The sequence below is a fragment of the Nonomuraea sp. NPDC049684 genome (assembly GCF_044465345.1).
In the GTDB taxonomy this organism is placed as follows: Bacteria; Actinomycetota; Actinomycetes; order Streptosporangiales; family Streptosporangiaceae; genus Nonomuraea.
The window spans coordinates 223465-338807 of sequence record NZ_JBITLO010000010.1 but is presented as its reverse complement, the minus strand read 5'-3'; the positions used below and the strand labels follow the sequence as shown (position 1 = coordinate 338807).

General features: G+C 72.3%; 98 protein-coding genes, 1 other RNA gene and 1 pseudogene (2 of these 100 only partly in view). 54 read left to right on the top strand and 46 right to left on the bottom strand.

All coding sequences use genetic code 11. The features are described from left to right. The 6 genes from ACIBST_RS30125 to ACIBST_RS30100 form a co-directional block, all read right to left on the bottom strand. Positions 1-592 carry the beginning of an Nramp family divalent metal transporter gene (locus tag ACIBST_RS30125; RefSeq protein WP_397176518.1) on the bottom strand. The gene continues 845 nt to the left of window position 1, outside the view, so only the first 592 of its 1437 coding nucleotides appear in the window; its start codon is at positions 590-592; its stop codon lies off the left edge, out of view. 61 nt (positions 593-653) lie between these two features. After that, positions 654-1442 carry a GNAT family N-acetyltransferase gene (locus ACIBST_RS30120; protein WP_397176516.1) on the bottom strand — a complete coding sequence of 263 codons (789 nt, stop codon included), beginning with the start codon at positions 1440-1442 and terminating at the stop codon, positions 654-656. A 76-nt stretch (positions 1443-1518) separates the two neighbouring features. Then, positions 1519-1932, bottom strand: coding sequence for an SSI family serine proteinase inhibitor (locus ACIBST_RS30115; RefSeq protein ID WP_397176514.1), 414 nt, complete (start codon positions 1930-1932; stop codon positions 1519-1521). Between the two features lie 146 nt (positions 1933-2078). Next, complete coding sequence (locus ACIBST_RS30110) at positions 2079-3140, bottom strand: M20 family metallopeptidase (protein ID WP_397176513.1); 1062 nt, start codon at positions 3138-3140, stop codon at positions 2079-2081. Beyond that, a complete protein-coding gene (locus ACIBST_RS30105) occupies positions 3137-4165 on the bottom strand; it encodes a dipeptidase (RefSeq protein ID WP_397176511.1) in 1029 nt (342 codons plus the stop codon). The genes ACIBST_RS30110 and ACIBST_RS30105 overlap by 4 nt, the downstream gene beginning before the upstream one ends. Positions 4166-4237: 72 nt before the next feature. Then, positions 4238-5704: a flavin-containing monooxygenase gene (locus tag ACIBST_RS30100; RefSeq protein ID WP_397176509.1), complete on the bottom strand. Its 1467-nt coding sequence runs from the start codon at positions 5702-5704 to the stop codon at positions 4238-4240. Positions 5705-5821: 117 nt separating this feature from the next. Here ACIBST_RS30100 and ACIBST_RS30095 point away from each other — a divergent pair, with 117 nt between their 5' ends. The 5 genes from ACIBST_RS30095 (at position 5822) to ACIBST_RS30075 (ending at position 9553) form a co-directional block, all read left to right on the top strand. Then, positions 5822-6622: a Nif3-like dinuclear metal center hexameric protein gene (locus ACIBST_RS30095; protein ID WP_397176508.1), complete on the top strand. Its 801-nt coding sequence runs from the start codon at positions 5822-5824 to the stop codon at positions 6620-6622. Positions 6623-6624: 2 nt separating this feature from the next. Beyond that, on the top strand, positions 6625-7365 hold the full coding sequence (locus tag ACIBST_RS30090) for a zinc ribbon domain-containing protein (RefSeq protein ID WP_397176506.1): 741 nt from the start codon (positions 6625-6627) through the stop codon (positions 7363-7365). Further along, on the top strand, positions 7362-8591 hold the full coding sequence (locus tag ACIBST_RS30085; protein WP_397176504.1) for a bifunctional RNase H/acid phosphatase: 1230 nt from the start codon (positions 7362-7364) through the stop codon (positions 8589-8591). The genes ACIBST_RS30090 and ACIBST_RS30085 overlap by 4 nt, the downstream gene beginning before the upstream one ends. Positions 8592-8856: 265 nt before the next feature. Next, an RNA gene (rnpB, locus tag ACIBST_RS30080) (RNase P RNA component class A) lies at positions 8857-9247 on the top strand. A 69-nt stretch (positions 9248-9316) separates the two neighbouring features. Next, on the top strand, positions 9317-9553 hold the full coding sequence (locus ACIBST_RS30075; RefSeq protein WP_397176503.1) for a hypothetical protein: 237 nt from the start codon (positions 9317-9319) through the stop codon (positions 9551-9553). 322 nt (positions 9554-9875) lie between these two features. Here the strand turns inward: ACIBST_RS30075 and ACIBST_RS30070 are convergent, their stop codons facing one another. From ACIBST_RS30070 to ACIBST_RS30055, 4 genes are all read right to left on the bottom strand, one after another. After that, complete coding sequence (locus ACIBST_RS30070) at positions 9876-10892, bottom strand: NAD-dependent epimerase/dehydratase family protein (RefSeq protein WP_397176501.1); 1017 nt, start codon at positions 10890-10892, stop codon at positions 9876-9878. Positions 10893-10925: 33 nt separating this feature from the next. Next, positions 10926-13121, bottom strand: a complete 2196-nt coding sequence (locus ACIBST_RS30065; protein ID WP_397176499.1) for a SulP family inorganic anion transporter — start codon at positions 13119-13121, stop codon at positions 10926-10928. Between the two features lie 80 nt (positions 13122-13201). Beyond that, positions 13202-14608, bottom strand: coding sequence for a hypothetical protein (locus ACIBST_RS30060; RefSeq protein WP_397176497.1), 1407 nt, complete (start codon positions 14606-14608; stop codon positions 13202-13204). Between the two features lie 199 nt (positions 14609-14807). Further along, entirely contained in the window at positions 14808-15320 is a 513-nt protein-coding gene (locus ACIBST_RS30055) for a YbhB/YbcL family Raf kinase inhibitor-like protein (RefSeq protein WP_397176496.1), read from the bottom strand. A gap of 800 nt (positions 15321-16120) precedes the next feature. On the opposite strand from ACIBST_RS30055, the gene ACIBST_RS30050 reads away from it, so the two are divergent. Both ACIBST_RS30050 and ACIBST_RS30045 read left to right on the top strand, forming a co-directional pair. Then, on the top strand, positions 16121-16642 hold the full coding sequence (locus ACIBST_RS30050; RefSeq protein WP_358284587.1) for a PH domain-containing protein: 522 nt from the start codon (positions 16121-16123) through the stop codon (positions 16640-16642). Positions 16643-16683: 41 nt separating this feature from the next. Further along, a complete protein-coding gene (locus ACIBST_RS30045) occupies positions 16684-18177 on the top strand; it encodes a PH domain-containing protein (RefSeq protein WP_397176494.1) in 1494 nt (497 codons plus the stop codon). A gap of 100 nt (positions 18178-18277) precedes the next feature. Here ACIBST_RS30045 and sepH read toward each other — a convergent pair whose 3' ends face one another. Together sepH and ACIBST_RS30035 are read right to left on the bottom strand one after the other, a co-directional pair. Next, positions 18278-21082, bottom strand: a complete 2805-nt coding sequence (sepH, locus tag ACIBST_RS30040) for a septation protein SepH (RefSeq protein WP_397176492.1) — start codon at positions 21080-21082, stop codon at positions 18278-18280. Positions 21083-21243: 161 nt separating this feature from the next. Then, on the bottom strand, positions 21244-22227 hold the full coding sequence (locus tag ACIBST_RS30035) for a protease inhibitor I9 family protein (protein ID WP_397176491.1): 984 nt from the start codon (positions 22225-22227) through the stop codon (positions 21244-21246). Between the two features lie 113 nt (positions 22228-22340). Here ACIBST_RS30035 and ACIBST_RS30030 point away from each other — a divergent pair, with 113 nt between their 5' ends. Further along, positions 22341-23255 carry a hypothetical protein gene (locus tag ACIBST_RS30030; protein WP_397176489.1) on the top strand — a complete coding sequence of 305 codons (915 nt, stop codon included), beginning with the start codon at positions 22341-22343 and terminating at the stop codon, positions 23253-23255. Here ACIBST_RS30030 and ACIBST_RS30025 read toward each other — a convergent pair. Genes ACIBST_RS30025 through ACIBST_RS30015 form a run of 3 tightly spaced genes read right to left on the bottom strand, consistent with a single transcriptional unit; the run spans position 23252 to position 26554 of the window. After that, complete coding sequence (locus ACIBST_RS30025) at positions 23252-24529, bottom strand: D-arabinono-1,4-lactone oxidase (protein WP_397176488.1); 1278 nt, start codon at positions 24527-24529, stop codon at positions 23252-23254. The two genes, ACIBST_RS30030 and ACIBST_RS30025, sit on opposite strands and share 4 nt — an antisense overlap. A gap of 44 nt (positions 24530-24573) precedes the next feature. Next, positions 24574-25296: a polysaccharide deacetylase family protein gene (locus tag ACIBST_RS30020; RefSeq protein ID WP_397176486.1), complete on the bottom strand. Its 723-nt coding sequence runs from the start codon at positions 25294-25296 to the stop codon at positions 24574-24576. A gap of 55 nt (positions 25297-25351) precedes the next feature. Beyond that, positions 25352-26554, bottom strand: coding sequence for an MFS transporter (locus tag ACIBST_RS30015; RefSeq protein ID WP_397176484.1), 1203 nt, complete (start codon positions 26552-26554; stop codon positions 25352-25354). A gap of 92 nt (positions 26555-26646) precedes the next feature. Between ACIBST_RS30015 and ACIBST_RS30010 the strand changes: the two genes are divergently transcribed. Next, entirely contained in the window at positions 26647-27834 is a 1188-nt protein-coding gene (locus tag ACIBST_RS30010) for a lytic transglycosylase domain-containing protein (RefSeq protein WP_397176482.1), read from the top strand. Here ACIBST_RS30010 and ACIBST_RS30005 read toward each other — a convergent pair. Beyond that, positions 27825-28784: a ferrochelatase gene (locus ACIBST_RS30005; RefSeq protein WP_397176481.1), complete on the bottom strand. Its 960-nt coding sequence runs from the start codon at positions 28782-28784 to the stop codon at positions 27825-27827. The two genes, ACIBST_RS30010 and ACIBST_RS30005, sit on opposite strands and share 10 nt — an antisense overlap. A gap of 151 nt (positions 28785-28935) precedes the next feature. Between ACIBST_RS30005 and ACIBST_RS30000 the strand changes: the two genes are divergently transcribed. Together ACIBST_RS30000 and ACIBST_RS29995 are read left to right on the top strand one after the other, a co-directional pair. Further along, positions 28936-30912: a prolyl oligopeptidase family serine peptidase gene (locus tag ACIBST_RS30000; protein WP_397176479.1), complete on the top strand. Its 1977-nt coding sequence runs from the start codon at positions 28936-28938 to the stop codon at positions 30910-30912. Beyond that, the gene (locus ACIBST_RS29995; RefSeq protein WP_397176477.1) at positions 30912-31700 is read left to right on the top strand and encodes an inositol monophosphatase family protein; all 789 of its coding nucleotides are present in this window, start codon (positions 30912-30914) and stop codon (positions 31698-31700) included. The genes ACIBST_RS30000 and ACIBST_RS29995 overlap by 1 nt, the downstream gene beginning before the upstream one ends. 78 nt (positions 31701-31778) lie before the next feature. Here the strand turns inward: ACIBST_RS29995 and ACIBST_RS29990 are convergent, their stop codons facing one another. Continuing rightward, the gene (locus ACIBST_RS29990) at positions 31779-31943 is read right to left on the bottom strand and encodes a hypothetical protein (protein ID WP_352359142.1); all 165 of its coding nucleotides are present in this window, start codon (positions 31941-31943) and stop codon (positions 31779-31781) included. 224 nt (positions 31944-32167) lie between these two features. Between ACIBST_RS29990 and ACIBST_RS29985 the strand changes: the two genes are divergently transcribed. The 4 genes from ACIBST_RS29985 to ACIBST_RS29970 all read left to right on the top strand — a co-directional run bounded on the left by ACIBST_RS29985 (position 32168) and on the right by ACIBST_RS29970 (position 35671). Then, a complete protein-coding gene (locus tag ACIBST_RS29985) occupies positions 32168-32821 on the top strand; it encodes a response regulator transcription factor (RefSeq protein ID WP_349451511.1) in 654 nt (217 codons plus the stop codon). 38 nt (positions 32822-32859) lie between these two features. Continuing rightward, positions 32860-34128, top strand: a complete 1269-nt coding sequence (locus ACIBST_RS29980; protein ID WP_397176613.1) for a sensor histidine kinase — start codon at positions 32860-32862, stop codon at positions 34126-34128. Between the two features lie 340 nt (positions 34129-34468). After that, entirely contained in the window at positions 34469-34768 is a 300-nt protein-coding gene (locus ACIBST_RS29975; RefSeq protein WP_352324238.1) for a DUF4193 domain-containing protein, read from the top strand. Between the two features lie 93 nt (positions 34769-34861). Then, positions 34862-35671 carry a hypothetical protein gene (locus ACIBST_RS29970; RefSeq protein ID WP_397176475.1) on the top strand — a complete coding sequence of 270 codons (810 nt, stop codon included), beginning with the start codon at positions 34862-34864 and terminating at the stop codon, positions 35669-35671. Between the two features lie 16 nt (positions 35672-35687). Here the strand turns inward: ACIBST_RS29970 and paaK are convergent, their stop codons facing one another. Further along, positions 35688-37079: a phenylacetate--CoA ligase PaaK gene (gene paaK, locus ACIBST_RS29965; protein ID WP_397176474.1), complete on the bottom strand. Its 1392-nt coding sequence runs from the start codon at positions 37077-37079 to the stop codon at positions 35688-35690. Further along, the gene (gene paaI / locus ACIBST_RS29960; protein ID WP_364414869.1) at positions 37076-37444 is read right to left on the bottom strand and encodes a hydroxyphenylacetyl-CoA thioesterase PaaI; all 369 of its coding nucleotides are present in this window, start codon (positions 37442-37444) and stop codon (positions 37076-37078) included. The genes paaK and paaI overlap by 4 nt, the downstream gene beginning before the upstream one ends. Before the next feature lie 173 nt (positions 37445-37617). On the opposite strand from paaI, the gene ACIBST_RS29955 reads away from it, so the two are divergent. The 3 genes from ACIBST_RS29955 to ACIBST_RS29945 are packed head-to-tail and all read left to right on the top strand — an operon-like array spanning position 37618 to position 41555. Then, the gene (locus ACIBST_RS29955) at positions 37618-38565 is read left to right on the top strand and encodes an MBL fold metallo-hydrolase (protein ID WP_397176472.1); all 948 of its coding nucleotides are present in this window, start codon (positions 37618-37620) and stop codon (positions 38563-38565) included. After that, positions 38562-40112, top strand: coding sequence for an FAD-dependent monooxygenase (locus ACIBST_RS29950; RefSeq protein ID WP_397176471.1), 1551 nt, complete (start codon positions 38562-38564; stop codon positions 40110-40112). The genes ACIBST_RS29955 and ACIBST_RS29950 overlap by 4 nt, the downstream gene beginning before the upstream one ends. 9 nt (positions 40113-40121) lie before the next feature. After that, entirely contained in the window at positions 40122-41555 is a 1434-nt protein-coding gene (locus tag ACIBST_RS29945) for a trehalose-6-phosphate synthase (protein ID WP_397176469.1), read from the top strand. Here ACIBST_RS29945 and ACIBST_RS29940 read toward each other — a convergent pair. Further along, a complete protein-coding gene (locus tag ACIBST_RS29940; RefSeq protein ID WP_352324039.1) occupies positions 41488-41772 on the bottom strand; it encodes a DUF4235 domain-containing protein in 285 nt (94 codons plus the stop codon). The two genes, ACIBST_RS29945 and ACIBST_RS29940, sit on opposite strands and share 68 nt — an antisense overlap. Before the next feature lie 107 nt (positions 41773-41879). Here ACIBST_RS29940 and valS point away from each other — a divergent pair, with 107 nt between their 5' ends. The 10 genes and pseudogenes from valS (at position 41880) to ACIBST_RS29890 (ending at position 50269) form a co-directional block, all read left to right on the top strand. Beyond that, on the top strand, positions 41880-44357 hold the full coding sequence (gene valS / locus ACIBST_RS29935; RefSeq protein ID WP_397176468.1) for a valine--tRNA ligase: 2478 nt from the start codon (positions 41880-41882) through the stop codon (positions 44355-44357). 109 nt (positions 44358-44466) lie between these two features. After that, the gene (locus ACIBST_RS29930; protein ID WP_397176467.1) at positions 44467-45630 is read left to right on the top strand and encodes an AI-2E family transporter; all 1164 of its coding nucleotides are present in this window, start codon (positions 44467-44469) and stop codon (positions 45628-45630) included. A gap of 75 nt (positions 45631-45705) precedes the next feature. Beyond that, positions 45706-46260 (top strand): PaaI family thioesterase, encoded by a 555-nt coding sequence (locus ACIBST_RS29925; RefSeq protein WP_352324042.1) that lies wholly within the window; start codon positions 45706-45708, stop codon positions 46258-46260. Further along, positions 46257-46697, top strand: coding sequence for a dUTP diphosphatase (gene dut / locus ACIBST_RS29920; RefSeq protein WP_352324043.1), 441 nt, complete (start codon positions 46257-46259; stop codon positions 46695-46697). The genes ACIBST_RS29925 and dut overlap by 4 nt, the downstream gene beginning before the upstream one ends. Positions 46698-46756: 59 nt before the next feature. After that, positions 46757-47395, top strand: coding sequence for a DUF3710 domain-containing protein (locus ACIBST_RS29915; protein WP_397176466.1), 639 nt, complete (start codon positions 46757-46759; stop codon positions 47393-47395). Between the two features lie 100 nt (positions 47396-47495). Then, positions 47496-47882: an OB-fold nucleic acid binding domain-containing protein gene (locus ACIBST_RS29910; protein WP_352324045.1), complete on the top strand. Its 387-nt coding sequence runs from the start codon at positions 47496-47498 to the stop codon at positions 47880-47882. Positions 47883-47886: 4 nt separating this feature from the next. Further along, entirely contained in the window at positions 47887-48558 is a 672-nt protein-coding gene (locus ACIBST_RS29905) for a DUF3159 domain-containing protein (RefSeq protein WP_397176465.1), read from the top strand. A gap of 86 nt (positions 48559-48644) precedes the next feature. Further along, a pseudogene (locus tag ACIBST_RS29900) lies at positions 48645-48881 on the top strand (Uma2 family endonuclease); the annotation flags it as partial. 25 nt (positions 48882-48906) lie between these two features. Continuing rightward, positions 48907-49704 (top strand): SDR family oxidoreductase, encoded by a 798-nt coding sequence (locus tag ACIBST_RS29895; RefSeq protein WP_397176463.1) that lies wholly within the window; start codon positions 48907-48909, stop codon positions 49702-49704. An 82-nt stretch (positions 49705-49786) separates the two neighbouring features. After that, complete coding sequence (locus tag ACIBST_RS29890) at positions 49787-50269, top strand: NUDIX domain-containing protein (protein ID WP_397176462.1); 483 nt, start codon at positions 49787-49789, stop codon at positions 50267-50269. Here the strand turns inward: ACIBST_RS29890 and ACIBST_RS29885 are convergent. The 3 genes from ACIBST_RS29885 to ACIBST_RS29875 are packed head-to-tail and all read right to left on the bottom strand — an operon-like array spanning position 50235 to position 51999. Beyond that, positions 50235-50666 carry a TIGR03668 family PPOX class F420-dependent oxidoreductase gene (locus ACIBST_RS29885; RefSeq protein ID WP_397176460.1) on the bottom strand — a complete coding sequence of 144 codons (432 nt, stop codon included), beginning with the start codon at positions 50664-50666 and terminating at the stop codon, positions 50235-50237. The two genes, ACIBST_RS29890 and ACIBST_RS29885, sit on opposite strands and share 35 nt — an antisense overlap. 8 nt (positions 50667-50674) lie before the next feature. After that, a complete protein-coding gene (locus tag ACIBST_RS29880) occupies positions 50675-51334 on the bottom strand; it encodes a potassium channel family protein (RefSeq protein WP_397176458.1) in 660 nt (219 codons plus the stop codon). Next, on the bottom strand, positions 51334-51999 hold the full coding sequence (locus ACIBST_RS29875) for a potassium channel family protein (protein WP_397176456.1): 666 nt from the start codon (positions 51997-51999) through the stop codon (positions 51334-51336). Before ACIBST_RS29875 ends, ACIBST_RS29880 begins: the two co-directional genes overlap by 1 nt. An 80-nt stretch (positions 52000-52079) precedes the next feature. On the opposite strand from ACIBST_RS29875, the gene ACIBST_RS29870 reads away from it, so the two are divergent. Beyond that, entirely contained in the window at positions 52080-54146 is a 2067-nt protein-coding gene (locus ACIBST_RS29870) for an APC family permease (RefSeq protein WP_397176454.1), read from the top strand. On the opposite strand, the gene ACIBST_RS29865 is transcribed toward ACIBST_RS29870, so the two are convergent. Continuing rightward, a complete protein-coding gene (locus ACIBST_RS29865; RefSeq protein ID WP_397176453.1) occupies positions 54133-55773 on the bottom strand; it encodes an alpha/beta hydrolase in 1641 nt (546 codons plus the stop codon). The genes ACIBST_RS29870 and ACIBST_RS29865 overlap by 14 nt on opposite strands. A gap of 97 nt (positions 55774-55870) precedes the next feature. On the opposite strand from ACIBST_RS29865, the gene ACIBST_RS29860 reads away from it, so the two are divergent. The 3 genes from ACIBST_RS29860 to ACIBST_RS29850 all read left to right on the top strand — a co-directional run bounded on the left by ACIBST_RS29860 (position 55871) and on the right by ACIBST_RS29850 (position 58822). Next, positions 55871-57121, top strand: coding sequence for a class I SAM-dependent RNA methyltransferase (locus tag ACIBST_RS29860; protein WP_397176451.1), 1251 nt, complete (start codon positions 55871-55873; stop codon positions 57119-57121). An 81-nt stretch (positions 57122-57202) separates the two neighbouring features. After that, positions 57203-57610, top strand: coding sequence for an STAS domain-containing protein (locus tag ACIBST_RS29855; RefSeq protein WP_397176449.1), 408 nt, complete (start codon positions 57203-57205; stop codon positions 57608-57610). A 69-nt stretch (positions 57611-57679) separates the two neighbouring features. Continuing rightward, positions 57680-58822, top strand: a complete 1143-nt coding sequence (locus ACIBST_RS29850) for a DUF418 domain-containing protein (RefSeq protein ID WP_397176447.1) — start codon at positions 57680-57682, stop codon at positions 58820-58822. Positions 58823-58884: 62 nt separating this feature from the next. Here ACIBST_RS29850 and ACIBST_RS29845 read toward each other — a convergent pair whose 3' ends face one another. From ACIBST_RS29845 to ACIBST_RS29830, 4 genes are read right to left on the bottom strand one after another with little or no spacing between them, the layout of a single operon-like run. Next, entirely contained in the window at positions 58885-59484 is a 600-nt protein-coding gene (locus ACIBST_RS29845) for a response regulator transcription factor (RefSeq protein ID WP_125646369.1), read from the bottom strand. Continuing rightward, complete coding sequence (locus tag ACIBST_RS29840) at positions 59481-60581, bottom strand: sensor histidine kinase (RefSeq protein WP_397176445.1); 1101 nt, start codon at positions 60579-60581, stop codon at positions 59481-59483. The genes ACIBST_RS29845 and ACIBST_RS29840 overlap by 4 nt, the downstream gene beginning before the upstream one ends. Then, entirely contained in the window at positions 60578-61708 is a 1131-nt protein-coding gene (locus ACIBST_RS29835) for a sensor histidine kinase (RefSeq protein ID WP_397176443.1), read from the bottom strand. The genes ACIBST_RS29840 and ACIBST_RS29835 overlap by 4 nt, the downstream gene beginning before the upstream one ends. Before the next feature lie 25 nt (positions 61709-61733). Then, positions 61734-62744: a hypothetical protein gene (locus ACIBST_RS29830; protein ID WP_397176441.1), complete on the bottom strand. Its 1011-nt coding sequence runs from the start codon at positions 62742-62744 to the stop codon at positions 61734-61736. 119 nt (positions 62745-62863) lie between these two features. On the opposite strand from ACIBST_RS29830, the gene ACIBST_RS29825 reads away from it, so the two are divergent. The 8 genes from ACIBST_RS29825 (at position 62864) to ACIBST_RS29790 (ending at position 82156) form a co-directional block, all read left to right on the top strand. Continuing rightward, the gene (locus ACIBST_RS29825) at positions 62864-63778 is read left to right on the top strand and encodes an LLM class F420-dependent oxidoreductase (RefSeq protein ID WP_397176440.1); all 915 of its coding nucleotides are present in this window, start codon (positions 62864-62866) and stop codon (positions 63776-63778) included. 42 nt (positions 63779-63820) lie between these two features. Beyond that, positions 63821-65413 carry a 3' terminal RNA ribose 2'-O-methyltransferase Hen1 gene (locus tag ACIBST_RS29820; RefSeq protein ID WP_397176438.1) on the top strand — a complete coding sequence of 531 codons (1593 nt, stop codon included), beginning with the start codon at positions 63821-63823 and terminating at the stop codon, positions 65411-65413. Beyond that, on the top strand, positions 65397-67856 hold the full coding sequence (locus ACIBST_RS29815) for a polynucleotide kinase-phosphatase (protein WP_397176437.1): 2460 nt from the start codon (positions 65397-65399) through the stop codon (positions 67854-67856). The genes ACIBST_RS29820 and ACIBST_RS29815 overlap by 17 nt, the downstream gene beginning before the upstream one ends. 25 nt (positions 67857-67881) lie before the next feature. Beyond that, entirely contained in the window at positions 67882-68007 is a 126-nt protein-coding gene (locus ACIBST_RS29810) for a hypothetical protein (protein ID WP_397176435.1), read from the top strand. A gap of 85 nt (positions 68008-68092) precedes the next feature. Continuing rightward, positions 68093-69493: a sugar porter family MFS transporter gene (locus ACIBST_RS29805; RefSeq protein ID WP_397176433.1), complete on the top strand. Its 1401-nt coding sequence runs from the start codon at positions 68093-68095 to the stop codon at positions 69491-69493. Positions 69494-69524: 31 nt separating this feature from the next. Continuing rightward, positions 69525-70046 carry a G/U mismatch-specific DNA glycosylase gene (mug, locus tag ACIBST_RS29800; protein WP_397176431.1) on the top strand — a complete coding sequence of 174 codons (522 nt, stop codon included), beginning with the start codon at positions 69525-69527 and terminating at the stop codon, positions 70044-70046. A gap of 125 nt (positions 70047-70171) precedes the next feature. Next, on the top strand, positions 70172-79903 hold the full coding sequence (locus ACIBST_RS29795) for a hypothetical protein (RefSeq protein ID WP_397176429.1): 9732 nt from the start codon (positions 70172-70174) through the stop codon (positions 79901-79903). A 15-nt stretch (positions 79904-79918) separates the two neighbouring features. Then, positions 79919-82156, top strand: coding sequence for a hypothetical protein (locus ACIBST_RS29790; RefSeq protein WP_397176427.1), 2238 nt, complete (start codon positions 79919-79921; stop codon positions 82154-82156). Between the two features lie 71 nt (positions 82157-82227). Here the strand turns inward: ACIBST_RS29790 and ACIBST_RS29785 are convergent, their stop codons facing one another. From ACIBST_RS29785 to ACIBST_RS29770, 4 genes are all read right to left on the bottom strand, one after another. Then, positions 82228-83097 carry a CAP domain-containing protein gene (locus tag ACIBST_RS29785; protein WP_397176425.1) on the bottom strand — a complete coding sequence of 290 codons (870 nt, stop codon included), beginning with the start codon at positions 83095-83097 and terminating at the stop codon, positions 82228-82230. Between the two features lie 165 nt (positions 83098-83262). Beyond that, positions 83263-83943 carry a DUF6879 family protein gene (locus ACIBST_RS29780; protein ID WP_397176423.1) on the bottom strand — a complete coding sequence of 227 codons (681 nt, stop codon included), beginning with the start codon at positions 83941-83943 and terminating at the stop codon, positions 83263-83265. Positions 83944-84036: 93 nt separating this feature from the next. Next, the gene (locus ACIBST_RS29775) at positions 84037-84534 is read right to left on the bottom strand and encodes a DUF1707 domain-containing protein (RefSeq protein ID WP_397176421.1); all 498 of its coding nucleotides are present in this window, start codon (positions 84532-84534) and stop codon (positions 84037-84039) included. A gap of 55 nt (positions 84535-84589) precedes the next feature. Then, on the bottom strand, positions 84590-85324 hold the full coding sequence (locus tag ACIBST_RS29770) for a PadR family transcriptional regulator (RefSeq protein ID WP_397176419.1): 735 nt from the start codon (positions 85322-85324) through the stop codon (positions 84590-84592). A gap of 311 nt (positions 85325-85635) precedes the next feature. Here ACIBST_RS29770 and ACIBST_RS29765 point away from each other — a divergent pair, with 311 nt between their 5' ends. Together ACIBST_RS29765 and acnA are read left to right on the top strand one after the other, a co-directional pair. Continuing rightward, positions 85636-86364, top strand: a complete 729-nt coding sequence (locus ACIBST_RS29765) for a metal-dependent hydrolase (protein WP_397176417.1) — start codon at positions 85636-85638, stop codon at positions 86362-86364. A 145-nt stretch (positions 86365-86509) separates the two neighbouring features. After that, entirely contained in the window at positions 86510-89239 is a 2730-nt protein-coding gene (gene acnA, locus ACIBST_RS29760; RefSeq protein WP_397176415.1) for an aconitate hydratase AcnA, read from the top strand. A gap of 153 nt (positions 89240-89392) precedes the next feature. Here acnA and ACIBST_RS29755 read toward each other — a convergent pair whose 3' ends face one another. Together ACIBST_RS29755 and ACIBST_RS29750 are read right to left on the bottom strand one after the other, a co-directional pair. After that, on the bottom strand, positions 89393-90187 hold the full coding sequence (locus ACIBST_RS29755) for an ABC transporter permease (RefSeq protein WP_397176413.1): 795 nt from the start codon (positions 90185-90187) through the stop codon (positions 89393-89395). Between the two features lie 14 nt (positions 90188-90201). Continuing rightward, on the bottom strand, positions 90202-91116 hold the full coding sequence (locus tag ACIBST_RS29750; protein WP_397176411.1) for an ATP-binding cassette domain-containing protein: 915 nt from the start codon (positions 91114-91116) through the stop codon (positions 90202-90204). A gap of 70 nt (positions 91117-91186) precedes the next feature. On the opposite strand from ACIBST_RS29750, the gene ACIBST_RS29745 reads away from it, so the two are divergent. Beyond that, the gene (locus tag ACIBST_RS29745) at positions 91187-91867 is read left to right on the top strand and encodes a TetR/AcrR family transcriptional regulator C-terminal domain-containing protein (RefSeq protein ID WP_397176409.1); all 681 of its coding nucleotides are present in this window, start codon (positions 91187-91189) and stop codon (positions 91865-91867) included. Here ACIBST_RS29745 and ACIBST_RS29740 read toward each other — a convergent pair. Then, positions 91804-92514, bottom strand: coding sequence for a neutral zinc metallopeptidase (locus ACIBST_RS29740; protein WP_397176408.1), 711 nt, complete (start codon positions 92512-92514; stop codon positions 91804-91806). The genes ACIBST_RS29745 and ACIBST_RS29740 overlap by 64 nt on opposite strands. A 272-nt stretch (positions 92515-92786) precedes the next feature. Between ACIBST_RS29740 and ACIBST_RS29735 the strand changes: the two genes are divergently transcribed. After that, positions 92787-93476, top strand: coding sequence for a sulfite exporter TauE/SafE family protein (locus ACIBST_RS29735; RefSeq protein ID WP_397176406.1), 690 nt, complete (start codon positions 92787-92789; stop codon positions 93474-93476). A 69-nt stretch (positions 93477-93545) separates the two neighbouring features. Here the strand turns inward: ACIBST_RS29735 and ACIBST_RS29730 are convergent, their stop codons facing one another. Beyond that, the gene (locus tag ACIBST_RS29730) at positions 93546-94085 is read right to left on the bottom strand and encodes a DinB family protein (RefSeq protein ID WP_397176404.1); all 540 of its coding nucleotides are present in this window, start codon (positions 94083-94085) and stop codon (positions 93546-93548) included. A 53-nt stretch (positions 94086-94138) separates the two neighbouring features. On the opposite strand from ACIBST_RS29730, the gene ACIBST_RS29725 reads away from it, so the two are divergent. Then, positions 94139-95179, top strand: coding sequence for a hypothetical protein (locus tag ACIBST_RS29725; protein ID WP_397176403.1), 1041 nt, complete (start codon positions 94139-94141; stop codon positions 95177-95179). A gap of 41 nt (positions 95180-95220) precedes the next feature. Here ACIBST_RS29725 and ACIBST_RS29720 read toward each other — a convergent pair whose 3' ends face one another. After that, a complete protein-coding gene (locus ACIBST_RS29720) occupies positions 95221-95535 on the bottom strand; it encodes a hypothetical protein (protein WP_397176401.1) in 315 nt (104 codons plus the stop codon). Between the two features lie 231 nt (positions 95536-95766). On the opposite strand from ACIBST_RS29720, the gene ACIBST_RS29715 reads away from it, so the two are divergent. Genes ACIBST_RS29715 through ACIBST_RS29700 form a run of 4 tightly spaced genes read left to right on the top strand, consistent with a single transcriptional unit; the run spans position 95767 to position 100210 of the window. Continuing rightward, positions 95767-96885 (top strand): sugar ABC transporter substrate-binding protein, encoded by a 1119-nt coding sequence (locus ACIBST_RS29715; RefSeq protein ID WP_397176399.1) that lies wholly within the window; start codon positions 95767-95769, stop codon positions 96883-96885. Positions 96886-96945: 60 nt separating this feature from the next. Next, positions 96946-97710: an ATP-binding cassette domain-containing protein gene (locus ACIBST_RS29710; RefSeq protein WP_352365555.1), complete on the top strand. Its 765-nt coding sequence runs from the start codon at positions 96946-96948 to the stop codon at positions 97708-97710. Continuing rightward, the gene (locus ACIBST_RS29705) at positions 97707-98969 is read left to right on the top strand and encodes a sugar ABC transporter permease (protein ID WP_397176397.1); all 1263 of its coding nucleotides are present in this window, start codon (positions 97707-97709) and stop codon (positions 98967-98969) included. Before ACIBST_RS29710 ends, ACIBST_RS29705 begins: the two co-directional genes overlap by 4 nt. Positions 98970-99004: 35 nt before the next feature. After that, positions 99005-100210, top strand: coding sequence for an ROK family protein (locus ACIBST_RS29700; protein ID WP_397176396.1), 1206 nt, complete (start codon positions 99005-99007; stop codon positions 100208-100210). Here the strand turns inward: ACIBST_RS29700 and ACIBST_RS29695 are convergent. From ACIBST_RS29695 to ACIBST_RS29685, 3 genes are read right to left on the bottom strand one after another with little or no spacing between them, the layout of a single operon-like run. Beyond that, the gene (locus tag ACIBST_RS29695) at positions 100207-100956 is read right to left on the bottom strand and encodes a neutral zinc metallopeptidase (protein ID WP_397176395.1); all 750 of its coding nucleotides are present in this window, start codon (positions 100954-100956) and stop codon (positions 100207-100209) included. The two genes, ACIBST_RS29700 and ACIBST_RS29695, sit on opposite strands and share 4 nt — an antisense overlap. Positions 100957-100992: 36 nt before the next feature. Then, on the bottom strand, positions 100993-101805 hold the full coding sequence (locus ACIBST_RS29690; protein WP_397176393.1) for a neutral zinc metallopeptidase: 813 nt from the start codon (positions 101803-101805) through the stop codon (positions 100993-100995). 53 nt (positions 101806-101858) lie between these two features. Then, the gene (locus ACIBST_RS29685) at positions 101859-102746 is read right to left on the bottom strand and encodes a neutral zinc metallopeptidase (RefSeq protein WP_397176391.1); all 888 of its coding nucleotides are present in this window, start codon (positions 102744-102746) and stop codon (positions 101859-101861) included. 140 nt (positions 102747-102886) lie between these two features. Between ACIBST_RS29685 and dxs the strand changes: the two genes are divergently transcribed. Beyond that, positions 102887-104779, top strand: a complete 1893-nt coding sequence (gene dxs, locus ACIBST_RS29680) for a 1-deoxy-D-xylulose-5-phosphate synthase (protein WP_397176389.1) — start codon at positions 102887-102889, stop codon at positions 104777-104779. Here dxs and ACIBST_RS29675 read toward each other — a convergent pair. Further along, the gene (locus ACIBST_RS29675) at positions 104724-105362 is read right to left on the bottom strand and encodes a DedA family protein (RefSeq protein WP_397176387.1); all 639 of its coding nucleotides are present in this window, start codon (positions 105360-105362) and stop codon (positions 104724-104726) included. The genes dxs and ACIBST_RS29675 overlap by 56 nt on opposite strands. A gap of 90 nt (positions 105363-105452) precedes the next feature. Between ACIBST_RS29675 and ACIBST_RS29670 the strand changes: the two genes are divergently transcribed. Beyond that, positions 105453-106916: an amino acid permease gene (locus ACIBST_RS29670; protein ID WP_397176386.1), complete on the top strand. Its 1464-nt coding sequence runs from the start codon at positions 105453-105455 to the stop codon at positions 106914-106916. Between the two features lie 42 nt (positions 106917-106958). On the opposite strand, the gene ACIBST_RS29665 is transcribed toward ACIBST_RS29670, so the two are convergent. The 4 genes from ACIBST_RS29665 to ACIBST_RS29650 form a co-directional block, all read right to left on the bottom strand. Next, complete coding sequence (locus ACIBST_RS29665; RefSeq protein WP_397176385.1) at positions 106959-107354, bottom strand: SSI family serine proteinase inhibitor; 396 nt, start codon at positions 107352-107354, stop codon at positions 106959-106961. Between the two features lie 88 nt (positions 107355-107442). Continuing rightward, positions 107443-109530 (bottom strand): 3-hydroxyacyl-CoA dehydrogenase NAD-binding domain-containing protein, encoded by a 2088-nt coding sequence (locus ACIBST_RS29660; RefSeq protein WP_397176383.1) that lies wholly within the window; start codon positions 109528-109530, stop codon positions 107443-107445. After that, complete coding sequence (locus ACIBST_RS29655) at positions 109527-110690, bottom strand: thiolase family protein (RefSeq protein WP_397176611.1); 1164 nt, start codon at positions 110688-110690, stop codon at positions 109527-109529. The genes ACIBST_RS29660 and ACIBST_RS29655 overlap by 4 nt, the downstream gene beginning before the upstream one ends. Positions 110691-110751: 61 nt before the next feature. After that, positions 110752-111480 (bottom strand): hypothetical protein, encoded by a 729-nt coding sequence (locus ACIBST_RS29650; protein ID WP_397176381.1) that lies wholly within the window; start codon positions 111478-111480, stop codon positions 110752-110754. Between the two features lie 368 nt (positions 111481-111848). Here ACIBST_RS29650 and ACIBST_RS29645 point away from each other — a divergent pair, with 368 nt between their 5' ends. After that, positions 111849-113219 carry an LCP family protein gene (locus ACIBST_RS29645; protein WP_397176609.1) on the top strand — a complete coding sequence of 457 codons (1371 nt, stop codon included), beginning with the start codon at positions 111849-111851 and terminating at the stop codon, positions 113217-113219. 13 nt (positions 113220-113232) lie between these two features. Here the strand turns inward: ACIBST_RS29645 and ACIBST_RS29640 are convergent, their stop codons facing one another. Then, the gene (locus ACIBST_RS29640) at positions 113233-113526 is read right to left on the bottom strand and encodes an ArsR/SmtB family transcription factor (RefSeq protein WP_397176379.1); all 294 of its coding nucleotides are present in this window, start codon (positions 113524-113526) and stop codon (positions 113233-113235) included. Positions 113527-113619: 93 nt separating this feature from the next. On the opposite strand from ACIBST_RS29640, the gene ACIBST_RS29635 reads away from it, so the two are divergent. Together ACIBST_RS29635 and ACIBST_RS29630 are read left to right on the top strand one after the other, a co-directional pair. Beyond that, positions 113620-115047 carry an FAD-dependent monooxygenase gene (locus ACIBST_RS29635; protein ID WP_397176378.1) on the top strand — a complete coding sequence of 476 codons (1428 nt, stop codon included), beginning with the start codon at positions 113620-113622 and terminating at the stop codon, positions 115045-115047. A gap of 166 nt (positions 115048-115213) precedes the next feature. Next, on the top strand, positions 115214-115343 hold the 5' end (the start) of the coding sequence (locus ACIBST_RS29630; RefSeq protein ID WP_397176376.1) for a hypothetical protein. The gene runs 887 nt beyond the window's last position; only the first 130 of its 1017 coding nucleotides appear in the window; the start codon lies at positions 115214-115216; its stop codon lies off the right edge, out of view.

Sequence of the window (115343 nt, the reverse complement as noted above, 5' to 3'; positions counted from 1 at the left end):
GCCCCCTGCCCAGCTCGACCCAGCTGTCGGCGTTGATCGCGAACAGGCTCGCGACCACCGCCAGCGTGGCCACCAGGGCGATCTTCACGAAGATCACCCGTTCCAGGGCCGTGTAGATCACCGGCGCCAGCGTCAGGCCCAGCGCGATCACGACGAGCATGCCGATCGCGATCCAGCGCACCCCGCCCGCCCCGGCCCCGGTCAGGTACGTCACCATCGTGGCCGACGTGGTCACCCACCCCGGCCACAGGTTCGAGGCCAGCGTCATCACGACGAACACCAGCCCCCAGTGCCGCCACATCCGGCTGAACCCGGTCAGCGCGGTCTCGCCGGTGGCCAGCGTGTACCGCTCGATCTCCATGTTCAGGAACCACTGGGTGACGATGCCGACCGCCGCGCCCCAGACGAACACCAGCCCCACCTGGGAGGCGATGTAGGGCCACAGGATGAACTCGCCCGACGCCAGCCCCACCCCCGCCCCGACCAGCCCAGGACCGATGACGCGCCAGGTCGAGCGGGGAGGGTCGGGCAGGTCGCGGACGGCGACGGAGGGCAGGACGCGCGCGGGGACGGTGGGGGTGAAGTCCGTCATGCGGATCTCCTCGTTCGGCTTCCCGTACCGTCACCTTACGCAGATCGCTTACGGCGGTGAACTATCCGGTCAGGGTCACCACGTAGTCCCCGTGGTCGGTGAGCCCGTCCACCCGGCCGCCGGAGTCCATCAGGCCGCCCAGCACCTCGCGCATCGCCGCCCGCCAGGCCCTGGCCGCCGCCGGGTCGTGCACGCGCAGCCGTTCGACGTCGTGCGGCGTGCCCACCAGCACGACGCCCGCGTCCGACGGCCGCACGAGCGGGCCGGAGCCGTCCTCGGCCAGCACCCGGGGGCGGCCTTCTGCCGGTTCCACCCGTGGCCCGAGCGGGCGCTCGTCCAGCGGCCACACCGCCAGCAGGCGGTCGGAGGAGTCGCCCTCGTTGATCGCGTCGGCCATGACGCCGTAGAAGTCGCGCAGGTACTCCTGCGGGCGGGCGCCCAGCTTGACCAGGTTGAACCGGGCATTGCGGCGGACGAGCGGATCGAAGGTCCAGGTGACGCGGTCGAGGCCCCGGTCCAGGCACCAAACCCGCTGGTGCAGCTTGAGCGCGTAGCCGATGCCCCGGCCGATCGAGGCGCCCGTGACGTGCGAGTGCAGCGCGCCCTCCGCCGCCCGGAAGCCCACCGACGCGCCCACCAGCACGTCGTCCTCGTACGCGCCGGCCACGTAGTTGCCGGTGTGCGCGAACCCGGCCATCAGCTCGACGCTGACCGGCGCGTTGCCCGGATCGGGCCGCCAGATCTCGTCGAACAGCCGGAAGACCTGCGCGAACTCCCCCATCTCGTGCAACTCGCGGATCGTCACGCCACTCTTGGCCGCCGCCTCGGCGGCCTCCTCCCGGCTCGTCATGCCCCCACTATGCCCGCCGGACGGCGACATGCCCGCCCGCGGTCCGCGGACGGGCATGGTCAGGGGCTGCCGGGGCTCACTTCACCAGCGGCCCGAGCGTGCGTTCCATGACGCAGTCGTTCTCGAACTTCCTGTCGTAGGACGTCGTGCGGCCGTACCAGTGGCCCCTGACGCGCACGGAGACGGGGGAGTAGTTGCGCGGGCACGCGCCCGGATCGACGTTGAGATCCTTGACCACGCCGTCGACCTCGTGCAACTCCGCGCAGGCCGTGCGCGGGCGCGGGTGGGTGCCGCCGTCGGGGTCGCAGGTGAGCCGCATCGAGTACGCGCCGCCGCCGTTGCTCGGCGTGACGGTGATGAACAGCAGCACGCCCGGCTCGTCGGCGGCGGCGGCACCGGCCGGGCTCGCCCCGAACGGGGCGACGAGCGCGGCGGACGCGCACAGGGCTAGGGCGGCCGTCCTGCGAGCGGCGGTCAGCACGGATTTCATGGAACCTCCCTGGTCAACGTGCGCCCCGAGAGTGGCGGCGCACGTCAAATGACTACAGGCAGTCACCATACCGATACCACTGGTGAAGGAGTGACAGAATGCTGTCTCCGCTGATCACAACCCTCCCGCCGCCGGGCGTGGCCGGCTCAGCGCACGGCCTCGACCAGGGCGCGCAGGAGGGCCGCTCGGCGCGGCATCTCGGCCACCACCACGTGCTCGTGGTCGGCGTGCGCGCCGCCGCCCACCGCGCCCAGCCCGTCGAGCGTCGGGCAGCCGGCCCCGGCGGTGAAGTTCCCGTCGGAGGCGCCGCCCACCGCGGCGGCGGTCAGCGGGCCCACGTCCAGCCCGCCGGCCAGCTCCTGGGCCAGGGCGTAGAGCGAGGCCGACATGGCGGCTTCGAGCGGCGGCCGGTTGGGGCCCCCTTCGACCTCCAGCCGCGTGCCGGGCACCACGGGGGCCAGCGCCCGCATCGCGGCGTCCACCCGCAGCTGCTCGGCGACCGTGCCGGCCCGCACGTCGACCCCCACCGTCGCCTCGGCCGGGACGGTGTTGAGCGTCGTCCCGCCGCGCAGCACGGTCGGGGTGACCGTCGTGTCACCGGCTCCCAGGGCGGCGATGGCCAGGATCTGGTGCGCCAGCTCGACGCCCGCGTTCGCGCCCTTCTCCGGCTCCAGCCCGGCGTGGGCCGCCTTGCCGCGCACCCGCAGCGTGTACATCGACGTGCCCTTGCGGGACGTCTTCAGCGCGCCGCCGTCGGCGCTGGCCTCCATGACGAACGCGGCGGCCAGCCCCCGCGCGGTGTCCGCGATCAGCGGCGCGGAGGTGATCGAGCCCAGCTCCTCGTCACCGGTGATCAACAGCGTGACGCCGTCGAGCGAGCCGAGCCCGGCGAGCGCGTGGAAGGTCTGCACCAGCCCGGCCTTCATGTCGAACACGCCCGGCCCGCGCGCCACCCCGTCGATGACCGACCAGGGGTGGGTCGCCAGCGTGCCGATCGGCCAGACGGTGTCGTGGTGGCCGAGCAGCAGCACCCTGGGCGTGCCGAACGACCAGCGCAGATGGGTGACGCCGTCGATCACCAGGAACTCCGGCCGGGCCCCCAGGTGGCGGGCCCCCATCGCGGCCACGACCTCGGCGCTGCGGGCCACGGCCTCAAGGTCGCGCGAGAACGACTCGCACAGGACCAGCTCCTCCAGATCGTCGATCATGCCAGCCGCTCTCCGAGGAACCGGTGGACGTTCCCTCCGATGATCTTGGCGACATCCTTCTCCGGCAGGCCGCGGGCGAGCAGCCCCTCGGTCACCATGGGCAGCCCGGCGGGCCCCTCCAGGCCGGGGATCGACGCCTTGGGGTCGAGGCCGTCGGGCTCCAGGTCCTCGCAGCACGGGGGCGTCAGGTCGTCCATGACCTCGCGGATGAAGTCGGGGCCGAGGCCGACGTGGTCGATCCCGGCCACCTGCGCGACGTGCTCGATGTGGTCGAGCAGGCGGTCGAGCGTCATGTCCTCGGTGCGCTCGGCCAGGAAGGGGGCGAAGAAGTTCACGCAGACCACGCCGCCCGTGGCGGCGACCGCGCGGAGCTGGTCGTCGGTGAGGTTGCGGTGGTGGTCGCGCAGCGCGCGGGCCGCGGAGTGGGTGGCCATGACCGGCTTGGTCGCCAGCTCCAGCACGTGGGCCACGCCCGACGCGCCGAGGTGCGAGACGTCGAACACCATGCCCAGGCGCTCCATCTCGCCCAGGGCGGCCACGCCGCGGCTGGTCAGGCCGCTGCCGGTGGCGTCCTCCGCGCTGCCGTCGGCCAGCGGCGTACGCCCGAAGTGGGCGATCGAGGCCACCCGCACGCCCAGCCGGTGGACGGTCGAGATCAGCTCGACGCTCTCGTCGAGCCCCGGCATGCTCTCCAGCGCGAGCACCAGGGCGATCTTGCCTTCCTCCAGCGCCGCGTCGATCGCCGAGGCGTCGAGACAGAGCCGTACGGCGTCGGGGTTGCCCTCCGCGATCACGTGGGCGCACTCGATCATGCGCAGCGTCTGCCGCAGCGCGCCCTCGGGCCGGTACTGGTCGTCGATGAAGACCGGCAGGATCTGCAGGTCGACCCCGCCCTCGACGAGCTGCGGCAGCCACCGCTCGCGGAAGAAGGAGGCCCACTGCCGGGGCGGCCGGGCGGCGACCGCCATGAGCAGATCATTGTGGGTGTCGGCCACGACGGCACGCCGATGCAGGGGAAGCGTCATGCGAAGGACGTTACCGCGCGCCCCCGACCTGCTCCAATGCGCCTCAAGTCCGATTTTTCGCCCATATCTTGTTCACCGCACCGAAGACGGGACCTCCTCGATCCTCCGGTACGCCCCGTCCGGCGGCCGGGCGGTGAGCCGCCGGTAGAGCGTCGTCGGGCCGGGCCAGTTGTTGGTGACCCGTCCCTCGGCCGTCTTGTACCAGCTCCGGCACCCCTCGCCCCACACCATGCGGGCCATCGCCGCGTCGAGCTGCCTGGTCCAGGCGGCCATCGCCGCGGGACGCACCTCGATCGGCCCCTGCTCGGCCACCCGCGCCAGGCATGCCATGACGTGCCGCACCTGGCACTCGATCATGTAGATGATCGAGTTGTGCCCGAGGTTCGTGTTCGGGCCGTAGAGCAGGAACATGTTGGGGAAGCCGGGCACCGAGATGCCGAGGTAGGCCTGCGCGCCGTCGCGCCACTGCTCGGCCAGCGACCGCCCGCCGAGCCCGGTGACCTCCATCGGGGCCAGGAACTCGGTGCTCAGGAAGCCGGTGGCGTACACGATCGTGTCGGCCTCGCGCAGCCCCTCGGCGGTCTCCACGCCCTTCGGCCCGATCCGGACGATCGGATCGGTGACGACCTCGACGTCCGGCCTGGTCAGCGCCGGGTAGAAGGCGCTGTCGATGACGACGCGCTTGCAGCCGGGCGGATAGCCGGGCGTCAGCTTCGCCCGCAGGACGGGGTCGGGGACCTGGGCGCGCAGATGGGCCAGGGCGCGCTTCTTCAGCAGGCCGGCGCTCCAGCCCTCGGCCAGGGCCGGGTAGAGCGTGGCCTCGCCGTACCGGTAGATCAACTCCCGGTAGACCCGCTGGAGGCCCGGGACGTAGTGGAAGGCCAGCCGGGTCAGCGGGCCGAAGGTGGCGTCCGGCTTGGGGATCACCCAGTTGGGCGTGCGCTGGAAGACGTCGAGGTGCGCGGCCCGCTCGGCGACGGTCGGGATGAGCTGGGCCGCCGACGAGCCGCTGCCGATCACGGCGACGCGGCGGCCGGTGAGGTCGTGGTCGTGGTTCCAGCGGGCCGAGTGGAAGGAGACGCCCTCGAAGTCGGACATGCCGGGGATCTCGGGCAGGTGGGGGCGGTTGAGCTGGCCCACGCTCATGACGACCACGTCGAACGCCTCGGTGCGCTCGCCGCCGTCGTGGACGCTGGTGACCTGCCAGCGGCGGCCGTCGAAGACCGCTCGCCGTACTTCAGCCCCGAAGCGGATTTTTCGCCTGACGTCGTATTTATCGGCGCAATGCTCTAGATAGGCGAGGATTTCGGGTTGGGCTGGGTAACGGCGGGTCCAGCTCGCGTACTTCTCGAACGAGTACGAGTACAGGTGCGAGGGGATGTCGCAGCCCGCGCCCGGATAGCTGTTGTCCCGCCACGTGCCGCCGAGGTCGGCGGCCTTCTCGAAGACCGTGAACGAGCCGATCCCGGCACGCTGCAGCCGGATCGCCATGCACAGGCCGCCGAAGCCCGCTCCGATGATCGCGACGCTGGGTGTCATGCCGTCCTCCGCGAAGTCAGGATCCACTTACAGTACGCCGGACCGCGTTCTGGCGACACCCTCCGCCACGCCCCGCGCCACCCTTCCGCGGGCCGGTAGTCTGCGCAGGTGGCTGCTGTGACGCTGACTGAAGTGATCGAGGTGCTCGAGGCGGCCTACCCGCCCGCTCGGGCCGAGTCGTGGGACGCGGTGGGGCTGGTCTGCGGCGACCCCGCCCAGCGGGTGCACAAGGTGCTGTTCGCCGTCGATCCGGTCGCGGTCGTGGGCGAGGAGGCCCTCGACTGGGGCGCCGACCTGATCGTCACCCACCACCCGCTCTACCTGCGCGGCACCACCAGCGTGGCCGCCACCACGCCCAAGGGCCGCCTGATCCACCGCCTGATCAAGCACGAGGTCGCCCTCTACACCGCCCACACCAACGCCGACACCGCCAATCCCGGCGTCTCCGACGCCCTGGCCAGGGCCGTGGGCCTGACCGGCGACCTCGTACCGCTCCAGCCCTTCCCCGACGACCCCTGGCGCGGCCTGGGCCGCATCGGCGAGCTGCCCGAGCCCATGACGCTGGGGGAGTTCGCCGCGCAGGCCGCCAAGGGGCTGCCGCGCACCGCCGGCGGCCTGCGCGTGGCGGGCGACCTGGCCCGGCCGGTCTCGCGCGTCGCGGTCAGCGGCGGCGCCGGCGACTCGCTGCTCGGTGCGGCCAGGTCCGCGGACGTCGACGTGTTCCTCACGGCCGACCTCCGGCACCATCCGGCCGGTGAGTTCGTCGAGTCCGGTGGCCCGGCCCTGATCGACGCCGCCCACTGGGCCACCGAATGGCCCTGGCTCGACAGCGCGGCGTCCATCCTGCGCCTAAGTGGCGTTACCGTTGAAACGCGCGTCTCCGCCACGGTCACCGATGCTTGGACAAGAGGATATTGATCATGAAAGCAGCCCCTGAGGCCCAGAAGCGACTGCTCGACCTGGCAGAGCTCGACTCCGTGATCGACCGGCTGGCGCACCGCCGGCGCACCCTGCCCGAGCTGGCCGAGATCGACGAGCAGTCCAAGCGCCTGGCCCGGCTGGTCACCCAGGTCATCGAGGCCGAGACCGAGGCCGGCGACCTCGCGCGCGAGCAGACCAAGGCGGAGACCGACGTCGACGCCGTGCGCACCCGCGCCGACCGCGACCAGAAGCGCCTCGACTCCGGCGCCGTGACCTCGCCCCGCGACCTGGCGAGCCTCCAGTCCGAGATCGCCTCGCTGCAGAAGCGCCAGGGCGACCTGGAGGAGGTCGTGCTGGAGATCATGGAGCGCAGGGAGGCGGCCGACAGCAGGGTCACCGACCTGGCCGCCCAGCGCGACGAGCTGGCCGCCGCCCGCGCCGCCGCCGAGGACCGCCGTGACGCCGCGCTGACCGAGATCGACAAGGAGGCGGGCGAGGTCCGGGGCCGCCGCGCCGCCGTCGCCGGCGAGATCCCCGCCGACCTGCTCAAGCTCTACGACAAGCTCAAGGAGCAGTACGTCGTGGGCGCCGCCATGCTGCGCGGCGGGCGTTGCCAGGGCTGCAAGGTGGCCCTGTCCATCGCCGAGATGAACTCCATCAAGGCCGCCCCCCACGACGAGGTGCTGCGCTGCGAGGAGTGCCGGCGGATCCTGGTCCGCACCCCGGAGTCCGGCCTGTGACGTCCTACGTCATCGAGGCCGACGGCGGCTCGCGCGGCAACCCCGGCCCGGCCGGCTACGGCGCGGTCGTCCGGGACGCCGCCGACGGCCAGGTGCTGGCCGAGGCCGCCGAGGCCATCGGCGTCGCGACCAACAACGTGGCCGAGTACCGGGGGCTGATCGCCGGGCTGACCGCAGTGCTGGGCGTGGGCGGCGAGGGCGCCGAGGTGGCCGTGCGGATGGACTCCAAGCTGGTCATCGAGCAGATGGCGGGCCGCTGGAAGATCAAGAACGAGGGGCTGCGTCCGCTCGCCCTTGAGGCCGGCGCGCTGGCCAGGCGGCTGCGGGTGGTCGAGTGGACCTGGATCCCGCGCGAGCACAACAAGCACGCCGACCGGCTGGCCAACGAGGCCATGGACGCCGCCGCCAAGGGCCTGACCTGGAAGGCGGGCGGCACCCACGACACCGGCGCGGGGGCCGCGGCCGTGCCCGCGGTCCGCACCCCGGCGCCGGTCGTCGAGCAGACCGATCTCCTCGACGCGGGCGCCATCGCCGAGCTGTCGGCCCCGACGGCCTCCGTGGCCGCCGCCCAGCAGCGCTCCAAGGGCACCGGCTGGGCCCCGCCCACCCGCGTGGCCACCTCGTTGCTGCTGCTCAGGCACGGCGAGACGCCGCTGTCGGTCGAACGCAGGTTCTCCGGCCTGGGCGACGCCGAGCTCACCGCCAACGGGCTGGCCCAGGCGGCGGCTGCCGCCGAGCGGTTGTCGCGGGAGCCGTACCGGCCGGACGTCATCGTCTCCTCGCCGCTCAAGCGGGCCAGGCAGACGGCCGAGGCCGTGGCCCAGCGCACCGGGCTCGACGTCGAGATCGACGAAGACCTCAGGGAAGCCGACTTCGGCGCCTGGGAGGGGCACACGTTCACCGAGGTGCAGCGCGAGTGGCCCGCCGAGCTGGCCGCCTGGCTGGCCGGCCCCGACGCCGCGCCGCCCGGCGGCGAGAGCTTCGCCACGGCGGCCCGCCGCGTCCAGGCGGCGGGGGAGCGGCTGGTGGAGCGCTACGAGGGCAAGACCGTGCTCGTCGTCTCCCACGTGACACCGATCAAGATGTTGCTGCGCGACGCCCTCACGGCGCCGCTGGGCGCGCTCTACCGGATGCACCTCGACCTGGCCTGCCTGTCGCTGATCGAGTACTACGCCGACGGCCCCGCCGTGGTGAAGTCCTTCAACGACACAGCCCACCTACGCTGAGCACCTCCGCCGACACACCCCATCCGCCTTGAGCGCACCGGTGGCGCCGTCGTGCTTCGACCGGCCCGGGTGCGTTGAGCGCGGCGGTGGAGCCGTGCTTCGACCGGCCCTGGTGCGTTGAGCGCGGCCGCGCCGGGAGCCGCCAGAACATCCCGGCGCGGCCACTGCTGCCTCCGCCCCCCTCAGGCGGTGACAAGCCCATCCCACCCAATCGATCTTGCGACTCGGTTGGGAACGGCTTGAGGTTTGATAACCTCCCTGAAGACGAGTCGGCCGGGCGGCCGCGTCGGGCCTTCGGGCCCGCCGAGGAAGGTCCGGGCTCCACAGGGCAGGGTGGTCGGTAACGCCGACCCGGGGTGACCCGCGGGACAGTGCCACAGAAAGCAGACCGCCTTCCACCTCGGTGGGAGGTGAGGGTGAAAGGGTGGTGTAAGAGACCACCAGCGCCCACGGTGACGTGGGCGGCTAGGTAAACCCCACCCGGAGCAAGGTCAAGAAGGGACGCTCTCCGGAGCGTTCCGCGCGCGACGTTCGAGGGCTGCCCGCCCGAGTCGCGCGGGTAGACCGCTTGAGGCCGCCGGCAACGGCGGCCCTAGATGGATGGTCGCCCCTTCGTTCGCGAAGGACAGAACCCGGCCTACAGGCCGGCTCGTCTCTCACCTCCCAGTTCCTGGGCCTCGCGGCCGTGCACGATCAGGGCGTACAGCACGAGTACGTCCACCGCGATGACCGCGAGCGACCACCACGGGTTGACCGCGATCCAGGTCAGCTGCGTCATCGCGTTGATCATGACGAGGACCACCGCCACGACGCGGGCCCAGGTCTGCCCCACGGTCACCGCGATGCCGGTCAGGAGCAGGACGATCCCGAACAACAGGTGGATCCAGCCCCAGGTGCCGATGTTGAAGAACAGCAGGCGGGATGGTGTGCGGACGAACAGCCCGCTGTTGATCACCGCGTAGAGACCGGTGATGATGTTGAAAACGCCGGCCATGATCATGAGCATGCCGGCGAACCATACCCAGCCCACCCAGCCCGTGACGGGCCTGCTCTGGTACGTCATCGTCGAACCCTCCCCCGTGAGTTCACGTACACCGGCAGTCACCTGCCCGTCGAGCTGAGCTGTATGCGTCTTCACAGCTCACAAGGTTTCGACCACGCGTCAGGCGCCCGGCGAAGGACCGAACCCCAGCCACCTCCGGCGACGCCTGACAGCCTCAGCCCCCTTGGCGGCCTCGGTCCCCTTGACGGCGCTCACACCGGGCCCTGACGGCGGTCGCGGGGTCAGGCGGAGCGGGCGTCCCAGGCGGCGAGGATGGCGGCCTCCTTCTCCGGGGCCATCCCGTGCACCATCCTGCGCCCGTAGGAACGCTGCTCCTCCGGGATCTCCCGCAGCCACGCCCACGTGTCGCGCACGGTTTCCGCGACCGGACGCGCCCGCAGCCCCGCAGCCTCGGCCTTGCCCGTCGGCACGCTCCAGAAGTTGTCGTTCTCCTCCGACGGCGGCCCGCCCCACAGCGGCAGCTCCACGAACGCCCCGGCCCCCTGCGCGACCAGGAACTCCGCGTCCATCCACACGAACTCCGCGTCGGACCCGGTGACCTGCTTGCACAGCTCCAGCCACTCGCCGTAGGTGGTGTTGCCCGCCGGGCCGGTCACCGCGAACCGGCCGGCGACGCCCTGCTCGGCCTGGTCGAGGGTGAAGATGGCGACGTCGCGGGCGTCGACGAGCTGCATCGGCGCGGCCGGATCGCCGGGCGCCAGCACCCGGCCGCCCCGCGAGATGCGGGTCAGCCACCAGGGCAGCCGGGCCACGTTCTCGTACGGGCCGAGGATCAGCCCAGGCTGGATGATCAGCGCGTTGCCGTCGAAACCCTGCTCGACCGCCCGCTCGCACCCGGCCTTCAGCACGCCGTAGTCGCCGTCGTCGGGGCCGGCGTCGGGCTCGCACGGCCATCCGCCGGTGTCCTCGGTCGCCGCCTTGGCGGGGAACCCGTCGAGGGCCGAGACGCTGGAGATGAACGCGTACGTCGCCGCCCGGCCCGACAGCGCCCGCACCGACTCGCCCACCACCCGCGGCACATACCCGGACGTGTCCACCACGAAGTCCCACGGCCCGCCGTCGGCCAGCCGCTCCAGGTCGGCGACGGACTCCCGGTCGCCGCGCACGGCCTGGACGCCCGGCACGTCGCCGCCACTCTGCCCTCTGTTGAACGTCGTGACCTCATGGCCACGCGCCAACGCCTCCTCCGCGATGGCGCGCCCCAGGAACCCCGTGCCGCCGATGAGCAAAATCTTCATGAACCCATCTTCCGCGCCCGGCGGGGCGCGGGCTCACAACTTCACGGAGAGCGAAGACCGCAGCGGCGGCACCAGGTGCACCCGCGCCGACCCGATGTCGAAGTACAGGCCCACCAGCTCCAGCTTGCCCGCCCTGACCTGCTCGTCCACCTTCCGGTAGGTGCGCAGGTTCTCCAGCTGCTGCTGGACGTTCACCCGGCACAACACGTCGAGGGCCCCCTTGTGCAGCCGGTCGCCCTCGGTCTCGATGAACCTGGCCAGGCTGTGGTTCCCGTGCCGCAGCCACCGCCGCAGCCCCGGCAGGCTGCCGGCCTGCACCCCGGCGCTGAGCACCCCGGCCATGGCCCCGCACCCCGAATGCCCGCACACGGTGATCGTGCGCACGCCGAGCACCTGCGTGGCGTACTCGATCGCGGCCACCACCGAGTCGTCGTGCGGCTCGGAGCCGCGGCGCGGCACCAGGTTGCCGATGTTGCGCACGGTGAACAGGTCGCCGGGACCGCTCGCCGTGATCAGGCTGGGCACGATCCTGGAGTCGGCGCAGGTGATGAACAGGTGGGTCGGCTGCTGCTTGCGCGCGAGCTCGGTGAAGATCGGCCGGACCAGCGGCGCCGTGGTGCGGTGGAAGTCGCGCGTCCCCTCGGTGCAGGTCACCGGGGTCGAGCCGCCGTCGTCGGGGATGGCGCGGCGCTGCGGGCGGGCCCGCCGCTGCGCCCACGGCACCCATCGCCGGTCCGGCGACCCGCCGGGACAGGCGCGGCCCCCGCCGGACGCCAGCGTGTACCACTCGTCGTGCGGCTCGTCGAGATCGACCGTGCCGCCCGCCTGCTCGTGGTCCAGCCGCCAGGAGTGGATGGCCTCGAAGGCCGCGTTGTCCATGAAGTCGATGGTGAGGTCGAGGTCGACCGGCGTGCCCGCGGGGATCGACCGCAGCTCGTGCGTCAGCCTGGGCACGCCGAGGAACGTCAGCGAGCCGCTGATCGTCACGTGCAGCCGGCCGTCCGGCTCCTCGCGCCTGCGCACGCTCACCCAGGTCAGCCGGCGCAGCGCCAGCAGCGCGGCCAGCGCCGCCCCCGCCAGTACTCCCTCGGCCAGGCCCAGCACGATCACCGTCACCGCCGTCACCGCGTAGACCGGCACCTCGCCGTGCCCGCGGCCCTTCCTGACGCGCGCCAGCCCCACCAGCCGCACGCCGGTGAACACCAGCAGCGCCGCCAGCGCCTCCAGCGGGATCAGCCGCACCGTCCAGCCGAAACCCACCGCGAAGCCCAGCACCCACACCCCGTGCAGGATCGCCGCCGACCGGGTGCGGCCGCCCGCCCGCACGTTCGCCTCCGTACGCACGACGCCGCCGGCGACCGGCAGCCCGCCCAGTGCCCCCGACACCATGTTGGCCACGCCCTGACCGGTCAGCTCCTGGTCGAGGTCGGCGCGGCGGCCGGGGTGCGTCCCGTCGGCGGCGGACGCGCACAGCAGCGACTCGACGCTGCCCAGCAGCGCCACGAGCAGCACCGCGCCCACGATCGTGTGCCAGTCGGCGGACGGCAGCACCGGGAAACCCCACCCGGCGAAGCTGCCCGCCAGGTCGACGTGCGTGACGTCCCAGCCGGCCAGCCAGGCGACGCCCGCCGTGGCCGGCAGCGCCACCAGCGGCGCGGGCACCACCCTGACCCGGGCCGGCAGCCGCGTCCACGACGCCAGCACCACGATCGTGAACAGGCCCAGCGCGACCTTGTGCCCGTGGAGGCCGGCGATCTGGCCGGGCAGGTCGGCGAGGTTGGCCAGGGCCGAGAGCTGGGGCTGCCCGCCGAGGACCACGTGGAGCTGGGAGAGCGCGAGGATCACGCCGACCGCGCCCAGCAGGCCGCGCAGGACCGCGGGGGAGACGGCCGGGACGACCCGGGCTGCCTTGACCACGCCGAGCACGAGCTGGACGACCCCCGCCAGCAGCGTGATCATGCACGTGGCCCGCCAGCCGTGGACCCGCACCAGCTCCACGACCACCGCGGACACCCCTGCGGCCGGCCCGCTCACCTGGACGGCAGACCCGCCCAGCGAGCCGGCCACCACCCCGCCCACGACGGCGGCGATGAGCCCGGCGGCCGGCGGGGCGCCCGAGGCCGCCGCGATGCCCAGGGAGAACGGGACTGCGACGAGGAAGACCACGAGCGAAGCGGGTAGATCATGCCGTAGCGTACGCAACCAGCTACTGAGGGTATCGCCGATCATGTCGGAAACCCTAGTGGTGCGCCACCCCCGCTTTAGGGGGTCGTCGCGGGGGTTTTACTCATTCGGTAAGGGGCCGGAGATCACCGGTAGTAGTCGTTGTAGTCCTGCTCGGGGGCGCGGCGACGGCCGCCGCCGTTGTCGGCCTGGCCGGGCGTCGCCGCGCCCTGCGACTGCCCGCCGTACGTCGGCCAGTTCGCCGTGCCGGACGGCGGCTCGGGCCAGGCGGGGCCGGGCCCGGCGGTGAAGTCGCCGGTCTCGTACGCGATGGAGGACGGCGCGGGCGTCGCCGGCGGAGCCGACAGGACGTCGTCGTAGGCCGAGACCGCGCGGGCGGGAACGGTCGGCGTGCCGGTGGCCGGAGAGGGGCCCGTGATGGGGGAGCCGGAGTCGTCGGCCACGGCCCAGCCGGCGCGCACCTCGTACGAGGCCGGGAACGCGGCGGCGGGCGAGGCGGTGGCGGCGGGCTGCTCCACGAAGGCGGGCCAGGAGCTCGCCGGGCCGCCGTAGGAGGCGGGGGAGGGGTCGTCGAGGATGTCGGGCGAGGCGGCGGGCCAGGAGCCTGAGGTGGCCGCGGCGGGCGCGCCCGTCCAGGTGGTCTCAAGGGCGTCGGCCGCGTTGTTGGCGGCGTTGTTGTACGCGGGGAACGGGTCGCTGGTCGGCGCGCCGTGGATCGGCGCGACCGGCGCGACCGGGAAGGACCCGCTGGAGGTGACGCCTGCGTAGGACCCGCCGGCGGCGGCCGGGTGGGCGGGGAACGAGCCGCCGCCCGCTGCCGGGACGGCCGGGTGGGCGCCGCTCGCGGGCAGGGGCTCGGGGCGGGAGGCCGGCACGACCGGCTGGGCGCCGCCGCCGAGAAGGCTGAGCACGTCGGGCGTGGGCGCCGCGAACGTCACCGTGCGCTGGTCGGCCAGGTCGGAGGCGGAGGGAGTGGGCCGCTTGGCGGGCTCCACCAGGTCGGCGAGGTTGGCCGCCGCGGCGGCGGCGGGCTGGCGCTGGGGCAGCGGGGCCTGGACGGTCGCGGCGTTGGGGTCGGCCGCGGCGGCCACGGGCTTGGGCTTGGCGGGACGCTCCCGGCGCTCGGCGGGCTGCTCACGCTCGACGGGACGGGAGGCGCCCTTCCGGGCCGCCACGGTGCCGCCGGCGCCGAAACCGCCCTCCTCCGCGTCGCTGCGGATGTTCGCCCAGAACTCCTCGTCCTCGTGGTCGGTGGTCGGGTTGCCCCACTCGTCGACGCCACGCCTGCCACGCTGGCCGGTGCGGACGGGTTTGGGCTTCACCTCGTCGATCGGGGAGAAGTCAGGGCTGAAATTGGCCATGCGCGGTTCGTGCGCGGCGAACTCGTCGGTGGACCGGGCGTGCGTCATCTCCTCCTTCTCGGCCATCTCCTTCAGCCGTTCCGGAGGGAGAGAGCTCTCCCGGCGGTTCATGGAACGCATGCCCAGTGCCACGACGACGAGCACGAGGAGCACGACAGCGACCAAGCTCACGACGACCGCGATCATTGCACCACCCTCAAAGCCATGGCCTCCCTGTGGCATCGGTGAGATCGCGCGGCCATCGACGCGATCTGCCCCCTTTGATCACCAATGCCTAACAATTGGATCTGATTCTGTCGGACCACTATGAGAGTTGTCACACCCTACGCAAAGAATTGGTCCATCCGGTCTACCTGCGGTGATCGACCTGTCACTGGATGTTCACCGCCGTCAGCCGGCCTCGGGCGATGGTGTGGTCGGCGATCTTCTTCAAGATCTCGGGGAGGCCGCCCTCCGTCACCACGACCTTGTCGTTCAGCGTGTAGACGGTGAACCGGTAGCTGCCCGGAGTGTTGCAGGGCGGTTCGTAGCCCGCCTTCCCACTGGTCACCGTGGCCTGGCTGGAGCCCTCTGGCGGACTCTCGGCGGCACCCGGCCCCAGCTCGGTCGTGGTCGCCGGGATGTTGTAGAGCACCCAGTGAACGGCCGATTCGGAGGGAGTATGGGAGTCGACCACGATCGCGATCGACTTCGCCTTCGGCAAGGGCTCGCTGGACCAGCGCAGCGGGGGGCTGCCCTGGCGGCCTCGGCAGGAGAACTCGCTCGGCAGCGGCATGCCGTCGCGCAACTCCGGACTCGAGACGTTGATCTCCGCGATCTCCTTGGCCTGGGATCTTCCGATGCCCAGGGCGGCGCAACCTGACAGGGTGAGCGCGAAAGCCACCACTGTCACACTGACAGCGGCCCGCCTCACACGTGATGCCGTGTTACACAGCCCCATGCCGGATGATGCTACGCGGCTCTCGGCGGTGCGCAGACCGTTTCCCGATGGTCGGTCGTCGGTAAAGGAGCCGAAACCGGGCCGAATGCGGGGATCCGGGGGGTGAAGTTGGCCACAGGGACGCCGTCGGCGAAGGGCCGGGCGTGACGATCCGATGACCTTCCTGGCCTGCCCGTTCCCCGGGGTGCGCGGTGCCGTCCCGGGGCGCGAGACGACAGGACAAAACGGGCATGGTTTCGGACGTCGCCCAGCACGCAAAATTCAGATGCGTCGAACGAGGCAGATGTGCTTTGCGCAGGGGGTGCGGCTGCCCGGATCTCCACGCCTTGCGGGAGAGCGGCGGCCCAGGTCTCCGCGTCTTGCGGGAAGGCGGAGGCCGTCGCGTCTCTGCGGCTTATGGGAGGGCGGGGCCGTCGCGTTGCTGTGCTTGCGGGGGACGGCGGCTGCCACGCTTCGTGAGGGCGTTTCGCGCGTGGTGCGGTAACGCGCCGCCGGGCCTGGATGGCACGAACGTGGCGCCGCCGACGTGGCCCAGCTCGACAGCCTGCGGCCGGCCGCCACCGAGCATGCACCCGCCGCCCTCGGCCGGCCGTCCGACACGCCGCGCCGCCCGCCCGATCTTTACCTGCCGCCACTCCCTCGGCTCTTGCCCTATGACCCTGGGCGGGCGGGCCGGGGGATGGAGGAGATCTTGGGGGCGGGGTCAGATCGTCTTTCGGGGCGTGCGCCCTAAGCTGGTTCTTGTGACGTCAAAAGGCCCACTGCGTGACCCCGCGCACCGCGTCTCGCCCAAAGCCCGCCGCCTGTGGTTGCTGCAGGCGGCGATCGGGTTCGTGTTGTTCGTGGGCGGTTCGGCCGTGGTGGCCGGGTGGGTAGGCGGCAGCGGCTGGTCGTGGGTCCCGTCGTGGTTCGCCGCGCGTTCCTGGTTGTTGCCGCTGGTGGTCGGGGTCGTGCTGACGCCGTTCCTGGCGGCGGAGCCGTTCATCAGGTACGCCGTCCACCGCTGGGAGTTGTCGGGCGACGTCGTCTACGCCAGGTCGGGGTTCCTGACCAGGGAATGGGTGTTCGTGCCGGTGAGCCGCATCCAGACCGTCGACAAGGGCCAGGGGTGGATGGAACGGCTGCTCGGCCTGGCCACGCTGGAGATCCGCACCGCCTCGCACGCGGGCTCGTCCACGATCAAGGGCCTCGACTTCGAGGTGGCGGCCGGGCTCGCTGAACGGCTCGCCCACCGCGCCGAGGAACTCAGGGACGACGCCACGTGACCCAGCCGCCACCACCACCGACCCCTCTGCCACCTCCGCCCATGCCGCCCCCGCCGCCCGCGCCGAGGCGGCTGAGCCCCAAGGTGCTGCTCATCGACCCGGTACGCATGCTGCCCTCGCTGCTGCTGCCCCTGGTCGGCGTGCTGTTCGTGGGCGGCTTCTCGGCCAGGTCCTATGCGTGGGCGGCGTTCGGCGTCGTCGGCACCGTCGTGTTCGCGGTCATCCGCTGGGCCACCTTCACGTACGAGATCGTCGGCGACCGCCTGGAGACCAAGCGGTCGCTCATCAGCCGCTCGATCCGGACCATCCCGCTGGAACGGGTGCGCGGCGTCGACGTGTCCACGCCGCCCATGCACCGCATTCTCGGGCTCGCCGTGCTCAAGGTCGACACGGGCGCGAGCGGCGACGACGAGGAGGCCGCGCTCGACGGCGTCACGCTGGGCGAGGCCGAACGCCTCAAGGCGGTGCTGCTGCGCCGTGCGGTCCAGGTCAGGGAGGCCGAGCACCTCCCCGGGCCCGGCCCCGCCCCGGTGAACCGGCCGATCATCGCCGTCCCGCGCCGGTGGCTCCTGTACGGGCCGCTGTCCGGGGCGTACCTGCTCACGCCGTTCGCGCTCGCCGGCGGCGCGGTGGGACTGGCCTTCCAGTGGGGCGACGACCTGGGCTTCGGCCAGGACGCCGCCTGGAGCGCGGGGGAGTGGCTGTGGGAGCACCCCTACCTGCTGCTCGTGGTGGCGCTGCTGCTGGTCGTCGCCATGCCGTTCGTCGGCGGCGTGATGTACGCCGTCTTCAACTGGGACTTCCGGCTCACCCGCCGCGACGGCTACCTCGTGGCCGAACGCGGGCTGATCAACCGGCGCAGCGTGTCGCTGGAGTCCCGGCGGGTGCGCGGTTACGAGATCGTCGACGGTCTGGCCGAACGCATTGCCGGGGTCGTCCGCGTCTGGGCGATCGTGACCGGGCTGGGCGACTCCGAGACGCGCGGGCAGCTCCTGCCCGACGTGCCGCGCCAGGTCGCCGTCGGCGTCACCGCCGACGCCGTGGGCCCCTTCCGCTCCACTCTGCGCGCCCATCCGCCGGTCGCCCGCAACCGCCGCCTGTTCCGCGCGGTCTTCCCGTGGCTCCTCCTGGCCACGCTGAGCGCCGCCGGGGCGTGGGCCACAGGAATGATGCTCTGGTGGATCCTGACGGTCCTGGCGGTGCTCCTGGCGGGCGCTGGGGTGTTCCTGGGCCTCGACCGGTACGCCTCCCTGGGGCACGGCTACGACGGCGCCCGGCTGGTCGTCCGGTCGGGCTCGTTGCGCCGCGCCGAGGCCGTGATCGAACGCCGGGCCGTGGTGGGCTGGCGGCTGCGTCAGACCTGGTTCCAGCGACGGGCCGGGGTGCTGACGCTGATCGCGGGCGTCGGGGCGGGCAAGGGCGGCTACGACGCGCTGGACGTCTCGGAGGCTCAGGGGGCGGCGTTCCCCGCCGAGGTGACGCCGGAGTGGCTGGCGCCGTTCATGCAGCCCCACGCCGTCCCGCCGCAGAACTGAACGCCTTCGCCGGACACCGCGGTACTTCCTTCTTGAACGACCGAGGCCGCGCCCTCCTGTCGAGGTGGGCGCGGCCTGTGGTCGCCTGATCGGGTGCGGGTCAGTCCTGGCGGCGGGCGCCGAACATGATCTCGTCCCACGTCGGAACGGAGGCTCGGCGGCCCCGCGAACCCTTGCGCGCCTGACGCGCGGCCGGCGCGGGCGGCGGAGAGGGCACCGGGACGTCGTCCTTGCCGGGGCCCTTGGCGTCGTCCTTGCCGGGACGGGCGGCCGGGACCGGCGGGGTGCCCTTGGGAGCGCCGGGGCCGGGCTTGGGCCTGGGCGCGGGCGCCTTCTTCTCAGCCACCTCGACCGTCTCGGGCACCTCGACCTGCTCTGCCGCCTCCTCGGACGCCTCCGGCACGGCTACGTCCTTGGTGGAAACGTCCTCGGCGGGCACGTCCTGGGCGGCGGGTTCGGGTGCCGTCGCCGGGTGCTCGTGCTCGGCGTCCGGGGACTTCGCCGCAGCCGCCTCCGGAGCGGCCGGGGACTCTTGGCCGGTCTCGGCGGCCGGCTCGTCCTGGGAGGCGGCGGCTGAGGGCTCGTCGGCCGGTGCGTCCTCGGTGGCGGACGTCTCGGCGGCGGGTGCGTCGGGCGTCGCCGCCTCGGCCGGTGCCGGCTCGATTGGGGCCGGCTCTGCCTGGGGGGTGGCGTCCGCCTCGGCGGTCGTGGCGGTTTCCGGGACGTCCTCGGTGGCTGCCGGGGTTGCCGGTGCGCTCTCGGTGGTCGGCTGTGGTGTGGCGGCCTGCGCCTGCGCTGCGGTTGCCGCGTCCTCCGGCTCGGGGGGTGCGGTCGTCGCATCCTCCGGCTCGGTGGAATCGGGCGTCTTGGGCGCGGGCTCCGCGGTGGTCGGTGCGCTTGACGTCACGTCCGCGGCGGTCGCCTCGGTGGTGGTCGGTTCGGTGGGTGCGGTGGGGGAGGAAGCCTCCGCCTCGGCGTCCGGGACGTCCGTCGCACCGGCCGTCGAGGCGTCCGACGAGGGCGCGGGGGAGTCGCCGGCGTCTTCGGGCGCGGGAGAAGCGGTGGTGTCGGTCTCGGGCGTGGTGGAGGCGGACGTGGTGTCGGCCTCCGGCGTCGTGGAGAGCTGAGCATCCACGGCCGAGCCCGTCGGCTGGGCCTCCGTGGCGGCCGCGGTCTCCTGCTGCACGTCGGCCGTGGCGGCGGGCTCCGGCTGGACGGGCGTCGCGGCGGCAGGCGCCGAGGTACTGGGCTGGGCCGGAGCGGAAGCGTCGGGCTGAGCCGTGCGCTCGCCGTGGGCCGTCGGCGAGGACGGCTGCTCCGCCGGCGGCACCCCCGGCCCTTCGGGAGCGGCCGACGTCGGCGGGACCTCAGGAGCCGCCGACGTGGCGGCGCCCTCGGCAGCGGACACCGCCGCCTGCTGACCCAGAGACTCCGAAGCGGCAGGGGACCGAGTGCCGGCCTCAGAAGCGGCGGGCGACTGGGCACCCTGCGACGGGCTGACCGACGGTTGCCCATCCATCGACGGGCTGGTAGGCGACTGCGTGCCAGGTGCCTGGGTCGCAGGCGGCTGCGGGCGGAAGTCCGAAGCAGCGGGCGGCCGGGTACCGAGGTCCGGAGCGGCGGGTGGCTGCGTGCGGAAGTCCGAGGTGGCGGGTGGCTGCGTACCGAAATCCGAGGCAGCGGAAGGCTGGGCGGATGTCGTCGGTTCGGTGGGTGATGGGTGGGAGGTGAGCGGGCGGGAGGGCGGGGTGGCGGGCGCGTAGATGGAGTCGTCGCGCTCGCTGGAGCGGCCGGAGCCGAAGTCGGGCAGCCACGGCGACGTGCCGCCGCGGCGGGAGGAGGCGTCCGTGGAGCGGCCGAAGCCGGTCTCGCGGCCCGCGGTCTCCCCGCGCTGCCCCTCGGCGCGTTCCCCGCGCTGCCCCTCAGAGCGCTCCCCGCGCTGCCCCTCGGCGCGCGACGGGTCCTGGTGGAAGCCCTCGCCCCGGAAGGGGGCGCGGGTGGCGTCGGGCAGGGACGACGAGCTGTCCGACGCGCTCGCCCGCCCCGGGGACGGCCGGTCGAACGGCACGTCACGCCCAGGCACGTCACGCCCGGAGACGTCGCGGCCTGTGAGGTCGCGTCCCGGCAGGTCGGGGCCGCGGCCGTAGCCGCCGGTGTCGGCGGGCCTGGGCGGCGGGGTGTAGCCGACGGCCGGCTCCTCCGGCTCGCGGCGCACGACCGAAGGGAAGGGCAGCGGGTCGGAGGCGAGCGGCGGCACCGGCTGCAGCTTGGCCACCCGCGGCGCGAACGGCGTGACCGTGGTGTCCTCCACCACGGCGGGCTCGGGATCGAAGTCGGCCGACGACAGGCGCATGGCCTCGTCGTCGTGCGGGGAGACGTGGCGCTTGCGCGGGTCGAAGAGCCATTCGGCGTGACGCGTGTGACCGTTCCAGACGTAGCCGAGCTTGACCCGCCACAGGCCGTCGTCGCGCTTGGCCGAGTCCCAGTCGATCTCGTCGGTGGGGACGCCGCGCCTGGTCAGCCGCTCGGCCACCAGCTCGCCGAGGGTGGGACCGGGCGCGGTCTCCCCGGGCATGCGGACGGCGACGCGTTGCGCCTGCTGGGCGACGTACTCCCGCTCCTGCAGCACCGGGCCCTCGAACCAGCGGACTCGTTCGACCGGGATCCCGGCGGTCGCGGCGATCTCTTCCGCTGTCTCTCCGGCGCGGATGCGTGCCTGGATCTCCTTGGGGCGCAACGGGCTCTCCACTTCGATCTCGTACTGGCCGAGACGGGAGAAGTTGCCGCGGACGGCAGCACGGAGCCGGTCGTCCACGGGAAGGGTGAAGCGCGTACCTCGCCCGGCAGTAGCCAGCACGAGATAGGTGCCGTCCTCACTCACCGCGACGAGTCGGAGCTCCTGCATGCGAGTCCCTTCGTCAGCGTCGCCATTCTTCCCCCGGACCCTTGAGTCTCTCGCGTGTGCCGGTTGCCTGCCAGCACCGTACCCGGCATGTCCGAACATCGCCTTCCTGGGAAGCCCCGGGGGCGATGTGACGCCGGTCACATTTGTGGATTCCATTTCCTCTAGTGCCCGCCGCTGTGCATGAGGAGGTTAGAGCTCCTCGACGGATTCTGGCGAATCGCGGCGCGTGCTGTTGTGCACTTCAGCGAACTCGCGACAAGGGAAGGACCGGCGTCCGGACGGCGTTCGAGAAGACGCGCCGCGGCGGCGGCGAGGTACGGGGCGCCGGCCGAGAACGCCGGCCCGCCGGAGGCGACCTGGCACCAGCCCGAGTCGGCCGCGCCCACGACGAACACCCCCGAGCGCACCAGCGACCGTACGGCGGCGCCGAGCGCGGGCGAGTCGGCCCCGTCGGCGGCGAGCGCGACGACGGACGGGCCGCGCGCGTGCCGCCGGATCCAGTCGAGCCCGGCCAGCACGTCGGCCAGCGAGCCCGACCCCGCGCAGCCGAGCACCCGCACCGAGGCGATCCTGGCCTGCGGCGCCCGCGAGGCGACGGCCCTGGCCACGCGCGTGCCGTGCCCGCCGCAGTCGCGCCCGGTGCCGCCGGTGGCGTCGAAGGCGCGCCAGGCCCGGTCGCCGAACTCGGCCCGGGTGACGTCGACGCCGCTGTCCACGACGAACACGGTCGTGCCCGCGCCCGTGTCCGTGCCCGCGCCCGTGTCCGTGCCCGCGCTCGTGTCGGAGGCGGCCTCGGCGGGGGCGGGCGCGTCGGCGGGCATGGCGTGGATCTCGCGGTCGGGCTCGACGGCCAGGACCCGGGGATCGGATCTGAGCTCGGCCAGCTCGCCGACGGTGAGGAAGGTGGCGAAACCCGGCAGGGCCTCGGTGTAGTAACGCCGTACCCGCCATCTCACCTCCGCGACGAGGTCCCGGGCGTCCGCGCGGCTGCGCGCGGTGACGATGTAGGGCCGGGTGGGCTCGGAGGCCGAGGGGCGCAGGGCGAGTCCGGAGGCGGGCGTCATGGCGAGAGGCACAGCGGTCGTCGCGGCCGTCGCCACGGCCGCGGCGAGGTAGACGGAGGGTAGGCCGAATCGTCGGGGCACGAGTTACGAGGATGCCTGTCACGCAGGTCACAGGAACAACGGGACACGCGCTCGCGTCTATTCACGAGGAAGCTCTTTACCGTACGTATGACCAGAGGGGACTGATCCGGGGGATGACCGGCGAGCAGCGGAAGTTCGAGCTGAGCGTGCCACAGATCCTCGGGAGCGCCCTCGCCGCCGTCACCGCCGCGGTGGCCGCCTCCTACCTCGGGGTGGCGGGCACCGTGATCGGCGCCGCCGTGGTCAGCATCGCGAGCACGGTGGCCAGTGCCGTCTATACGCACTATCTCAAGCGCACCGGCGACCGGGTCAAGCAGCACACGCTGTCCGCGTGGCGCGAGGAGCAGGAGGAGGGGCAGGGCCTGCTCGCCGCCGCCGCGAACGCCACCCCGGCCGCGGGCGAGGAGACCGCCGCGCACACCGTCCAAGGAAGCGCCGTTCAGGGAGGCGCCGTTCAGGGAGGCGGCGTTCAGGGAGGCGGCGTCCAGGGGAGCGGTGCTCAGGGAGGCGGCGACCAGGGGCATGACACGCTGGTCATGCCGGTCGCCGTGCCCGCCGGGCGCAGGGGGCTGCCGTGGCTGAAGATGGCGGTCGCGGCCGCGCTGGTGTTCGCGGTCAGCATGGGCGGCATCCTCGCCTTCCAGGCCCTCGACCACCGGACGCTGCACGAGCGGGTCACCGGCAGGCAGACGCCGGTGAAGGAGCAGCAGCGCGCCCCCGTCAAGGACCAGGGGCACGACCGCCAGGACCGCGACGACCGGCCGGCCGGGCCGACCCAGTCGCCGACCCCGACCCCCACCCCGACGCCCACGGACACGCCGCGCACGCCGCCGCCGTCCGAGACCGGCGAGCCGAAGCCGAGCGGCACCCCGGCGCCCACGCCCACGGACACGGTCGAGCCCGTCCCCGAGACGCCCGGCCCCGGCGAGGAGGAGCAGGAGCGTCCCGACCCGGGCGGGCAGCAGTCCAGCGCGCCCCCGGCCACGACGCAGCCGGACGAGCCGCCGGCGCAGCAGGAGGGGCGCTAGCCGAGCACCACGTCGAGGTAGTCGTTGGTGAACACCCGGCGCGGGTCCAGCCGGTCGCGCAGCGCGACGAAGTCGTCGAAGCGGGGGTAGACCTTGCGCAGGTACGCGGCGTCGCGGGTGTGCATCTTGCCCCAGTGCGGCCGGCCGTCCAGCCGGTTCATGATCTCCTCCACGCCCTCGAAGTAGGCGGGGTTGGGCGTGGGCCGGTAGATGTGGCAGGCGACGTAGGCCGAGTCGCGTCCGTACGCGGTGGACAGCCAGGCGTCGCTGGGCGGCGTGACGCGGACCTCGACCGGGAAGGTGATCTTCCAGTCCATCCTGTCGATCAGGTCGCGGGTCTCGCGCAGCGCCTGGGCCAGGTGCTCGCGCGGCACGGCGTACTCCATCTCCAGGAACCGCACGTCCCGGCGGGCCGTGAACACCTTGTACGACGTGTCCACCGCCTCCGAGTCGCCGAGGGCCGCCGCGCTGATCGCGTTGATCCGCGGGATCAGCGCCGGACGCCGCCCGCCGACGGCGCAGGCGGCGCCGAAGACGGTGTTCTCCAGGAACACGTTGTCCAGCCAGTGCTTGAACGGGCTCGGCGGCCTGGCCGGGCCCGCGTCCCTGTTGTTGGTCTTGACCAGGCAGGCGTCGGTGTGCGGCAGCCAGAAGAAGTCGAGGTGCTCGTTGGCCGAGGTCAGCGAGTCGAGCGAGCCGAGGATGTCGGTGAGCGTCATCCTGCGCCGCCGGTTGCGCAGCAGGAACGCGGGCTCCACCCGGAACGTCACGGCCGTCAGCACGCCCAGCGCGCCGAGGCCGACCCGGGCGGCGTCGAACAGGTCCTCGCCGGGCACGGCCGTGACGACCGAGCCGTCGGCGAGCACCAGTTCCAGCTCGGCGACCTGGTCGGCCAGGCCGCCGCTGTCGCGGCCGGTGCCGTGGGTGCCGGTCTGGATCGCGCCGGCGACGGTCTGCTCGGTGATGTCGCCCATGTTGGCCAGGGCCAGCCCGCGCTGGTCGAGCAGCTCGTTCAGCACCTTGAGCGGCGTGCCGGCCAGGACCGTGACGCGGTCCTCGCCGGCGGACCTGATGCCGCTCAGCCCCTCGGGGCGGAGCATGATCCCGTCGGTGAGGGCCACCCCGGTGAAGGAGTGGCCCGTGCCGACCATGCGCAGGCGGCGCCCGGCGGCCGAGGCGTCCCGCACGGCCTGGACGACGTCCGCCACGCTCGCGGGGGTGCGCACCTCGGCAGGGGCGCCCGTCTGATTGCCGGCCCAGTTAGTGAAGACCATGAGGCGCCCCTCCGAGCGTCGTTCCGATTAAACGTGAACGATACTCACTTCTCCCAGCCTTCGGGAACCGGGAAAATCTGACCGGGCTGCAGGTTCTGCTGCTTGATCACGTCGGAGACCGTGACGAGCTGGTAACCCTTGGCCTGCAGCGACTTGACGATCGCGGGCATGGCGTCCACGGTCTGCTTGACCCAGTCGTGCATGAGGATGATGCCGTCGCGCTCGGCCACCTCAAGGGTCTTCTTCTTGATGGCCTCGACGTTCTTGGTGTCCCAGTCGTGCGAGCCGGCCGTCCACAGGATCATGGGCATGCCGAACTCGGTCGCGACGTCCGACACCTGGATGTCGGCCAGCCCGTACGGCGGTCGCAGCAGCTTGGGCTCGACGCCCGCCGCCTTCTTGACCGCGTCCTGGGTCTTCTTGATCTCGCTCCTGATGACCCCGGCGTCGATCTTGGTGAAGTCGGGGTGCTTGTAGCTGTGGTTGCCCACCTCGTGGCCCTCGGTGACCATGCGCTTGACGAAGGCCGGACGGCTGTTCACGTACTGGCCCTCCAGGAAGAACGTCGCCTTGGCGTTGTACTTCTTGAGGGTGTCGAGCAGCGTTCCCGCGTACTGGCCGGGCCCGTCGTCGAAGGTCAGCGCGATGCACTTGACCTGCTCGCAATCGACCTCGGCCTTCTTCGGCGTCTGGGCGAACGCGGGCGCGGGAGCCAGGGTGACGCAAACTGCCGCGATGGCTAGAAGTGAAGTGATTTGTCGGGACATAGCAAAGCTTCCGGTGTGATGGGTGTTGCGAGGGATAACTCCCGACCGTAGCGGATCAGCTCTTCAGGGGTGAAGGCGCTTCCGGAAGTCTCAGCAAACCCGAACCTCCGACGCCCACGACCGCCGCCGTGAGCGCCGCGCACACCGCGAAGCCGAACGCGCTGGAGGCGCCGAAGCTGTCGGTGAGCCGCCCGCCCGCCCACGCGCCGATCGCCACGCCGAACCCGATCGAGGTGGAGATCCAGGCCATGCCCTCGGTGAGCAGGGACGGCGGGACCAGCCGCTCGGTGAGCGAGAACCCGGTGATGAGCGTCGGCGAGATGGCCAGACCGGCCACGAAAGCCACGGCGGCCATGACCCACGGGTCGTCCACGAGCATGATCGGCAGCAGGCCCACCACGAACACGCCCAGCGCGCGGATGAACCGGGCGCGCAGCGAGATCCGCCACTCCCGCGAGCCGAACCACAGCCCCGACACCATCGACCCGCCCGCGAACGCCGCCAGCAGGAATCCCGAGGCGCCCTTCACGCCGTGCTCCTCGGCGAAGGCGACCATGATCAGGTCCACCGAGCCGAACACCGCGCCGAGCCCGAGGTAGACGCACGCCAGCAGGGCGATGCCGGGGATCAGGATGGGCGTGCCGCCGCCCGTCCTGATCGGTTGCACCGGGGGCTGCGTACGCCGCTGCGCCGCCAGGGCCAGGCAGCCGCCGAGCATGCACACCAGCGCCACCACCAGCCCCGCGTACGGGTTGACCGCGGTGGCCAGCACCGTGACGAGCGCGGGCCCGGTGACGAAGACGACCTCGTCGGCCACGGACTCGAAGGCGAAGGCGGTGTGCAGCGTCCCGGTGCCGCCGTGGATCGTGGACCAGCGGGCCCGCACCATAGACCCGATGGACAGGGAGGACGCGCCGATCAGCAGGCCGGAGACGTACAGGGTCCATTCGGGCAGGCGGAGCGCGGCGCTGAGCATCAGCGCGGCCATCGCCAGCGCGTTGACCACCGAGAAGGGGGCGATCACCCGGTTCTGGCCGAACCTGTCCACCAGCCGCCCCGACAGCGGCGCCGCGATGGCGAAGGCCACGTTGGTGGTGGCGCCGACCGCGCCGGCGGTGGCGAAGGACCCGGTGACGGTGGAGATCAGCAGCACGACGCCGATGCCGAGCATGGACATCGGCATCCGGCCGACGAGCCCGGCCAGCACGAATCCTTTGACGCCGGGCCCCTTGAACAACCCCCGGTAAGGCCCGACCACGCTGTTTCCTCCTTACTTGGCGCCCCCACGATGGCGCACCGTCTGTCCGGATGGCAAGTGATATTTCCGGTGAGTGGGTTAACGTGTGCCTGATGTCCGGTCTTCCCTCTCTCCGTGCGGTCCTGCTCACGGTCCTCGGCGTGCTCGTGGTCACCGCCGTGGCCGGGGGAGTCGTCGTGCTCATGGGCGATGACCTGGTCAGGACGGCCCAGGAGCCGGTGCGCAGGCCGATCACCCGCGTGGTTCCGGAGGCCGCTCCCCGCCTCGACCAGCTCGTACCCACGACGGCGCCGGTCAAGGATTTCGGCCAGGGCGGTCCGGGCGTCACCGTGACGCCGCCGCGCGTGCTGGCGATCGCGCCCGCCACGGTCTCGCGGCGCACCAGGCTCGCCCTGGGCGCGCTCAAGCACGTGCAGAAGGCCGCCGTCGTGGACGCGGGCGCGGTCAAGGTCGCCGGCACGTCGCTCAACCTGCTGGCCGTCGACCCGGCCGACTTCCGCTCCTGGACGCCCCAGCCCGTCGCCGACCAGCCGGCCGTCTGGAGCGCGCTGGCCCGGGGCGAGCTGGTCGCCGAGGCCGGCACCACGCGCAGGTACGGCATGATCCTCGGCGCGATGTACCAGGTGGACGGCGGCCCGAGGCTCCGGGTCGCGGCTTCGGCCACGCTCGGGCTCTCCGGCGTGGACGGCCTGGTCAGCACGGAGGTGGGCCGGTCGCTCGGCTTCGCGAAGGGCGTCGCGGTGCTGCTGCACGGCAAGCCGGGCACGATCGCCGAGGCCGGGGTGCGGCGGCTGCTCGGCAAGGGCGCGCAGGTCGTCGTGCTCGACGCGGCCAGCCGCACCCAGCGGCAACAGCAGCAGCAGCCGCAACAACAACAGCAGCAGCCGGTCACCGTCGGCCGCCCGAACAGCTACCTCGACCTCTACAAGGCCGCCGCCACCCGCTGCCCCGGCCTGTCCTGGACGGTGCTGGCCGCCATCGGCCAGGTCGAGAGCAGCCACGGCCGCAACAACGGCCCCTCCAGCGCGGGCGCGCTCGGGCCGATGCAGTTCATGCCCGCCACCTGGAAGCACTACGGCGTGGACGGCGACGGCGACGGCAAGGCCGACATCTGGAGCCCCTACGACGCCGTGCCCGGCGCCGCCAACTACCTGTGCGCCAACGGCGCGGGCAAGGGCGGCGCGAAGCTGCGCAAGTCGATCTGGTTCTACAACCACTCGTGGGACTACGTGGACAAGGTCATGGGCATCGCCGAGGCGTACGCCCGCACCTACGCCTGAGGCCGCCCGCCGGGCCGGACCGGACGCGGGCAGCAGGTGAGCGGGCACGGGACGGGCTCCGGCTCGTCCATCAGCTCCCTGACCATGCGGACGAACGCCGGATGGGTGCCGGCCGTCGCCGCGCGCTCCATCGGCAGGCCCAGCTCGGCGGCCACCTGTCGGGCCTCGGTGTCGAGGTCGTAGACGACCTCCATGTGGTCGGAGACGAACCCGATGGGCACCAGCACGACCGAGCCGGCGTCCGTCTTGCGCAGGAAGTCGCACACGTCGGGCTCCAGCCACGGCACCTGCGGGGGGCCGCTGCGCGACTGCCACACCAGGTGCCACGGCTCGTCGCGGCCCAGCGCCCGGTTGACCAGCTCGGCGCTGCGGCGGAGCTGGGACTCGTACAGGCCGCCCGAGGGGCCGGCGGTCTCGGCCATCGAGACCGGGATGCTGTGGGCGGTGAACACCAGCCGGGCGTCGTCGCGGCCCAGCCGCTCCAGCGCCTGGCGCGTGTGGTCGGCCATCGCCTCGACGAACCCCGGATGGTCGCCGAAGTGCCGCATCTTGATCAGCTCGGGGCCGCCCTCGACGGAGATCCTGGCGATGTCCTCGTAGTACTGGCGGCAGCTCGAATATCCGGCGAACGCCGAGGTGGCGAAGACGGCGGCCCGGCGTACGCCGTCGGCGGCCATCTGCCGCACGGTGTCCTCGCCGAAGGGGTGCCAGTTGCGGTTGCCCCAGTAGACCGGCACGCCCGCGACCGGGCCCAGCGCCTCGACCAGCTCGCGGTTCTGCCGGTTGATCGGGCTGACGCCGCCGAAGCCCTGGTAGTGCTCGGCCACCGCGAGCAGCCGCTCGCGCGGCACGCCGCGCCCCCGCACGACGTTCTCCAGGAACGGCAGCACGTCGTCGGGGCCCTCGGGGCCGCCGAACGACAGGACGAGCAGAGCGTCGTAATCAGCCACGTGTCAAGCCTAGTCAGGAGAGCGGGCGGTCCGGCCGGAGGGAGGGCGAGGCAGCGCAGAGGAGGCGCAGCGGAAACGCGGAGGAAGCGCGGAGGAGGCGCGGAGCGCGGCGTCGCCCGCGGAGCGCCGGTGACCAGGTAGGTTCGATCGAGTGAGCGCATTCGATGACATTCGTGACTATGTGGCCATCTCCCGGGTCCTCTCCCTGAAGCTCTCGCCTGACGGCTCCCGTCTGATCTCGGCCGTGCAGGCCCTCAATCCCGACGGCAAGTCGTACGGCACCGCGCTCTGGGCGATCCCCCTCGACGGTGAGCCGTACCGTCTGACCCGTTCCGCCAAGGGCGAGACGGCCGCCGCCTTCACCGACGCCGGGGACGTGCTGTTCACCTCCGCGCGCCCCGACACCACCGTCAAGGACGCGACCGACGAGGTCCCCGCGCTGTGGCTGCTGCCGCGCGCCGGCGGCGAGGCCCGCCAGATCGCCACCCGCCCCGGCGGCATCGGCGCCGCCCGCACGGCGGGCGACGTGGTGGTGTTCGCCTCCGACGTGCTCGACGGCGACGAGTCGACCGAGGACGAGCGGCGCAAGGCCCGCAAGGACGCCGGTACCAGCGCGATCCTGCACGAGGGCTACCCGGTCCGCTACTGGGACCACGACCTCGGCCCGGCCCGCACCCGGCTGTTCACCGGCCGGCTCGGCGCCGACCGCCTGGAGGACGTGCGCGAGCTGACCCCCGACGCGGGCGAGGCGCTGCGCGACGCCGCCTTCGAGCTCACCCCCGACGGCTCCACCGTTATCGTCACCTGGCGCAGGTTCCTGTCCGGCGGCGACAGCCGTACGGACCTGGTCGCCATCGACGTGGCCACCGGCGAGCGGCGCACCCTGCTCACCGACGAGGCGCACGACTTCGGCGGCCCGATCGCCGTCTCGCCCGACGGCACGCGGGTGGCCTGCGCGCGCGAGCGCATCACGAGCACGGACGTCTCCGTCCGCGTGGAGCTGTGGATCGCCGACCTGGCCACCGGCGAGGGCCGGGCCTACGCCCCCGACCTGTTCCCGATGGACCTCGCCTGGGCCCCCGACTCTTCGGCCCTCTACCTCGTCGCCGACCACCAGGGCCGCCGCCCGGTCTTCCGCGTCCCGCTGGACGGCGAGCACACCAGGCTCACCGGCGACGACGCCGCCTACCTCGGGGTCAACGCCGGCGCCGACGGCGCGTACGTCTACGCCCTGCGCAGCAACATCGCCCTCGCCCCCGCCCCGGCCAGGATCGACGCGGCCACCGGCGAGATCGCCGACCTGCCCTCGCCGGCCCCGCGCCCCGAGGTGCCCGGCACGCTGACCGAGATCTCGGCCACCGCCGACGACGGCGCGACCGTGCGCGGCTGGCTCGTGCTGCCCGAGGGCGCCTCGGCCGACAACCCGGCGCCGTTCCTGCTGTGGATCCACGGCGGGCCGGTCGCGTCCTGGAACGACTGGCAGTGGCGCTGGCAGGCGTGGATCATGGCGCAGCGCGGGTACGCCGTCCTCATGCCCGATCCCTGCCTGTCCACCGGCTACGGCCAGGAGATGATCGACCGCGGCTGGGGCGCCTGGGGTCCCCGCACCCAGGCCGACCTCGACGCCATCGTGGACGTCGCCCTGGCCAGGGACGACATCGACGACGAGCGCGTGGCGGCGATGGGCGGCTCGTTCGGCGGCTACATGGCCAACTGGCTGGCCGGGCACACCGACCGCTACCAGGCCATCGTCACCCACGCCGCGCTGTGGAACCTCGACCAGTTCGCCGGCACCACCGACTCCTCGCTGTACTGGCAGCGCGAGTTCGGCGAGCCCGGCTCGGAGCGTTACGAACAGCTCTCCCCGCACCTGGGCCTGGGCAAGATCACCACCCCGATGCTCGTCATCCACGGCGACAAGGACTACCGGGTGCCGATCGGCGAGTCCCTGCGCCTGTGGTGGGACCTCCAGCGCACCGACGTCGAGTCGAAGTTCCTGTACTTCCCCGACGAGAACCACTGGATCCTCAAGCCGGGCAACATCGTCGCCTGGTACGAGACCGTGCTCGCCTTCCTCGCCCAGCACGTGCTCGGCGAGGAGTGGAAGCGCCCGGACTCGGTGGCCTGATGACCGACTTCCTGCGGCTGGCCGAGGACGTCGCCCGCGAGGCCGGGGACATGCTCCTGGCCAAGCGGCCCACGATGTCGGAGGACGTCGAGACCAAGTCCAGCCCCACCGACGTCGTCACCATCCTGGACAAGGCGTCGGAGGAGCTGATCCGCGAGCGCGTCCTGGCGGTCCGCCCGGACGACCGGTTCCTGGGCGAGGAGGGCGGCGAGGCGCCGGGCGCGTCCGACGTGCGGTGGATCGTCGATCCCGTCGACGGCACCGTCAACTTCCTGTACGGCCTGCCCGACTGGGCGGTGTCCATCGCCGTCGAGGTCGCCGGGCAGGTCGTGGCCGGGGTCGTCAACGTGCCGGCGCGGGGCGAGGTGTTCACCGCCGCGCTCGGCGAGGGGGCCTGGCTGGGCGGCGCGCGGCTGCGCTGCAACAGCGGGGTGCCGCTGGCCCGGGCGCTGGTCGCGACCGGGTTCGGCTACTCGGCGCCGCGCCGCGAGGTGCAGGGACAGGTCGTGGCGGCGGTGCTGCCGCGGGTGCGCGACATCCGGCGCGGCGGCTCGTGCGCCATCGACCTGTGCTCGGTGGCGGCGGGCCGGGTGGACGCGTACTACGAGCGCGGCACCAACACCTGGGACCACGCCGCGGCCGGGCTGGTGGCGACCGAGGCGGGAGCCCGGCTCGGCGGCCTGCACGGCCGCCCGGTGGGCCCGGAGTTCGCGCTGTGCGCGGCTCCCGGCCTGTTCGAGGAGCTGCACGACCTGCTCGTGCCGCTGGACCCCGAACGCGACTCCTGACGGGGCCGCCTCACGCGGTGGGCGGGACATGACAGGACGGCCGGGGCCCGGCGGGCCCCGGCCGTCGCACGCGTATGTCTACCGCGGCAGCGGGACGCCGTGATCGTCGGCCAGGCGGCGCAGGTCCTCGATCTCGGCGGTGAGGGTGTCGGCGAGGTAGTCGTCGCCGGTGCTGCGGGCCTCGGAGAGGCCCTTGTAAGCCTGGTCGAGGCGGCGTTCGATCGTCGTGGTGAACTCGCCCATCTCACCTACTCTCTCAGGGGTTCGATCCGTGCGGGGCGAAGGGACCCCATTGCCAGTGGATGTCCGGGCAATGGGTGTCCCGACGGCATACCCCGGGTTATCGCCCTCTGAAACATGAATTTGTGCGGCCCCTGCCCGGCACACCCCTGGACATGCCTTACCGTGCGCTTATCGAGCCTGTAGGCAGAATGAGACACCGGAACCGGAAAGAGGGTGTACCAGGCGTGCGAGTGCTGGTTGTCGAGGATGAGCGGGTGCTCGCCGACGCGATCGCGACCGGGCTGCGGCGTGAGGCCATGGCCGTCGACGTCGCCTACGACGGCGGCGGCGCCCTTGAGCGCACCTCCTACATCGACTACGACGTGATCGTGCTCGACCGCGACCTGCCGGTCGTGCACGGCGACGAGGTGTGCCGCCGGCTGGTCGAGCAGCGCTCGGCCTCGCGGATCCTCATGCTGACCGCCTCCGGCGACGTGGACGACAAGGTGGAGGGGCTCGGCCTCGGGGCCGACGACTACCTGGCCAAGCCGTTCGTGTTCATCGAGCTGGTGGCCCGGGTGCGCGCGCTCGGCCGGCGTTCGGCGCCCGCCCTGCCGCCCGTGCTGGAGCGGGCCGGGATCCGCCTCGACCCGGGCAAGCGGCTGGTCGAGCGCGACGGCAAGGAGATCGTGCTCACCAAGAAGGAGTTCGCGGTCCTGGAGGAGCTGATGCGCGCCGAGGGCGCGGTGGTCAGCCAGGAGGACCTGCTGGACAAGGCGTGGGACGAGAACATCGACCCGTTCACGAACGTCGTCCGGGTGACCATGATGACGCTGCGGAAGAAGCTGGGCGAGCCTCAGGTGATCGAGACCGTGCCCGGGGTTGGGTACAAGTTGTGAGCGAACGGCCAGAGCGCGGGGCGGGGCCGACGCATCCGATGATCAGCCCCCATTCGGCCAGGAAGGCGACGCGCGTGCAGGAGGCGCCACCCCCGAGCGGGCCGCCGGCCTGGGACGGCCCGCCCCCGCCCGGCTCCGAGACGCCCGCCCGCAGCACCCTGGAACGGGTCAGGGGGCTGCCCGCCAAGGTGAGCATCCGGTGGCGGCTCACGCTCACCTACAGCGCTCTGGTGTTCGCCGCCGCGGCCGTGCTGCTGTTCGTCGTCTACTCGATCGTCGGCAGGTCGATCGAGAACGCCTGGCCCGACCTGATCACCGACGACCTCGACCCGCTCGACGCCGCCATCATGCAGAACCGGTGGACCCTGGCCAAGGGGCGGGCCGTCAGCAGCGCCCGCGACGCGCTGTTCACCAGCTCGTTCATGGCGCTGGCCGGGGTCGGCATCCTCGCGCTCATCATCGGCTACTTCGTGGCCGACCGGGCGCTGCGGCCGGTCACCCAGATGACCAGCGCGGCCCGCAAGCTGTCGGAGAGCACGCTCGCCCACCAGCGCATCGCCCTGCGCGGCCCCAACGACGAGCTGAAGGAGCTGGCCGACACCTTCGACGCCATGCTCACCCGGCTCAACATCGCCTTCGACACCCAGCGCAGATTCGTGGCCAACGCCTCCCACGAATTGCGCACGCCGTTGACGATTAACCGGACCGTCCTGGAGATCGCGTTGTCGGATCCGGAGGCGTCGGAGGACCTCAAAGCGCTCGGCCGCACGCTGCTGGAAGTCAACGCGCGTAACGAGAAGCTCATCGAGGGGCTGCTGTTGCTCGCCAGGAGCGAACGAGAACTCGCGGTGCGCAAACCGCTCGACGTTCAGGAAGTCGCGCAGACGGCCGTGGAACAGCTCGCGCCCTTCGCCGCCGAACACGGCGTGACCGTTGTCGCCGAACTGGTCAGCGCGCCTACCGTGGGCGACCCGGTGCTTCTGGAGCGGTCCGTCAGCAACCTGCTGGAGAACGCCGTGAAGTACAACCTTCCCGAAAACGGAAAAGTCTGGATCCGGACGGGAATGGCGGACGGGGGGCTGGTTGTTCAGGTGGCCAACACGGGGCAGCACGTCCCGGCGTACGAGGTGAACAGCCTGTTCGAGCCGTTCAGGAGGCTCCACGCCGACCGCGTGGAATCGGCCAAGGGATCGGGTCTGGGGCTGTCCATCGTCCGTGCGGTGGTGCAGGCACACGGTGGAAACGTGACCGCTGTGCCGCGTGACGGCGGAGGACTTGTGGTGACGATTAGGCTTCCGACGCGTTGACCGAGCGTCCTTGAGTGGGCCATGGGGCGCCGACGGGTGACGTTCAGGCGTGTTCGTCCGCGTGTTGATGTAGTGGGGGCGTCTCGTTCTCGCCGTACATGTGGTTGGATGTGCCGTCGAACACGGTGGTGCATGACGCCAAGGCTGTGGGTTTCGCCATATTTGGCTAACCATTGCCGTCGGCAGCAGGCCCTGTCGTGTTGGGAGGTTCGTTGTCCGTTCGCGCGGGGTACCGATGGAAAATCTCCCCGACGGAACGGGCACAAGATGGGCCTCCCGGACGTTAGAAGACGCGCGATGAGCGCGAAGACATATAGATGAGGGGGATGGAGTAAGCACAATGGCTACCGACTACGACAGCCCGCGAAAGACAGACGACGACCTGGGGGAGGACAGCCTCCAAGAACTCCAGGCACGGCGTACCGACAAGTCGTCCGGCAGCATCGACATCGACGAGACCGACCTCGCCGAGTCGCTGGAGCTGCCCGGCGCGGATCTGTCGAACGAAGAGCTCTCCCTGCGGGTCATTCCCCGTCAGGCCGACGAGTTCACCTGCTCGCGCTGCTTCCTGGTGCACCACCGCAGCCAGCTGGCCTCCGAGAAGAACGGCCAGCAGATCTGCCGGGAGTGCGCCGCCTGACCGCTGGAGCGAAGGAGCTCAGGGTGAGGGACCCAAGGCACGACCGAGCCCGCCTACCCTGAGCGGTCGCGACCAAGAGGACGGAGGCATCGCGTGGCCGGACCCGAGAAGGACAAGCAACAGGCGGACGACGGGATCGCCGACCCCGGCAAGGAGGTCGGCGAGCTCGTTGTGCGGCTCACCGAGCCCGGCGAGCTGGAGCCGGCCGAGCGGCGCAGGCTGCTCGGCCGACTAGCCAGGTCCCTGGCCGCAGGGGCGAAGAAGGCCCGCGAGAGCGGCGCAGGCCGCGGCCGCTGGCTGGCCGACGTCTTCCTCAACATCGCGCCCCGCATCCCCATCCGCGACCTGTCGACGCTGTCCGAGCATCATCACGGCCTCACCGGCGAGGAGCTCGCCGACGACCTGGTGCGCACCGCCCAGAAGGCCACGATGACGGTCGGAGCCATCGGCGGAGCACTGGCGGCGGCCCAGTTCGCCGCACCACCCCTCCTGCTCTCCGCGCCCGCGCAGCTCGTCGCGGAGACCATCGTCGTCGCCGCGATCGAGGTCAAGCTCCTGGCCGAGCTGCACGAGGTCTACGGCGTCCGCGTCCAGGGCAACGGCACGCAGCGTGCCCTCGCCTTCGCCTCCGCCTGGGCCAAGCAGCGCGGGATCGACCCCCTCGCCCCCGCGTCCGTCTCGCTCGCGCTCGGCGCCGCGTCCAAGGCCGCTCTTCGCAACCGTCTCATGCGCACCCTCGGGCGCCATCTGACCACGTTCGGCCCCTTCCTCACCGGAGCCGTCGCCGGCGGCGCGCTCAACCGCGGCGCGACCGGCAAGCTCGGCAAGACCATCCGCGACGACCTGCGCCTCAAGGGCCCGTCGTTGCCGGCGTCCGACCCCCCTGACGAGCTGACGCCGTAGCCCCGCGGCCGCGAGGTCAGCCGTCCCGGCGGTCCACCCGCTTGTCGACCACGCGCTTGAGCTTGCCCACCGACCGCTCCAGCGTCTCGGGGTCCACCACCTCGACCTCGACGGTCACGCCGACGCCCGCCTTGACCGCGTGTCGCAGCGCGCGGCCGGCCTCCTCGCGGCCGGTCGCGGGGGGGGGGGCGGGGGCCCCGGCCCGGGGGGGGGGGGGGGGGGGGGGGCGGCGCCGCCCCCCCCCCCCCCCCCCCCCCCCCCCCGGCCGCGCCTCGACCCTGACGGTGAGCACGTCGAGCCGGTCCGGGCGGGTCAGGTGCAGCTGGAAGTGCGGCGACAGGCCGGGCACGCGCAGCACGAGCTCCTCGATCTGGGTCGGGAACACGTTCACGCCGCGCAGGATGATCATGTCGTCGGTGCGGCCGGTGACCTTCTCCATGCGGCGGAAGGCGGGCCTGGCCGTGCCGGGCAGCAGCCGGGTCAGGTCACGGGTGCGGTAGCGGATGACCGGCATGGCCTCCTTGGTGAGGCTGGTGAACACCAGCTCGCCGCCGCCGGGGGCGGGCTCGCCGGTGAACGGGTCGACGGTCTCGGGATAGAAGTGGTCCTCCCAGACGTGCAGGCCGTCCTTGGTCTCGACGCACTCGTTGGCCACGCCGGGGCCCATGACCTCCGACAGCCCGTAGATGTCGACAGCGTGCAGGTCGAAGCGCTCCTCGATCTCGGCGCGCATGCGCTCGGTCCAGGGCTCGGCGCCGAAGATGCCGATCTCCAGCGAGCTCTCGCGCGGGTCGAGGCCCTGGGCGGCGAACTCGTCGAGCAGCGCCAGCAGGTACGACGGCGTGACCATGATGACCCTGGGCCGCAGGTCGGTGATGAGCTGGACCTGCCGGGCCGTCATGCCGCCCGACACCGGCACCACCGTGCAGCCCAGCCGCTCGGCCCCGTAGTGGGCGCCGAGGCCGCCGGTGAACAGCCCGTAGCCGTACGCCACGTGCACCACGTCCCCGGGACGCCCGCCGGAGGCCCGGATCGACCGGGCCATCACCTGCGCCCAGACGTCGAGGTCGGCCTTGGTGTACCCGACGACCGTGGGCTTGCCCGTGGTGCCCGAGGAGGCGTGGACGCGCGCCACCCGCTCGCGCGGCACGGCGAACATGCCGAACGGGTACGACTCGCGCAGGTCCTCCTTGGTGGTGAACGGGAACAGCGCGAGGTCCTCCAGGCTCCGGCAGTCGTCCGGACGCACGCCGTGCTCGTCGAACTTGCGCCGGTAGAGCGGCACGTTGTCGTAGGCGTGGGACAGCGTCCAGCGCAGGCGCTGCAGTTGCAGGGCCATGAGCTCGTCCCTGGAGACGCGCTCGACCGGGTCGAGCTCCTCGGGGGACGGCGGCGGGAAGGGCCTCATCTCAGCTCCCTGCTGCGCCCGCGGAACTCCGCGACCACCCGGCCGCCGGTCCCGCGCACGGTGATGTCGTAGATGCCGCTGCGGCCGTAGGTGGTGCGCTCGGCCGCCTCGGCCACCAGCACGTCACCCTCGTGGGCGGGGGCGACGAAGGTGATCTCGGCCCCGGCCGCCACGGTCACCGGGCCCCGGGTGTTGCACGCGCAGGCGAAGGCGGTGTCGGCCAGGAGGAAGACGTAGCCGCCGTGGCAGATGGCGTGTCCGTTGATCATCTGGCCGGTCACGGTCATCCGGCACACCGCGCGCCCCTCGGCCAGCTCCACCAGCTCGATGCCCAGGGCGGCGGAGGCGGTGTCGGCGTCCAGCATGCGACGCGCGCTCTCCAACTGGTCTCCCTTGCTTACTGACCGAATGTTCGGTAAACACTTCCCCGTCCTGCCGAGCACTGTCAAGGGAGGGCCGGCGCAGCGGAGCTGTAAGGCCGTCTGTGGGGTATGTCCTGGGTCATCAGCGGGTCGGCCTCAGCGCGTGAGGAGAGACGATGATCAAGCCGTTCGCCTCGTCGGCGGATCTCGGTGAGAAGCGGCAGTCCCTTGAGGTGCTGGCGGAAGGCGTCTACGCGCTCACCGCCGAGGGCGACCCCAACGTGGGCGCGATCGAGGGAGAGGACTTCCTGGTCTGCTTCGAGGCCCTGGCCACGCCCACCGCCGCCCGCGACTGGCTGGCCAGGCTGCGCGAGCACACCGGCAAACCGGTCCGATACCTCGTGCTCTCGCACTACCACGCGGTCCGCGTGCTGGGCGCCTCGGCGTTCGGCGCGGACGTCATCGTGGCCCACGACAAGACCCGCGAGCTGATCGCCGAGCGCGGGGAGCAGGACTGGGCCAGCGAGTACGCCCGGATGCCCCGCCTGTTCAAGGACCCCGGCTCGATCCCCGGCCTGACCTGGCCCACCGCCACCTTCGGCGACACCTTCACCATCGACCTCGGCGGCGGCAGGGGCGACCTGGTGCTGGCCCACTGCGGGCGCGGCCACACCGAGGGCGACCTGGTGGCCTGGCTGCCCGAACGGCGCATCCTGTTCGCCGGCGACCTGGTCGAGTCGCAGGCCGCGCTCTACACCGGCGACGCCTTCCACCGCGAATGGGCGTCCGGCACGCTCGACCGCGTCGCCTCGTTCGGGGCCGAGACGCTGGTCGGCGGCAGGGGAGCGGTGGCCCACGGCAAGGCCGAGGTCGAGGCGGCCATCGCCCAGAGCCGCGACTTCCTCACCGTGATGCTGCGCGAGGTCGGCGCGGCGAGCGGGCTGAAGGAGGCGTTCGAGCGCACCCACCGGGCCCTGCGGCCGCGTTACGGCGGCTGGCCCATCTTCGAGCACTGCCTGCCCTTCAACGTCTCCCGCCTCTGGGACGAGCTCCACGGCGTCGAACGGCCGCGTGTCTGGACCGCCGAGCGCGACCGCGAAGTGTGGGACGAGCTCCAGTCATGAGGCCCGCGGAGTCCGTGCCGCAGGTCATCGTCGTGGGCGCGGGCCCGGTCGGCCAGACCGCCGCGCTGCTGCTGGCCCGCTGGGGCATCCGGGTGCTGGTGCTGGACCGGCGGCAGGCCCGCGACGGCGGCGGCTCGAAGTCGATCTGCCAGCAGCGCGACGTGCTCGACATCTGGGCCGCGGCGGGCGCGGGCCGGGTGGCCGAGGAGGGGCTGGCCTGGACCACCGCCCGCACGTACTACCGCGACCGCGAGCTGTTCTCCTGGTCCTTCGACGGCCAGGGCCCGCTGCCGCCGTGCGTGAACATCTCCCAGGCCCGCACCGAGCAGCTGCTCGACGAGGTCATCGCCGACCAGCCGCTCATCGAGGTGCGCTGGGGCCACGAGGTCACCGGGCTGGTCCAGGACCCGGCCGGGGTCGAGGTCCAGTGCGGGCAGCGGCTGCTGCGCGCCCCCTACGTGCTGGTCTGCGCGGGCGCGCGGGCCCAGCAGGTACGCCGGTCGCTCGGCGTCTCCTTCGACGGCGAGGCGTTCGACGACCAGTTCCTGATCTGCGACATCCGGGCGGATCTGCCCGGCTGGGAGAACGAGCGGCGCTTCTACTTCGACCCCGCGTGGAACCCGGGCCGGCAGGTCCTCATCCATCCCTGCCCCAACGGGACGTACCGGATCGACTGGCAGATCGCACCGGACTTCATCCCCACAGAAGCCGACATTTCGCAGAAAATCCGGCAAATCATCGGGGATCGGCCGTACGAGCTGATCTGGCACAGCACGTACCGGTTCCACTCGCGCATCGCCTCGCGGATGCGGGTCGGACGAGTGCTCCTGGCGGGCGACTGCGCCCACCTGGTGGCGCCCTTCGGGGCCCGCGGCCTCAACTCCGGCGTGCCCGACGCCGAGAACGCGGCCTGGAAGCTCGCCTTCGCGCTGAACGGCTGGGCCGGGCCGGAGCTGCTGGAGTCGTACCACGCCGAGCGGCACGCGGCGGCGCGGGAGAACCTGGAGGTGACCGCCGCCACCATGCGCTTCCTCGCGCCCAGGACGGACCGGGACCGGGCCAGGCGGCGGGAGGTGCTGGAGGGCGGCCTGGTCGCCGAGGTGGACTCCGGGCGCTTCGCCGAGCCGTACTGGTACGTGGACTCGCCGCTCACCACGCCCGAGCCGGGCCGGCCGTTCGGCGGGCGTCCGCCCAAGGGCGCGCTGTGCGATCCGGCCCCCGGAGTGATCCTTCTGGACGTGCCGCTGGCGAAGGGCAGACTGCGCGAGTTCTGCCGGGACGGTTTCCTCGTTCTGTTGGGCGATATGTGCGATTCGAGTTTGTTTGTGCAGGTCCTGGGCAAGGTCATTACGGCACCGCTCGCCGTCCGCGAGCTCACGGAGATGGATGCGACCGGCTCGCTCGCCGAAAGACTCGGTGCGCGGCCGGATGAAGCATGGGTGATCAGGCCAGATGCCCACATCGCCGCGATCATTCCCCGCGGGGGGCCGGACGAGGTCGCGGCCGCCGTGAGCCGCGCCTGCGGCTCTCCTCGACCTGAGCCCTAGGAGGACTGCGTGACCGGCCGTAGCTCGTTTCTGATCGTCGCGAACCGCTTGCCGGTCGATCGCACGATCGAGCCAGACGGAACGGCCTCGTGGCGCAGGAGCCCGGGGGGGCTCGTGACGGCCATAGCGCCCGTGATGAAGCGCCGCCACGGCGCCTGGGCCGGTTGGCACGGCGCGCCGGACGAGAAGCTCGAACCGTTCGAGCAGGACGGCATGAGCCTCATCCCCATCCCGTTGTCGGCCCGCGAGGTCGAGCTCTACTACGAGGGCTTCTCCAACGCCACGCTGTGGCCGCTCTACCACGACGTGGTGGCGCCGCCGGTGTTCGAGCGGGAGATGTGGGAGACCTACCGTTCGGTCAACGAGCGCTTCGCCGCGGCCGCCGCCGAGGCCGCCGAGGAGGGGGCCGTCGTCTGGGTGCAGGATTACCAGCTCCAGCTCGTGCCCGCGATGCTCCGGCGGCTTCGGCCCGACCTGCGGATCGGCTTCTTCCTGCACATCCCCTTCCCGCCCGTCGAGCTGTTCTGGCGGCTGCCCTGGCGCAAGGAGCTGGTCGAGGGGCTGCTCGGCGCCGACCTGGTCGGCTTCCAGCTGCCCGGCGGCGCCTCGAACTTCCGCAGGCTGTGCCGGCGGCTGCTCGGGCTGCCGTACAAGGGGAACGAGATCTTCCTGGACGACCGGGTGGTGACCACGCAGGCGTTCCCGATCTCGGTGGACTTCGGGCAGCTCGACTCGCTGGTGCGCGAGCCGCAGGTCGTGGCGCGGGCCAAGGAGATCAGGGGCGAGCTGGGCGATCCCGAGCACGTGCTGCTCGGGGTGGACCGGCTCGACTACACCAAGGGCATCGGCCAGCGCCTGGAGGCGTTCGGCGAGCTGCTCAAGGACGGCAGCCTGCGCCCGAACGAGGCGGTGTTCGTGCAGATCGCCACCCCGAGCCGCGAGCGCGTGGACGAGTACCGCAAGCTGCGCGACGACATCGAGCTGCAGGTGGGCCGGATCAACGGCGAGCACGCCCAGATCGGGGTGCAGCCGATCCAGTACTTCCACCAGTCCTACGGCCACGACGAACTGGCCGCGCTCTACCTGGCGGCCGACGTCATGGTGGTCACGCCGCTGCGCGACGGGATGAACCTGGTGGCCAAGGAGTACATCTCCTGCCACCACGACCTGCAGGGCGCGCTGGTGCTCAGCGAGTTCACCGGCGCGGCCGACGAGCTGCGGCAGGCGTACCTGGTGAACCCCTACGACATCGAGGACGTCAAGCGGCAGATGATCGCCGCCATGCGGGCCACGCCGCACGAGCTGGCCCGGCGGATGCGCACGATGCGCCGCCGGGTGGCCACCTACGACGTGGACCGCTGGGCGAGCGAGTTCCTCAGTGCCCTTGAGTCACCTGCTTCACAGACTTCCACGCGTCGTAGCGCTTCTTGGCGGTCCGGTTGACCACGATCTGCGCCACGGACATCCCGACGCCGGTGAGGATCGCGTAACCGATCGCCTCACCCATGCTGACCTCGGGCGAGTCGTCGTCGAGGGGCGGCTCCTTGCCGGTCGCCTTGACCCAGACGAACCCGAGGAGCTTCCTCATCCCCCACGCGGTCGCCATGCCCACCAGACCACCGATGACGCGCCAGGCGATGTCGGGTTTGTCCTCCGCCATGCCAACTCCCTTCCCCTATGTAACGAACACTAGTCTCTAACGCTTGCCGGGCCCCCGAAGCCGTACCATAAGGAGGCATGACTCAACAGCGACTACGCCATGCATCCATGCCGGAAAAGCCGACCCTCGACGGCTTGGAGCAGGTATGGGTAGCTCGCTGGCAGGAGGAGGGCACCTACCGCTTCGACCGGTCCAAGCCGCGCGAGCAGGTCTACTCCATCGACACGCCGCCGCCGACCGTGTCCGGCTCCCTCCACGTCGGTCATGTCTTCTCCTTCACCCACACCGACATCATGGCCCGCTACCAGCGGATGATCGGCAAGTCGGTGTTCTACCCCATCGGCTGGGACGACAACGGCCTGCCTACCGAACGGCGGGTGCAGAACGTCTACGGGGTGCGCTGCGATCCGTCGCTGCCGTACGATCCCGACTTCGTTCCACCGGACAAGCCGGGCAAACGTGAGATTTCTATTTCGCGGCGCAACTTCGTCGAGCTGTGTCACCAGCTCACGGCCATCGACGAGAAGGCGTTCGAGGAAGTCTGGCGCCGGGTCGGCCTGTCGGTCGACTGGGACCTGCTCTACACCACGATCAGCGACGAGTCGCGCGCGGTCTCCCAGCGGGCCTTCCTGCGCAACCTCGGCCGCGGCGAGGCCTACCTCGCCGAGGCGCCCACCCTGTGGGACGTCACCTACCGCACCGCGGTGGCCCAGGCCGAGCTGGAGGACCGCGAGTGGCCCGGCGCCTTCCACCGCATCTCCTTCTACGGCGAGCGCGGGCCGATCTGGATCGAGACGACCAGGCCCGAGCTGATCCCGGCCTGCGTCGCGCTGGTCGCCCACCCCGACGACGAGCGCTACAAGCCGCTGTTCGGCACGTCCGCGCTCACGCCGCTGTTCGGCGTCGAGGTGCCGATCCTGGCCCACCACCTGGCCGAGCCCGACAAGGGGTCCGGCATCGCGATGATCTGCACGTTCGGCGACGTCACCGACGTCACCTGGTGGCGCGAGCTGCACCTGCCCACCCGGCCGGTCATCGGCTGGGACGGCCGGCTGCTGCCCGAGCCGCCCGACGGCGTGGAGCCGGACCCGTACAAGGAGCTGGCAGGAAAGACCGTCCACAGCGCGCGCGAGCGCATCGTCGAGCTGCTGCGCGAGTCCGGCGACCTCGACGGCGACCCGCGTCCGGTGCAGCGTCCGGTGAAGTTCTACGAGCGCGGCGACAAGCCGCTGGAGATCGTCACCACCCGCCAGTGGTACATCCGCAACGGCGGGCGCGAGCAGGCGCTGCGCGCCCGGCTGCTGGAGCGCGGCAGCGAGCTGGCCTGGCACCCGCCGCACATGCGGGTGCGCTACGACAACTGGGTCGAGGGCCTGACCAGCGACTGGCTGATCTCCCGCCAGCGCTTCTTCGGCGTGCCGTTCCCGGTGTGGTATCCGCTGGACGAGGCCGGGAACCCGGTCCACGACGCGCCGATCCTGCCGGCCGAGGAGTCGCTGCCGATCGACCCGTCCTCCGACGTGCCGCCCGGCTACACCGAGGAGCAGCGCGGCGTGCCCGGCGGGTTCATGGCCGACCCCGACGTCATGGACACCTGGGCGACCTCGTCCCTGACGCCGCAGATCGCCGGGCGCTGGGCGACCGACGACGACCTCTACCGGCGGGTGTCCCCCTACGACCTGCGGCCGCAGGCGCACGAGATCATCCGCACCTGGCTGTTCTCGACGGTGGTCCGCTCCCACCTGGAGTTCGACGCGCTGCCGTGGAGCGACGTGGCGATCTCCGGCTGGATCCTCGACCCCGACCGCAAGAAGATGTCCAAGTCCAAGGGCAACGTGGTCACCCCGCTCGACCTGCTGGAGCAGCACGGCTCCGACGCCGTCCGCTACTGGGCCGCCAACGGCCGCTATGGGGTGGACACCACGTTCGACGTGGGCCAGCTCAAGATCGGACGGCGGCTGGCGATCAAGATCCTCAACGCCTCGAAGTTCGTGCTCGGCCTGGCCGGCACCGACGGCGAGGTCACCGAGCCGGTCGACCTGTCGATGCTGGCCGCCCTGTCCGACATGGCCCGCGAGGCCACGCAGGCGTTCGAGTCCTACGATCACACCCGCGCGCTGGAGGCCGTCGAGCGGTTCTTCTGGACCTTCTGCGACGACTACCTGGAGCTGGTCAAGGCGCGGGCCTACGAGTCGGGGCCGGCCGCCGCCTCGGCGCACGCGGCGCTGCGGCAGGCGCTCGACGTGCTGCTGCGGCTGTTCGCGCCGGTGCTGCCGTTCGTGACCGAGGAGGTGTGGTCCTGGTGGCGCGAGGGCTCGGTCCACCGCGCCGCCTGGCCGGCTCCCGAGCGCGGCACGGGCGACCCGGCGGTGCTGACCGTGGCCTCGGAGGTGCTGCGGCGCATGCGCAAGGCCAAGTCGGAGGCCAAGTTGTCGATGCGGGCCGAGGTGTCCAGGCTGACCGTCACGGGGCCCGAGGCCGAGCTCGTCCGGCAGGCCCAGGACGACCTGTGCGCGGCCGGAGTCGTCGAGGAGTTCGTCCTCGACGGCGGTGACGTGCTGACCGTCGAGGTGCACCTGGGCTGAGGCACGGCCGTCCGGCACGGGCGGTGAGGGCGCCTCCCTCACCGCCTTTCCGGCATCCCGGCGTTTTATCGGTGCGCATCCCGGGCCCGGACGTGCCAGTCTTGAACACGTGCAGATCGACCGCCCCACCACACTCGTACCGCCCGTGCTGGCCAAGATGGCCGCATGGTGCGGGTGCCTGATCCTCGTCGGCGTGGTCGTCTACTTCTTCGTCCAGGCCATCGCCAGGCTCACCTTCGTGGCGCTGCCCGTGGCGATCGCGCTGCTGCTGACCGCGCTGCTGTTCCCGCTGACCAAGAGCCTGCGGCGGGCGGGCCTGCGGCCCATCTACGCCACCTGGCTGACCATGCTCGTCGCGCTCGCCGTCCTGGCCGGCACCGGCTGGCTGGTCGGCGCGCGGGCCAGCGAAGAGTTCCCCAACCTGGTCACCCAGGTGCAGGCCACCGCGCGTTCGGTCCAGGAGTGGCTGATCACCGGCCCGCTGCATCTGAAGCAGGCCCAGATCACCGGCTACGTCGACGAGATCGCCACGATGGTCAACGCCCAGCGCACCGCCATCACCGGCACCGTGCTGTCGGCCAGCGCCGTCGCGATCGAGGTGCTCGCGTCCATCGTGCTGCTGCTGTTCGTGACGTTCTTCCTGCTCAAGGACGGCGACCGCATCTGGTCGTGGTTCCTGCGCGCCTTCGGCTCGATGTCGCCGCGGGTCGACCGGGCGGGCCGGGCGGCCTGGACCACGCTCTCCCACTACGTCCAGGGCACCGTGGCCGTGGCCGCCGTGCACGGCCTCATCATGGGCATCGTGCTGGCCGGCATGGGGGTGCCGCTGTGGGCGCCGCTGGCGGTGCTGATCTTCTTCGCCAGCTTCATCCCGATCGTCGGCATCTTCTTCGCCGGCACCGTCGCCACCCTCGTCACGCTCGGCGCCAAGGGCCTGGTCTACGCGCTGATCTTCCTCGGCATCCTCATCGTCGAGCAGCAGCTGGAGAACCACGTGCTCCAGCCGCTGATCGTGGGCAGGGCGCTCAACTTCCACCCGCTGGCGATCATCCTGGTGCTGTCGGTGGGCGGCATCCTGGCGGGCATCGCGGGAGCGGCCGTGGCCGTGCCGGTCGCGGCGGTGATCTACCGGGCGCTGCCGGAGCTGCGCCACAAACCGCCCGCCCTGCCGCCGCCGCCCCACCACGAGCCGCCGGCGGGGGAACCGCCGTCCGCCGGTGAGCCGCCCGCCGGTGCGCCGCCGTCCGGGGGTGCGCTTCCCGCGGCGGGGTGACGCGGCGCGGGCCGGGTGGTTCCGATCCGGTGTCGAGGGCGAGTCCGGGGGCCGCAGCGAGTAACCTCGTCACCCGTGACGCGTTCCTCCCTCACCACCCCGCCGCCGGACGCCTCGGCGCCCGCGGCCCATCCCGGCGCCCCGGCGCCGGGCAGTTCGCTCGGCTCCCACTACAGCCGCTGCTTCGGCTGCGGCGGCGACCACCCGACCGGCCTGCATCTGAAGGCCGCCACGCCGGACGGCGTCACGGTCGAGGCCGAGTTCACCGTGGGGGAGGCCCACCAGGGCGCGCCCATGCTCGCCCACGGCGGCGTGCTGGCCGCCGCGATGGACGAGGTCATCGGAATGTCCGTCTACCTGTTCCACAAGCCCTATGTGACGGCCCGGCTGGAGACCGACTACCTTCTCCCCGTTCCCGTGGGCACGACACTCCACCTGCGCGCCTGGTGCAACGGGATCACGGGCAGGAAGGCGTACCTTGAGGCTGAGGGGCGCGTCGGCGCCCCCGACGGACCGGTCGCCGTCCGCGCGGCTGCGCTGTTCATCGAGGTGAGCATGGAACACTTCGCCGAGCACGGCGACCTTGCGGCCATCGCCGCCGAGCACCAGGACTTCGAGGTGAACCCGTGAGCGACGTGGAGGTCCTCATCCAGCGGCTCGACACCGGGCTGCCGGTGCCGTCCTACGCCCACCCGGGCGACGCCGGCGCCGACCTCTACGCGGCCGAGGACGTCGAGCTGCTGCCCGGCGAGCGGGCCGTGGTCGGCACCGGCGTGGCGATCGCGCTGCCCGATGGCTACGCCGCGTTCGTGCACCCGCGCTCGGGCCTGGCGGCCCGCCACGGCGTCACGCTCGTCAACGCCCCCGGCACCGTCGACGCGGGCTACCGGGGCGAGATCAAGGTGACGCTGATCAACACCGACGCCAAGGAGCCGTTCCGCCTCCAGCGCGGCGACCGGGTGGCCCAGCTCGTGGTCCAGCGGGTCGAACGCGCGGCCTTCTACGAGGTCGAACGCCTGCCCGGCTCGGTGCGCGGCGCCAACGGATTCGGATCGACGGGCCGCTGAAGCGGCCGGCCCGAAGCAAGCCTGGGGCTCCGGCCCCGCGAACAGGGAGAGTGAGGAACGTGTTCCGACGTCGTCGTCGTGAGCAGCCGGAGACGGTGGCCGAGCAGGAGTCCCCGGCCCCCACCCGCGAGTCCGGCCCGTGGGACGCCGACGAGCCCCACCCCGACACGGACAGGATCGACCTCGGCGGCCTGCGGCTGCCGCACAACCCCGACTTCGACGTGCGCCTGGCCTCGCTCGGCGACCAGCACGTGGGCGTCGTCGTCCTGTACGAGGACAGCTCGCTGCAGCTCCAGGCCCTGGCCGCGCCGCGCTCGGGCGGCCTGTGGGACGACGTCCGGACCAAGATCGTCGCCCAGGCCAAGACCCTGGAGGAGCGGGAGGGCCCGTTCGGCGTCGAGCTGGCCGGCGAGGTCGCCATGGAGGGCGGCAGCCGGGCGGCCCGCTACATCGGCATCGACGGTCCGCGCTGGTTCCTGCTGGCCGCCATCACCGGTCCAGGCGCCCTCGACGAGCGCGTCTGCGGGGCGTTCATCGACTTCGTCAAGGACGTCGTGGTCGTGCGCGGCGACGAGCCGATGGCCCGCGAGGAGCCCATCACGCTGAGCCGTCCGCACGAGCGGCAGGCCGGCGAGCAGGAGGAACGCCCGGCGTTCAGCCCTTTGAAGCGCGGCCCGGAAATCAGCGAGACCCGCTGAGCGTTCCATCTCCGGGGCCCCCCGGCCCGGCCCGGCGACAATCCCAAGACCCCCCATCGGCTATTCGCTGACGGCTTACCATCACATAGGCTGAACCATCATGAGTACGGCAGAGCCTCCGAAACGCGGGGGATTGCGCGGCTTCTTCAGCCGGCTGGCCACGACCCAGTCGGAGATCGAGGCCCAGGAACTGCGGGAAGACGCCGACGAGGTCGGCGCGACGCCCATCGTGTCGTGCGGCGGGCGCCGCAGGTTCTGTGTAGCGGGTACGCTACGTACGGTGACATTGCGTCCGAGGGGCGGCGCCCCCGCCCTGGAGGCCGAGCTGTACGACGGGTCCGACGTGATCGACCTGGTGTGGCTCGGCCGCCGCAAGATCGTCGGCATCGAACCGGGCCGCACGGTCAAGGCCGAGGGCCTGGTCAGCATGCAGGACGGGCGCAAGGTGATGTTCAATCCGCGATACGAACTGCGCCCAGGGAGTTGATCAGGTGAGTGCTGAGGCGGAAGAGGCCGCGCACGAGACCGTCGAGGCGGCGGTGCGAGCCCAGCTCGCCAAGGCCTTCGGCGGCGTCCGCGGCATCATCGAGGCCGCGGTGCCGACGATCGCCTTCACGGTCTCGTGGATCGTCACCGAAGACCTGAAGACGTCGCTCATCGTCAGCATCTCGCTCTCGGTGGTGCTCCTGCTGGTCAGGGTGGTCCAGCGGTCCACGCCGCAGTTCGTGATCAACAGCCTGATCGGCATCGCCATCGGCGCCTTCTTCGCCAGCCGCACCGGCAACGCGAAAGACTACTTCCTGCCCGGCATCCTGTGGAACGGCGCGTACTCGCTGGGCATGCTGGTGTCCATCGTCACCCGCTGGCCGGTCGTCGGGTTCCTCATCGGCTCGGTCACCAACGACCCGGTGGGCTGGCACAAAGACGCGGGCGTCGTCCGGCTCTGCACGCGGCTGACCTGGCTGCTCATGGTGCCGTGCGTGGTGCGGGTGGCCGTGCAGGGCCCGGTCTACCTGTTCGGCGGCGGTGACGAGGCGGTGGCCGCGCTCGGCTTCGCCAAGATCGTGATGGGCTGGCCTCTCCAGGTGGCGGCCCTGGCCGCGATGCTCTGGCTGCTCGGCCGCGGCCGTACCCCCATCAAGCCCCCGGTCGCCCCGGCCTGATCGTGCCGGGCCGAGACGTGTGCGCCCGTGCACCTGGCGTGAGCGCATTGCATCGGTAGCGTAGATGCATGACAGCCGAAGCGGTGATGGTGTCACCCGAGTCCCGGAGCCGGGACCGCGAGCGTAAGCCGGCTCTCTATGCCGCGGCTGGGATCCCGCACTTCTGGCGGGTCGAGGACGACGGCGGCGAGCCCGTCGTCTACGTCTACGAGCGGGACCCCGCCACCCGTGGCTACGCGCTCACCGGCATCCACCACGACAGGCTCAAGCTGACCGTCCCCTTCGACCTCGACGTCGATCTGAGCCGCGTCCATCGCCCCTGACCCCCCGACCCGCCATGATGCTCGGATGAGCCATGGACGAGGGCCCCTGGCGGGGCGGGTGGCGGTGGTGACCGGGGTGAGCCGCCGGGCGGGCATCGGGTTCGCGGTGGCGCGCGAGCTGCTGGCGTCCGGCGCGCGGGTCGCGGTGCAGTCCTGGACCCCGCACGACGCCGGCCGGCCCTGGGGCAGCGACCCTGCGGGCATCGACGGCGTGCTGGCGGCGCTGGGCGGCACCGGTGACGACCTGATGCACGTGGAGGCCGACTTCGCCGACCCCGACGCCCCTGAACGCGTGATGGAGCAGTCCGCGGACCGGTTCGGGCACGTGGACGTGCTGGTGGCCAACCACGCGCGCAGCTCCCGCCAGACGCTGGCCGAGCTGACCGCCGCCGAGCTCGACCTGACGTGGGCGGTCAACGCGCGGGCCGGCGTGCTGCTGACGCAGGCGTTCGCCGCCCGGCACGACGACCGGCGGCCGGGTGGGCGGGTGATTTTGTTCACCTCCGGCCAGCACCTGGCGCCGATGCCGGACGAGCTGCCGTACGCGATCAGCAAGGGCGCGATCCACCAGATGACGCTCAGCCTGGCCGACGCGCTGGCCGATCGCGGCATCACGGTCAACTGCGTCAACCCGGGGCCGGTGGACACCGGCTGGGCGGGCCCGGAGCTGGCCCGCCAGGTCGGGAACGCCTTGCCGGCGGGCCGGTGGGGGCGTCCCGAGGAGACCGCCCGGCTGGTGCGCTGGCTCGCCACGGACGAGGCCGCCTGGATCACGGGCCAGGTCATCAACTCCGAGGGCGGCTTCCGCCGCTGGGTCAGGTGACCCAGGAACCCACCGGGACGGCGCTCGCGGGCGGAACGCCGGCCGGGACCGGAAGGTCGGCAGGCGTGGGAGTCTGGGGAGGATGAGGGGGAATGTGGTGGGCTGGGTGGTGGCGCGGCTGTGGAAGGCGCTGGGCGGGCGCCTGCGCTGGCGGGTGTTGTGGCTGACCCACGCCACCTTCATGGTCGGCGTCACCGGCCTCGTACGCGACCCCGACGGCCGGGTGCTCGTCCTGCGTCACCGGCTGTGGCAGGAGGGGCGGCAGTGGGGCTTCCCCACCGGGTTCGCCCGGCGGGGCGAGACGTTCGAGGGCACGGTCGAGCGCGAGGTGTTCGAGGAGACCGGCCTGCGCGTGCGCACCGGCCGGCTGCTGCGCGTGCGCAGCGGGTTCGGGCTGCGGGCCGAGGTGGCCTACGAGGCCCGGCTCGTCGGCGGCACGCTCAGGATCGACCCGCTGGAGATCCTCGAAGCCCGCTGGGTCACCGCCGACGACCTGCCCGAGGGCATGCAGGGCGCCCACCGCGACCTGCTCATCCCGAGTACGCCCACCCCGACCACCGACTGACCGCGACCACGATCACCGGCCCCTCGGGCGGCCGCCGGCGGTACTGGTCGTACTTGCCGGCCAGCGCCCGCAGGGCGGCGTCGTGGTCGCCCCCGTGGCCTCCCCAATCGCCGCCCTCGTGGATGGTCGCCGTGCCGTCGGCGCGCGCCCACCACAGCCTGGCCCAGTCGTCCTCGTAGTGGTCGGCGAGCAGGCTGACCCGCGGGTTCGCCCGGATGTCGCGCAGCCGCGCCAGCTCGCGGGTGCGCTTCGGCTTGTGGTCGACGGCGGTGACCACGTCGTCACCCAGGACGGCGAAGGTGACCGGCACCACGCGCGGCACCCCGGCCGCGTCGGCCGTCGCCAGGCGGGCGACGCGGGCGCCCTCGAACAACGACCGGGCGCGGCCGGCGTCCATGACCGGGCTCAGCGCTGCGAGAGCAGGTGGGCGAGCTCCTCCTCGACCTCCTGGCTGGCCACGAACAGCAGCTCGTCGCCGGCCTCCAGGGGGTCGTCGGCGGTGGGCACCAGCACCCGGCCCTCGCGCAGGATCGCCACCAGCGCGGAGTCGACCGGCCACGGCACCGAACCGGCGCGCTGGCCCACCACCGGGGCGTCCTCGGCCAGCGTCAGCTCGACCAGGTTGGCCTGGCCCTGGCGGAACGTCATCAGACGCACCAGGTCGCCGACGCTGACCGCCTCCTCCACCAGCGCGCTCAGCAGCCGCGGCGTCGAGACGGCGACGTCGACGCCCCACGACTCGTTGAACAGCCACTCGTTGTTGGGGTGGTTGATGCGGGCCACCACGCGCGGCACGCCGTACTCGGTCTTGGCCAGCAGCGACACCACGAGGTTGACCTTGTCGTCGCCGGAGGAGGCCACCACGACGTGGCAGTTGCCGAGCCCGGCCTCGTCGAGCGAGGCGATCTCGCACGCGTCGGCTAGCAGCCACTCGGCGCGCGGCACGCTGTCGATCTTGATCGCCCGCGGGTCGACGTCGATGAGCAGGACCTCGTGGCCGTTCTCCAGCAGCTCGGCGGCGATGGAACGGCCCACGGCGCCCGCGCCGGCGATGGCGATGCGCATCAGTCGTCCTGTTCCGGCGCCGCGGCGAGCACCTTGTTGATCCGGTCCATGTCGTTCTCGGCCGCGATGACGTGGAGCAGGTCGCCCTCCTGCACCACGGTGTCGTCGGTGATGGTCAGGGCCTCGCCCATGCGGTTGATGAAGGCCACGCGGGCGCCGGCCCGGCTCTCCAGGTCGACGACGCGGGTGGCGATCCAGGCCGGGTTGGCGGCCACCTCGGCCAGCACGACCGTGCCCGTGGGGTCGCGCCACAGCGGCTCGGCGCCCTCGGGGAGGATGCGGCGCAGGATCTGGTCGGCCGTCCAGCGGACGGTGGCTACCGTGGGGATGCCCAGCCGCTGGTAGACCTCGGCCCGCCGGGGGTCGTAGATGCGGGCCACCACGTTGTCGACGCCGAACGTCTCGCGGGCCACGCGCGCGGAGATGATGTTGGAGTTGTCGCCGCTGGAGACGGCGACGTAGGCGGCCGCCGACTCGATGCCGGCCTCGGTGAGCACGTCGCGATCGAAGCCGACGCCGGTCACCCGCCGCCCCCGGAACCCCGCGCGCAGGCGGCGGAACGCCTGCGGGTCACGGTCGATGATGGCGACGGAATGGCCGCTGTCCTCGAGGATGTGGGCGAGGGTCGAACCGACCCTGCCGCATCCCATGATCACAATATGCATACTCCCCCGCACTTCGCGGTCGGCCGGTTGCTCGACACCAGTATGGCCCGATGGGGGAGCGCCGCGTTTAGGGCATCGGCATGCGGCTAGCATCTCGTTACGTGGCGAAGGTAACGGATCTTGTCAAACGCGTGCTCGTGGGACGTGCCCTGCGAAGCGGGCAGCTCCACGAGCAACTCCTGCCCAAACGCATCGCCCTGCCGGTCTTCGCCAGTGACGCGCTGTCCTCGGTCGCCTACGCCCCGCAGGAGATTTTGGTCATCCTGTCGCTGGCGGGCGTCTCGTTCTATTCCTACAGCCCGTGGATCGCCGTCGCCGTCGTGGTGGTGATGCTCACGGTGGTGGCCTCGTACCGGCAGAACGTGCACGCCTATCCGAGCGGCGGCGGCGACTACGAGGTGGCCACCACCAACCTGGGCAAGAACGCGGGGCTCACCGTCGCCAGCGCCCTCATGGTCGACTACGTGCTGACCGTCGCCGTGTCGGTGGCCAACGGCGTCGACTACGTCGGCGCGACCATCCCGTTCGTGGCCGAGCACCGGCCCGCGATCGCCATCATCATCGTGATCCTGCTCACGGTGGTCAACCTGCGCGGCATCCGCGAGTCCGGCGCCGCCTTCGCCGTCCCGACGTACGCGTTCATGTTCGCGGTGATCGGCCTGGTCGCCTGGGGCGGCATCCGGCTGCTCGTGTTCGGCGACGAGCTCCAGGCGCCCAGCGCCGGGTTCACCATCCGGCCCGAGCAGACCAACCTGGCCTCCTTCGCCGCGGCCTTCCTGATCCTGCGCGCCTTCTCCTCCGGCTGCGCCGCGCTGACCGGCGTCGAGGCCATCAGCAACGGCGTGCCCGCCTTCCGCAAGCCCAAGAGCAAGAACGCCGCCACGACCCTGCTCATGATGGGCCTGATCGCCATCACCATGTTCGGCGGCATCATCGCGCTGGGGCTGGCCTCCGGCGTGCGGGTGGCCGAGCCGAGCGTCGTCGCCCACGACCTGCTCAGGCCGGACGGCACCCCGGTCGGCGAGGGCTACTACCAGCAGCCGATCATCTCGCAGGTGGCCGACGCGGTGTTCGGCGGCGGCTCGCTGCCGTTCGTGGTGATCTCCGCGGTGACCGCGCTCATCCTGTTCCTGGCCGCGAACACCGCCTTCAACGGCTTCCCCGTGCTCGGCTCGATCCTCGCCCAGGACCGCTACCTGCCGCGCCAGCTCCACACCCGCGGCGACCGGCTGGCCTTCTCCAACGGCATCATCATCCTGGCCCTCGGCGCCTGCCTGCTGCTGTGGGGCTTCCAGGCCGACGTCAGCCGCCTGCTCAACCTCTACATCGTCGGCGTGTTCGTCTCCTTCACGCTCAGCCAGACCGGCATGGTGATCCACTGGACCCGTCACCTGAAGACGGAGACCGACCGCCAGGTCCGCCACCAGATGCACCGCTCGCGCGTGATCAACTTCTTCGGCGCCATCATGACCGGCCTGGTGCTGATCGTCGTGCTGCTGACCAAGTTCCTGGTCGGGGCGTGGATCGTGGTGATCGCGATGCCGGTGCTGTTCCTCATGATGAAGGGCATCCGCCGCCACTACGACAAGGTCGCGACCGAGCTGGAGCTCACCGACGACTACGAGCCGGCCATGCTGCCGGCCCGCAACCACGCGATCGTGCTGGTCTCCAAGATCCACAAGCCGACCATGCGGGCGCTGGCCTACGCCCGCGCCACCCGGCCCTCCTCGCTGGAGGCCATCACGGTCGGCGTCGAGGGCGAGGAGGCGCGCCAGCTCCAGGAGGACTGGGAGCGGCGCGGCATCCCGGTGCCGCTGAAGATGCTCGACTCGCCCTACCGCGAGATCACCCAGCCCATCCTCGACTACGTCAAGACCCTGCGCCGCCGCTCGCCGCGCGACGTGGTCACCGTCTTCATCCCCGAGTACGTCGTCGGCCACTGGTGGGAGCATCTGCTGCACAACCAGAGCGCGCTGCGGCTGAAGGCCAGGCTGCTGTTCAAGCCGGGCGTCATGGTGACCAGCGTGCCCTGGCAGCTCCACTCCTCCGACCGGCTCAAGGGCCGGCCCGAGCCGTACGCGCCGGGCGCGGTGCGCCGTCCCTGGCACCAGACCGTCCAGGACGAGGGTGAGATCAAGGCGCGCTGACCAGCGTCCGCAGCCGCCACGTGTCGGACGCCGTCCAGCCCGGCGGCGCGGCGACGGCGGCCCACCCGTCCACGATGTTGGCGCCGTAGCGGTGGCCGTGGCCGGGCGGCACGGACATCGCCGCCGTCATGTCCACCAGCACCTGCCAGAACGTCACCAGCGGGAACCAGTTCATCTGCGGGTTCACCCCCGGCCCCCGCGTGCCCTCCAGCCAGGCGGGCCGGTGGTAGATCAGCGTGGGCGACCACCACACGACCGGGTCGGTGGCGTTCTGCAGGTAGACCACCCGCGGCGGCGGCCACGGGCTCGGGGGGCGCCACAGGTCGGCCGGGTGCTGGGCGAAGCGGGCCGTCCTGCCGCCCTGGTAGACCGGCCGCCAGACGGGGGTGCCGGGGTCGCGGTGGGTGGTGAGGTGGTTCCAGATGTGGTTGGCGTTGGGCGGGCCGACGAACAGCGCGCCGTCGGTCCGGGCGACCAGGTCGGTCAGGTCGCGGAAGGAGTTCTCCAGCTCGTAGGAGCCGAGGCTCTCGCCGGCGACCAGCAGCCGGGGCCGGTGGCCGGGCGGCAGCCGGTCCCACCTGGCGCGCACCGCCTCGAACAGGGCCCGCCCGGCGGCCGCCGCCTTGTGCCGGTCGGCTAGGAACGACACCCAGCTCGGCAGGTAGGAGTACTGCACCGCGACCATGGCGGTGTCGCCGTTGTACATGAACTCCAGCGAGTCGGCGATGTGCTGGTCGACCCAGCCGGTGCCGGTGGTGCCGAGCACCGCGAGCACCGGACGGCCGAAGCCGCCCGTCCGCTCCAGCTCCCGCACGGCGACCGCGGCCTGCTGCCGGGGCGAGGAGGTCGCGCCGAGGCCGACGTACACGCGGATGGGCTCGGTCGCCGTACGGCCGGAGAAGGCGGTCAGCTCGGAGACCGTGGAGGCGGTGCCGGTGAAGCGGCGGCCCTCGCGGCCCAGGGAGTCCCAGGCCACCAGCGACCCCGGCCCGCCGGACACCTTGGCCGAGCCCGGCCTGCGCACGCCCGGATGGGTGCCCTCGTTGGCGACCGAGGAGACGTCGCTCATCGTGTTGAGGAACCCCGAGAACAGCACGTCGTCGGCGAACACCGCGACCACCGAGGCGACGATCAGCACCCCGGCGATGTGGCCCACGTAGGCGGGGACGTACCGGTCGAGCCAGTCGATCAGCCTGCGCCCGGCCAGCCGGACGAGACGGGCCAGCAGCAGGCACAGCGCGAACAGCGTGACCGCCACCGCCAGGATCACCGGCGGGAACCAGGTGATCCGGGTGTCCATGCCCATGAGCGCCCGCACGTCGCGCTGCCAGTCGATGCTGTACCAGAGCGCCACGACGGTCAGCCCCGAGCAGCCGCCGATCATGATCTGCCAGGCGGCCCGCCGTCCACGCTCCGGCAGCCGGTACGGGATCGCCGCCCGTCCCAGCGCGCCCGCCGTGGCCCCCACGCCGTAGCCGAGGATGCCGGTGACCGCGCCCATCACGCCCTGGAACAGCCACGTGCGCGGCAGCAGCGAGGGCGTCAGGGAGGCGCAGGCGAACAGCACGGCCAGCAGCGTGCCCCCGAATCCGAGCCGCCGGCGCACCACCCGACTTCTGTCCATCATCACCCACAGTAGTGACTCAAGTCCGGAAAGTGGGCGTCCGGGGCGCGAGGCGGGGCACGCGGACGCCGCCCGTGGCGGCTCACCATAGGGTGGGGGTGTGGAACAGGCATCTCTGGAGCTGACGGTCGGTCCGGTCGCGCATGGCGGCTGGTGTGTGGCACGCCATGAAGGGCGGGTGGTCTTCGTCCGGCACGCGTTGCCCGGCGAGCGGGTGATCGCCGACGTGACCGAGGAGACCAGCCGGTTCCTGCGCGCCGACGCCGTGGAGATCCTGGAGCCCTCGCCCGACCGCGTCGTCCCGCCCTGCCAGTACGCCGGCCCCGGCCGCTGCGGCGGCTGCGACTGGCAGCACGCCACGCTGGAGGCGCAGCGCCGGCTCAAGGCCCAGGTCGTGGCCGAGCAGCTGCACCGGCTGGCGGGCATCGAGCGCGAGGTCGTCGTGGAGGAGGTGCCCGGCGCCAAGGACGGGCTCGGCTGGCGCACCCGCGTGCAGTTCGCCGCCACGCCCGCCGGCGAGTTGGGCTTCCGCCGGCACCGCTCGCACGAGATCGAGGTCGTCGACGCCTGCCTGATCGCCCACCCCGAGGTCGAGGCGGTCGCCGCCGAAGACCACGAGTGGCCCGGCGCGGCCGGCATCGAGGTCATCGCCTCCGCCGGCGGCGACCGTGCCGTGGTGGTCTCGCCGCGCCCGCGGCGCAGCGTGAGCGTGCCCGAGCTCGACGCGCCCGCCTCGATCCTGCTCGACCAGGGCAAGGGCCGCACGGTGCCGCGCCGCGGCTCCGGCGTGCTGCACGAGCGCGTGGGCGACCGCGAGTTCCGGGTCGCGGGCAGCGGCTTCTGGCAGGTCCACCCGGGGGCGGCCGAGACGCTGCTCGACGCGGTGCTGGCCTACGCCGCGCCCGAGCCGGGGGAGTGGGCGCTCGACCTCTACTGCGGAGTCGGCCTGTTCGCGGCCGGGCTGGCCGAGGCGGTCGGGCCCGAGGGGGCGGTGTTCGGGCTGGAGTCCGACGCGGCGGCCGTCCGCGACGCCCGCGCCAACCTGCGCGACCTGCCGCAGGCCAGGGTCGAGCGCGGCCGGGTGGAGGAGGCGCTCGACCGGTTCCAGATCGAGCGCGCCGACCTCGTGGTGGTCGACCCGCCGCGGTCCGGCCTCGGGCGCGAGGTGGTGGAGCGCGTCGCGGGGCTGGAGGCGCTGCGCATCGTCTACGTCTCCTGCGACCCGGCGACGCTGGCCAGAGACCTCAAGTGGCTGGGCGAGCTGGGCTACGAGCTGACCGACCTGCGCGCCTTCGACGCCTTCCCGATGACCCACCACGTCGAATGCGTGGCGCTGCTGGTGAAGCGCTGACGGCCGCGCCCGGCCAAGGCGTGACCTCATCGTGACGGTTTGCCGGATCCCCGGGCGGGTGAAGCTGTCTATCGTGCATCCATGGTCGCCTCCGGAGGCGCGGGCCGCCCAGGATCGGGCAGGCCGCCGATGACGCCGCTGACGATGAGCCATCGGCACCTGCCCGGCGTGACCGTGATCGAGGTGTGCGGTGAGGTCGACGCCACCAACCACACGCGATTACGGGAGCACGTCCGGCAGGCCAGGGCGCGGCCGGCCGATCACGTGGTGTTCGACCTGAGCGCGATGACGTTCATGGACAGCTCGGGGCTGCACGCCCTGCTCGCCTGCCACCAGGAGGCGAGCGCGCACGACGCGCGGGTCTACCTCGCCGCCCCGCAGGGCGCCCCCGCCCGGCTGCTGGAGATCACCGGGGTCGACGCGCACCTGCCGGTCTACCCCACCGCCGACGCCGCCGTGGCCGCCGCCGCGGCCGATCCGCCCCGCTGAGCCTTTGGTCACGCCCGTCCAGACCAAGGACGGACGCGCCGCGCGGGGAGGCGTCCCTAGCGTCGGGGCATGACGCAAACCATCCTCGCCGGACGCGTTCAGGAGATCGACGCCGTACGCGGGTTCGCGCTGGCGGGCATCCTGGTCGCGAACATCGGCTTCCTGGCCGACCCGGGCTACGCGCTGTCGGGCGCCATGCCCATCCCCGACGGGCCCGTGGCTCTGGCGATCACGGCCTTCGTGCTGACGAAGTTCTACATCATCTTCTCGTTCCTGTTCGGGTACTCCTTCACGCTGCAGATGCGGGCGGCCGAGCGGGCGGGGGCGAGCGTGCGGGCCAGGACGCTGCGCCGCTGCCTGGCGCTGTTCGTCATCGGGCTGGCGCACGGCCTGCTGCTGTGGATCGGCGACATCCTCACCCTTTACGCCGCGCTCGGCCTGGTCCTGCTGGCCCTGCGCGGGCTCCGGCCGAGGACGGCCGTCATCGCCGGGTCCTCGATCATCGGCGCGCTGACCCTGTTCTGGCTGGCCCTCGCCTGGCTGTCCACCCTCGACCCGGCCGCCGGGCAGCCCGCCGCGGCCGACCCGGCGGCGGCCGCCCGCGTGCTGGCCCTGGCCACCGGCGGCCCGCTGGACTTCCTGACGATCCAGGCCGAGCTCTACCCGCCGCTGGTGGCCACGATCTGGCTCTTCCAGGGGCCGACCGCGCTGGCGATGTTCCTGTTCGGGCTCGCGGCCGGCAAGTCGAGGCTGCTGGAGGGCCTCGGGCAGCGGCCCCGCCTGCTGGCCCGCGTCCAGTGGGCCGGCTTCGGCGTCGGACTGCCCGGCGGCGTGCTGTACGCCTGGACGTCCGGCCGGGGCGGCGCCGTCGAGCTGGTCGGCGGCGCGGTCAACACGCTCACCTCGATCCTGCTGGCCGCCGCCTACGTCGCCACCCTGCTCCGGCTGATCGGCCGCTTCCCGGCGGCGGGCCGCGTCCTGGCAGCGCCGGGACGGGTGGCCGCCTCCAACTACGTCGGCCAGTCGCTGCTCATCGCCCTGGTCTTCACCGGGTACGGGCTCGCCCTCGCGGGCAGGCTGTCACCGGTCGCGGTGATGGGCGTCGCGCTGGTGATCTACACCGTGCTCGTGTGGGCGAGCGGACGCTGGCTGCGCACCCACCGCCACGGCCCGGTGGAGTACGTGCTGCGCCGGATCACCCACTGGCGCTGAGCTCACCGGCAGTGAGGTCACTCGCGCTGAGGTCACTCGCGCTGAGGGCGCTGGCGCCGACGTCAGAGCCAGCCCATGCGCTGGGCGGTGCGGATGGCCTCCAGCCGGTTCTGGGCGTTGAGCTTGGTCATGGCGCTGGACAGGTAGTTGCGCACGGTGCCCTCGGTGAGATGGAGCTCGCCGGCGATCCTGGAGATCGTCGCCCCGTCGCCCGCCAGGCGCAGCGCGTCGCGCTCCCGCTCGGTCAGCGGGCTGTCGCCGGCGGCCATCGCGGCGGCGGCCAGCTCGGCGTCCAGGTAGCGGCCGCCGGCCATGACCTTGCGGATCGCCATCGCCAGCTCCTCGGCGGAGGCGTCCTTGCCCAGGAAGCCGCTCACGCCGGCGGCCATCGCCCTGCGCAGGTAGCCGGGACGGCCCAGGCTGGTCAGGATGACGATCTTGCATTGGGCGCTGATCCGCTCGGCGGCGCTCAGGCCGTCCATGCCGGGCATCTCGATGTCCAGCACGGCCACGTCCGGGCGGTGTTCGGCGACCGCGTCCACGACCTCGTCGCCGCGGCCCACCTGGGCCACGACCTCGATGCCGTCCTCCAGGTCGAGCAGGGCGGCGATCGCGCCGCGGATCAGGTGCTCGTCGTCGGCGAGCAGCACGCGGGTGGTCATGCCGGCACCGCCGCGCGCAGCAGGTAGCCGCCGTCGGACGTCGGCTCGGCCCGCAGCACGCCGCCCGCCGCGCCGACCCGCGCGGCCAGGCCCGCCAGCCCGTTGGCCGCGTGCTCGCCCACCGGGCCGCTCACCCCGTCGTTGGACATCTCCAGGACCCCGTTCTCGATCGTGATCGTGCAGCGTTCGGCCTTGCTGTGCTTGAGCACGTTGGTGGCGCCCTCGCGGACGACGGTGGCGAGCAGGGTGCGCGCCTCCGGGGCCAGCGCCGTGGTGTCGGCCCGTACCGTGCAGCGGACCTCGGCCGCCTCCAGCACCGCCCGGACGCCGGCCAGCACCTCGTCCAGGTCGAGCGCCCGGTAGTTCTGCACCACGGTCCGCACCTCGCGCAGCGACCGCCTGGCCAGGTCGCGCACCTCGAACATGGCCCGCTCGGCGGCGGCCGGGTCGCCGGGCAGCGACTCGGCGGCGCGGGCGGTCCTGGCCGAGACGTCGGCGAGGCTCTGCCCGAGCAGGTCGTTGAGGTCGCGGGCGAAGCGCAGCCGTTCCTCCGACACGGCCAGCCTCGACCTGGCCTCCTGCCCTTCGTGCGCCTCCTTGGCCACCCGCCACAACCACAGGTTCGCCAGCATGCCGCCCACGCCGAGCCCGGTGAACACGGTCAGGACCGCCACCGCCGACAACATCTCCACGGGCAGGCCCATGGTCAGCGCGAGGACGACCACCAGGACGGCGATCCAGCCTGCCGACAGCGCGACGATCGTCCGCCGGCGGACGAAGGGGGCCAGCATCGCCAGCCACACCGGCACGGTGTACAGGATCGTGCCGGCCGCGAGGACCAGGGCGAGCACCCCGGCGACGGCCAGCAGCGCCGTCGGGCGCGGGCCGCCGCGCACGGCGATCCGGAACGGCCGCGTGGCCAGCGCCATGAAGACCAGCAGCAGCACGCCGGCGGCCACGAACACCTGCCGGGGCAGATCGACGTTCTGCGCGAGCAGGTACAGATTGTAGAAGCCGGTCGCGGACACCAGCAGGATGATGTCGGTGGAGTAGACGATCAGCCAGCGGACCTTGTCCAGCCGGGTCGGCCGCCTCACGCGGGCACCGCCGCGCGCAGCAGGAACTCGCCGGTGGGCGTCGGGGCGGCCGAGAGCGAGCCGCCCGCCGTGGTCAGGCGCTCCGACAGGCCGCGCAGGCCGCTGCCCGGGGCCGCGGCGAGGTCTTTGACGCCGTCGTTGCGCATCTCCAGCACGCCGCCCTCGATCGTGATCGCGCAGGTGGTGGCCGAGCTGTGCTTGAGCACGTTCGTGCCGCCCTCACGCACGACCCACGCCAGCAGCGCGCGCCCGGCGGGGGACAGGTCGCCGGCCCTGGTCTCGATCAGGCAGCGGGCGCCGGCCGCCTCCAGCGCCGCCCGTACGCCGGCCAGCTCGGCGTCCAGGTCGAGCGTGTGGTAGCCGTCCACGGCCAGTTGCACCTCGGCCAGCGAGCCGCGGGCCAGCTCGCGCACCTCGTCCATCTCGGCGAGGGCCCTGGCCTGGTCCTTGGTGGACAACTTGGCCGCCAGCTCGCTCTTCAGCGTGATCACCGACAGGCTGCGGCCGAGCAGGTCGTGCAGGTCGCGGGCGAAGCGCAGGCGCTCCTCGGCGATGGCCAGGCGCGCCTTGGCCTCCTGGCCGTCGTTGGCGTCCCTGATCGTCCACCACAGCCAGCGCCACAGCAGCATGGCCGCGACCATGAGCGCGCAACTGGCCGCCTCGGGGATCAGCGTGCCCGCCCACGATCGGTCGGTGATCGCCACGACGTACGCGCTGACCAGGACGGTCACCACGGCGCCCAGGCAGGCCGTGCCCCACAGCGGCAGGTAGAACGCGGCCGCCGACACCCACAGGACGCCGGTCTCCAGCCAGGTGGCCGTGCTCGCCAGCTCGTCGTGCGGCAGCAGCAGCACCGAGCCGGCCGCGCACACCCCGGACACCAGCAGCTTGGCCGTGGGCCGCGGGCGGTCGTCGAAGGCGGCCCGCAGCACGGAGGGGAACAGCGCGAACTGGCCCGCCAGGAAGGCGATCGCGAGCAGCGCCTGCGGGAGTCCCATCAGGCCCTGCGTGGCGTAGACGAGGACGAGGGTGACGAACACCAGGCCCAGGAGGACGACCATGACGTCCATCCAGTAGATGAGGATCTTGCGCGCGCTCTCGGCCCGGCTCGCCATCGTCTTTCTCACCCCCGGATTCGGGGAAAATCCTATGTCAGGAGTGGGTCCTCCAGAGAATGCGGGATATTTCCGGTTTTGGGGGTACGCCGCGCAGCGACAACCAGGCCAGCCCGTGCCGGACGGCGTACTCCGACAGTTTGCGGGCCTCCGGCTCGTCCAGATCGCCGGTCCTGGCGAGCACCGGGGTCAGGGCGAGCCGCTCCCACACCTGCTCCTCGCCGGGCAGGCCGTAGGCCCGCGCGAGCTGCCCGGCCGCCGCCCGCACGGCCGCTCCCAGCCTGCGCAGCCGTCCCTGCGGCCCGGTGCGCGGCTCCATCTCGGCCAGCAGCTCGACGGCGTCCACCCGGACGCCCTCCCGCCGGGTAGCGCGCAGCGCCGCCAGGTCGGCCGCGTCCAGCCCGTCGGGTGTCAGGCGCAGGATGAAGAAGACCCGCAGCGGCCGTTCCCTCTGGAGGGCGTGCAGCGCCCGCGCCCTGCGCAGCGCGATGGCCGGGTCGGCGGTATCGCGGAGCTCGAACCCCGCCGCGGCGGCCCCGAACGCGCCGACCGCCCTGCGGTAGGCGGTGGCCAGGCCGCCCGGCCTGGTGCACGTGACGGCCGGGTCTTCCCCGCCGGGCCCGCCGAACACCGGGAAGGCGTCACCGCCGGCCGCCCTCAGCCGGCCGAGCCCGGCGGCCACCGGGTCGCTCCCCGGCCCCGCCTCCCCCGGCGGCCCGGCCCACCGGACGAGGCAGCCGTCGTCGTCCGCGACGAGATGGCCGAGGGCGTACCGGGCGACGCCGGTGGCCCTCGCCCCGGCCGCCAGGTCGAACCCGGGGTCGCGCGCGGTGTCGACGAACCCCACGTACGAACGCGGCGGCAGCCGGACCTCCGCCGGCCGCTCCGGCGGCGCGAAGCGGACGGGAGCGGCGCCGGACGGCGGCGCGGGCTCGGCGCCCGCGGGCAACATCCGGATCGCCAGCGCCGTGGCTCCGGCGAGCGCGAGCGCGGCGAGCACCGCCAGCGGGCGGGGGAGCGTGCCGGGCTCTCTTGCTTTCCGCGACATATGCCACCCATCGTGATCGATCGGCTACTTTCAGCGGTTGCTGGTGAAGGTAGCAAGCGTTCGCCGGACGGCGCGGGGCTTTTCCGGTCGCCGTCCGATGTGGGCGGATAATGAGCCTCATGAAGCTGCGGATCTTCACCGAGCCCCAGCAGGGCGCCACCTATGACGACCTGCTCGCCGTCGCCCAGGCCGCGGAGCGCCTGGGGTTCGACGCCTTCTTCCGGTCCGACCACTACCAGCGCATCGGCCCCGGCGACCCCGGCGCCGGCTCCACCGACGCCTGGGTGACGCTCGGCGCCCTGGCCAGGGAGACCTCCACGATCAGGCTCGGCACGCTGGTGACGCCGGCCACGTTCCGGCTGCCCGGCCCGCTGGCGATCAGCGTGGCCCAGGTCGACCAGATGAGCGGCGGCCGGGTGGAGCTGGGCTTCGGCACCGGCTGGTTCGACGGTGAGCACTCCGCGTACGGCATCCCGTTCCCGCCGCTCGGCGAGCGGTTCGGCCGCTTCGAGGAGCAGCTGGAGATCGTCACCGGCCTGTGGACGGCGAAGGACTCCTACTCCTTCGAGGGCCGCTACTACCGGCTGGTCGACTCGCCGGCGCTGCCCAAGCCGGTCCAGCGGCCCCGCCCGCCGGTGATCATCGGCGGCTTCGGCGCCAAGCGCACGCCCCGGCTGGCGGCCACGTACGCCGACGAGTACAACGTGCCGTTCCGTACCCTGGCCGACACCGGGCAGGCGTTCACGCGGGTCCGGGAGGCGGCCGAGGAGGCGGGCCGCGGCCTGATCCTGTCGGCGGCGCAGACCGTCGTCGTGGGCGCCGACCAGGCCGAGATCGAGCGGCGCGCCGCCGCCATCGGCCAGGACCCCGGCATGCTGCGCGAGGGCGGCCTGTGCGGCACCCCCGAGGAGGTGCTGGCCAAGCTCGGCGCCTTCGCCAAGCTCGGGGCCGAGCGCGTCTACCTCCAGGTCCTCGACCTGGCCGACCTGGAGCACCTGGAGCTCATCGCCGCCGAAGTGCTGCCGCACGTGTAATTTCGTTGGCGGTGCTTCGTCCGGCTACGGCACACTTGGGACGTGCTGCTGACGATCACGACCACCGCCACACCGGCCACCGACCTGGGCTTCCTCCTGCACAAGCACCCCGAGCGCGTGCAGGAGTTCGGCCAGTCGTTCGGCACGGCCACGGTGTTCTACCCGGAGGCGGGCGAGGAGCGCTGCACGGCGGCCCTCCTGCTGGAGGTCGACCCGATCGCGCTGGTCCGCTCGCGCGGCCGCAACTCGCCCGACTTCAGCCTGTCGCAGTACGTCAACGACCGCCCGTACGCGGCCTCCTCGCTGCTGGCCGTCGCGCTCGCCGACGTCTTCCGCACCGCGCGGGCGGGCCGCTGCAAGGCCCGTCCGGAGCTGCCGGGCACCCCGCTGCCGCTGGAGATCCGGGTGCCCGCGCTGCCCTGCCGGGGCGGCCCCGAACTGGCCCGGCGGCTGTTCGAGCCGCTGGGGTGGACGGTGGAGGCGCAGACGCTGCCGCTCGACGAGGGCTTCCCCGAATGGGGCGAGTCCCGGTACGTGCGGCTGGCCCTGCGCGGCACCGTCCTGCTGGCCGACGCGCTCAACCACCTGTATGTGCTGCTCCCCGTCCTCGACGACGGCAAGCACTACTGGATGGCGTCCGACGAGATCGACAAGCTGGTCAGGGCGGGGGCGGGCTGGCTCGGCGGGCATCCGGAGCGCGGCCTGATCGCCCGGCGCTACTTCGGGCGGCGCTGGGCGCTGGCCCGCACCGCGCTGACCAGGCTGGCCGAGCTGGGCGACGAGACCGAGGAGGAGCTGGAGCCGGCGCTCGCCGAGGAGGCCCCCGCCGGGGAGACCGCCGCCGACGAGGCCGCCTTCGCCGAGGCGGTCGCCGAAGCCGGGGCCGGTGCCGAAGGCGCTGCCGAAGCCGTCGCCGAAGGCGCTGCGGAAGGCGCTGCGGAAGGCGCTGCGGAAGGCGCTGGGGAAGGCGGCGTCAAGGGCGACGTGCCGGAAGGCGGGGCCGAGGAGGCGGGCGCGGTGCGTAAGGCGCGGCCGCTCAACGCGCTGCGGCGCGAGGCGGTGCTGCGCAGGCTCGAAGAGCTCGGCGCGGTCAGCGTGATCGACCTGGGCTGCGGGCAGGGCGAGCTGGTCGCCGCGCTGCTGGCCAGGCCCAGGTTCGCGCGCGTCGCCGGCATGGACGTCTCCTCCCTGGCGCTCACCATCGCCGCCCGCAAGCTGCGCCTGGACCGCATGCCCGACAGCAAGCGGGCCCGGCTCACCCTGTTCCAGGGCGCGCTCACCTACACCGACAAGCGCCTGGCGGGCTACGACGCCGCCGTGCTCATGGAGGTCGTCGAGCACGTCGACCCGCCGCGCCTGGCCGCTCTCGAACGCGTCGTGTTCGGCCGCGCCCGCCCGCGCCACGTGCTCGTCACCACCCCCAACATCGAGCACAACGTGCGCTACGAGTTCCTGACCGGCCTGCGCCACCCCGACCACCGCTTCGAGTGGACGCGCGCCGAGTTCGCCGCCTGGGCCGGCCGGGTGGCCGCCCAGTACGGCTACCACGTCGCCGTCGAACCCGTCGGCGAGGACGACCCCGAGGTCGGCCCGCCCACCCAGATGGGAGTCTTCACCCGTGATCAGCGTTCCTGAGCTGTCCCTCGTGGTGCTCGTCGGCGTCTCCGGCAGCGGCAAGTCCACCTTCGCCCGCCGGCACTTCAAGCCCACGCAGGTCATCTCCTCCGACTTCTGCCGCGGCCTGGTGTCCGACGACGAGAACGACCAGGCCGCCACGCCGGCGGCGTTCGACCTGCTGCACCACATCGTCGGCGTCCGCCTGGCCAGGGGGCTGTTCACCGTCGTGGACGCCACCAACGTCCAGTACCCCGCCCGCAAGAGCCTCATCGAGCTGGCCAGGAAGCACGACGTGCTGGCCGACGCCATCGTGCTGGACACGCCCGAGGAGGTGGCGATCGAGCGCAACGCCGCGCGCCCGGACCGCGACTTCGGCCCCGGCGTGGTGATCCGCCAGCGCAAGGAGCTGCGCCGCTCGCTGTCCAAGATCTCCGCCGACGGCTTCCGGCGGGTGCACGTGCTGCGCGGCCAGGAGGAGATCGACAACGCCGAGATCACCTACGAGAAGGCGTGGTCGGACCGGACGGAGCTGACCGGCCCCTTCGACATCATCGGCGACGTGCACGGCTGCCGCTCGGAGCTGGAGACGCTGCTGGCCAAGCTCGGCTGGCAGGGGCTGAGCCACCCCGAGGGCCGCACCGCCGTGTTCGTCGGCGACCTGGTCGACCGCGGGCCCGACACGCCGGGCGTGCTGCGCCTGGTCATGGACATGGTCGAGGCGGGCACCGCGATCTGCGTGGCCGGCAACCACGAGCAGAAGCTCGTGCGGGCGCTGAACGGCCGCAAGGTCACCGTCGCCCACGGCCTGCGCGAGTCGCTGGACCAGCTCGCCGCCGGGCCGCCCGAGTTCGCCGAGCGGGCTCGGACGTTCATGGACGGCCTGCTCAGCCACTACCGCCTGGACGGCGGCCGGCTCGTCGTCGCGCACGCCGGGCTGAAGGAGTCCTACCACGGCCGCGCCTCCAAGCGCGTGCGCGCCTTCGCCCTGTACGGCGACACCACCGGCGAGACCGACGAGTACGGCCTGCCGGTCCGCTACCCGTGGGCCGACGAGTACCGCGGCCGGGCCATGGTCGTCTACGGCCACACGCCCACGGTCACCCCCGAGTGGATCAACAACACGATCTGCCTGGACACCGGCTGCGTCTTCGGCGGCCACCTGACCGCGCTGCGCTACCCCGAGCGCGAGCTCGTCCAGGTGCCCGCCGAGCAGGTCTGGTACGAGCCGGCCAAGCCGCTCGGCGCCCCCGCCCGCGAGCCCGGCATGCTCGACGTCGGCGACGTGATCGGCACCCGGCACGTCGAGACCCGCTTCGGCGGCCGGGTCAAGGTGCTGGAGCAGAACGCGGCCGCCGCGCTGGAGGTCATGAGCCGGTTCGCGGTCGACCCGAGCTGGCTGGTCTACCTGCCGCCGACGATGGCGCCGCCGGAGACGTCCAGGCTCGACGGCTACCTGGAGCACCCGCACGAGGCGTTCGAGGAGTTCGCCGCGGCGGGGGTGCGCGAGGTCGTGTGCGAGGAGAAGCACATGGGCTCGCGCGCCGTCGCCGTGCTGGGCAGGACGCCCGAGGTCGCCGCGGCCCGGTTCGGCGTGGCCGACGGCAGCACGGGCGCGGTCTACACGCGTACCGGGCGGCCGTTCTTCCGGGACATGACGCCGCTGGTCGAGGCGGTGCGCGCGGCGTGCGAGCCGCTGTGGGAGGAGCTGGGCTCCGACTGGGTCGTGCTCGACTGCGAGCTGCTGCCCTGGTCGGCCAAGGCGGGCGAGCTGATCAGGTCGCAGTACGCCTCCGTCGGCGCCGCCGCGCGGGCCGCGCTGCCCGAGGCCGTCGCGGCTCTGGAGGCGGCGGCCGGACGCGGGCTGGATGTGGGTGGGATGTTGGCCCGCACCCGACGCCGCTCCGACAACGCTGCCCTGTTCCGCGACGCCTATGCGCGCTACTGCTGGCCGGTGGACGGTCTGGACGGGATCAGGCTGGCGCCGTTCCAGATCCTGGCCTGCGAGGGGCGGGCCACGGCGCTGGAGCCGCACGCCTGGCACCTGTCCACGCTGGCGCTGCTCGACTCGCCGCTGATCGCGCCGACCAGGAACGTGTCGGTCACGCTCGATTCGCCGGAGTCCAGGGCCGCGGCCACCGCGTGGTGGGAGGCGCTGACCGCCGCCGGGGGAGAGGGCATGGTCGTCAAGCCGGCCACGTACGTGCCCGGCCGGGTGCAGCCCGGCGTGAAGGTGCGCGGCCGGGAGTACCTGCGGATCATCTACGGGCCCGACTACACCGAGTCCCTCGACGTGCTGCGCCGCCGCTTCCTCGGCAAGAAGCGCTCGCTCGCCCTGCGCGAGTACGCCCTCGGCCTGGAGGCGCTGTCGCGCCTGGCGGACGGCGAGGCGGGCTGGCGGGTGCACGAGCCGGTCTTCGCGGTGCTCGCCCTGGAGTCCGAGCCGGTGGACCCGCGCCTGTGACCCCGCCCCTCCGAAGGAGCCTGTGATGACCGCCGACCGTCACCGTCCCGGCTACGTCCGGCGCGCCCTCGGGCGCGCGCTGCTGCGGTACGCCGTGGCGGCGGCGGTGGCGGCCGTCGTGATCGCGGTCTTCTGGCTGACCCGGGCCTGACGTCCGGTTTGTGGCAAGGTTGGGTAAGCGCCGCGCTACACAGGTGATCACCGGGTAGGTCCCCGATCACGGGGAAGGGACCTGTATGGCAACTCGGCACACCCATCAGGAGCATCTGGGCCACGTCGTCTTCATCACCGCGGCGGCGGCCATCGGCGGGTTCCTGTTCGGCTACGACAGCTCGGTCATCAACGGCGCGGTCACCGGCATCCAGCGGCACTTCGACGTGGGAGCGGTCCAGATCGGCTTCGTCGTGGCCATCGCGCTGCTCGGGTCCGCGCTCGGGGCCTGGATCGGCGGCGGGCTGGCCGACCGGTGGGGACGCACCCGGTCGATGCAGGTGGCCGCCGGCCTGTTCACCGTCAGCTCGATCGGGCAGATGCTGCCGTTCGCCATCTGGGACCTGGGGCTGTGGCGGGTCATCGCGGGCTTCGCGATCGGCATGGCCTCGGTGCTCGGACCGGCCTACATCGCCGAGGTCGCGCCGCCCGCCTACCGGGGGCGGCTGGGCTCGTTCCAGCAGCTCGCCATCGTGCTCGGCATCGCCGTCTCGCAGCTCGTCAACTACCTGATCGCCGAGCTGGCCGGCGGCGACGTCAACAACCGGCTGTGGGGGCTGCAGGCGTGGCAGTGGATGCTGGGCGCCTGCGCCGTCCCGGCCCTGCTCTACCTGCTGTTCGCCTCCACCATCCCCGAGTCGCCGCGCTACCTGATCATGTCGGGACGGTCGCGGAAGGCCCGCGAGGTGCTGGCCGAGGTCGAGGGCGAGGACGTGGACCTCGACGCCCGGATCGCCGAGATCCAGCACGTGCTGCGGACCGAGCGCGTGCCGGGGCTGAAGGACCTGCGCGGGAGCGCGCTCGGCCTGCTGCCGATCGTCTGGGTCGGCATCATCCTGTCGGCGTTCCAGCAGCTCGTCGGCATCAACGTGATCTTCTACTACTCGTCGGTGTTGTGGCAGTCGGTGGGCATCAACCAGAGCAACTCGCTGCTGATCAGCTTCTCCAGCTCGATCATCAACATCATCGGCACGTTCATCGCGATCGCCCTGGTCGACCGGATCGGGCGCAAGCCGCTGCTGCTCGTCGGCTCGGCCGGCATGGCGATCGCCCTGGGCACCGCGGCCTGGGCGTTCAGCGCGTCGCGGGAGGTCGGCGGCGTGGTCTCGCTGCCCAGCCCGCAGGGGCCGATCGCGCTCGTCGCGGCCAACGTGTTCGTGCTGTTCTTCGCCCTGTCGTGGGGCGTGGTGGTCTGGGTGCTGCTCGGCGAGATGTTCCCCAACCGCATCCGCGCCGCCGCGCTCGGCGTCGCCGCCGCCGCGCAGTGGATCGCCAACTGGCTGATCACCGTCTCGTTCCCGGCGCTGTCGGAGTGGAACCTGCCGCTCACCTACGCCATGTACGCCCTGTTCGCCGCGCTGTCCTTCCTCTTCGTCACCAAATGGGTCAAGGAGACCAAGGGCCGCAAGCTGGAAGACATGGGCTGACCACGCCGCGGAGTGGGCTAACCTCCGGCACGTGCTTGTCGACGTGCTCGGTCCCGGCCTCAACGTGCTCTTTTGCGGCATCAACCCCGGCCTGATGTCGGAGGCCACCGGCCACCACTTCGCCCGGCCGGGCAACCGGTTCTGGCCCGCGCTGCACCTGTCCGGCCTCACGCCGCGCCTGCTGGCCCCCGCCGAGCAGCACCTGCTGCCCTCGTACGGGCTGGGCATCACGAACATCGTCCCGCGGGCCAGCGCCAAGGCGGCGGAGCTGACCAGCGACGAGCTGGTCGCGGGCGGCCGGCGGCTCGCGGGGAAGGTGGCCGAGCTGGGGCCGCAGGTGCTGGCCGTGCTCGGCATCTCGGCGTACCGGACGGCCTTCGCGCGGCCCAAGGCGGTCATCGGCCCCCAGCCCGAGCAGGTGGGCGGGGCCCGCGTGTGGGTGCTGCCGAACCCGAGCGGGCTCAACGCCCACTGGACCGTCGCCACGATCGCCGGGGAGATGGCCCGCCTGCGCGCCACGCTGCGCCCCGGCCCGGAAACCGACGGTCTCTGACCTGCGCTTGTAGACGGATCCAAGTCACGCACAAGCCTTGATCGCTAGATACGTACCCGGTTCGTTGTGTCTTCGCACTGGGGGGTCTGGTGGCAAGCCGGCGATTGTCGCGCGTCTTCTGCGCATTGGCGTTGTTAACGGGTCTGGTCGCGGCCGTGCCGCCACCGGCCGCCGCGTCCGCGGCACCGGACGCCGAGACCGCGGCGCTGCTGTCCGCGGTGGAACGGTTCACGGCCGCGGGCGGCGGCCTGGCCACGCTCGGCCCGATGGGCGAGCAGCTGCCGTTCGTCGGTCTGGTGCCCGGCGGCGAGGACGCCCTGGGCCTGGGCGACCTGTTCCAGGTGGCCGTCCACGACAAGCTCAAGGACCTCACCACCCTGGACGACCTCCAGGACGAGTACGAGCTGTCCGGCCCCCGCGCCGGAAGACTCCTGGCCAAGGCGAGCACCCAGAACGGGATCAGGCGCCTCGACCTGACCCTGGAGGTCACCAGGACGGCGGCCGGCCGGCCGATCTCCGTCAGCAGCGCCCAGCCCAAGGTCTCGCTGATCACCTCGGGCGGCGTGGACGTCACGCTGAAGCTCACCGCCAAGCTGCCCTTCGCCTACGACCCGGCCACGAAGTCCGCCTGGCTGGCCAAGGACGCCGGCCTGACCGTGCGGGCCGAGGGCAGGCTCGCCGCCGGGGCCAGGCCCACCGCCGCCTTCGGCATCCTCGGCGTCGACCTCTCGGCGGCCTCGACGCTCTCCGTCGACGCCGAGTTCGCCGCCACCGCCGCCGACCCGGACGGCAACGGCAGGCTGGACACCTCGGAACTGGGCTCGCAGAGCCTGTTCGCCTTCGCCCGCAAGGGCTCGGCCGCCGCCAGGCTGCAGGTCACCGCGCAGCCGTTCGCCGGCGCCCAGGTCGAGGGGGCCGCCGCGACCATCGACGCGAGCTGGCCCGACCTGGCCACCGGCGGCCCCGCCGTCAGCGTGACCCAGGCCGACCTGGACCGGCTCGGCCGCTTCCAGACGCTCACGCCCAAGGACCTGCTCGACGGCCTGACCCACCTGGCCAACGCGATCTCCGCCGCCCAGCGCGCCCGCTGGGACGGGCAGGGCGACCTCGACCTGCCGTTCATGCGCGGTTCGCTGGCCGACGCCGTGCAGGTGTCGGAGGCGATCCACGCCTTCGCCGCCGCCAGCGTGGACCGCAACACCGGCCGGCCCACCTTCACCTCCATCCAGGACCTGCTCGCCGCGCTGGGCAAGGCTCGCGGCCTGCCCGGAGGCGCGATCATCAAGGTCGCCGACGCCGGGTACGACGACGCCGCCAAGAAGATCGCCTTCACCGTCGTCGTGGACCGGACCGTCAACCCGGCCCCCGAGCCGCTCAACCCCGCGGGCCAGACCGTCAGCGGGACCGGGACGGGCGTCACGTACGCGGCCAGGACGCTGCGGCACGCCGGGCAGAAGTGGACGCCGGGGCAGTTCGCCGGGCGCACGGTCACCGCCGGAACGTCGAGCGGAATCGTGGCCGACAACACCGCCGACACCGTCACCCTCGCCGAGGAGGGATGGCGCGGCGGCGTGCCCGCCGCGGGCGCGCCGTACCGGATCTCCGCGAACGACCCCATGATCGGGCAGATCGCCTTCGGCGACACCTTCAAGGCCGCCGCCGGGCTCGACCGCGCCAACGCGACCGCCGCCGTGGCGGGCGTCATGCGCGGCTACCACGCCTCGGCCACGGTCGTGCTCGACCTGAGCGACCCGGTGACGGGCCAGGGCTGCGCCCAGCGGCCGGACGGGCAGCAGAAGGCGTGCCCGTACAAGCACGTCAACGCCGACGGCAGCGCCACCGTGGTGAACGAGCTGCCCAGGGCCGCGGACCGGATCATGCTGCGGACCGGCCGGGACCTGTTCGGCGCCCGCGTGTCGGTGCTCTCCTCGGTCAACGTCAACGCCGTCGCCGGCTACCTGGGCGTCCAGATCACCGGCGACCTCACCATGGGCAGCAGGAACGGCGGCGACCTGGTCAAGGTCGGCCTCAAGGACATCGGCGACGTGCCGCTGACCCGGCTGTTCGAGCGGCTGGCGAGCAAGCCGGGCGACGTCCTGACCTCCCAGGTGGACGCGGTGGCCAAGGCGCGGCTCACGCTGGGCGTGCCCGGCCTGGCCGACTTCTTCGGCGGCAGGGTCTCCGGCGAGGTGGAGATGCCGGACCTCGGCAAGCCCGCCGCCGTCAGCTTCCGCGGCTTCGACCAGATCGGCAGGGTCAAGGACTTCGCCTTCGACCCCGACAACCCGCAGGCGCTGTTCGGCGCGCTGATCAAGTCGCTGGGCGCGGTGGCCACGTACCTCGACGGCGTCAAGGGCAGCGGGCCGGTCAACGAGGCGATGACGGCCAAGCTGCCGCTGCTCGGCCGCTCGCTGTCCGACCTGGTGGCCGCTGAGGAGATGGGCTCGGGCCCCGGCGTCGTCTACGGCGACGGCGCCTGCGGCAACGAGAACGCCTACGTCACCGACCCCTCGCGCACGTTCACCCAGGCGCACGTCGGCCGCCGGGTCGCCGTCGGCACCCGGGTGCTGACCGTCGCGACCGCGTGCGGCGAGCACACGCTGTCCTTCGCCGAGAAGTTCGGCCAGGCCGTGCCCGAGGCGGGCGCCGCCTACGCGCTGCGCTCGCCGCTGCGGGACGCGATCGACCGCCTGACCGCCGCGCCGCCGGACACCGTCCAGGCGCTGGTGGCCGAGCTGAACAAGGCGCTGGGCGGCCAGGTGCGCATCGGCTACGAGGACGGCGCCCTGCGGCTGTCGCTGGCCTACGACAAGAAGGCGGCCGTGCAGGAGCCGCTGCGCTTCGCCTTCGGCGACAGCAGCCTGGTCGCCGCCAAGGGCTCGGCCACGCTGGACGCCGCCGTCGAGGGCGAGGTGCGCCTCGGCCTGCGGGTGGCGCTCAAGCGCGGCTTCGACGCGGCCCGCGACCTGCTCATCGAGACCGACTCCGGCCTCGACCTCCAGGCGAAGGCGCAGCTCGACGGCACGGTCAAGGCCGACGTCGGACCGCTGCCGCTGGCGATCGGCAAGGAGGGCGACGACCCGCTGCAGGCCAGGCTCGGTTACGGCGTGAGCCTGCGCTACGGCGGCGAGTCCCAGGACGCGGTCACCCCCGCCGCCTTCTTCGCCGGGCTCGACCTGGCGCTGAACGAGACGAGCGACCCCGTCGCCTGCGACCGCGACCCGCATCGCGACGACACCGACCTGGCGCTGTGCGCCGTCCTGCCCGCCTACCTCAACGGCGCGCCGCTCACCGCGGACGGCAAGCACGCGCTCGTGCTGCGGCTGCCCAGGGCAGCGCCGCTGGCCGAGATGTTCGACCTGTCCAAGAAGCTGCCCGGCGACGTGAACCGGCTGGAGCTGCCCTCCTTCGACTTCTCCACCCTGCCTCCGGGCCTGGAGCTGGACTGGACCAACCTGGGCGACGGCATCGACCGCTACCTCACCGCCCTGGAGACCGGCATGCGCATGGCCTCCGGCAAGGGCAGGCTGCCGATGGTCGGCGCCGACCTCCAGCAGGGGGCCGACTTCGTCGGCGCCAAGCGCCAGGAGATCAAGGCCGCCCTGGCCAAGCTGCCCAACGGCGGCAAGGTGCCCACCGGCGGCGACCTGCGCACCTGGTACAACGACGAGCTCGCGCCCAAGGTCGGGCCCGGCGTGCAGCCGGTGATCACCTGCGTGCAGGCGCCCGTCCCCGACCCCGCCAAGCCCGAGGCCTGCGACGCGGCCAAGGGCGCCGAGCTGACCGGCATCGCGTTCAAGGTCAGCGTCGGCAAGGGCGACGTCGATCCCGAACGGGGCTGCGTCAAGGACTGCCTGGGCGTGGAGCGGCCGCTGGACGTCGGCGTCCCCGGCCTCGCGCTGAAGCAGGGCGCGGGCAAGGGCGTACGGGCCGAGCTCGGCTGGCACGCCGAAGTCATGGTGGGCCTGGACCGGACCAGCGGCTTCTACGTGGACGCCGGCGAGGCCAACCGGCCGCGGGCGACCGTCGGCGTGAACGTCTCGCTGCCCGAGGAGATCAAGGCCAGGCTGGCGATCCTCGACATCACGCTCAAGAACCGCGAGCAGAACGCCCCCGACCTGTTCGCGGGCGCCTTCACCATCGGCTTCAAGCCGGTCGGCCGGATCGGCCTGGACCAGCTCGCCGACGCCGGCAGCCTGGTGGAGACGTCGTTGAACGCCAAGGTCGCCGTGGACTGGCGCTTCAAGGTGACGGCCGGCTCGGCCATGTTCCCCGGCCTGTACGGCGACTTCGACCTGGACTGGGACCTCACCAAGGGCGGCTCGCCCGACCCGGCGAACCTGAACATCGCCTTCAACAACGTGAACCTGGAGGCCGGCGACTTCTTCCGGAGCGTCCTCGGGCCGGTGGTGACCCAGGTCAAGAAGGTGACGGACCCGGTCAAACCGGTGATCGATCAGCTCTACGCGCCCATCCCCGTGCTGTCGGACCTGAGCAGGGCCGCGGGCGGCGGCGAGGTGAACCTGATGACGATCGCCAAGAAGTACAACACGGTCGCGGGCGGCGGCACGACCAAGTTCATCGAGCGGATGATCGAGGTCGGCAGGCTGGTCACGTCGCTGCCCGACTGCCAGGGAGAGCTGCACATCCCGATCGGCAGCTTCACCGTGGCCAGTGACCGCGCGCTGGACACCGAGAACTCGCCCGACGTCGCCGACTCGCTGATCAAGGACGTGGCCCCCGCCACGGACGACCTGTTCGCCGCGCTCGACCAGGGCGCCCGGTCGTGCGGGAAGGGCAAGGCCGCCACTGCCGACGCCCAGGGACCGATGGAGCACTCCGCGAAGGCGGGCTTCAGCTTCCCCGTGCTGCAGAACGCCGGACGGTCGATCTTCAGCCTGCTGATGGGCAAGGACGTGGAGCTGGTCGCCTTCGACTCCGGGCCGCTGCGCCTCGGCTTCTCCTACAGCCAGTCCTTCGGCCCGGTCTGGTCGCCGCCGCCGATCATGGTGGTCATCTCCGGCACCGCCGGGGTCGAGGCCCAGATCAGGGCGGGCTTCGACACCTACGGCATCCGCAAGGCGATCGAGCAGGGCAAGGTCGACCTCCAGGTCCTCGACAGCCTCTACCTGAAGACCACCGACGACCAGGGCAGGCCGCTGCCGGCGATCTCCCTGACCGGGCGGCTGGAGGCCGGCGCGGCGGTGGACGTGGTGCTGGTCAAGGCGGGCGTGAGCGGCGGCATCTTCCTCACCGTCGCCATGAACTGGCTCGATCCCACCAACGACGGCAAGTTCCGGTTCTTCGAGTTCGCCGACGTCCTGCTGCGCAACCCGCTGTGCCTGTTCTCGCTGGACGGCGAGCTGAAGGTCTACCTGAAGGCCTGGGTCGAGGTGGGCATCTCGATCTTCAAGAAGCGGTTCGACTGGACCATCGTCGAGGCCAAACTGCTCGACTTCTCGGTCCGGCCCAAGTGCGACGAGGACCCGCCGAAGCTCGCCACCGAGGCGGGCGACGCCCTGGTGCTGCACGTCGGCCCGATGCGCAAGGCCAGGGGCGGCAGCACCGCCAAGCCGGGCGACGACGCCGAGCAGTGGACCGTCAGCCAGCTTCCCGGCGACGAGGGCTTCGTGGTCAGCGCGCTGGGCGTGCGCGAGGAGCACCGCGCGTCCGGCCTGACGCGGGTGCTGGCCGACGGCCGGGGCGCGAAGGGCACGCTGCGGCTGGTCTTCCAGGGGTACGGCGACGACGCCGCCGGAGCTCACCCGTTCGACCGGACGGTGGTGGCGTTCGGCGGCGACGGCGACGACCTGATCCTGGCCGGCGCCGGCCGCAACGTGATCGACGGCGGGAAGGGCGACGACCAGATCACCAGCGGCGACCAGTACGACGGGCCCGCCGCGATCGTGGCCGGCGGCCCCGGCGACGACTACGTCACCATGGGCGGCGCGGGCGGCTGGGTGGCCGGTGACGGCCGCCTGACCCCCGCCACCCGCAAGGTCGGCGACGTTCAGGTGGCCGACTGGACCGGCGACGACCTGCCCGGCGCGCCGGACGACGGCCCGGCCGACGGCGGCGACCGCATCGCGGCCGGTCTCGGCGAGAACCGGCTGTACGGCAACGGCGGGAACGACACCATCGCCGTCGCCTCCGACAGCCCGCTGGCCGCCGCCGACCCCTCGCCGCGGTTCCGCGCGCAGCCGAGCCTGCTGGTCGGCGGGCCCGGCGCGGACACCCTCACCGGCGGCTCGGCGGCCGACGAGATCTACACCGGGCCGCGCGAGAAGATCGGCCGCGACGAGGCGGGACCCGCCGACTCCGGGCCGAACTACGTCGACACCGGCGCGGGCGCCGACAAGGTGTACGGCGGTCAGGCCGTCGACCTGGTCGCCGGCCACTCGGCTCCCGGCGAGGCCGTGCAGATCATCGGCGGCGGCGGGGACGACGTGCTCGCGGGCGGCCACGGCAAGGACGACATCTCCGGCGGCCCCGGCGACGACTGGGTGATCGCCGAGCCGTCCGACGTCGGCGAGGCCCAGGGGCGCGACGACTTCGGCCCGGCCAGGCAGGTGCGTCACCTGCCGCTGCCGGCGGGCGTCCAGCCCTCGGCCAAGGAGCTGTCCGGCGGCGACGGGAACGACCACGTCATCGGCGGCGACGGAGGCGCGACCGTCTTCGGCGACCGCCGGCGGGACGAGCCGTGCGAGGAGCACGACGGCGACGCCGACGGCCGGGACCTGATCATCGGCGGCGCGGGCAAGGAGACCGTGTCGGCCGGCGGCGGCGCCGACCGGGTCGAGGCCGGCGGCGGCCAGGACGTGGTCTGCGGCGAACGCGGTGACGACCGCCTGGCCGGCGGCTCGGGCGACGACCGGGTCTCGGGCGGCTCCGGCGACGACACGGCGCTCGGCGACGACGGCGCCGACGAGGTGACCGGCGGCTCCGGCGACGACACCCTGTACGGCGGCGCGCACGACGACACCGTCGTGGGCGAGTCCGGGCAGGACCGGGCCTTCGGCGGCGACGGCGACGACCTGGTCATCGGCGGCACCCGCACGGCGGGCAAGGACGACAAGGGCGACTTCCTGTACGGCGACGCCGGGGCGGACGAGCTGATCGGCGACAACGGCGCCGCCGACGGCCCGTTCGACCTCGACGGCACCCCGGAGGAGGCCGGCGGCCCGGACGTGATCCACGGCGGCGACGGCCCCGACCGGGCCCATGGCGGGATCGGGTCCGACGAGGTGCACGGCGACGCGGGCGACGACCACCTGGAGGGCGGCGTCGGCGGCGACGAGGTGTACGGCGAGGCGGGGGAGGACGAGCTGGTGGGCGGCGCTGCGGGCGCGTACCCGGATGGTGGTGACACGCTGCTGGGCGGCGACGGCCCGGACGTGATCGCCGCCGACAACGCCACCCTGACCGCCACCCCGCCCCCTGGCCCCTCGGGCACCCCGTCGGCCGCCCCCTCGGGCACCCCGTCGGCCGGTCCGTCGGGCACCTCGCCCAGCCCCTCGCCCAGTTCCTCGGGCGCTCCGTCCGAGGGTCCGTCTGGGGGGCCGTCTGGGGGGCCGTCGGCTACTCCGTCGGCCACCTCGTCGGGCACACCGTCGGAGAGCCCGTCGTCCACGGGAGGCCCTTCTGCGGGGCCGTCTGGGGCGGGGAGTCCTTCGGCTGCGCCGTCTGCCACGGCGGCCTCGGGCGGTGAGCCGGCGGCTGACCCGGCGACCTCGGTCGCCGGGCGGCCGGGGCAGGCGGCCGCGCATCAGGTGAAGCTGCTCGCGGGCGGCTTCGGTCCGGACGTGGCCGACGGCGGCGCGGGCAACGACGCGATCTTCGGCCAGGGCGGCCCCGACCGGCTGCGCGGCCAGGAGGGCGACGACTACGCCGAGGGCGGCGCGGGCGTGGACTGGGTCGAGGGCGACCAGGGCGACGACGACCTGGTCGGCGGCACCCACACCACGACCGCCGACGCCGCCGACGCGCTCTACGGCGGCCCCGGCGACGACGTCGTGGCCGGCGACAACGCCGTGGTGACGCTGACGGGCACCCCGGCCAGGGCCACCGTCCGCATCGGCTCCGCGGGCACCCCGATGACCCCGCGCGCCGTCACACTCCTGGCCGCCGACGCGGGCGAAGGCTCGCGCAAGGGTGCCACCGAGGGCCCAGGCGACGGCTCAGGCGAAGGCTCGCGCAAGGGTTCCACCGAGGGCTCAGGTGACGGGGCAGGGGCGGATCGGGTGTCCGGTGGGGCCGGGGTGGACGTTCTGTGGGGGCAGGGCGGGGACGATCAGCTGTCCGGCGGCGGCCAGGGCGACTACGCCGAGGGCGGTGACGGCGCGGACCAGATCCGCGGCGACCTGCCGCTGACGGCCGAGTCCGCCCACACCACCACGCGACCGCTGACCGACCCCGGCTGGAGAGGCGACCCCAGCGGCGCCGCCGACCTGGAGGGCGACGACACCCCCGGCCAGGACGACCTGATCGGCGGCTCGGCCAGGCAGGCCGCCGCCGACGAGGCCGACGCGATCGAGGGCGGCGGCGGCGCCGACGTCCTGCTCGGTGACAACGGCTCGCTCGTCCGCACCGTGACGGGCGACGCCGAGAAGGTCTACACCGAGCGCTACCCGGCGGGCCAGCCGCCAGCGGACGCGACCCGCGTACGCGGCCACGACCCGGCCCTGCCGGGCGGGTCGACCAGGTTCTGCACCCAGGCCCAGGCCACCTGCGAGCCGGCCGGCTCCTACGGCGCCGACCACCTGTACGGCGACGACGGCGACGACGCGCTGTGGGGCCAGGACGGCGACGACACCCTGCACGGCGGCCAGGGCGACGACGACCTGTTCGGCGAACTGGGCGACGACGACCTGTCCGGCGGCGCGGGCGAGGACGCCATGCTCGGCGACCGCGGCGGCGTGCTGAACGAGCGCCTCGACGCCGCCGACGCCCAGCGGCTCGGCTTCACCGTCAGCCTCAACGCCCCGCCGAAGGAGACCTACAAGGGCTTCCAGCCCGGCACCTACGACCGCCGTACCGACCTGCTGCACGACACCGACGGCGACACCTGGACGTCCGCCGCCATGCCGCACGACGGCTTCGCCAAGGGCGGCGCGGACCGCATGCGCGGCGGCCCCGGACGCGACAGCATGCACGGCGGCGCCGGTGACGACCTGGTCAACGGCGACAGCGGCGGCGACGAGGTGTTCGGCGGCGACGGCGACGACCTGCTGTGGGGCGGAAAGGGCTGCGACCCGGCCCTGGACGCCGCCACCGCCGAGTGCCTGACCGGCGGCGCGTTCGACCCGGCCGCCCGCGGCACCGGCGACCGCTTCGTCGACCACGTCTTCGGCGGCGCGGGCGCGGACCTGCTCGACTACAACCCGCGCGGTTCCTACCCCGGCTCGTGCGCCCCCGGCAAGATGCCGGAAGGCGAGCTGACCACGGTGGTGGACCCGTGCGCGTGGTTCCGCATGACCGACAAGGACAACGCCGCCACCGCCGACGACCAGCACCACCAGGGCGTGGACTGGCAGTACGGCGGCGCGGACCGCGACGTCCTGCAGGGCGACCGCACGGCCAACGGGCCCAACCCCGGCGACAAGATGATCGACTGGAACGGCGGCTTCAACCTCTACACCCACTGCGGCCCGGCCAACGGCGGACACAACATCGTCCGCCAGCACTCCCCGGCGATGCTCGACTTCCTGGCCAGGGTGGCCTGGGGCGCGGGCGCCGGCCGCACCCTCGGCGACGCGTCCGGGGTGCGCGAGGTGGCCGTGCCGGCCTCGGGCGACAGCGGTTCGCCCTATCCCACCTCACCTGGCCACTTCGACTCGCCCGTGGCCTGCGCGGGCTGATCAGGAGACATGCCGATGTCACGCCGACTGATGGCGACCACCCTGGCGGGGGTGCTGGCGGCCGTGGGCCTCACCACGGCCCCGGCCCACGCCGCCGCGCCGAAGCAGCCCGCCTGCCTCCCGGGGGACTGCTTCACCGTGGACGTCTCGCTCGACCGCGCCCCCGCCGTGGGGCAGAGCGCGAAGCTCACGATCGAGGTGACCCCGAAAGACGACATCCCCGACGCCACCACGATCATCGAACTCCCGGACACCCTGAAGTGGGCGACCCCGCCCGCCGGGCTCGACCGCGCCGCCGCGACGATCGGCCGCAGCCCGGTGGACCGGGCCACCCGGACCTGGCGGGCCCGTGCGGGCCGGACGGTCCGGTACGAGGGCGTCGTCACGGCGGTCGGGCCCGGCCCCGCCTCCGTCCGCGTCCAGGCCCGCGACGGGCGGCCGGGGCCCGCTTCCGGCGGGCTCGCCTACGTCACCGTGGGCGAGCGGTCGTCGGTGTTCGGCATGCCGCGCGAGGGCCGCGGGCGCCGTACGGAGAGGGCCGCGCGGGCCGCCGCGGCGGGCGACACGTGCGTGCAGGGGCGCGTCACCTACATCAGGGCGGACGGAACCGTCGGCGGCGTCCCCATGGCCGAGGTGGACGCGTTCGACACCGACACGAACGGCCGGCTCAATCTCGGCTGGGCCGCGACGGACGCGTCCGGCGCCTACAAGCTCTGCTTCCCCGGCACCGAGGAGGACGGCACCGGCCAGGACGTCAACATCGAGGTCAGCCCGGTCAGCAATTACTGGTCCGTGGGCTTCTCGGAGAAGGCCGCCGACATCTACACCGACGCCGGCCCGACCACGCCGGACGTTCCCCCCGGCACGTCGGCCACCGTCATGGACTACCGCAGCGCCGCCGGGGATCCGATGGAGGGGGCCTTCCGCCTGCACGCGGCCGTCTACGACACGTGGAAGGCCTACACCGGCTGGCTGAACGACCCGGCCGACGACTGCTGGAAGCCGGGCGAGCAGAACTGCCAGTCGGTGACCGTCATCTGGCGGCCGGACAAGGTGCTGCCCACGTCCTACTACTGCCCGGGTGCCGGCCCCGACTGCCTGGGCCGCTTCCAGATCAACCTGGACGCCTCGATACCGCTGGAGAAGATGACGCTTCCCCACGAGCTGGGGCACTTCATCATGGACTACACGGGCAGGAGACCGTCGACCGGCGGCGACTGCGGGCAGCACTTCATGAGGGCGCCGATGATCAACCCGACCTGCGCCTGGATCGAGGGGTGGGCCGACTGGGTCGCCGTCCAGACCTACGACGACACGCACTACCGGTGGTCGACCTCCGCGATCGACCTGGAGAGCCCGCGCTGGTTCAGCGACGGCTGGCCGAGCGGGACGGACGCGGTCAGGACCGAGGGCCGCGTGGCCGGGGTGCTGCTCGACCTGGCCGACTCGGGCACGCGGGACGAGACGTACTGGGACCTCGGCGGCGTCGGGCCCGAGACCGTCGTGGCCGCGTTCAGGAAGGCGGTCGCCCAGGACCTCGACCACTTCATGACCCTGCTCGACCCTCAGCACCACGACCTCGCGGAGGGGGCGCTGTTCCAGAACGCCGTCTCCACCCAGCACGTGGAGGACCTGGCCGACCGGCATCCGATCCGCCGGCCCGCCAACGTCCCGCTGCAGACGGCCTTCGTCACCACGCCCGGCAAATGGCACGTGGTGGCCGCCGTCACCGGGCCGGACGGCGCGGACGTCGACCTGGCCACCACGCCCAACGCCGGCGGCGACGCCGTCAGGAGCGCCGACTGGACCGCCACCAGCGCGGACTTCGTCGCCGTGCAGCCCAGCTCGGCCACCCGCAACTGGTTCGTCAACTCGGTCAGCTCCGACGCCGACTACGAGGAGTACGCGATGGAGGTGACCGAGGCGGCCGCGGGCAACCTGGAGGCCGGGACGCCGCAGGAGTTCCCCCTTGCCGCCGGCCGCCTGGCCGAGGTGCGGACGACGTGGATCGAGAAGGGCGTGCCCGCCACGATCACGGTCGTGCCGCGCGACGGGCAGGACCTCGACCTCTTCGTGATGGCGCCCGACCCCGCCGCGTGGGGCCTGCCGCGCTCGGCCGCCCGCAAGTCCGCGAGCGGCGGCCCGAACAAGATGGAACGCCTGACCATCAGCGACCCGAAGGTGACCGGGCTGTACGCGGTCATCGTGGTCAGGAAGGCCGGGGACGGGAACGTCCTGCTGACCCGCGTCTGACCCGCGTCTGACCCGCGTCTGACCCGCGTCTGACCCGGTGGGCCCCGCGCGGCGCGCGGGGCCCGCGAGGGCTACCTGGCCGCGAAGTCCTGCGTCCAGTGGAGGGGGCCCTGGCCGTTCCTGGCCGCGCCCACGCCGATCACCGTGTACCGGCAGTTCATGATGTTGGCCCGGTGGCCCGAGCTGTTCATCCAGGAGTTCATCACGGAGGCCGGGGTGGCCTGGCCCTTGGCGATGTTCTCGGCGAAGGCGGTCCCGCCGGTGAAGCCGGCCGCCCTGATGCGGTCCATGAAGCTGCGGCCGTCCTTCGAGGTGTGGTCGAAGTAGCCCTTGGCGGCCATGTCGGCGGAGTGGCCGTACGCCGCGGCGCGCAGTTGGGCGTCGTGCTTGAGCGGCTGGCAGCCGCCCTTGGCGCGCTCGGCGTTGACCAGGCGCAGGACCTCGTTCTCCTCGGCGGTGCCCACCGTGCCGGCGGGGCTGGTCGCGGTCGGCTTGGGGGCCGGGGTGGCTGTGGTCGTCGGGGTGGGCTTGGGGGTCGCCGTGGGCGTCGGGGCCGGGGCACAGGTCAGCCTGACCGCCTTGGAGGATGCGCCGCGGCCCCGGTGGTCGGTGGCGACCGCGTAGTAGACGCCGGGCGCGCAGGGGAGGGTGAGCGCGACGCTGCCGGACCGGGTGGAGCCGCTCTTGACGACGGGGTCCGGCCCCGGGACGGCGCGCTTGAGCCGGACGCGCAGGAGCGCGTCCGTACGGCAGCCCTGGCGGACGGCGGAGGAGACGATCTGGGCGGTGTCGTTGACGCGAGGCGTGGCCACGGTGACCCGGCAACGGCCGGCGGCCTCGCTGCCGGCCGCGGCCGCCGTCGAGGCGTCGGCCGGGGTCGTCGGCGTACCGAGTGCAGCCAGGCTCACCAGGCCGGCGAGTACCCCTAGGGGTCTGCGCATTGGGGCTTCCTCCAGTTGCGATGGACGCTGGATCGCACCGCATTCTGGTAGGGCCGCAACCCCCCTGTCACGAAATTTGCGAAATTTCCCTGATGTCCGGGTAAACCAAAGTGTCAGGAGATGCGTCGTGGCCCGTTCCAGTCGCGGGCCGCAACCCGGCCGCGCTCAGACCCGGAACTCCTCCGTCCGGTGGGCGTACGGTGGCACCGCGGCGCGCATCTCGTCGGTGACCGACGGCGGCGGCAGCGGCACGATCTCCCGCCGGTGGAAGTCGCGCACGTCCTCGCCCTCGGCGAACAGCTCCTGGACCGCCCGCAGGCACGGGCCGATCACGCCGGGATCGGTGATGCGCCGGCCGCCCCGGCCGCCGCCGTGCTCGTCGTAGAGGACCTCGTACATCAGGACGGGGGAGAAGATCACCAGCTCGGGCACCGGTTCGAGGGCGGCCACGCGCGCCGCGGGCACCACCCGGCAGGGTGAGCCCGCCCTGGCCCGCATGTCCAGCAGGTGCATCTCCCACTGCAGGTACGCGCTGACGGGGAACTCCACCACGCGCACCCGGCGCACCGGCATCCGGTGGCGGAAGTAGCCGGCCACCAGCGGCGCCATCTGCTCGGCCAGGGAGAGGGAGGCGGTCCAGTCGCCGTCCATCATGGCCCGCCAGCTCGCCACGTCCGGCTCGTAGAAGCTCTGGGCGCGCTCCAGCTTCCACAGGGGGACGACGCAGCCGGCGTGGTCGCGCTCGAAGGCCGCCAGGTAGCCGGGCGCGTCCAGGACGAGCGCGTCGGCGCCGCCCACCGCGGCGAACGGATTCGTGAGGGCCGCCACGGAACCCGGCTCGGTCATGCGACGCCCCTTCGTTCGGTGAGATCCGCCCGCCAGATCATGAAATGTCAGTTGATTCTGGTCAAGGCCCAACGTCACGAAGGGATGCGAAGGTCACCCGCGGTAGTGAAAGCGGCGGTGCACCAGGTTGAACACGGTGGCCACCACGAACACCGCCAGCAGGATCTTGAAGAGGCCGAACCCGAAGACCAGCGCCAGCACCCCGGAGACGATCAGGAGGGGCAGCAGCGGGCCGGGGCCGCGGTGGCCGCGCCAGTGACGGCGGGAATGGTCGTGCCGGCGGTTCGCGGCCTGTGCGTGGTGCATGGCCTGCATCTGGTGGCGGTGCGCCCTCATCGCCTGGCGCCAGGCGTCCCGGTCGAACTGGGGCATCTGCTGGGACAGCTGCGGGTGCTGGGCGTAGGAGGGGGACGAGCCGGGCAGGTCGGCCGTCACCTGGGACAGGTCGCGGACCGTCTTGGCGGCCAGCGTCCGGTCGAGGCGTTCGTCGAGCTCTTCGTGGGTCAGGCGGCCCTGGGCGAAGTGCTCGCGCAGGGCCGCCATCGTCTGCTCGCGCTCGGCGTCGCCGATGCGGAGATCGTTGTGGTCCATGTCTGGTTCCTCGCTCTCCCCGAACCGGCCTGTCGCTGCGGAGCCGGTCACCTGGTTACTCCTCGCCCGGTTCGCCGTCGGCCAGGATCTGGTAGAGCTTGCGCCGGGTCTCAACCAGAGTCTTACGCGCTTCGCGGATTTGTGCGTCGTTTCCGGTCTGGAGAACCTGCATCATGGCGAATGCCGACTGTCGGGCGATGTGCCAGAGATCGGCGGTGTTGTCGTCGATGTCCGGACGCATCTCGTCCCAGGGGGCGCGGACCTCGTCGGCGTGCGCGTCGATGTAGGCGCGGCCCTCGTCGGTGAGGCGGAAGGTCTTGCGGCCCTCGTTCTCCTCCGCGATCACCAGGCCCTCGTCGGTGAGCTGCTGCAACGCCGGGTAGACGGCGCCGGGGCTGGGCTTCCAGCCGCCCTCGCTGCGCTCGGCGATCTCCTGGATGATCTGGTAGCCGTTGCGCGGCTCCTCGGCCAGCAGGGCCAGGATCGCGGCGCGGACGTCGCCCCGCTTGGCCTTACGGCCCCGGCCGCCGCCCCAGCCGTGGTGCCCGCCCCAGGGCCCGCCCGGGCCGAAGGGGCCGCCGCGGCCGAAGTCGAACGGGAACGGTCCGCCCGGCCCGCCGCGCCGGCCGCGTTGCCTGCGCTCGCCCGGCCCGCCGCCGCCCCGGTGATGGTGGTGATGGCCGCCCATCTGCTCGAAGGCGTCGGCGATGGCCCTCAGCTTCTCGCGGGCCGCGCGCAGGTTCTCCCGGGGGCCGAACCACTGGTCGCCCGCTGCGTGTGCGTAACTCATGCTCTTTCTCCCTATATCGCGATCTGTTCTCGATGCGTCAAAGATATATCGCTACTGTTTCGTTGGCAAGGCAGGGCGCAGAGTGAGCCAGATCACGAAAAAGTTGCGGAATTGGGGAACAGTCTTGGGATGTCCGCCGTTGAACAGAGCAGACGAGGTCGTTCCGCGTCGGCAGGGCTGGGGGGTGCTGTCGCCGCGGAGACGACCTCGTCTGCGTTTGCGGGTGTTTTCCGGCGGACCGTTCCAGCGTCAGGAGAACCTGGCGGCCGGGATCTCCGCGTAAAGCGGCTCTTTGCAATACAGTCCCGATCATGATGGGGCACACGCACGCGATGACCGGGGCGATCGCGTGGCTGGCGCTGGCGCCGCCGCTCGCCGCACTGCCGCTGCTGAACGAGAGCTCCCGGTTCATCGAGACCGGCATCATGGCCGGCGCGCTCGGCCCGGCCGAGCTGATCGCCGGCGCCCTGGTCTGCGCGGGGGCGGCCATGCTGCCCGACCTCGACCATCCCAGCGCGACCATCGCCCAGACCTTCGGGCCGGTCACCTGGCTGCTCAGCAAGTTCGTGTCCTGGATCAGCGGCGGCCACCGCGGCATGACCCACTCGCTGGCCTTCGCGGCGGCGCTCGGGTTCGGCGTCCACTGGCTGGTCAACGCCTATCCGATCGCTCGTGACATCACGGTCGTGCTGATGATCGGGCTGGCCCTGCGGGCGATCGGCATCGGCATCCCGGGCAACAAGGCCGGGTCCATCATGATCAACATCGGCATGACGGCCGGGCTCTACGCCGTGTTCCTCTCCCTGAACGTCGGCTACGCCTGGCTCGGGCTGGCCGTGGGGGTCGGCTGCCTGATCCACGTCGTCGGCGACTGCATGACCGAACGGGGCTGCCCGGTGCTCTGGCCGCTGGGCGCCAAGTTCGTGCTGCCCTGGAAGATCGGCATCAAGACCGGCAAGAAGTTCGAGCAGAAGATCCTCGCGCCGATCCTCTCCGTCGCCATCATCGGCCTGCTCTTCTGGCGGCTCGCCCCGCTTTAACTTGATGTCGAGATACCGTAGTAATATCTTGACGTCGAGACATCCGCCGCGAGCCCCGCAAGTTAGGTTCACCTAACGTACGTGTCGTTCCGTGGGTGCGGCAGGATTCAAGTGAGCAATTGTCTGATGGAGGAGGCGAATCACCGTGTCCGCGAACAGCTTCGGCAGCCGTGACACGCTACGCGTCGGCGACGCGTCGTACGAGATTTTCCGGCTTGACGCCGTCGAGGGCGCCGCACGCCTCCCGTACAGCCTGAAGATCCTGCTGGAGAACCTCCTCCGCACCGAGGACGGCGCCAACATCACCGCCGACCACATCCGGGCGCTCGGCGGCTGGGACCCGGCCGCGACGCCCAGCGTGGAGATCCAGTTCACCCCGGCCCGCGTCATCATGCAGGACTTCACCGGCGTCCCCTGCGTGGTCGACCTGGCCACCATGCGCGAGGCCGTGCGCGACCTGGGCGGCGACGCCGCCAGGATCAACCCGCTCGCGCCCGCCGAGATGGTCATCGACCACTCCGTCATCGTCGACTACTTCGGCCACCCCGACGCCTTCCAGCGCAACGTCGAGCGCGAGTACGAGCGCAACCGCGAGCGCTACCAGTTCCTGCGCTGGGGCCAGACGGCCTTCGACGAGTTCAAGGTCGTGCCGCCCGGCACCGGCATCGTCCACCAGGTCAACATCGAGCACCTGGCCCGCGTGGTCATGATCCGCGACGGCAAGGCCTACCCCGACACCTGCGTCGGCACCGACTCCCACACCACGATGGAGAACGGCATCGGCGTGCTGGGCTGGGGCGTCGGCGGCATCGAGGCCGAGGCCGCCATGCTCGGCCAGCCGATCTCCATGCTGATCCCGCGCGTGGTCGGCTTCAAGCTCAGCGGCAAGCTGCCCGCCGGCGCCACCGCCACCGACCTCGTCCTGACGATCACCGAGATCCTGCGCAAGCACGGCGTGGTCGGCAAGTTCGTCGAGTTCTACGGCGAGGGCGTCTCCTCCGTGCCGCTGGCCGACCGGGCCACGATCGGCAACATGAGCCCCGAGTTCGGCTCCACCTGCGCGATCTTCCCGATCGACGGCCAGACCGTCGACTACCTGCGCCTGACCGGCCGCTCCGAGGAGCAGATCGCGCTGGTCGAGGCGTACGCCAAGGCCCAGGGCCTCTGGCTCGACCCGCAGGGCCCCGAGCCGGTCTTCTCCGAGTACATCGAGCTCGACCTCGGCACGGTCGTCCCGTCGATCGCCGGCCCCAAGCGCCCCCAGGACCGCATCGAGCTGTCGGCGGCCAAGGACGCCTGGCGTCGCGACGTCCAGAACTACGTGGCCGACGGCGTCGACGAGGAAGGCGAGGAGTCCTTCCCCGCCTCCGACGCGCCCGCCTCCAACGCCCGCGCCGACGGCGGCCGGCCGCACAAGCCGGTCCCGGTCACGCTGGCCGACGGCACGTCGTTCGAGATCGACCACGGCATCGTGTCGATCGCCGCGATCACCTCGTGCACCAACACCTCCAACCCGTACGTCATGCTCGGCGCCGCGCTGCTGGCCCGCAACGCCGTCGAGAAGGGCCTGACCCGCAAGCCGTGGGTCAAGACCTCGCTGGCCCCGGGCTCGCAGGTCGTCACCGGCTACTTCGAGCGCTCCGGGCTGCAGCCGTACCTCGACAAGATCGGCTTCAACCTGGTCGGTTACGGCTGCACCACCTGCATCGGCAACTCGGGCCCGCTGCCCACCGAGATCTCCGACGCCATCCAGGCCAACGACCTCGCGGTCACCGCGGTCCTGTCCGGCAACCGGAACTTCGAGGGCCGCATCAACCCCGACGTCAAGATGAACTACCTGGCCTCGCCGCCGCTCGTGGTGGCGTACGCGCTGGCCGGCACGATGGACATCGACCTCGACAACGAGCCGCTCGGCATCGGCTCCGACGGGCAGCCGGTGTTCCTGCGCGACCTCTGGCCCGCGCCGGAGGAGATCGCCTCGGTGGTCCACTCCTCGATCGGCCGCGACATGTTCGAGCGCGACTACGCCGACGTGTTCAAGGGCGACGACCACTGGCGTTCGCTGCCGATCCCGACCGGCGACACCTTCGAGTGGGACCCGTCCTCCACGTACGTGCGCAAGGCCCCCTACTTCGAGGGCATGCCGGAGAAGCCGGAGCCGGTGACCGACATCTCGGGCGCCCGGGTGCTGGTCAAGGTCGGCGACTCGGTCACCACCGACCACATCTCCCCGGCCGGCTCGATCAAGGTCGGCACCCCCGCGGCCCAGTACCTCCAGGCCAACGGCGTCGAGGTGCGCGACTTCAACTCCTACGGCTCGCGGCGCGGCAACCACGAGGTGATGATCCGCGGCACGTTCGCCAACATCCGCCTGCGCAACCAGATCGCGCCGGGCACCGAGGGCGGCTACACCCGCGACTTCACCCAGCCCGACGGCCCGGTGTCGTTCATCTACGACGCCTCGGTCAACTACGCCGAGGCCGGCACGCCGCTGGTGGTGCTGGCGGGCAAGGAGTACGGCTCGGGCTCCTCGCGCGACTGGGCGGCCAAGGGCACCGCGCTGCTCGGCGTGCGCGCCGTGATCGCCGAGTCCTACGAGCGCATCCACCGCTCCAACCTGATCGGCATGGGCGTGCTCCCGCTGCAGTTCCCCGAGGGCGCCACGGCGGCCTCGCTCGGGCTGACCGGCGAGGAGACGTTCGACATCACCGGCGTCGAGGCGCTCAACGGCGGCGGCATCCCGTCCACCGTGCACGTCAAGGCCGGCGACGTCGAGTTCGACGCGGTCGTCCGCATCGACACGCCCGGCGAGGCCGACTACTACCGGCACGGCGGCATCATGCAGTACGTCCTGCGCTCGCTGCTGGCCAAGTAGGACTTCCCGCGCCCGCGCCTGGTCAAGAGCCGGACGCGGGCCGGGGACGGGGCGCGGATCCTCACGCGCCCGCATCGGGGGTTTCACCCGACCCGTGAGAGCCGCCCGGCGGAACACCCTCCGCCGGGCGGCTCTCCGCTGTCCGCCCGTGTCTCACCGGCTGGACGTGCGGTAGCGGTGGGTCGCCAGCGGGGCGAAGACGGCGATGAGCGCCACCGACCACAGCAGGCTCGCCGCGACCGGATGCTGCAGCGGCCAGACGGACCCCGCCGAGGTGGGGTTGCCGAACAGGCGGCGGGCGGCGGCCACGGTCGCGCTCATCGGGTTCCAGTCGGCCACCGGCCGCAGCCAGGCGGGCAGGCCCTCGGTGGGCACGAACGTGTTGGCCAGGAAGGTCATCGGGAACAGCCAGCCGAACGTGGCCGCGTCGGCCTGCGTGCCGCTGCGCACGTACAGGCCGATGTAGGTGCCCACCCAGATCATCGCCAGGCCGAACAGCGCCAGCAGCCCGAACGCCGCCGCCGTCTCGCCCGGGGAGCCGTGCGCCCGCCATCCGGCCAGCAGCACGGCCGCCGCGACCATGGCGGCCAGCGACATCAGGTGCATCGACAGGTCGGCCACGCTGCGCCCGATGAGCACGGCGCTGCGGGCGATGGGCTGCGCGCGGAACCTGTCGATGATCCCGCGTTCCATGTCCTCGCCCACCGCCGTGGCGGCCGCGGTCGCCGTCATGGCCATGACCTGCATGAAGATGCCCGGCATCAGGAAGCTGCGGTAGTCGCCGCCGCCGGGCAGGGTGATCGCGCTGCCGAAGACGTACCCGAACAGCACGGTCATGATGATGGGGAACACCAGGAATCCGGCGATCTCCCCCGGTTGGGCCTTCCACCGCGAGTACGTGCGGCCCGCGATGGTCAGGGAGTCGGTGACGGTCCAGCGCAGGTTCATGCTCGTGGCTCCTGTCATGCGGTCAGGTGGAGGAAGACCTCGTCGAGCGTCGGACGGCGGAGCGCGAGATCCTCGACGGCGATCCCGGCCGCGTCGAGGGCACGCGCGACGCGGACCAGCGACTGGGCCCCGTCGGGCGCCGGCAGGGTCATCCGCGTCCCGCCCGGCTCGACGGCAGGCTCGGACGCGAGCCCGAGCGTCCCGAGGGCCGTCGCCGCGTCGCCGGGGTCGCGGAAGACGATCCGCACGCGGTCGCCGCCGACCTGCCTCTTGAGCGCGGCGGGGGAGCCCGCCGCCGCGACCCGGCCCTCGCGCAGCACCACGACCTGGTCCGCCAGGTGGTCGGCCTCGTCGAGGTACTGGGTGGTCAGCAGCAGGGTGGTGCCCTCGCGGACCAGGTCGCGCAGCGCGTCCCAGAGCTCGCGGCGACTGCGCGGGTCGAGCCCCGTGGTCGGCTCGTCCATGAACAGGACGGGCGGCGCGACGATCAGGCTGGCGGCCAGGTCGAGCCGCCGCCGCATGCCGCCCGAGTACGTCCTGACCAGCCGCCGCCCGGCCGCGGCCAGCCCGAACCGCTCCAGCAGCTCCTCGGCCCTGCTCCTGGCCCGCGCCCTGGACAGGTGGTAGAGGCGGCCGAACAGCTCCAGATTGCGCCGGCCGGTCAGCAGCTCGTCCACGGCGGCGTGCTGGCCGGCCAGGCCGATGCGGAAGCGCAGCCGGGCCGCCTCGCGCACCACGTCGAGCCCGGCGACCTCGGCCCGGCCGCCGTCCGGGCGGAGCAGGGTGGCCAGGATGCGCACGGTCGTCGTCTTGCCTGCTCCGTTGGGGCCGAGCAGCCCGCACACCGTGCCGGCCGGGACGTCGAGGTCGATGCCCCTGAGCGCCTCCGTGGCCGCGTACCGCTTCCGTAAACCCTCCGCGTAGATCATCGCGAGGCTCCTTAACGGCGTTAAATCTAACAGCGTTAAGGATGCATTGAACGTTGTTAAGCTGTCAACCGTGGCACTTGAGAAGGGCACCATCGTGGCCGCGGCGCTGCGGCTGCTGCAGGAGACCGGGCTCGACGGGCTCACGCTGCGGCGGCTCGCGGGCGAACTGGGCGTCCAGGCGCCCGCGCTCTACTGGCACTTCAAGAACAAGCAGGAGCTCCTCGACGCGATGGCCGAGGCGATGACCGCCGCCCACATGACCCGCCCCGCGCTCACCGAGCCCGCCGCCTGGCGCGAGTGGATGAGGGACCACGCCCACCGCGACCGGGCGATGCTCAACTCCTACCGCGACGGCGCGCGGCTGGTGGCCGGCACCCGGCCGTCACCGGTGCTGTTCGAGGTGGTGGAGCGGTCGGTGGCGGCCCTGGAGTCGGCCGGGTTCGCTGTGGGCGACGCCGTCCGCGGGCTGTTCGCGATGAGCGTGTACGTCGCCGGGTTCGTGCTGGAGGAGCAGGCCGACCGGACGCGGCCGGACGCCGGCGGCGCCATGCCCGACCTGGCCGCCTTCCAGCGGGCCCACCCCCGGTTGACGGCCGGGCTGGCGGAGGTGGGCGACCCGCAGGGGGAGCGCTCGTTCGAGGACGGCCTACGGCTCATCCTCGACGGCATGCAGGGCCGCCTCGACCGTCAGGAGACCTGGGAGGCGGGGGCCGACCAGGTGTCGCAGGCCGCCGGCGAGACCGCCCGGTAGCCGCGCTCCAGCCAGCGCACGCGGTTGGCGCCCGTGCCGTGGCTGTGCTCCTCGCCCTCGTCGCCGGCGGCCCTGGTGGCGTCGAGCAGCGCCGTCCAGTCCTGCCGGGTACGGCTCAGCGACGGCCACACGCTGCCCATGAACGCGCCGGCCAGGCAGTCGGCCTGGAGCTCGTAGCGCCGGCTCTGCGCGCCCTTGCGCACGCCGAGGAGGCTCTGCACGTGGTGGCCGTACTCGTGGGCGGCGACCTTGAACGGGTAGAGGTCGGTGCGGCCCTCGATCCAGGCCCCGGTCAGCGGGAAGACGAGGGTGTCGCGGCCGATGCAGTAGAAGGCCGCCGCGTGCTCGGGCCAGGCGAACCCGCACACCTCCCGCACCGGCTCGTCGTAGTAGCGGACGACGGGCTTGCGGAACGTCCGGCCGGTACGCCTGAAATGCGCGGACCACGACTTGTCCAGGCATTTCACGACCGCTGTGAGGTATTCGCGGCTCCTGGGGATCCCGCCTGAGCTGATCGGCGTCTCGGGGCACGCCGACCGCCCGAGCCGCGGCCCCGCGACGGCCTCCACAGGCCCGGCCTGAAGAACGACCGCCGCCACCGACAGGGCGACAAGAGCGACAAGGGCACGCGAAACGGAGAAGCGCACGCTGAGCAGCATAGAGCTTCCCGCCACCCCGCCCCGCCACCTCGCCCCGCCACCTCGCCCCGCCACCTCGCCCCGCCACCTCGCCCCGCCACCTCGCCCCGCCACCTCGCCCCGGCACCCCGCCCCGGCGGCACCTGGCCCCGGGGTATCCGGCCTGCGGGGCGCCCCCGTTCGGCGGGGGCGGTCGGGGGTTGTCCAGCGGGGGTGACTGTGGGTGAGGGTGGTTGACTTTCGGGGTGAGTGACGTGGGATTGGTGTTACTTGTCGCGAGTGTGGCGGTTTTTCTGGGCGCGGTCGTGCAGGGGAGTGTGGGGTTCGGGCTGGGGCTGGTGGCCGCGCCCGTGCTGACGATGCTGGACCACAGCCTGATGCCCGGCGCGATCCAGGTGGTCAACATGACCCTGCCGCTGTTCACGCTGGCCGCCGAGTGGCGGCGGGTGGACTGGCGGGGGCTGGGGTTCGCGCTCCTGGGCCGGGTGCCCGGCAGCGCCGTCGGCGCCCTCATCGTCGTGTACGTCTCCGTCCAGACGCTCGGCGTGCTGGTCGGCGTCATGGTGCTGCTGGCGGTCGGGCTCACCGCGCGTACGGTCAGCGTCGTCCGCAACGGCGCGACGATCACCGGGGCGGGCTTCGTGTCGGGGATCACCGGCACCGCCACGGGCATCGGCGGTCCGCCCCTGGCGCTGGTGTACCAGAGTGCCAAGGGGCCGCAGATCCGGGCCACCCTGGCGATGTTCTTCTTCCTGAGCGCCGGGCAGTCGATCGCCATCCTGGCGTTCGTCGGCCACCTTCCGGCCCGCGCGCTGGCCACGGGCGCGGCCCTGATCGTGCCCATGACCCTGGGCTTCCTGGCGTCGCGGCCGCTGCGGCGCTACCTGGACGGCGGCAAGGTGCGGATGGCCGTCCTGGGCGTGGCCACCGCGTCGGCGGTGGCCCTGATCGCCCAGAGCCTGCTCACCTGACCCGCCGAGCCAGTCGCCGGGCCAGTCACCGGGCCAGTCACCGGGCCAGTCACCGGGCCAGTCGCCGGGCTACTCGCCGGTCTGCCCGTCGAGGGACTCGCGGATGAGGTCGGCGTGGCCGCTGTGCCGGGCGTACTCCTCGATCATGTGGACGAGGATCCAGCGCAGGTGGGGGCGGAGGCCGTCCGGCCAGGTACGCCGGGCGGGCTGGTCGAGCCCGCCGGCGGCCAGCGCCTCGGCGGTCAGGGCGCGCGAGCGGGCCACCGCGTCCCGCCAGAGCGCGCGCAGCTCGTCGGGGGAGTCGTGGGCGGCGGAGTGCCAGTCCCAGTCGGGGTCGGCCGTCCAGTCGACGGCGTCCCAGGGGGCGTGCGGGTCGCGCCCGTGCAGCATGCGGGAGAACCAGTGGTCCTCGACGTAGGCCAGGTGCTTGAGCATGCCGCCCAGCGTCATCGAGGACGCGGCGACGGTGGCGTCGAGGCCCGCCGCGTCGAGGCCCGAGCACTTCCACTCCAGGGTGGCCCGCAGGAAGTCGAGGAAGCCCAGGAGGGTCTCGGTCTCGTCGCCCATGAAGGGCGGTTCCGGGCGTCCTTGCTCGTCGAATACGGTCATGATCGGGCAGTCTAGCGACAAGGCGATTCCCGGCCGTTCCGTACGCTCGCGTCGTGATCAACGTGGTGGAGTGGACCAGGCTGGAGCCGTGGCGGGTCGCCCGCGCCCGTACCGACCGCGACGAGACCGTGATCATCAAGTGGACCGGGCCGCACGCCTCCCGCGCCCGCGACGAGCCGTGGCGGTTGCGCACGGAGGCGGCCGCCCTGCGGTTCCTGTCGGAGGACCTGGGGGCGGCCCTGGCGCCGCGCCTGCTGGCCGTCGACCTGGCGGAGGGGCGGCTGGTGCTGGAGGACCTCGCGCCGCGGACCGCGCTCGACGGACTGCTGCGCCGCCACGGCGCCGGGGCGCACGCGGACCGGCTGACGGCCGCCGCCCGCGCCCGGGGCGAGCTCGGCGCGATCACCGCGGGCCACGCGGAGGCGTACTACCGGCGGCGGGCCGCGCTCGGGCCGGTCGATCCGGCCGCCGACCGGCTCGGACGGGTCGCCCGGCAGCGCGAGACGGGGATGCCGTCGCTGCTGGGGGTGCCGGTCCCGGGCGGGGTGGAGCGGGAGTTCGGCGCGGCGCTGGCGGAACTGGCCGAGCCGGGGCCGTTCCTGGTGCTCAGCAACGGTGACGCCGAGGCCAACAACGTCCTGGTGCGCGAGCAGGGGCCCGCCGACGCGCGGCTGATCGACTTCGAGTTCGCCGGGTTCACGCACGCGCTGCACGACGCGGTCCCGCTGCACGTGCCGGGCCCTGGCTGGCTGACGCTGGGCGGCCCGGCCGAGGGAGAGGCCTACCGGCGGGCGCTGGCGGCCGGGGTCCCGCAGGCCGAGGACGACGTCCGTTACGAGAGGGGGCTGGCGGCGGCGTGCGTGTCGTACGCGCTGGCCAGGCTCACCCGGCTGCCCGTGCTGGACGGCCGCCCGGCGGGGGACGACAGCCAGGCCCAGCTCGTCGCGATCCTGGAGGCGGCCGCCCGTACCGCCGAAGGGGCGCTGCCGCGGCTGGCCGGATGGTGCCGCCAGGTGGCCGCGGCCCTGCGGCGCCGGTGGCCGGACGCGGACGTCGACCTCGGGACGCAGGCGCCGTACACCCCGCGCCGCTGAGCGAACGGCCCCAGCGGGGGCGTTCGCGGTACGGCGCACGACTACGCGACGGAGAAGCTCCCCGACCCGGCGGGGACGTGGCTGCCGTAGCCGGGCGAGACCGTGACGGACGACGAGAAGCAGAACGGGTCGCCGTAGATGCGGACGACCTGATCGGTCTGGTTGTTGAGCACGTGCGCGGCGGCGGGCAGCTTCGTGCAGCCGACGGGGTCGTTGTAGATCTCCAGGGGCAGCGGCTCGACCTGGAAGACGACGACCTGACCGGTCGCGGCCTGGGCGGGCAGGGGCGCGAGGAGCGCGGCGGTCGCGGAGGCGAGGACCACGGTCAGGGCGGCGAGGCGGGCACGGTGGCGCATGGGCGGGGTTCCTTTCCTTTCGAGGGCCCCTCCATCCTCACGAGCCTCGATGGTCACGTGCAGTAACCAAAGAGTTACTGTCAGTTACCAACCCTCCGGACCTACGTTTCTGGATTGTTACCGGAAACAACAAACTGCCGGACGGAAGGGTCTTCCAAAGCAGGCTGTGGCGGAATACGTTGCCGCAAACAACATTCATCCGGGCCCCTCCGGAAGAAAGGACCCTGCATCATGCGCAAGGGGATCCTCAGCCTGACCGCCGCGGCGGCGACGCTCGCCCTCGGTCTCACCGCCTGCGGGGGCGACAGCGGTCAGACCGGCACCACCTCCACCTCCTCCGCCTCGGCGACGCAGCCCGCGAAGGCCGGCAAGATCGGCGTCATCCTCCCGGACAGCAAGTCGTCGGCGCGCTGGGAGACGGCGGACCGCAAGTACCTGGAAGAGGCGTTCAAGGCCGCCGGCGTCCAGTACGACATCCAGAACGCCCAGAACGACAAGACGGCGTTCCAGACCATCGCCGACCAGATGATCACCAACGGGGCCACCGTCCTGATGATCGTCAACCTGGACAGCGGCAGCGGCAAGGCCGTGATCGAGAAGGCCAAGTCGCAGGGCGTGGCCACCATCGACTACGACCGCCTGACCCTGGGCGGCGGCGCCGCCTACTACGTCAGCTTCGACAACACCAAGGTCGGCACGCTCCAGGGCGAGGGCCTGAGCAAGTGCCTGGCCGACAAGAAGGTCGACAAGCCCATCGTCGCCTACCTGAACGGCTCGCCGACCGACAACAACGCGACCCTGTTCAAGAACGGCTACGACGGCGTGCTCAAGCCCAAGTTCGACGCCGGCGAGTACGTCAAGGGCCCCGACCAGGCCGTGCCCGACTGGGACAACACCCAGGCCGGGACGATCTTCGAGCAGATGCTCACCCAGCAGCCGAAGATCGCCGGCGTGCTGGCCGCCAACGACGGCCTCGGCAACGCCGCCATCACCGTGCTGAAGAAGCAGAACCTCAACGGCAAGGTGCCGGTCACCGGCCAGGACGCCACCGTCCAGGGCCTGCAGAACATCCTGGCGGGCGACCAGTGCATGACGGTCTACAAGGCGGTCAAGAAGGAGGCCGACGCCGGGGCCAAGCTCGCCGTCGCGCTGGCCAAGGGCGAGAAGCCCGCGGCGAGCGCCAGCGTCAAGGACCCCGAGACCAGCCAGGACGTGCCCTCCGAGCTGCTGGAGCCGCAGGCCATCACCTTCGACAACGTCAAGGACGTCGTGGCCGACGGTTACGTCACCAAGGAGGAGCTCTGCACCGCCGACTTCGCCAAGAAGTGCACTGAGGCCGGAATTCAATAGCATGGACGGGCGCGGCCGGGTGCCACCGGCGCGAGGCCGCGCCCCTCTTTAGGGAGCCCCATGACCCCCCTCCTCGAAGTGCGCGGGATCGACAAGAGTTTCGGTCCGGTGAAGGTGCTGCACGAGGTCGAGTTCTCCGCCTACCCCGGCGAGGTCACGGCGCTCGTCGGCGACAACGGCGCCGGCAAGTCGACGCTGGTCAAGTGCATCGGCGGCATCTACCCCATCGATTCGGGCCAGATCCTCTTCGACGGCCGCCAGGTCGCCGTCCACACCCCCCGGGACGCGGGCGAGCTCGGCATCGAGATCGTCTACCAGGACCTGGCGCTCTGCGACAACCTCGACATCGTCCAGAACATGTTCCTCGGCAGGGAGCGCAAGAACGGCTTCCTGCTCGACGAGGACAGCATGGAGGAGCTGGCCGAGAAGACGCTCAGCAGCCTGTCCGTGCGCACGGTGAAGTCCATCAGGCAGCAGGTCTCCAGCCTGTCCGGCGGTCAGCGGCAGACCGTCGCGATCGCCAAGGCCGTGCTGTGGAACAGCAAGGTCGTCATCCTCGACGAGCCCACGGCGGCCCTCGGCGTGGCCCAGACGGCGCAGGTGCTCGAACTCGTGCGCAGGCTGGCCGACACGGGCCTGGCGGTCGTCCTCATCTCGCACAACATGAACGACGTGTTCGCCGTCTCCGACCGGATCGCGGCGCTCTACCTCGGCAGGATGGCCGCCCAGGTCAAGACCGCCGACGTGACGCACGCCCAGGTCGTCGAACTGATCACCTCGGGTCGCAGCGGCGAACTCGGCCTCAAGAACGGGGTCACCCCATGAGCAAGGTCAAGGAACTCCCGGGCGAGGCCATCGTCGTCGCCGCGCAGTCCCCGTCGATCGCGCACAGCGTGCGGGCGTACTGGGAGCGCGTGCGGGGCGGCGACATGGGCGCGCTGCCCGCCGTGCTCGGCCTGATCGTGCTCTGCACGGTCTTCGCCCTGGCCCGGCCCGCGTTCGTCACCTCGATCAACTTCGCCAACCTGTTCACCCAGGGCGCGAACGTCACGCTCATCGCCATGGGCCTGGTCTTCGTCCTGCTGCTGGGCGAGATCGACCTGTCGGCTGGCTTCGCCAGCGGCGTCTGCGCGGCGGTGCTGGCCGTCACGCTGGCCACCTTCGGCCTGCCCTGGTACGTCTGCGTGCTGGCCGCCATCGCCACCGGCGTGCTCATCGGCGTCGTGCTGGGCACGCTGGTGGCCAAGGTCGGCATACCGTCGTTCGTGGTCACGCTGGCCGCCTTCCTGGCCTTCCAGGGCCTGGTCCTGGTGCTGGTCAACGAGGGCACGAACATCTCCGTCCGGGACAGCGTGATCGTCGCCGTCGCCAACAAGAACCTGCCGCCGCTGCTCGGCTGGATCCTGTACGCGGTGTGCGTGGCCGGTTTCGCGGCCGTGCAGCTCCTGCGGGCCAGGAACCGGTCCGCGCGCGGCCTGGTCGCCGACCCGCTGTCGCTGATCGCGGCCCGGGTGGGCGCCCTGGCGCTGCTCGGCGGGCTCGCGGTCTACGTGCTCAACCTGGAGCGCAGCCGCAACCCCGCGCTGGTCTCGCTCACCGGCGTGCCGATCGTGGTGCCGGTGATCGTCGTGCTGCTGGTCGTGTGGACGCTGGTGCTGCGGCGCACCGCGTTCGGCCGGCACCTGTACGCGGTCGGCGGCAACACCGAGGCCGCGCGCCGGGCCGGCATCCCGGTCGACCGCATCAAGATCGCGGCGTTCGTGATCTGCTCCTCGATGGCGGCGGTCGGCGGGATCGTGGCCGCCTCCAGGGCCAGCTCGGTCGACCCCAACACCGGCGGCAGCTCGGTGCTGCTGTACGCGGTCGGCGCGGCCGTCATCGGCGGCACCAGCCTGTTCGGCGGCAAGGGGCGTGTGCTCGACGCGGTGCTCGGCGGCGCCGTGGTGGCCGTGATCGAGAACGGCATGGGCCTGATGGGCTACGGTGCGAGCGTGAAGTACCTGGTCACCGGGTGCGTGCTGCTGCTCGCCGCAGGCGTCGACGCCCTGGCGCGCAAGCGGGCGGCTGCTGCTGGTCTAAGGTGATCAGCGACCCGCAGCCCCTGAAGGAACCCCAGACGATGCGTGCCGGACCGTCCCAGGAGGACATCAGGCGCCACAATCTCGGCGCGCTGCTTCGCCATGTCCATCTGGGCGGGCCGATCTCGCGCGCCGAGCTGACCGCGAAGATGGGGCTCAACCGCAGCACCATCATGGCGCTGACGTCCGACCTCACCGCCGCCGGGCTGGTGCGGGAGGAGCTGCCGCGCGAGACCGGCCGGGCCGGCCGGCCCTCGCTGGTGGTGCGCCCGGAGTCGGCGCGGGTCTACGTGTTCGCGTTCGACGTGGGCCCCGACCGGCTCGTGGCGGCGCGGGTGGGGCTGGGCGGCGTCATCCTCGACCGCAGGGAGACCACCCGCGACCGGGGCAGGTTCGCCCTCGACGAGCTGGCCGGGGTGCTGTCGGGGTTCGCCAGGCAGATGCGGCGCAAGACGCGCGACGACACCGTGTGCGTCGGCGCCGCCGCCGCCGTGTCCGGCGGGGTGCGCAAGGGCGACGGCGTGGTGACGTTCGGGCCCAACCTGATGGCCCACGACGTGCCGTTCGGCGAGGAGCTGGGCCGCAGGCTGGGCCTCGGGCTGCCGGTCAGCGTGGGCAACGACGCCAACCTGGCGGCCCTGGCCGAGCACAGCCGCGGCCTCGGCGTGGGCGTGCGCGACCTCATCTGCCTGCACGGCGACGTGGGCATCGGCGGCGGCATCATCACCGGCGGCCACCTGCTCGGCGGCTTCGACGGCTACGGCGGCGAGGTCGGCCACATGGTCGTCAACCCCGGCGGGCGCGAATGCTCCTGCGGCTCGCACGGCTGCCTGGAGGCCGAGGTGGGGGAGCGGGCGCTGCTGGAGCTGGCCGGCCGCTTCGGGCCCGGCCAGCACGGCCGCGACGCGGTCCGCGCCGTGGTCGACGCGGCCGACCGGGGCGACATCGTCGCGCAGGAGGCGCTGAGCCGGGTCGGCGACTGGCTCGGGCTCGGCGTGGCGAACCTGGTCAACATCTTCAACCCGGAGATGGTGATCTTCGGGGGCATGTTGCGGGAGGTCTACCTCGGCTCGGCGGCGCAGGTCCGCACCCGGCTGGCGCTGCACGCCATGGCCCCCCAGCGCGAGCACGTACGGCTGCGCACGTCGGCGCTCGGCGACCACGTGACGCTGGTCGGGGCGGCCGAGCTGGCCTTCGCCCACGTGCTGGCCGACCCGCTGGAGGTGCTGGCCAGGGTCAGCTCCTAGCGCACCCGGGCCTTGGGGGCCGTCCAGGTGTCGCAGGCGGCGGCGGAGCCGTCCCGGTAGCCGCGGTTCTGCCAGTAGGCCAGGTTGCGCGGGCGTCCGTGGATCTTGCTGTAGTCCGCCCGGCGGACGGCGTCCAGCCATTCGCGCCAGGTGACGTCGGGTTTGATCGAGGTGAGCGCGGCGCTGTAGAAGACGCCGGCGAAGCACTCGGCCTGCATCTCCAGCCGGTGGCTGAGCAGGGTGCGGGCCCCCGTGGAGGCGGGCTGGTAGAGGGCGTTCTGCGCGTCCAGCACGCCGGTGAGCTGCTGGACGTGGTGTCCCCACTCGTGCGCGACGGAGTGCGCGATGTTCATCCTGAACGGGTCGTCCAGGTCATGCTTCATGATGCGGATGACGATCGTGCGCTGCACCGGGCAGTACTGCGCGCCGTTGGCGGTGATCCGGCCGCAGACCGAGTCGCCGCCGGTGGTGACGGTCACCTCGGGCGGGCTGTAGGCCAGGCCCGCGGCCGCGAACCGGCCGGCCCAGAACCGGTCGGCGCACCTGGCCATGGCCCGGTGGAAGGACGTGAGCGAGGCGGCGCTGCCCGTCCTGATGGCGGGGACGGCGCAGGCCAGGCGTTCCCGTGCGACGACCGGCGCGGCCGACAATCCCCCATGCGCGGGGCGGCCCGCCGCGGCCGACGGAGCCGGCGACAGCAGAACCGCGATCATGCACATGGCAAGCGCCATGAGGGGAATGCGCACGATCGCGGATCTTAGAGGAGTTTGTACGAGTTTGGCTTAGCTGACCTTGGCCTTGGGAGCCGCCCAGGTGTTGCAGGAGCCCGCCGACTTGCCGGTGAAGCCGCGCTTGAGCCACCACGCGACGTTGTGGTCCGAGCCGTGGCTCAGGTCGGCCGAGGAGCGCGTCTTCACGCCGAGCGCGCTCAGGTCGGCCGGGTCGTGCGTGCCCTTGAGCAGGGAGTCGAACTCCTTCTGGCTACGGCCCAGCGAGTCCCAGACGCTGCCCATGAACGCCCCGGCGTAGCACTCGGCCTGCAGTTCGGTGCGGCGCACCGGCTCCAGGTTCCGCGGGTTGTCCAGGACGTACTCGCCGCGCTTGTTGTGCCGGAGCATGCCGGTGAGCTTCTGGACGTGGTGCCCGTACTCGTGGGCCACGACCAGCATCAGCACCGGGTCCGAGGGCTCCTCCACCACGTTCGGGCTGAGCAGCAGGGTCATCGTCTTGTTGACCGGGCAGTACAACGCCTGCGCGCCCCCCGGGAAGCCGCCGCAGCCCGTGGGGGCGCCCAGCTTGGTGATCACCTGGAACTTCGGCTTGCTGAAGGCGAAGCCGGCCTGCTTGAGCTTGGGGCCCCAAGCCTTGTCGAGGCATTCGAGCACCGCCTCGAAGTAGACCCGCGCCTCGTCCTCGGTCCCGGACCGGACCGGCGGCTCCTCGCACGTCCTGAGCGCGAGCCGGCCGGTCTTGTAGATCGGGTTCTTCGTCAGGACCGGCTTGCTCGCCGGGGCGGCCACGGCCGCGTGGGCCGTACCGGCGACGAAAACGCTCGCCAGGGCTCCGGCAATGATCGCCAATCGGGGGGTACGCATGGGAAGGCACACTACAAAAGAGGGAGATCAACGTAAAGCGGAAATGCCAGACTTCACTGGACGTTTCGCGCAGCCGCCGCCCACGTGTTGCAGGCGCCCGGCGCGCCCCGGTTGAAGCCCCTGGTCATCCAGGCCGCCTGCGTCGGGCCCTTGCCGTGGTCGTTCTGCGGCCAGCCCTTGGCGCCGTTCTTGTAGAACCACTGGACCGTGTAGTCCCAGTCGGACTGGTTGACCAGCGCGGTGCCCTTCATCGTGCTCATGAAGACCGCGGAGAAGCACTCGGCCTGCAGCTCGGACTTGCGCGAGAGCTGGAGGCGCGCCGCCTTGCCCGCGGTGTTCCTGGCCGTCCAGTAGTAGTTCCAGATGCCGGAGGCCTGCTGGACGTGGTGGCCGTACTCGTGGGCGATCAGGCGGCTGATGCCCAGCGGGAAGGGGTTGCGGAGCTGGTCGCGGCTGATCAGCAGGTACATCGTGCGGTCGGTGGAGCAGTAGACGCCGTCGGCGCCGGTGTTCCAGGCGCCGCAGGGCGTCCTGACCTTCTTGGTGATGATCCGCAGCCGCGGCTTGCTGAACGGCATGCGGGCCTTGCGGAACTGCGTGGCCCACGCCTTGTTCAGGCAGTACGTCACCCGCGTGAGGAAGCGGCGGTAGGCGATCATGCTGCCCGCGGGCAGCGCGCCCGGCGCGCAGTTCACGTCGGCGAGCCTGCCGGTCCGGTAGAGGGCGTTGGCCGTGGCCTGCGCCTGGCCGCCGGGCGCGGCTGCGCCGGCGCGGGCCGCGGCCGGCGGTGAGGCGAGTTTCTGGGCTTGGCTGACCGGCGCACGCTCGGCCGAGGTCGTGGCGACGTCGGAAAGCACGAGCACGAGGGAGGCGGCGGCCATGACGAGTGCGAGAGCCGCGGCGACCACGGCCGCGATCCTGCCTTTAGGGAGGGAGTTCATATGTCCGGAAAGACTAGGTCAAGATCGGACATAAGTGGGTGGATTTGACTCGATGGAGTCAGTGAGACGTCGGCGAACTAGACTCTTCTGCGTCGTCGAAAAGGAACAGACGGCGAACGAGGCAGAGGGGAGTCGCATCCGTGAGCGGGTTGCTGGGCTCGATAGAGGGACCGCACGACGTCAAACGGCTCGCTGTCGATGAGCTGCCGCGGCTGGCGGGGGAGATCCGTGACCTGCTCGTCGACGCCTGCGCCAGGTTCGGCGGCCACCTCGGGCCGAACCTGGGCGTGGTCGAGCTCACCATCGCCGTCCACCGCGTCTTCGACTCCCCGCGCGACCCGGTGATCTGGGACACCGGCCACCAGGCGTACGTGCACAAGCTCCTCACCGGCCGCGCGGCCGGTTTCGAGGCGCTCAAGCAGGAGGGCGGCCTGTCCGGCTACCCCAGCCAGACCGAGTCCGAGCACGACTTCGTCGAGAACTCCCACGCCTCCACCGCGCTGTCCTACGCCGACGGCCTGGCCAAGGCGTTCAAGCTGCGCGGCGAGCGCGAGCGCACGGTCGTCGCGGTGATCGGCGACGGCGCGCTCACCGGCGGCATGGCCTGGGAGGCGCTCAACAACATCGCCGCGATCAAAGACCTGCCCGTCGTCATCGTGGTCAACGACAACGGCCGCTCCTACTCCCCGACCATCGGCGGCCTGGCCTCCCACCTGTCCTCGCTGCGCGTCAACCGCCGCTACGAGGACATGCTCGAATACGTCAAGGACAAGCTCGGGAACGTTCCCGTCCTCTACGACGCCCTCCACGGCTTCAAGAAGGGCGTCAAGGACGTCCTGGCCCCGCAGGTCATGTTCGAGGACCTCGGCCTGAAGTACGTCGGCCCCATCGACGGCCACGACGAGCAGGCCATGGAGGCGGCGCTGCGCAAGGCCCGCGCCTTCCGCGGCCCGGTCATCGTGCACGCCCTCACCCAGAAGGGCCGCGGCTACACCCCCGCCGAGAACCACGACGAGGACCAGTTCCACTCGCCCGGCGCCTTCGACCGCGCCACCGGCGCCGAGAAGCCCAAGCCGCGCATCTGGACCAACGTCTTCAGCGAGGAGCTGGTCAGGCTCGGCAAGGAGCGCGAAGACCTGGTCGCCATCACCGCGGCCATGCTCCACCCCACCGGCCTCAACGCCTTCGCCGACGCCTTCCCCGACCGCATCTACGACGTCGGCATCGCCGAGCAGCACGCGCTGACCAGCGCCGCCGGCCTCGCGCTCGGCGGCCTGCACCCGGTCGTGGCCGTCTACGCCACCTTCCTCAACCGGGCCTTCGACCAGCTCCTGATGGACGTCGCCCTGCACCGTCTGCCGGTCACCGTCGTCCTCGACCGGGCCGGCGTCACCGGCGACGACGGCGCCAGCCACAACGGCATGTGGGACCTGTCGATCCTCCAGGTCGTGCCCGGCCTGCGGATCGCGGTGCCGCGCGACGGCGACCGCGTCACCGAGCTGCTGCGCGAGGCCGTGGAGGTCACCGACGGGCCGACCGTGCTGCGCTTCCCCAAGGGCCCGGTGGCCGAGCCCCTGGAGTCGGTGGGCCGCCTGGGCGAGATGGACCTGCTGCGCGCCGCCGAGGGCGAGCCGGACGTGCTGCTGGTCGGCGTCGGCCCGATGGCGCACGTGTGCATGGAGGCGGCCGTCCTGCTCGACGCGCAGGGCATCTCGGCCACCGTGGTCGACCCGCGCTGGGTCAAGCCGCTCGACGAGGCGCTGACGCTGGCCGCCGGCGCCCACAAGCTGGTCGCCGTGGTCGAGGACAACGGCCGCGTGGGCGGCGTGGGCGACGCCGTGGCCCGCCTGCTCCGCGACGCCGACGTCGACGTCCCGGTCCGCACCTTCGGCATCCCGCAGGAGTTCCTCGACCACGCCAAGCGGGCCGCGATCCTCGGCCGCATCGGCCTGACCGGCCAGGACCTCGCGCGCCAGATCACCGAGGCCGTCGCGAAGCGGACCTCCCGCGTGGAGCAGCCGGTCCGCCGTTGAGCACCCGGCGGACCACGGCGGTGATCGCCAGCATGACGACCACCGCCGCGGCCGCCGCCGGCAGCAGCAGGCCCGCCTCCCGCCGCGCCATCTGCCCGGCCACCGTCCCCAGCACGATGTACGTGCTCACCCACGCCGTGCTGCCCAGCAGGGCCCAGGGCATGAACCGGCGGTAGGGCATGCCCACCGCGCCCGCCAGGGCCGGCGTCAGCGCGTGCACCACCGGCAGGAAGTAGGCCAGGGCCAGCGCCCAGCCGCTGCGCCGCAGGATCTGCTCCGCCCGGGTCCAGCGCTCCTCGCCGACGCGCCGGCCGAGCCTGCTGCCGCGCAGGCGGGGGCCGTACCGGCGGCCCAGGCGGTGGCCGCCCGTCGCGCCCAGGAGGCAGGCCAGCACGCCGGTGCCGATCAGGGCCAGCGTCTCGGGCACGCTGCCCGACGTGGCGCCCGCGACGAGCAGCAGGCCGTCGCCCGGCGTGATCAGGCCGATCCCGACCGAGGCGTCCAGGGTCAGGAAGACCAGGACGAGCGCCAGCACCACCGCCACGTCCTGACCGGCCAGCGTGTCCAGCAGGTCGTCCACCATGATGCGGGTCCGCTACCCCCGACGAGGCGCTTCACCGGCGAGCCCGGCGCGAGCGCATGATCACGGAGGGTCTGGGAAGGATCGCTGATCGTGGACATCTTTCGCACGAAGAGCGTCGAACAGTCGATCCGCGACACCGAAACTCCCGAGCACCAGCTGCGTAAACGCCTGAGCGCCATGGACCTGATGGTGTTCGGCATCGGCGTGATCGTCGGCACCGGGATCTTCGTGCTCACCGGCCAGGTGGCCAAGGAGGTGGCCGGGCCGGCGGTCGCGGTGTCGTTCGTCGTGGCGGCCGTCGTGTGCGGCCTGGCGGCGCTGTGCTACGCCGAGTTCGCCTCCACGATCCCCGTGGCCGGGTCCGCCTACACCTTCTCCTTCGCCACCCTCGGCGAGTTCCCCGCCTGGGTGATCGGCTGGGACCTGATCCTGGAGCTGGCGCTGGCCGCGGCCGTGGTGTCGGTCGGCTGGTCGGGCTACTTCGCCTCGATGCTCGACTCCGTCGGCATCCACCTGCCGGCCTCCATCGCGGGCGACGATCCCGTGGTCAACGTGCCCGCGGTGGCCATCGTGCTGATCCTCACCGCGATCCTGGTGGCCGGCATCAAGATCTCCTCGCGGGTCAACCTGATCCTGGTGATCACCAAGATCACGGTGGTGCTGCTGGTCATCGTGGCCGGACTGTTCTTCGTCAAGGCCGCCAACTACACGCCCTTCATCCCCGAGCCGGTGGCCTCGCCGCGGGTCGAGGGGCTGAAGGCGCCGCTGATCCAGGTGCTGTTCGGGGTCACGCCCGTCGCGTTCGGCGTGATCGGCATCTTCTCGGCCGCGGCGATCGTGTTCTTCGCCTTCATCGGCTTCGACATCGTGGCCACCGCCGCCGAGGAGACCGTCCGCCCGCAGCGCGACGTGCCGCGCGGCATCATCGGCTCGCTGGCCGTCTGCACGATCCTCTACGTCGCCGTCTCGCTGGTCGTGGTCGGGATGCAGCCGTACAAGCAGCTGAGCACGAGCGCGCCGCTGTCGGACGCGTTCACCGCCGTCGGCCAGTCCTGGCTGGCCACCATCATCAGCGTGGGCGCCATCGCCGGTCTGACGACCGTGGTGCTGGTGCTGCTGCTCGGGCAGACCCGGGTGCTGTTCGCCATGTGCCGCGACGGCCTGCTGCCGCGCCGGCTGGCCGTCGTCCACCCCACCTTCGGCACGCCCGCCAGGCTCACCATCCTCATCGGCCTGGTGACCATGGCGCTGGCCGGGTTCGTGTCGTTCGGGGAGCTGGCCGAGCTGGTCAACATCGGCACGCTGTTCGCGTTCATGGTGGTGTCCGTCGGCGTGATCGTGCTCCGGCGCACCCGTCCGGACCTGGAGCGGGCCTTCCGGGTGCCGATGGTGCCGCTGCTGCCGATCCTGTCGGTGCTGGCCTGCCTCTACCTGATGCTCAACCTGCCGCTGGAGACCTGGCTGAGGTTCGTCGTCTGGATGGTCATCGGCGTGGTCGTCTACTTCGCCTACGGCTACCGGCACAGCAGGCGGGGCGCCGTGCCCGGCCGGTGACGCGCGAGAGGGGCGGGCCGGCCGCCCGCCCCCCTCACCCGCTCAGATCGCCAGGAGCGTTCCGAGGCCCGCCTTCATCGTGCAGGCGTTGGTGTAGACCTTGCCCCACTTGACGGTCTTGTCGTACCACTTGCCGAGGATCATGACGGCGCGCGGCTCCACCTCCTTGCCGCAGGCCGCGGCCGCCTTCGGGGAAACGTTGATCTTGGCCGGGTCGCCCTTCACCTTGCGCAGGAGCGCGCAGGCGGCGTGGGCGGAGGGGTGGGTGCCGCCGTCGGGGCTGCAGTTGAGCCAGGCGCCCTTGGTGGGGCCGTTCTTCACTGCCATGGTGACCTTGAGGACGACCTTGGGGGTGGGGGGCGCCGCCGCCAGGGAGGGCGACGACGCGCCCAGCACGAGGGCTCCGCACAGAGCGATCGTGCCGACTGCTCGCATCATGGTTACTCTCCGTTCGTAGGACGGCACAGTACGCTACGGCGAAGGCGGCCATGACGTACGGAGACCCGCCGGGCGGGCCTCCGTAAAATCACGCGGGCAGCGAGGCCACACCGGGCGGAAGGAACCGGGGCTGGGCGATCCCCGACCTGTCCAGATAAGGCGTGATGCCACCCAGATGGAACGGCCAGCCCGCCCCCAGGATCATGCACAGGTCGATGTCCTGCGGCCCGGCGACGACGCCCTCGTCCAGCATGATCCGGATCTCCCGGGACAGCGCCCCGAGCACGCGCTCACGGACCTGCTCGGCCGTGGACGGCGACGTGCCGCCGGCGAACAGCGCCACCGCCTCCGGGTCGAGCGAGAAGTCCGGACGGTAGACGCCGGGCTTGCCCGAGGCGACCAGCTTGGCCATGTTCTCCGAGACGCCGAACCGCTCCGGGAAGGCCGCGTGCAGCGTCTCGGCGACGTGCAGGCCGACGGCCGGGCCGACGAGCTGCAGCAGCGCGAACGGCGTCATCGGCAGCCCGAGCCCGTCGAGCGCGTGCTCGGCGACCTCCAGCGGCGTGCCCTCGTCCACGGCGGCCACGACCTCGCCCATGAAGCAGGTCAGCAGCCGGTTGACCACGAACGCCGGCGCGTCCTTGACCAGCACGGACGACTTCCGCAGCGACTTGCCCACCGCGAACGCCGTGGCCAGCGTGGCGTCGTCGGTCGAGGCGCCCCTGATGATCTCCAGCAGCGGCATCACGGCGACCGGGTTGAAGAAGTGGAAGCCGACCAGCCGCTCGGGGTGCGCCAGCCCGGCGCCCATCTCGGTGAGCGAGAGCGAGGAGGTGTTGGTGGCGAGCACGCACTCGGCCGACACCACGGCCTCGACCTCGGCGAACACCTGCTTCTTGACCGCCATGTCCTCGAAGACGGCCTCGATGACGAAGTCGGCGTCGGCGAAGGCGTCCTTGGTCAGGGAGCCGGTGACCAGGGACTTGAGCCGGTTGGCCTGGTCGGCCGAGACGCGGCCCTTGCCCAGCAGCTTGTCGACCTCGGCGTGCACGTACCCCACGCCCTTGTCCAGGCGGGACTGGTCGAGGTCGGTCAGCACGACCGGGACCTCCAGGCGGCGGGCGAACAGCAGCGCCATCTGCGAGGCCATCAGCCCGGCGCCCACGACGCCGACCTTGGTGACCTTGCGGGCCAGCGACCTGTCCGGCGCGCCGGCCGGACGCTTGGCCCGGCGCTGGACCAGGTCGAAGGAGTAGAGCCCGGCGCGCAGCTCGTCGCCCATCAGCAGGTCGGCCAGCGCCCGCGTCTCGGCGGCGAAGCCCTCCTCGCGCGAGGCGGTCGCGGCCAGCGCGATCAGGTCGAGCGCCCGGTAGGGGGCGGGGGAGGCGCCGCGCAGCTTCATGTCCACCAGGAAGCGCGCGTCGGCGACGGCCTTGTCCCAGCCGTCGTGCTCCTGCCGCTCGACGGCGACCTCGCCCTTGACCACGCGGGCGGCCCAGCGCAGCGACTCCTCCAGGAAGTCGGCCGGCTCGAACATCGCATCGGCGACGCCCAGCTTGTAGGCGTCCGCGCCCTTGATCATGCGGTTCTGCGACAGCGGGTTCTCGATGATCAGCTTGATCGCGTTCGCCGGGCCGATCAGGTGGGGGAGGAGCTGCGTGCCGCCCCAGCCGGGCACCAGGCCGAGGAAGCACTCCGGCAGCGCCACCGCGGGCACGCCGGAGGAGATCGTCCGGTACGCGCAGTGCAGCGCGATCTCCAGGCCGCCGCCCATGGCCGCGCCGTTCACGAACGCGAACGTCGGGATCGGCAGCTCGCCCAGCCGGCGGAAGACGTGGTGGCCCAGCGCGCCGATGGCCTCGGCCTCCTCGCGGGAGGCCACGGCGGCCGCGCCCTTGAGGTCGGCGCCGACGGCGAAGATGAACGGCTTGCCCGTGACGCCCACGGCGGCCAGGTCGGTGCGCGCGGCGATCCGCGACAGGGCCTCCTCCAGCGCGAACAGGCCGTGCGGGCCGAAGGTGTTGGGCTTGGTGTGGTCGAAGCCGTTGTCCAGGGTGATCAGGGCCATCGTGCCGGCGCCGCCGGGCAGCGGCACGTCGCGCACGAGGGCCTTGGTGACGACCTCGTCGGTGTTGCGCCCGCTCAGCAGCGCGCGCCAGGTCTCGATGTCGCTCATGCCAGGTTCTCCCAGATCACAGTGCCGCCCATGCCCATGCCGACGCACATGGTGGTGATGCCGTACCGCACGTCGGGCCGCTCGCCGAACTGGCGGGCGAGCTGCGTCATGAGCCGGACGCCGGAGGAGGCCAGCGGGTGGCCGAAGGCGATCGCGCCGCCGTAGGGGTTGACGCGCTGGTCGTCGTCGGCGATGCCGAAGTGCTCCAGGAAGGCCAGCACCTGGACGGCGAACGCCTCGTTGATCTCGAACAGGCCGATGTCGCCGATGGACAGCCCGGCCAGCCGCAGCGCCCGCTCGGTGGACGGGATCGGGCCCACGCCCATCACCTCGGGGTCCACGCCCGCGAAGGCGTAGGAGACCAGGCGCATCTTCGGCGTCAGGCCCAGCTCGCCGGCGACCTCGCGGGCGGCCACGATGCAGCCGGTGGCGCCGTCGTTGATGCCGGAGGAGTTGCCCGCGGTGACGTTGCCGTGCGGGCGGAAGGGCGTCTTGAGCGCGCCCAGCGCCTCCATCGTGGTGCCGGGGCGCGGCGCCTCGTCCTCGGCGGCCAGGCCCCAGCCCTTCTCGGCCGTCCGGACGGCGGTGGGCACGAGGTCGGGCTGGATCTTGCCGTCGGCGTACGCCTTGGCGGCCTTGTCCTGGGAGAGCACCGCGTAGGCGTCGGCGCGCTCCTTGGAGATCGACGGGTAGCGGTCGTGCAGGTTCTCGGCGGTCATGCCCATGACCAGCGCACTAGGGTCGACCAGCTTCTCCGACAGGAACCGCGGGTTGGGGTCCACGCCCTCGCCCATGGGGTGGCGGCCCATGTGCTCGACGCCGCCGGCGATGGCCACGTCGTAGGCGCCGAAGGCGATGCCGCCCGCGACCGTGGTGACCGCGGTCATCGCGCCCGCGCACATGCGGTCGATCGCGTAGCCGGGCACGCTCTTGGGCAGGCCGGCCAGCACCGCCGCCGAGCGGCCGATGGTCAGGCCCTGGTCGCCGATCTGGGTCGTCGCGGCGATGGCCACCTCGTCCACGCGCTCGGGGGGCAGGCCGGGGTTGCGCCGGATGAGCTCGCGGATGACGCGGACGACCATGTCGTCGGCGCGGGTCTCCGCGTACAGTCCCTTCGGCCCTGACCTGCCGAAAGGCGTGCGTACGCCATCGACGAACACGACGTCACGAGAGGAAGGCACGGATTCGCTCCTCGTTCTTGGATGGGGTTCCGCGCCTATGCTACTCGTCGGTAACCACCCCGCAGACGAGGGCGGCGGTCAGCAGCGCGTAAACGATCGGCATGGGCGGTTCCCAGAGATGGGCGCGGGCTCCGAGCAGGGCGGCGACCGCCACGGCCGCGCCCGTCCAGAGCGCCGCGCCCCCTCGTGGACGCGCGCCCCGGCCGGGATCCCACGGATCGCCAGGTGATCCTCCCGGACGACCGGCGCGCGCCACTATCCCCAGGGCGTCCCGTGCCCACCAGATGAGGAACGACACCCCCGCGGCCAGGCCGATCACCATGGCGGCCTCGACGGCCCAGCTCAGGGCGTCGGCGAAGGCGTACAGAGCGGCCGCCCTGAACTGGCCGGGAGAGGTGCCGCCGAGCAGCAGCAGCACGGCCCAGCCGGAGGCGACGCCGAGCCGGCTCAGCGGACGCCGCCGGGCCGAGGGCGGCACGGCGAACAGCTCGCGCTCGCGTTGCCGCACCAGGCGCGCCCGCGCGCCCCACACCAGCTGGGTGACCGCCAGGACGGGCACCGCGATCGCGAACACCGCCAGCGAGAGCACGGCGAGCGGTAACGTCTGCTCTCTGGTCGGCGCGCGGTCGGCCAGCACCTGTGACGCGGCCAGCAGCGCGATCGAGCCGGCGAGCGCGACGAAGACGGCCCGGCGGGCGGTCCGGGCGGCGGCGCGCAGCCCGGCCAGCGCCTCGGCGCCTGGAGGGGGCGCCATCTCGGTCAGAAGCATGGACGTCATGATGGCGTCACGGACCGTAGTGACGCCGTGGATTCGCGCGCATTGCATGGAGCCCTCGCCGGACGCGTCCGCTGGAGGGTGCCATCGCGTGAAATCTGCGACATGCCGTATAAACGGCGGATTGTCAGTATGCTGCGCGTCACACCAGAGGGGGCCGCGCTCTGCGAGGGGCGCGCGGGGGTGCGTCCTGTGCGGGCGCGCGTAGAGGGGGGCGCGTGAGCGAGGGCCGGAGAGCGCCGGAACGGCCGCAGCATCGCCCCGACCGCCGCCCGGACCGCCACCCCGATCAGCGCCCCGACCGTCGCCTGGACCGGCCCCCGGGGCCTGCGCGGCGGATCACGCCGGTGGCGTGGGTGAGCATGGTGCTGACGTTCGTGCTGGTGGTCGTCACGCTGGGCGGGTACGCCTACTACCGCAGCATCGACAACGACATCCCGCGCGTGCCCGTGGACGCCGGGCCGTCGCGGCCGCCCGAGACCGGCGCGCTGAACGTGCTGCTCGTCGGCTCGGACTCGCGCGAGGGCGACAACAAGAAGTACGGCGCGAAGTCGCAGGGCCTCGGCGAGCGCACCGACACCATCATGGTGCTGCACATCTCTCCCGACCGGGACAAGGCCACCATGATCAGCTTCCCCCGGGACACGATGGTCATGATCCCGCAGTGCCGGAGCCGCACCGGCACGATGCTGGCCGGCGGGCTGCGCCAGATCAACTCCGCCTTCAACGACGGCGGCATCGACTGCACGGTCCGCACGCTGGAGTCGCTCACCAACATCAAGATCAACCACATCGTGAAGGTCGACTTCACCGGCTTCAAGGGCATCGTCGACGCCCTCGGCGGCATCGAGATCTGCCTGCCCAAGGCGGTCGACGACCCCAAGGCCAAGCTCGTGCTCAGCGCGGGCAAGCACGTCGTCAAGGGCGAGCAGGCCCTCGGGTACGTGCGCACCCGCTACACCCTCGGCGACGGCAGCGACCTCGGTCGCATCCAGCGCCAGCAGGTCTTCCTCACCAAGGTGCTGGACAAGATCACCGATGGCGGGCTGCTCACCGACCCCGGCAAGCTGAACGCGTTCCTGCGGGCCGGGGCCAAGGCCGTCACCGTGGACGACAAGCTCACGCTGTCGCGGATGCTGGAGATCGCGGGCAGCGTCAAGGGGCTGACCGCCAAGGAGCTCAAGGGCATCACCGTGCCGGTGGAGGCGTACCCGGCCGACAAGAACCGGGTGCAGCTCAAGCAGCCGGACGCGCGCAACTTCTTCGAGGCCGTGCGCTCCGACGTCAACGTGACCCCGCCCTCGGCCGCCGCCAAGCCGAAGGTCGAGAACGCGAAGGTGCGCGTCCAGGTGCTCAACGGCACCACCGAGCTCGGCAAGGCCGGGCAGGTGGCCGACGAGCTGGCCGACCAGGGGTTCGCCGTCGTCCAGGTCGGCAACGCCGCGCCGGTGGCCACCACGTCGATCCGGTACGCGAGGAAGGACGCCGACAACGGCGCCGTCTACGGGGACGCCGTGGCCGCCCGGCTGTCGAAGGACAAGCGCACGCCGGTGGCGGGCAAGGTCGCCCCGGTGAACCCTAAGCCGTACGCGACCAAGGTCACCCCGCTGCCCGACGGGCCGATCGTGCAGCTCGTCATCGGGGCCGACTGGCCGGGCGTGCGGGTGGCGTCGGCGATCCCGGGCTCGCTCAAGGACAAGGTGGTCGACTCCACCACGAACCCCTGCCTGTGACGCCGGCGGCGGGTTAGAGGTCCTCGGACAGCAGCAGGTCGACCAGGCCGGGGAAGCGGGCGTCGAGGTCGTCGCGGCGCAGCCGGATGAACAGCTTGCGGCCCTCCGGGCGCTGGCAGATGACGCCGGCCTCGCGCAGCACCCGCCAGTGGGCGGTCAGCGTCGACTTCGGCACGTCGGCCACGACCTCGCCGCAGAACAGCTCGTCCCCCGAGGCCAGCGCGCGCACGATCTTGGCGCGTACGGGATGGCCGAGCGCGGCGAGCACCTCCACCAACTGGATCTGGTCACGCGATGGGTGCAGCATGCCGCCATTGTACGGATAACACGAACGATGATTTGACGGACATTGTTCGTATGTACGAGGATTACGTACTCATCCGGGTCCGAGGAGGGTGCTGTGTTCGATGTCGCCGTGGTGGGTGGCGGGCCCGTGGGCATGCTGCTCGCCGCCGAGCTGGGCCTGCAGGGGGTGCGGCCGCTGGTGCTCGAACGGCTCGCCGTGCCGACCGGCCAGTCCAAGGCCGGGACGCTGCACGCGGGCACGGCTCGGAGTCTGGACCGGCGGGGGCTGCTGGAGGCGGTGGGGCGGTCCACGTACGGGAGCGTGAGCTTCCACTTCTCCGGCATGTTCGGGCTCGACCTCGGCGCGGTCTCGGACGGCGGCCCGAGCATCGTGGGCAGCCCGCAGGCGTGGGCCGAGCAGGTGTTCGCCCGCCGCGCGGCGGCCCTGGGCGCGGAGATCCGGCGCGGCCAGGAGGTCACCGGCCTGGAGCAGCGGGACGACCACGTCGCCCTCACCGTGAACGGCCGCGAGCTGACCGCCCGGTACGTCGTCGGCGCCGACGGCGCGCGCAGCGTCGTGCGCAAGGCCGCCGGCATCCCGTTCACCGGCGCCGGGGCCCGCGTCGCCGCGCTCATGGGCGACGTGCGGCTGCTCGACCCGTACACGGTGCCGCCGGGCTACACGCGTACGCCGCGGGGATGGGTCATCGTCTGGCTCGATCCCGCCGGGCACAGCCGCATCACCACCTACGACTTCCGGGCCCCGCACGCCGACCGGGAGGCCCCCGTCGCCGTCGAGGAGCTCCAGGAGGCGGCCGAGCACATCCTCGGCGTCCCGGTCCCGATGGCCGGCGCGCGCAACCTGTCCCGGTACGGCGACGCCGCCCTGCAGGCCGAGGCCTACCGCGCGGGCCGCGTCCTGCTGGCCGGGGACGCCGCGCACGTGCACTTCCCGTGGGGCGGCCAGGGGCTCAACACCGGCCTGGGGGACGCCTTCAACCTGGGCTGGAAGCTGGCCGCCGAAGTGCGCGGCGAGGCCCCGGCCGGGCTGCTGGACAGCTACCACGCCGAGCGGCATCCGGTCGGCGCGCGGGTGCTGTGGAACGTGCGGGCCCAGAGCGCGCTGGCCCACCCCGACCCGGCCGTCGACCCGCTGCGCGAGCTGTTCGCCGAGCTGATGCGGTTCGACGAGGTCAACGAGTACCTGAGCGGGATGATCGCCGGGGTGGACACCGTCTACGACGTGGGCGTGCCCGGGGCCGGGCGGATGGCTCCCGACCTGCCGGTCAAGACGGCCGGCGGCGTGGTGCGCCCGGCGGAGCTGCTGCGCGGCGGCCGGGCGCTGCTGCTGGACCTCGGCGGGCGCGACGACCTGGTGGCGGCGGCCGCTCCGTGGGCGGACCGGCTGGAGATCGTGCGGGGCGGCGCGGAGCACGACGCCGAGGCGCTGCTCGTGCGGCCCGACGGCTATACGGCCTGGACGTCGGAGGCGCGGGGGCACCCGCTGGAGGCCGCGCTCGCCCGCTGGCTGGGACGAATGTGACGCAGAGTAACTTTAGTGAAACATGTGAAATTTCCGGACAAGTCTGTTAAGAAAGGTCGCGGTCCGTATTCAGAGCTAGAGAGGTTCCATCGTGGCGCGCGACGAGAACGACAGGCCGTACGAGGATGGGCAGGGTAAATCGTTAAACCCGGAACTGACCGGAGACGTGCTGTCCCCCCGGTGGAGCACCGAGGACACCGACGAGCAGCCCGCGATCCAGGTCTCCGGCAACGAGACCTACATCCTCCCGGCCGGCCAGGGCGCGCAGCCCGTCGAAGCCCCTGCCCCGGCGGCCC

Coding starts and splice junctions, on each gene's coding strand:
- ACIBST_RS29950 (WP_397176471.1), top strand. CDS start 38,562: ATGAGGCCCGCGGAGTCCGTGCCGCAGGTCATCGTCGTGGGCGCGGGC.
- ACIBST_RS30010 (WP_397176482.1), top strand. CDS start 26,647: ATGTCCGGTCTTCCCTCTCTCCGTGCGGTCCTGCTCACGGTCCTCGGC.
- ACIBST_RS29855 (WP_397176449.1), top strand. CDS start 57,203: ATGGTCGCCTCCGGAGGCGCGGGCCGCCCAGGATCGGGCAGGCCGCCG.
- ACIBST_RS29785 (WP_397176425.1), bottom strand. CDS start 83,097: ATGCGCAGACCCCTAGGGGTACTCGCCGGCCTGGTGAGCCTGGCTGCA.
- ACIBST_RS29675 (WP_397176387.1), bottom strand. CDS start 105,362: ATGGTGGACGACCTGCTGGACACGCTGGCCGGTCAGGACGTGGCGGTG.
- ACIBST_RS29980 (WP_397176613.1), top strand. CDS start 32,860: ATGATCAGCCCCCATTCGGCCAGGAAGGCGACGCGCGTGCAGGAGGCG.
- ACIBST_RS30120 (WP_397176516.1), bottom strand. CDS start 1,442: ATGACGAGCCGGGAGGAGGCCGCCGAGGCGGCGGCCAAGAGTGGCGTG.
- ACIBST_RS29640 (WP_397176379.1), bottom strand. CDS start 113,526: ATGCTGCACCCATCGCGTGACCAGATCCAGTTGGTGGAGGTGCTCGCC.
- ACIBST_RS29705 (WP_397176397.1), top strand. CDS start 97,707: ATGAGCAAGGTCAAGGAACTCCCGGGCGAGGCCATCGTCGTCGCCGCG.
- ACIBST_RS30075 (WP_397176503.1), top strand. CDS start 9,317: ATGACCGCGAGCGACCACCACGGGTTGACCGCGATCCAGGTCAGCTGC.
- ACIBST_RS29715 (WP_397176399.1), top strand. CDS start 95,767: ATGCGCAAGGGGATCCTCAGCCTGACCGCCGCGGCGGCGACGCTCGCC.
- ACIBST_RS30030 (WP_397176489.1), top strand. CDS start 22,341: ATGACCGGCGAGCAGCGGAAGTTCGAGCTGAGCGTGCCACAGATCCTC.
- ACIBST_RS30025 (WP_397176488.1), bottom strand. CDS start 24,529: ATGGTCTTCACTAACTGGGCCGGCAATCAGACGGGCGCCCCTGCCGAG.
- ACIBST_RS30105 (WP_397176511.1), bottom strand. CDS start 4,165: ATGACGCTTCCCCTGCATCGGCGTGCCGTCGTGGCCGACACCCACAAT.
- ACIBST_RS29850 (WP_397176447.1), top strand. CDS start 57,680: ATGACGCAAACCATCCTCGCCGGACGCGTTCAGGAGATCGACGCCGTA.
- ACIBST_RS29690 (WP_397176393.1), bottom strand. CDS start 101,805: ATGCGTACCCCCCGATTGGCGATCATTGCCGGAGCCCTGGCGAGCGTT.
- ACIBST_RS29995 (WP_397176477.1), top strand. CDS start 30,912: ATGACCGACTTCCTGCGGCTGGCCGAGGACGTCGCCCGCGAGGCCGGG.
- ACIBST_RS29990 (WP_352359142.1), bottom strand. CDS start 31,943: ATGGGCGAGTTCACCACGACGATCGAACGCCGCCTCGACCAGGCTTAC.
- ACIBST_RS29830 (WP_397176441.1), bottom strand. CDS start 62,744: ATGTCGCGGAAAGCAAGAGAGCCCGGCACGCTCCCCCGCCCGCTGGCG.
- ACIBST_RS29750 (WP_397176411.1), bottom strand. CDS start 91,116: ATGATCTACGCGGAGGGTTTACGGAAGCGGTACGCGGCCACGGAGGCG.
- ACIBST_RS29660 (WP_397176383.1), bottom strand. CDS start 109,530: ATGAGCGACATCGAGACCTGGCGCGCGCTGCTGAGCGGGCGCAACACC.
- ACIBST_RS29650 (WP_397176381.1), bottom strand. CDS start 111,480: ATGCTTCTGACCGAGATGGCGCCCCCTCCAGGCGCCGAGGCGCTGGCC.
- ACIBST_RS29755 (WP_397176413.1), bottom strand. CDS start 90,187: ATGAACCTGCGCTGGACCGTCACCGACTCCCTGACCATCGCGGGCCGC.
- ACIBST_RS29700 (WP_397176396.1), top strand. CDS start 99,005: ATGCGTGCCGGACCGTCCCAGGAGGACATCAGGCGCCACAATCTCGGC.
- ACIBST_RS30065 (WP_397176499.1), bottom strand. CDS start 13,121: ATGATCGGCGATACCCTCAGTAGCTGGTTGCGTACGCTACGGCATGAT.
- ACIBST_RS29775 (WP_397176421.1), bottom strand. CDS start 84,534: ATGGACCACAACGATCTCCGCATCGGCGACGCCGAGCGCGAGCAGACG.
- ACIBST_RS29765 (WP_397176417.1), top strand. CDS start 85,636: ATGATGGGGCACACGCACGCGATGACCGGGGCGATCGCGTGGCTGGCG.
- ACIBST_RS29780 (WP_397176423.1), bottom strand. CDS start 83,943: ATGACCGAGCCGGGTTCCGTGGCGGCCCTCACGAATCCGTTCGCCGCG.
- ACIBST_RS29730 (WP_397176404.1), bottom strand. CDS start 94,085: ATGACCGTATTCGACGAGCAAGGACGCCCGGAACCGCCCTTCATGGGC.
- ACIBST_RS29790 (WP_397176427.1), top strand. CDS start 79,919: ATGTCACGCCGACTGATGGCGACCACCCTGGCGGGGGTGCTGGCGGCC.
- ACIBST_RS30070 (WP_397176501.1), bottom strand. CDS start 10,892: ATGAAGATTTTGCTCATCGGCGGCACGGGGTTCCTGGGGCGCGCCATC.
- ACIBST_RS29865 (WP_397176453.1), bottom strand. CDS start 55,773: ATGATGGACAGAAGTCGGGTGGTGCGCCGGCGGCTCGGATTCGGGGGC.
- ACIBST_RS29890 (WP_397176462.1), top strand. CDS start 49,787: ATGAGGGGGAATGTGGTGGGCTGGGTGGTGGCGCGGCTGTGGAAGGCG.
- ACIBST_RS29845 (WP_125646369.1), bottom strand. CDS start 59,484: ATGACCACCCGCGTGCTGCTCGCCGACGACGAGCACCTGATCCGCGGC.
- ACIBST_RS29885 (WP_397176460.1), bottom strand. CDS start 50,666: ATGGACGCCGGCCGCGCCCGGTCGTTGTTCGAGGGCGCCCGCGTCGCC.
- ACIBST_RS29805 (WP_397176433.1), top strand. CDS start 68,093: ATGGCAACTCGGCACACCCATCAGGAGCATCTGGGCCACGTCGTCTTC.
- ACIBST_RS29955 (WP_397176472.1), top strand. CDS start 37,618: ATGATCAAGCCGTTCGCCTCGTCGGCGGATCTCGGTGAGAAGCGGCAG.
- valS (WP_397176468.1), top strand. CDS start 41,880: ATGCCGGAAAAGCCGACCCTCGACGGCTTGGAGCAGGTATGGGTAGCT.
- paaK (WP_397176474.1), bottom strand. CDS start 37,079: ATGAGGCCCTTCCCGCCGCCGTCCCCCGAGGAGCTCGACCCGGTCGAG.
- ACIBST_RS29710 (WP_352365555.1), top strand. CDS start 96,946: ATGACCCCCCTCCTCGAAGTGCGCGGGATCGACAAGAGTTTCGGTCCG.
- ACIBST_RS29870 (WP_397176454.1), top strand. CDS start 52,080: ATGCGGCTAGCATCTCGTTACGTGGCGAAGGTAACGGATCTTGTCAAA.
- ACIBST_RS29645 (WP_397176609.1), top strand. CDS start 111,849: ATGGTGCTGACGTTCGTGCTGGTGGTCGTCACGCTGGGCGGGTACGCC.
- ACIBST_RS30045 (WP_397176494.1), top strand. CDS start 16,684: ATGCCGCCCCCGCCGCCCGCGCCGAGGCGGCTGAGCCCCAAGGTGCTG.
- ACIBST_RS30115 (WP_397176514.1), bottom strand. CDS start 1,932: ATGAAATCCGTGCTGACCGCCGCTCGCAGGACGGCCGCCCTAGCCCTG.
- ACIBST_RS29665 (WP_397176385.1), bottom strand. CDS start 107,354: ATGATGCGAGCAGTCGGCACGATCGCTCTGTGCGGAGCCCTCGTGCTG.
- ACIBST_RS29875 (WP_397176456.1), bottom strand. CDS start 51,999: ATGCATATTGTGATCATGGGATGCGGCAGGGTCGGTTCGACCCTCGCC.
- ACIBST_RS29880 (WP_397176458.1), bottom strand. CDS start 51,334: ATGCGCATCGCCATCGCCGGCGCGGGCGCCGTGGGCCGTTCCATCGCC.
- ACIBST_RS30090 (WP_397176506.1), top strand. CDS start 6,625: ATGAAAGCAGCCCCTGAGGCCCAGAAGCGACTGCTCGACCTGGCAGAG.
- ACIBST_RS29940 (WP_352324039.1), bottom strand. CDS start 41,772: ATGGCGGAGGACAAACCCGACATCGCCTGGCGCGTCATCGGTGGTCTG.
- ACIBST_RS29720 (WP_397176401.1), bottom strand. CDS start 95,535: ATGCGCCACCGTGCCCGCCTCGCCGCCCTGACCGTGGTCCTCGCCTCC.
- ACIBST_RS29685 (WP_397176391.1), bottom strand. CDS start 102,746: ATGAACTCCCTCCCTAAAGGCAGGATCGCGGCCGTGGTCGCCGCGGCT.
- ACIBST_RS29770 (WP_397176419.1), bottom strand. CDS start 85,324: ATGAGTTACGCACACGCAGCGGGCGACCAGTGGTTCGGCCCCCGGGAG.
- ACIBST_RS30020 (WP_397176486.1), bottom strand. CDS start 25,296: ATGTCCCGACAAATCACTTCACTTCTAGCCATCGCGGCAGTTTGCGTC.
- paaI (WP_364414869.1), bottom strand. CDS start 37,444: ATGCTGGACGCCGACACCGCCTCCGCCGCCCTGGGCATCGAGCTGGTG.
- ACIBST_RS30110 (WP_397176513.1), bottom strand. CDS start 3,140: ATGATCGACGATCTGGAGGAGCTGGTCCTGTGCGAGTCGTTCTCGCGC.
- ACIBST_RS29895 (WP_397176463.1), top strand. CDS start 48,907: ATGAGCCATGGACGAGGGCCCCTGGCGGGGCGGGTGGCGGTGGTGACC.
- ACIBST_RS30100 (WP_397176509.1), bottom strand. CDS start 5,704: ATGACACCCAGCGTCGCGATCATCGGAGCGGGCTTCGGCGGCCTGTGC.
- ACIBST_RS29910 (WP_352324045.1), top strand. CDS start 47,496: ATGAGTACGGCAGAGCCTCCGAAACGCGGGGGATTGCGCGGCTTCTTC.
- sepH (WP_397176492.1), bottom strand. CDS start 21,082: ATGCAGGAGCTCCGACTCGTCGCGGTGAGTGAGGACGGCACCTATCTC.
- ACIBST_RS29825 (WP_397176440.1), top strand. CDS start 62,864: ATGAAGCTGCGGATCTTCACCGAGCCCCAGCAGGGCGCCACCTATGAC.
- ACIBST_RS29975 (WP_352324238.1), top strand. CDS start 34,469: ATGGCTACCGACTACGACAGCCCGCGAAAGACAGACGACGACCTGGGG.
- ACIBST_RS29810 (WP_397176435.1), top strand. CDS start 67,882: ATGACCGCCGACCGTCACCGTCCCGGCTACGTCCGGCGCGCCCTCGGG.